104 protein-coding genes, 1 tRNA gene and 1 pseudogene (1 of these 106 running past the window's edge) are annotated in these 115,343 nt (G+C 32.4%); 58 read left to right on the top strand and 48 right to left on the bottom strand.

Annotation, left to right across the window (positions count from 1 at the left end; translation table 11 throughout):
* From Q0739_RS00530 to Q0739_RS00510, 5 genes are all read left to right on the top strand, one after another.
* Nucleotides 1-238, top strand: partial view of an ABC transporter ATP-binding protein gene (locus Q0739_RS00530; RefSeq protein WP_298236741.1) — the end only. Its footprint begins 650 nt before the window's first position; only the last 238 of its 888 coding nucleotides appear in the window; its start codon lies off the left edge, out of view; it ends in the stop codon at nt 236-238.
* A gap of 33 nt (nt 239-271) precedes the next feature.
* Nucleotides 272-3,925, top strand: coding sequence for a M1 family aminopeptidase (locus Q0739_RS00525; RefSeq protein ID WP_298236740.1), 3,654 nt, complete (start codon nt 272-274; stop codon nt 3,923-3,925).
* Between the two features lie 149 nt (nt 3,926-4,074).
* Nucleotides 4,075-4,749, top strand: a complete 675-nt coding sequence (locus Q0739_RS00520; RefSeq protein WP_298236739.1) for a DUF4294 domain-containing protein — start codon at nt 4,075-4,077, stop codon at nt 4,747-4,749.
* A 4-nt stretch (nt 4,750-4,753) separates the two neighbouring features.
* Nucleotides 4,754-5,380 (top strand): hemolysin III family protein, encoded by a 627-nt coding sequence (locus Q0739_RS00515; RefSeq protein WP_298236738.1) that lies wholly within the window; start codon nt 4,754-4,756, stop codon nt 5,378-5,380.
* A gap of 1 nt (nt 5,381) precedes the next feature.
* Nucleotides 5,382-5,873 carry a GNAT family N-acetyltransferase gene (locus tag Q0739_RS00510; RefSeq protein ID WP_298236737.1) on the top strand — a complete coding sequence of 164 codons (492 nt, stop codon included), beginning with the start codon at nt 5,382-5,384 and terminating at the stop codon, nt 5,871-5,873.
* Here the strand turns inward: Q0739_RS00510 and Q0739_RS00505 are convergent.
* The 5 genes from Q0739_RS00505 to tsaD form a co-directional block, all read right to left on the bottom strand.
* Nucleotides 5,870-6,373: a TrmH family RNA methyltransferase gene (locus Q0739_RS00505; protein ID WP_298236736.1), complete on the bottom strand. Its 504-nt coding sequence runs from the start codon at nt 6,371-6,373 to the stop codon at nt 5,870-5,872. The two genes, Q0739_RS00510 and Q0739_RS00505, sit on opposite strands and share 4 nt — an antisense overlap.
* 230 nt (nt 6,374-6,603) lie before the next feature.
* A complete protein-coding gene (locus Q0739_RS00500; RefSeq protein ID WP_298236735.1) occupies nt 6,604-7,245 on the bottom strand; it encodes a DUF4159 domain-containing protein in 642 nt (213 codons plus the stop codon).
* Between the two features lie 5 nt (nt 7,246-7,250).
* Nucleotides 7,251-7,955, bottom strand: coding sequence for a 16S rRNA (uracil(1498)-N(3))-methyltransferase (locus Q0739_RS00495; protein WP_298236734.1), 705 nt, complete (start codon nt 7,953-7,955; stop codon nt 7,251-7,253).
* Entirely contained in the window at nt 7,955-8,593 is a 639-nt protein-coding gene (locus Q0739_RS00490) for a peptidylprolyl isomerase (protein ID WP_298236733.1), read from the bottom strand. The genes Q0739_RS00495 and Q0739_RS00490 overlap by 1 nt, the downstream gene beginning before the upstream one ends.
* Before the next feature lie 114 nt (nt 8,594-8,707).
* Nucleotides 8,708-9,730 (bottom strand): tRNA (adenosine(37)-N6)-threonylcarbamoyltransferase complex transferase subunit TsaD, encoded by a 1,023-nt coding sequence (gene tsaD, locus Q0739_RS00485; RefSeq protein WP_298236732.1) that lies wholly within the window; start codon nt 9,728-9,730, stop codon nt 8,708-8,710.
* 182 nt (nt 9,731-9,912) lie between these two features.
* Here tsaD and Q0739_RS00480 point away from each other — a divergent pair, with 182 nt between their 5' ends.
* From Q0739_RS00480 to Q0739_RS00455, 6 genes are all read left to right on the top strand, one after another.
* On the top strand, nt 9,913-14,289 hold the full coding sequence (locus Q0739_RS00480) for a translocation/assembly module TamB (protein ID WP_298237064.1): 4,377 nt from the start codon (nt 9,913-9,915) through the stop codon (nt 14,287-14,289).
* Nucleotides 14,290-14,450: 161 nt separating this feature from the next.
* Nucleotides 14,451-15,437, top strand: a complete 987-nt coding sequence (pfkA, locus tag Q0739_RS00475; protein WP_298236731.1) for a 6-phosphofructokinase — start codon at nt 14,451-14,453, stop codon at nt 15,435-15,437.
* 17 nt (nt 15,438-15,454) lie between these two features.
* Nucleotides 15,455-16,456 (top strand): type I glyceraldehyde-3-phosphate dehydrogenase, encoded by a 1,002-nt coding sequence (gap, locus tag Q0739_RS00470; RefSeq protein WP_298236730.1) that lies wholly within the window; start codon nt 15,455-15,457, stop codon nt 16,454-16,456.
* 84 nt (nt 16,457-16,540) lie between these two features.
* On the top strand, nt 16,541-17,401 hold the full coding sequence (locus Q0739_RS00465; protein WP_298236729.1) for an N-acetylglucosamine kinase: 861 nt from the start codon (nt 16,541-16,543) through the stop codon (nt 17,399-17,401).
* 23 nt (nt 17,402-17,424) lie between these two features.
* Nucleotides 17,425-17,808, top strand: a complete 384-nt coding sequence (locus Q0739_RS00460) for a hypothetical protein (protein ID WP_298236728.1) — start codon at nt 17,425-17,427, stop codon at nt 17,806-17,808.
* Between the two features lie 36 nt (nt 17,809-17,844).
* Entirely contained in the window at nt 17,845-18,651 is an 807-nt protein-coding gene (locus Q0739_RS00455; RefSeq protein WP_298236727.1) for an ATP-binding cassette domain-containing protein, read from the top strand.
* A 7-nt stretch (nt 18,652-18,658) separates the two neighbouring features.
* Here Q0739_RS00455 and Q0739_RS00450 read toward each other — a convergent pair whose 3' ends face one another.
* The 3 genes from Q0739_RS00450 to fahA all read right to left on the bottom strand — a co-directional run bounded on the left by Q0739_RS00450 (nt 18,659) and on the right by fahA (nt 21,879).
* Complete coding sequence (locus Q0739_RS00450; RefSeq protein WP_298236726.1) at nt 18,659-19,150, bottom strand: hypothetical protein; 492 nt, start codon at nt 19,148-19,150, stop codon at nt 18,659-18,661.
* 145 nt (nt 19,151-19,295) lie between these two features.
* Nucleotides 19,296-20,474: a hypothetical protein gene (locus tag Q0739_RS00445; protein ID WP_298236725.1), complete on the bottom strand. Its 1,179-nt coding sequence runs from the start codon at nt 20,472-20,474 to the stop codon at nt 19,296-19,298.
* Between the two features lie 121 nt (nt 20,475-20,595).
* A complete protein-coding gene (gene fahA, locus Q0739_RS00440; protein WP_298236724.1) occupies nt 20,596-21,879 on the bottom strand; it encodes a fumarylacetoacetase in 1,284 nt (427 codons plus the stop codon).
* A 203-nt stretch (nt 21,880-22,082) separates the two neighbouring features.
* Between fahA and glyA the strand changes: the two genes are divergently transcribed.
* Together glyA and Q0739_RS00430 are read left to right on the top strand one after the other, a co-directional pair.
* Nucleotides 22,083-23,354 carry a serine hydroxymethyltransferase gene (glyA, locus tag Q0739_RS00435; RefSeq protein ID WP_298236723.1) on the top strand — a complete coding sequence of 424 codons (1,272 nt, stop codon included), beginning with the start codon at nt 22,083-22,085 and terminating at the stop codon, nt 23,352-23,354.
* 279 nt (nt 23,355-23,633) lie between these two features.
* Nucleotides 23,634-24,603, top strand: a pseudogene (locus Q0739_RS00430) (transposase).
* A gap of 44 nt (nt 24,604-24,647) precedes the next feature.
* Here the strand turns inward: Q0739_RS00430 and Q0739_RS00425 are convergent.
* The 7 genes from Q0739_RS00425 to Q0739_RS00395 form a co-directional block, all read right to left on the bottom strand.
* Nucleotides 24,648-24,935: a DUF1330 domain-containing protein gene (locus Q0739_RS00425; RefSeq protein ID WP_298236722.1), complete on the bottom strand. Its 288-nt coding sequence runs from the start codon at nt 24,933-24,935 to the stop codon at nt 24,648-24,650.
* A gap of 175 nt (nt 24,936-25,110) precedes the next feature.
* The gene (locus Q0739_RS00420; protein WP_298236721.1) at nt 25,111-25,800 is read right to left on the bottom strand and encodes a hypothetical protein; all 690 of its coding nucleotides are present in this window, start codon (nt 25,798-25,800) and stop codon (nt 25,111-25,113) included.
* A 125-nt stretch (nt 25,801-25,925) separates the two neighbouring features.
* On the bottom strand, nt 25,926-26,582 hold the full coding sequence (locus Q0739_RS00415; RefSeq protein WP_298236720.1) for a phospholipase: 657 nt from the start codon (nt 26,580-26,582) through the stop codon (nt 25,926-25,928).
* A gap of 4 nt (nt 26,583-26,586) precedes the next feature.
* Nucleotides 26,587-26,919, bottom strand: coding sequence for a hypothetical protein (locus Q0739_RS00410; RefSeq protein ID WP_298236719.1), 333 nt, complete (start codon nt 26,917-26,919; stop codon nt 26,587-26,589).
* Nucleotides 26,920-26,923: 4 nt separating this feature from the next.
* Nucleotides 26,924-28,177: a dihydroorotase gene (locus tag Q0739_RS00405; protein WP_298236718.1), complete on the bottom strand. Its 1,254-nt coding sequence runs from the start codon at nt 28,175-28,177 to the stop codon at nt 26,924-26,926.
* The gene (locus Q0739_RS00400) at nt 28,174-30,099 is read right to left on the bottom strand and encodes a BatA and WFA domain-containing protein (RefSeq protein ID WP_298236717.1); all 1,926 of its coding nucleotides are present in this window, start codon (nt 30,097-30,099) and stop codon (nt 28,174-28,176) included. Before Q0739_RS00400 ends, Q0739_RS00405 begins: the two co-directional genes overlap by 4 nt.
* Before the next feature lie 76 nt (nt 30,100-30,175).
* Complete coding sequence (locus Q0739_RS00395) at nt 30,176-31,183, bottom strand: glycosyltransferase family 2 protein (RefSeq protein ID WP_298236716.1); 1,008 nt, start codon at nt 31,181-31,183, stop codon at nt 30,176-30,178.
* Between the two features lie 86 nt (nt 31,184-31,269).
* Here Q0739_RS00395 and Q0739_RS00390 point away from each other — a divergent pair, with 86 nt between their 5' ends.
* On the top strand, nt 31,270-33,162 hold the full coding sequence (locus Q0739_RS00390) for a peptidase M61 (RefSeq protein WP_298236715.1): 1,893 nt from the start codon (nt 31,270-31,272) through the stop codon (nt 33,160-33,162).
* A 184-nt stretch (nt 33,163-33,346) separates the two neighbouring features.
* On the opposite strand, the gene Q0739_RS00385 is transcribed toward Q0739_RS00390, so the two are convergent.
* Together Q0739_RS00385 and Q0739_RS00380 are read right to left on the bottom strand one after the other, a co-directional pair.
* A complete protein-coding gene (locus Q0739_RS00385; protein ID WP_298236714.1) occupies nt 33,347-34,111 on the bottom strand; it encodes a TIGR02757 family protein in 765 nt (254 codons plus the stop codon).
* Nucleotides 34,112-34,122: 11 nt separating this feature from the next.
* Complete coding sequence (locus tag Q0739_RS00380; RefSeq protein ID WP_298236713.1) at nt 34,123-34,788, bottom strand: ABC transporter ATP-binding protein; 666 nt, start codon at nt 34,786-34,788, stop codon at nt 34,123-34,125.
* 133 nt (nt 34,789-34,921) lie between these two features.
* On the opposite strand from Q0739_RS00380, the gene folE reads away from it, so the two are divergent.
* Entirely contained in the window at nt 34,922-35,509 is a 588-nt protein-coding gene (gene folE / locus Q0739_RS00375; RefSeq protein ID WP_298236712.1) for a GTP cyclohydrolase I FolE, read from the top strand.
* Between the two features lie 43 nt (nt 35,510-35,552).
* Nucleotides 35,553-35,843 carry a hypothetical protein gene (locus Q0739_RS00370; RefSeq protein ID WP_298236711.1) on the top strand — a complete coding sequence of 97 codons (291 nt, stop codon included), beginning with the start codon at nt 35,553-35,555 and terminating at the stop codon, nt 35,841-35,843.
* 59 nt (nt 35,844-35,902) lie between these two features.
* On the opposite strand, the gene Q0739_RS00365 is transcribed toward Q0739_RS00370, so the two are convergent.
* The 9 genes from Q0739_RS00365 to Q0739_RS00325 form a co-directional block, all read right to left on the bottom strand.
* Nucleotides 35,903-36,469, bottom strand: a complete 567-nt coding sequence (locus tag Q0739_RS00365; RefSeq protein WP_298236710.1) for a type 1 periplasmic binding fold superfamily protein — start codon at nt 36,467-36,469, stop codon at nt 35,903-35,905.
* Nucleotides 36,470-36,480: 11 nt separating this feature from the next.
* Nucleotides 36,481-38,916, bottom strand: a complete 2,436-nt coding sequence (locus tag Q0739_RS00360) for a TonB-dependent receptor (RefSeq protein WP_298236709.1) — start codon at nt 38,914-38,916, stop codon at nt 36,481-36,483.
* A gap of 30 nt (nt 38,917-38,946) precedes the next feature.
* Complete coding sequence (locus tag Q0739_RS00355; protein ID WP_298236708.1) at nt 38,947-39,279, bottom strand: hypothetical protein; 333 nt, start codon at nt 39,277-39,279, stop codon at nt 38,947-38,949.
* Complete coding sequence (locus Q0739_RS00350; RefSeq protein WP_298236707.1) at nt 39,279-39,581, bottom strand: DUF6787 family protein; 303 nt, start codon at nt 39,579-39,581, stop codon at nt 39,279-39,281. Before Q0739_RS00350 ends, Q0739_RS00355 begins: the two co-directional genes overlap by 1 nt.
* Before the next feature lie 36 nt (nt 39,582-39,617).
* The gene (locus tag Q0739_RS00345; protein WP_298236706.1) at nt 39,618-40,055 is read right to left on the bottom strand and encodes a DUF6146 family protein; all 438 of its coding nucleotides are present in this window, start codon (nt 40,053-40,055) and stop codon (nt 39,618-39,620) included.
* 320 nt (nt 40,056-40,375) lie between these two features.
* A complete protein-coding gene (locus Q0739_RS00340; RefSeq protein WP_298236705.1) occupies nt 40,376-41,014 on the bottom strand; it encodes a DUF937 domain-containing protein in 639 nt (212 codons plus the stop codon).
* 141 nt (nt 41,015-41,155) lie between these two features.
* On the bottom strand, nt 41,156-42,106 hold the full coding sequence (locus tag Q0739_RS00335) for a D-2-hydroxyacid dehydrogenase (RefSeq protein ID WP_298236704.1): 951 nt from the start codon (nt 42,104-42,106) through the stop codon (nt 41,156-41,158).
* 106 nt (nt 42,107-42,212) lie between these two features.
* Nucleotides 42,213-43,277, bottom strand: a complete 1,065-nt coding sequence (gene serC / locus Q0739_RS00330) for a 3-phosphoserine/phosphohydroxythreonine transaminase (protein WP_298236703.1) — start codon at nt 43,275-43,277, stop codon at nt 42,213-42,215.
* A 178-nt stretch (nt 43,278-43,455) separates the two neighbouring features.
* Complete coding sequence (locus Q0739_RS00325; protein ID WP_298237063.1) at nt 43,456-44,514, bottom strand: acyl-CoA reductase; 1,059 nt, start codon at nt 44,512-44,514, stop codon at nt 43,456-43,458.
* 98 nt (nt 44,515-44,612) lie between these two features.
* Here Q0739_RS00325 and Q0739_RS00320 point away from each other — a divergent pair, with 98 nt between their 5' ends.
* Entirely contained in the window at nt 44,613-44,966 is a 354-nt protein-coding gene (locus tag Q0739_RS00320) for a 4Fe-4S dicluster domain-containing protein (protein ID WP_298236702.1), read from the top strand.
* Between the two features lie 66 nt (nt 44,967-45,032).
* On the opposite strand, the gene Q0739_RS00315 is transcribed toward Q0739_RS00320, so the two are convergent.
* Nucleotides 45,033-45,428: a hypothetical protein gene (locus tag Q0739_RS00315; RefSeq protein WP_298236701.1), complete on the bottom strand. Its 396-nt coding sequence runs from the start codon at nt 45,426-45,428 to the stop codon at nt 45,033-45,035.
* 131 nt (nt 45,429-45,559) lie between these two features.
* Nucleotides 45,560-47,329 carry an AMP-dependent synthetase/ligase gene (locus tag Q0739_RS00310; RefSeq protein WP_298236700.1) on the bottom strand — a complete coding sequence of 590 codons (1,770 nt, stop codon included), beginning with the start codon at nt 47,327-47,329 and terminating at the stop codon, nt 45,560-45,562.
* A gap of 367 nt (nt 47,330-47,696) precedes the next feature.
* Between Q0739_RS00310 and pflB the strand changes: the two genes are divergently transcribed.
* The 4 genes from pflB to ppdK all read left to right on the top strand — a co-directional run bounded on the left by pflB (nt 47,697) and on the right by ppdK (nt 54,992).
* Entirely contained in the window at nt 47,697-49,922 is a 2,226-nt protein-coding gene (gene pflB, locus Q0739_RS00305) for a formate C-acetyltransferase (RefSeq protein ID WP_298236699.1), read from the top strand.
* 58 nt (nt 49,923-49,980) lie between these two features.
* Nucleotides 49,981-50,754, top strand: a complete 774-nt coding sequence (pflA, locus tag Q0739_RS00300) for a pyruvate formate-lyase-activating protein (RefSeq protein ID WP_298236698.1) — start codon at nt 49,981-49,983, stop codon at nt 50,752-50,754.
* 40 nt (nt 50,755-50,794) lie between these two features.
* Entirely contained in the window at nt 50,795-52,051 is a 1,257-nt protein-coding gene (locus Q0739_RS00295) for an OFA family MFS transporter (RefSeq protein ID WP_298236697.1), read from the top strand.
* Nucleotides 52,052-52,262: 211 nt separating this feature from the next.
* Nucleotides 52,263-54,992 (top strand): pyruvate, phosphate dikinase, encoded by a 2,730-nt coding sequence (ppdK, locus tag Q0739_RS00290; protein ID WP_298236696.1) that lies wholly within the window; start codon nt 52,263-52,265, stop codon nt 54,990-54,992.
* A gap of 80 nt (nt 54,993-55,072) precedes the next feature.
* Here the strand turns inward: ppdK and purL are convergent, their stop codons facing one another.
* The 3 genes from purL to Q0739_RS00275 all read right to left on the bottom strand — a co-directional run bounded on the left by purL (nt 55,073) and on the right by Q0739_RS00275 (nt 61,213).
* Nucleotides 55,073-58,762, bottom strand: coding sequence for a phosphoribosylformylglycinamidine synthase (gene purL, locus Q0739_RS00285; protein WP_298236695.1), 3,690 nt, complete (start codon nt 58,760-58,762; stop codon nt 55,073-55,075).
* Nucleotides 58,763-58,910: 148 nt separating this feature from the next.
* Complete coding sequence (locus Q0739_RS00280) at nt 58,911-59,993, bottom strand: endonuclease (protein ID WP_298236694.1); 1,083 nt, start codon at nt 59,991-59,993, stop codon at nt 58,911-58,913.
* A 5-nt stretch (nt 59,994-59,998) separates the two neighbouring features.
* Complete coding sequence (locus Q0739_RS00275; protein WP_298236693.1) at nt 59,999-61,213, bottom strand: methyltransferase domain-containing protein; 1,215 nt, start codon at nt 61,211-61,213, stop codon at nt 59,999-60,001.
* Between the two features lie 112 nt (nt 61,214-61,325).
* Here Q0739_RS00275 and Q0739_RS00270 point away from each other — a divergent pair, with 112 nt between their 5' ends.
* The 22 genes from Q0739_RS00270 (at nt 61,326) to Q0739_RS00165 (ending at nt 84,701) form a co-directional block, all read left to right on the top strand.
* A complete protein-coding gene (locus tag Q0739_RS00270; protein WP_298236692.1) occupies nt 61,326-62,660 on the top strand; it encodes a sulfatase-like hydrolase/transferase in 1,335 nt (444 codons plus the stop codon).
* 15 nt (nt 62,661-62,675) lie between these two features.
* Entirely contained in the window at nt 62,676-63,452 is a 777-nt protein-coding gene (locus Q0739_RS00265; protein ID WP_298236691.1) for a YHYH protein, read from the top strand.
* Nucleotides 63,453-64,019, top strand: a complete 567-nt coding sequence (locus Q0739_RS00260) for a hypothetical protein (protein WP_298236690.1) — start codon at nt 63,453-63,455, stop codon at nt 64,017-64,019.
* Nucleotides 64,006-64,758: an SCO family protein gene (locus tag Q0739_RS00255; protein ID WP_298236689.1), complete on the top strand. Its 753-nt coding sequence runs from the start codon at nt 64,006-64,008 to the stop codon at nt 64,756-64,758. The genes Q0739_RS00260 and Q0739_RS00255 overlap by 14 nt, the downstream gene beginning before the upstream one ends.
* A gap of 76 nt (nt 64,759-64,834) precedes the next feature.
* Nucleotides 64,835-65,893 (top strand): oxidoreductase, encoded by a 1,059-nt coding sequence (locus Q0739_RS00250; protein WP_298236688.1) that lies wholly within the window; start codon nt 64,835-64,837, stop codon nt 65,891-65,893.
* Between the two features lie 135 nt (nt 65,894-66,028).
* Complete coding sequence (locus tag Q0739_RS00245) at nt 66,029-66,577, top strand: nucleotide exchange factor GrpE (protein WP_298236687.1); 549 nt, start codon at nt 66,029-66,031, stop codon at nt 66,575-66,577.
* A 9-nt stretch (nt 66,578-66,586) separates the two neighbouring features.
* A complete protein-coding gene (gene dnaJ, locus Q0739_RS00240; protein WP_298236686.1) occupies nt 66,587-67,699 on the top strand; it encodes a molecular chaperone DnaJ in 1,113 nt (370 codons plus the stop codon).
* A 277-nt stretch (nt 67,700-67,976) separates the two neighbouring features.
* Nucleotides 67,977-68,903 carry an ATP-binding cassette domain-containing protein gene (locus Q0739_RS00235; protein ID WP_298236685.1) on the top strand — a complete coding sequence of 309 codons (927 nt, stop codon included), beginning with the start codon at nt 67,977-67,979 and terminating at the stop codon, nt 68,901-68,903.
* Nucleotides 68,904-68,906: 3 nt separating this feature from the next.
* On the top strand, nt 68,907-70,220 hold the full coding sequence (locus tag Q0739_RS00230) for an ABC transporter permease (protein ID WP_298236684.1): 1,314 nt from the start codon (nt 68,907-68,909) through the stop codon (nt 70,218-70,220).
* A gap of 1 nt (nt 70,221) precedes the next feature.
* On the top strand, nt 70,222-71,142 hold the full coding sequence (locus Q0739_RS00225) for a mechanosensitive ion channel domain-containing protein (RefSeq protein WP_298236683.1): 921 nt from the start codon (nt 70,222-70,224) through the stop codon (nt 71,140-71,142).
* Nucleotides 71,143-71,218: 76 nt separating this feature from the next.
* Nucleotides 71,219-72,082, top strand: coding sequence for a DUF6268 family outer membrane beta-barrel protein (locus Q0739_RS00220; RefSeq protein WP_298236682.1), 864 nt, complete (start codon nt 71,219-71,221; stop codon nt 72,080-72,082).
* 3 nt (nt 72,083-72,085) lie between these two features.
* Complete coding sequence (locus Q0739_RS00215) at nt 72,086-73,249, top strand: sigma-54 dependent transcriptional regulator (protein WP_298236681.1); 1,164 nt, start codon at nt 72,086-72,088, stop codon at nt 73,247-73,249.
* Between the two features lie 57 nt (nt 73,250-73,306).
* Nucleotides 73,307-73,687 carry a RidA family protein gene (locus tag Q0739_RS00210; protein ID WP_298236680.1) on the top strand — a complete coding sequence of 127 codons (381 nt, stop codon included), beginning with the start codon at nt 73,307-73,309 and terminating at the stop codon, nt 73,685-73,687.
* A gap of 405 nt (nt 73,688-74,092) precedes the next feature.
* Nucleotides 74,093-74,758 (top strand): response regulator transcription factor, encoded by a 666-nt coding sequence (locus Q0739_RS00205; protein WP_298236679.1) that lies wholly within the window; start codon nt 74,093-74,095, stop codon nt 74,756-74,758.
* Between the two features lie 409 nt (nt 74,759-75,167).
* Nucleotides 75,168-78,689, top strand: a complete 3,522-nt coding sequence (locus Q0739_RS00200) for a nitrate reductase (protein ID WP_298236678.1) — start codon at nt 75,168-75,170, stop codon at nt 78,687-78,689.
* A complete protein-coding gene (locus Q0739_RS00195) occupies nt 78,689-80,119 on the top strand; it encodes a rubredoxin domain-containing protein (protein WP_298236677.1) in 1,431 nt (476 codons plus the stop codon). The genes Q0739_RS00200 and Q0739_RS00195 overlap by 1 nt, the downstream gene beginning before the upstream one ends.
* A gap of 60 nt (nt 80,120-80,179) precedes the next feature.
* Nucleotides 80,180-80,938, top strand: a complete 759-nt coding sequence (locus tag Q0739_RS00190) for a Crp/Fnr family transcriptional regulator (protein ID WP_298236676.1) — start codon at nt 80,180-80,182, stop codon at nt 80,936-80,938.
* Between the two features lie 192 nt (nt 80,939-81,130).
* Nucleotides 81,131-81,544, top strand: a complete 414-nt coding sequence (locus Q0739_RS00185) for a globin family protein (RefSeq protein WP_298236675.1) — start codon at nt 81,131-81,133, stop codon at nt 81,542-81,544.
* Nucleotides 81,545-81,562: 18 nt separating this feature from the next.
* Nucleotides 81,563-82,375 carry a DUF3365 domain-containing protein gene (locus tag Q0739_RS00180; RefSeq protein ID WP_298236674.1) on the top strand — a complete coding sequence of 271 codons (813 nt, stop codon included), beginning with the start codon at nt 81,563-81,565 and terminating at the stop codon, nt 82,373-82,375.
* A 92-nt stretch (nt 82,376-82,467) separates the two neighbouring features.
* Nucleotides 82,468-82,950 carry a hypothetical protein gene (locus tag Q0739_RS00175; RefSeq protein WP_298236673.1) on the top strand — a complete coding sequence of 161 codons (483 nt, stop codon included), beginning with the start codon at nt 82,468-82,470 and terminating at the stop codon, nt 82,948-82,950.
* Between the two features lie 5 nt (nt 82,951-82,955).
* The gene (locus Q0739_RS00170) at nt 82,956-83,984 is read left to right on the top strand and encodes a ferredoxin--NADP reductase (protein ID WP_298236672.1); all 1,029 of its coding nucleotides are present in this window, start codon (nt 82,956-82,958) and stop codon (nt 83,982-83,984) included.
* A gap of 9 nt (nt 83,985-83,993) precedes the next feature.
* The gene (locus Q0739_RS00165; protein ID WP_298236671.1) at nt 83,994-84,701 is read left to right on the top strand and encodes a cytochrome c3 family protein; all 708 of its coding nucleotides are present in this window, start codon (nt 83,994-83,996) and stop codon (nt 84,699-84,701) included.
* Between the two features lie 230 nt (nt 84,702-84,931).
* On the opposite strand, the gene Q0739_RS00160 is transcribed toward Q0739_RS00165, so the two are convergent.
* Together Q0739_RS00160 and Q0739_RS00155 are read right to left on the bottom strand one after the other, a co-directional pair.
* Entirely contained in the window at nt 84,932-86,032 is a 1,101-nt protein-coding gene (locus Q0739_RS00160; RefSeq protein ID WP_298236670.1) for a nickel-binding protein, read from the bottom strand.
* Between the two features lie 82 nt (nt 86,033-86,114).
* The gene (locus tag Q0739_RS00155; RefSeq protein ID WP_298236669.1) at nt 86,115-86,486 is read right to left on the bottom strand and encodes a DUF4242 domain-containing protein; all 372 of its coding nucleotides are present in this window, start codon (nt 86,484-86,486) and stop codon (nt 86,115-86,117) included.
* 472 nt (nt 86,487-86,958) lie between these two features.
* On the opposite strand from Q0739_RS00155, the gene Q0739_RS00150 reads away from it, so the two are divergent.
* The 7 genes from Q0739_RS00150 (at nt 86,959) to Q0739_RS00120 (ending at nt 94,923) form a co-directional block, all read left to right on the top strand.
* Nucleotides 86,959-88,353, top strand: coding sequence for a CmpA/NrtA family ABC transporter substrate-binding protein (locus Q0739_RS00150; RefSeq protein WP_298236668.1), 1,395 nt, complete (start codon nt 86,959-86,961; stop codon nt 88,351-88,353).
* 127 nt (nt 88,354-88,480) lie between these two features.
* Nucleotides 88,481-89,587 (top strand): ABC transporter permease, encoded by a 1,107-nt coding sequence (locus Q0739_RS00145; protein WP_298236667.1) that lies wholly within the window; start codon nt 88,481-88,483, stop codon nt 89,585-89,587.
* A gap of 501 nt (nt 89,588-90,088) precedes the next feature.
* Complete coding sequence (locus tag Q0739_RS00140; RefSeq protein WP_298236666.1) at nt 90,089-90,937, top strand: ABC transporter ATP-binding protein; 849 nt, start codon at nt 90,089-90,091, stop codon at nt 90,935-90,937.
* An 8-nt stretch (nt 90,938-90,945) separates the two neighbouring features.
* Nucleotides 90,946-91,773, top strand: coding sequence for an ABC transporter ATP-binding protein (locus Q0739_RS00135; RefSeq protein ID WP_298236665.1), 828 nt, complete (start codon nt 90,946-90,948; stop codon nt 91,771-91,773).
* 145 nt (nt 91,774-91,918) lie between these two features.
* On the top strand, nt 91,919-93,199 hold the full coding sequence (locus tag Q0739_RS00130; RefSeq protein WP_298236664.1) for an alginate export family protein: 1,281 nt from the start codon (nt 91,919-91,921) through the stop codon (nt 93,197-93,199).
* Between the two features lie 452 nt (nt 93,200-93,651).
* A complete protein-coding gene (trxB, locus tag Q0739_RS00125; protein ID WP_298236663.1) occupies nt 93,652-94,632 on the top strand; it encodes a thioredoxin-disulfide reductase in 981 nt (326 codons plus the stop codon).
* A gap of 216 nt (nt 94,633-94,848) precedes the next feature.
* Nucleotides 94,849-94,923: transfer RNA gene (locus Q0739_RS00120), tRNA-Pro, on the top strand.
* A gap of 139 nt (nt 94,924-95,062) precedes the next feature.
* Here the strand turns inward: Q0739_RS00120 and Q0739_RS00115 are convergent.
* The 5 genes from Q0739_RS00115 to Q0739_RS00095 all read right to left on the bottom strand — a co-directional run bounded on the left by Q0739_RS00115 (nt 95,063) and on the right by Q0739_RS00095 (nt 99,636).
* Nucleotides 95,063-95,905 carry a DUF2807 domain-containing protein gene (locus Q0739_RS00115; RefSeq protein WP_298236662.1) on the bottom strand — a complete coding sequence of 281 codons (843 nt, stop codon included), beginning with the start codon at nt 95,903-95,905 and terminating at the stop codon, nt 95,063-95,065.
* A gap of 96 nt (nt 95,906-96,001) precedes the next feature.
* Nucleotides 96,002-96,730 (bottom strand): head GIN domain-containing protein, encoded by a 729-nt coding sequence (locus Q0739_RS00110; protein ID WP_298236661.1) that lies wholly within the window; start codon nt 96,728-96,730, stop codon nt 96,002-96,004.
* Between the two features lie 106 nt (nt 96,731-96,836).
* Nucleotides 96,837-98,669, bottom strand: a complete 1,833-nt coding sequence (locus Q0739_RS00105; protein ID WP_298236660.1) for a PspC domain-containing protein — start codon at nt 98,667-98,669, stop codon at nt 96,837-96,839.
* Nucleotides 98,666-99,007 (bottom strand): PadR family transcriptional regulator, encoded by a 342-nt coding sequence (locus Q0739_RS00100; RefSeq protein ID WP_298236659.1) that lies wholly within the window; start codon nt 99,005-99,007, stop codon nt 98,666-98,668. Before Q0739_RS00100 ends, Q0739_RS00105 begins: the two co-directional genes overlap by 4 nt.
* A 182-nt stretch (nt 99,008-99,189) precedes the next feature.
* Nucleotides 99,190-99,636 (bottom strand): DUF4870 domain-containing protein, encoded by a 447-nt coding sequence (locus Q0739_RS00095; RefSeq protein ID WP_298236658.1) that lies wholly within the window; start codon nt 99,634-99,636, stop codon nt 99,190-99,192.
* 156 nt (nt 99,637-99,792) lie between these two features.
* Here Q0739_RS00095 and Q0739_RS00090 point away from each other — a divergent pair, with 156 nt between their 5' ends.
* The 3 genes from Q0739_RS00090 (at nt 99,793) to Q0739_RS00080 (ending at nt 101,459) form a co-directional block, all read left to right on the top strand.
* Nucleotides 99,793-100,248: a DUF4442 domain-containing protein gene (locus Q0739_RS00090; RefSeq protein ID WP_298236657.1), complete on the top strand. Its 456-nt coding sequence runs from the start codon at nt 99,793-99,795 to the stop codon at nt 100,246-100,248.
* Between the two features lie 87 nt (nt 100,249-100,335).
* On the top strand, nt 100,336-101,136 hold the full coding sequence (locus Q0739_RS00085; RefSeq protein ID WP_298236656.1) for a TIGR00266 family protein: 801 nt from the start codon (nt 100,336-100,338) through the stop codon (nt 101,134-101,136).
* 125 nt (nt 101,137-101,261) lie between these two features.
* Nucleotides 101,262-101,459 (top strand): hypothetical protein, encoded by a 198-nt coding sequence (locus Q0739_RS00080; protein ID WP_298236655.1) that lies wholly within the window; start codon nt 101,262-101,264, stop codon nt 101,457-101,459.
* Nucleotides 101,460-101,494: 35 nt separating this feature from the next.
* On the opposite strand, the gene Q0739_RS00075 is transcribed toward Q0739_RS00080, so the two are convergent.
* Entirely contained in the window at nt 101,495-102,433 is a 939-nt protein-coding gene (locus Q0739_RS00075) for a LysR substrate-binding domain-containing protein (RefSeq protein WP_298236654.1), read from the bottom strand.
* Nucleotides 102,434-102,603: 170 nt separating this feature from the next.
* On the opposite strand from Q0739_RS00075, the gene Q0739_RS00070 reads away from it, so the two are divergent.
* Nucleotides 102,604-103,002 (top strand): VOC family protein, encoded by a 399-nt coding sequence (locus Q0739_RS00070; RefSeq protein WP_298236653.1) that lies wholly within the window; start codon nt 102,604-102,606, stop codon nt 103,000-103,002.
* A gap of 72 nt (nt 103,003-103,074) precedes the next feature.
* Here Q0739_RS00070 and Q0739_RS00065 read toward each other — a convergent pair whose 3' ends face one another.
* The 7 genes from Q0739_RS00065 to Q0739_RS00035 form a co-directional block, all read right to left on the bottom strand.
* A complete protein-coding gene (locus Q0739_RS00065) occupies nt 103,075-104,346 on the bottom strand; it encodes a DUF58 domain-containing protein (RefSeq protein WP_298237062.1) in 1,272 nt (423 codons plus the stop codon).
* A gap of 64 nt (nt 104,347-104,410) precedes the next feature.
* A complete protein-coding gene (locus Q0739_RS00060; RefSeq protein WP_298236652.1) occupies nt 104,411-104,944 on the bottom strand; it encodes a hypothetical protein in 534 nt (177 codons plus the stop codon).
* A 24-nt stretch (nt 104,945-104,968) separates the two neighbouring features.
* Entirely contained in the window at nt 104,969-106,042 is a 1,074-nt protein-coding gene (locus Q0739_RS00055; protein WP_298236651.1) for a MoxR family ATPase, read from the bottom strand.
* Between the two features lie 2 nt (nt 106,043-106,044).
* Nucleotides 106,045-107,241 carry a DUF4350 domain-containing protein gene (locus Q0739_RS00050; protein ID WP_298236650.1) on the bottom strand — a complete coding sequence of 399 codons (1,197 nt, stop codon included), beginning with the start codon at nt 107,239-107,241 and terminating at the stop codon, nt 106,045-106,047.
* Nucleotides 107,238-108,002 carry a DUF4129 domain-containing protein gene (locus Q0739_RS00045; protein WP_298236649.1) on the bottom strand — a complete coding sequence of 255 codons (765 nt, stop codon included), beginning with the start codon at nt 108,000-108,002 and terminating at the stop codon, nt 107,238-107,240. The genes Q0739_RS00050 and Q0739_RS00045 overlap by 4 nt, the downstream gene beginning before the upstream one ends.
* Nucleotides 107,995-108,936, bottom strand: coding sequence for a hypothetical protein (locus tag Q0739_RS00040; RefSeq protein ID WP_298236648.1), 942 nt, complete (start codon nt 108,934-108,936; stop codon nt 107,995-107,997). The genes Q0739_RS00045 and Q0739_RS00040 overlap by 8 nt, the downstream gene beginning before the upstream one ends.
* Nucleotides 108,923-109,900: a stage II sporulation protein M gene (locus Q0739_RS00035; protein ID WP_298236647.1), complete on the bottom strand. Its 978-nt coding sequence runs from the start codon at nt 109,898-109,900 to the stop codon at nt 108,923-108,925. The genes Q0739_RS00040 and Q0739_RS00035 overlap by 14 nt, the downstream gene beginning before the upstream one ends.
* A gap of 115 nt (nt 109,901-110,015) precedes the next feature.
* On the opposite strand from Q0739_RS00035, the gene Q0739_RS00030 reads away from it, so the two are divergent.
* Nucleotides 110,016-110,762: an RDD family protein gene (locus Q0739_RS00030; RefSeq protein WP_298236646.1), complete on the top strand. Its 747-nt coding sequence runs from the start codon at nt 110,016-110,018 to the stop codon at nt 110,760-110,762.
* 186 nt (nt 110,763-110,948) lie between these two features.
* Entirely contained in the window at nt 110,949-111,563 is a 615-nt protein-coding gene (locus tag Q0739_RS00025; RefSeq protein ID WP_298236645.1) for a trimeric intracellular cation channel family protein, read from the top strand.
* Here Q0739_RS00025 and Q0739_RS00020 read toward each other — a convergent pair.
* The gene (locus Q0739_RS00020; RefSeq protein ID WP_298236644.1) at nt 111,560-112,270 is read right to left on the bottom strand and encodes a peptidylprolyl isomerase; all 711 of its coding nucleotides are present in this window, start codon (nt 112,268-112,270) and stop codon (nt 111,560-111,562) included. The genes Q0739_RS00025 and Q0739_RS00020 overlap by 4 nt on opposite strands.
* Nucleotides 112,271-112,272: 2 nt before the next feature.
* Here Q0739_RS00020 and Q0739_RS00015 point away from each other — a divergent pair, with 2 nt between their 5' ends.
* Both Q0739_RS00015 and Q0739_RS00010 read left to right on the top strand, forming a co-directional pair.
* On the top strand, nt 112,273-112,914 hold the full coding sequence (locus Q0739_RS00015; RefSeq protein WP_298236643.1) for a CoA pyrophosphatase: 642 nt from the start codon (nt 112,273-112,275) through the stop codon (nt 112,912-112,914).
* A 51-nt stretch (nt 112,915-112,965) separates the two neighbouring features.
* Complete coding sequence (locus tag Q0739_RS00010; protein WP_298236642.1) at nt 112,966-113,763, top strand: lysophospholipid acyltransferase family protein; 798 nt, start codon at nt 112,966-112,968, stop codon at nt 113,761-113,763.
* A gap of 387 nt (nt 113,764-114,150) precedes the next feature.
* On the opposite strand, the gene Q0739_RS00005 is transcribed toward Q0739_RS00010, so the two are convergent.
* On the bottom strand, nt 114,151-115,227 hold the full coding sequence (locus tag Q0739_RS00005; RefSeq protein WP_298236641.1) for a cell division protein ZipA C-terminal FtsZ-binding domain-containing protein: 1,077 nt from the start codon (nt 115,225-115,227) through the stop codon (nt 114,151-114,153).
* Nucleotides 115,228-115,343 lie beyond the last annotated feature (116 nt).

Here is a 115,343-nt window from a genome sequence, read left to right as displayed (position 1 = left end):
TATTGAAGCGACTGCCGAAATTGAAAATCAAATTTGGACGAAAGTGATTCAAAGAGACGAATTGGAAGGCATGGAAGCAACCTATAATGTGCTTTCTTCTAATTATAATCAAGATAATACTTTAAATATTCGTGTACATGGGTTAGAAAAACCAGCACAAGATTTTGTGAAAGCAAAACCACAATTGGATGATGTTTATTTTATGGCTTTAAGGCAAGAAGAATTGCAAAGCATTTAATTTTTATTCAACCATCTAATTAAACAGATTCTCATGTTCACAACTATATACAAACACGAATTAAGTTATTGGCTTAAAAAACCAGCATTTTATATTTATGCGGCTATCTTTTTCTTGTTGTCTTTGTTCTTATCGGCATCGTCAGCGGGTATTTTCGATTTTTTAACGGTAACAACTGGTTCGTCATTAATTGTAAATTCTCCTATTGGTATTTCTGGCTTATTTAATGCTTTAACAATATTTATATTCTTTTTATTTCCTTCCATAGTAGGTGTTTCTATTTATAGGGATTTTAAAAGTGAGATGCATACCATCTTATATTCCTATCCTTTTACAAAAGCAAATTATTTATTTGCTAAATTTTTAAGTGCTATAACTGTAGTTACTTTAATTGTAATGCTTGTTGCTTTTGGAATGATAATAGGGTTTAGACTTCCTGGGACAAATAGTGATTTGGTAGGAGCTTTGAATATAAGTTCTTATATCACTACATATTTTATTTATATACTTCCTAATGTTATTTTATTTGGAGCGATTGTTTTCGCAACAGTTGCTTTTACTAGAAATATAGCTGCTGGTTTTATAGTGGTTGTATTACTTATATTTGGGCAAGGTCTTTTAGAAAACTTATTTTCAGACCCAGACACAAGATTTTTAGCGGCTATTTTAGACCCATTTGGTGCTGGTGCTTCAAATTATTATACACGTTATTGGACAGTTGCAGAACAAAATGAATTGCCTTTACCCATAAAAGGGGTTGTTATTTATAACAGACTTCTTTGGTTTGCTATTGCGGCTTTAATTTTTGGTTTAGTTTATAAGTTCTTTGCGTTTAGCCAGAATGCTATTTCACTAAACTTTAAAAAGAACAAAGGTGTGCGTGCTATAAAATCGAATTTTGGTGGCATTACAAAAATTAATTTACCAAAAGTTGTTTTCAATTATTCCTTGGTTCAAAACTTAAAGGCTACATGGCGACTTTCTAATGTAGACTTTAAATATATTATTAAAAGTTGGCCATTTATAAGTATTGTAATTGTAGGTCTTATAATTATGATTATTTCATTGTCTGAGGTTGGTAATTTATTTGGTACAGAAACATTACCAATGACATGGAAGATGCTTTCGAACGGAGCAGCATTTAGTATTTCGATAATTATTTCTATTTTTTTATATGCGGGAATGTTGGTTCATCGTGGTAAAATTGCGAATGTTAATCAGTTAGTAGATACAACACCTATTCCTAATTGGAGTCTTTTGTTATCAAAATACATCGCACTTTTAAAAATGATATTATTGCTTTTAACCGTAATATTAGTTTCTGGTTTAATATTTCAAATTTACAAAGGCTTTTTCGATTTTGAACTTGGACATTATATCAAGGAATTGTATTTAATTCGATTCATACAATTTGCTATATGGGCTAAGTTGGCATTGTTTATTCAAACCTTGGTAAAAAAACCTTATTTGGGGCTTTTTATACTTATAGTTGTTTTAATAGGATTTCCATTAATTTTTTCTTCACTTATTGAACAACCAGTTTTTAAATACAATCGTGGAGCGTCTTTTAGTTATTCTGATATGAATGGTTATGGCGGTACACTTCCCAAGTATTTTGTTTACAAGCTGTATTGGTTTATAGCAGGTATTGGGTTATTAATTCTGTCTGGACTATTTTGGGTTCGCGGATTACCACATTCGTTTAAAGAGCGTCTTTCTATATTTAAATCACGTTTTACTGGAGGTACTAGATTAGCATTTATTACTGTTTTAATTACGTTTTTAGCTATAGGCTTTGGTATATATTATACTAATAATATTGAAAACGTGTATACTTCAAATAAAGAAAGTGAACAACAGCGTGTAGAATACGAAAAGAAATATAAAAAGTATGAAAACACCTTACAACCTAGGATTGTTTCTGTAAAAGCAGCAATGAATATCTTTCCTAAAGAACTAAACTTTAAAGGTAGCGGGACTTATGTAATGGTTAATAAAACGGAAAAAGTTATTGATAGTATTTTATTAAACCACAACGATTACCCAAGTACATTTGAATTTAATGAAGCAAATACACTTGTTTCTGAAGACACACTTTATAATTTCGATATTTATAAACTTCAAAAAGGATTGCAACCTGGAGACACTTTAAAATTGAATTTCGAAGTTTGGAATAAGCCGAATACACTTTTAAGAAAGAATTCACCAGTATTAGAAAATGGAACGTTTATTAATAATTTTCAAGTTTTCCCTTCTCTAGGCTATAGCACAGAAGGGGAACTATCTGATGATGAGACGAGAAAAAAATATGAGCTACCCGAAAATGAGTTAAAACCACATCCTTCAGATTCAACGGCTTTGGGTAATACTTATATATCAAAGGATTCAGATTGGATAGATTTTGAAGCTACGGTTAGCACATCAGAAGATCAGATTGCAATAGCTCCAGGATATTTACAGAAAGAATGGGTCGATAATGGAAGACGCTATTTTCATTATAAAATGGATAGTAAAATTTTAAATTTTTATGCATTTAATTCTGCTAGATATCAAGTTAAAAAAGATAAATGGAATGATGTTAATTTAGAAATTTATTATCATAAACCTCATGATTATAATTTAGAGCGCATGATGGAAGGGATGAAAGCGTCGTTAGAATATAATTCTAAAAACTTTAGCCCGTATCAACATAGGCAGGCAAGAATTATTGAATTCCCTAGAACTTCAGGTAGTTTTGCACAGTCATTTCCTAATACCATTCCGTTTTCGGAAGGTGTTGGATTTATAGCCGATGTTGATGAAAGTGAAGAAGGTGGTGTCGATTATCCATTTGCAATAACGGTGCACGAAGTAGCTCATCAATGGTGGGCACATCAAGTTATAGGTGCCGATGTTTTGGGAGCAACCATGATGTCTGAAAGTTTATCAGAGTATGTGTCGCTTAAAGTTCTTGAACACGAGCATGGTAAAAGTAAGATGCGAAAGTTTCTAAAAAAGGCTTTAGATGATTATTTAACGCGAAGAACCTTTGAAAGAAAACGTGAAAAATCGTTAATGTATAACGATGGACAACCTTACATTAGATATCAAAAAGGCTCCTTGGTTTTTTACGCCTTGAGCGATTATATAGGAGAAGATGTTTTAAATAATGCGCTTAAAAAATATGTTGAAAAAGTTAAGTTTCAAAAGCCACCCTATACAACGTCAATAGAAATGGTCGATTTTATAAGAGAAGCTACTCCAGATTCTTTAAAATATACTATAAAAGATATGTTTGAAACCATTACATTATACAACAACAGGATAGTAAAGGTTGACTCTAAAAAACTAGATAATGGTAAATTTCAGGTGGATATAGAATTTGAAGTTGGTAAGTATAGAAATGATGATAAAGGAAAGAAGTATTATGGCGAGAAAGTAGGAGATACCTTGTCTTATCAAACAGAATCTATGAGAAAACCGCTATTGTCTGTACCTCTTGCCGATTATGTTGATATTGGTGTTTTTGCTGAAGAAGAAGTGGATGGAGAAACAAAAGAAATAGAATTATACTTGAAGAAACATAAAATAACTTCTATAAATAATAAACTAAGTATCATAGTTGATAAAGAGCCAGTTGAGGTAGGAGTCGATCCTTATAATAAACTTATTGATACCAAATCGGATGATAATAGAAGGCGGTTTTAGCACAGTTCGTCTTTATTAAATTTTAAGCTCATTGATATTAATTTATTGGTGAGTTTTATTTTTTAAAAGCATAATATTCAGATAAAATTAAGAGTTATCATTTAGTAAATTAGTAATTTTGGCATACTAAATGCTCCAGTACATTTTAAATGAATTTTCTTAAATATATATTACTTTTTATTCCTGTTATCATGTTTGCTCAAACTAATGAAGTTGAACAGGACTCAACGGAGGTCGAGTATTTGATTATTGAAGGCGATTCGGTACCAAGAACGGTAATCGATTTGGATGAAGTAATGCTTTTACACAAGCTTAAGTTTGATAGTAAAAAAGATAGGATTCGTTATTTAATTCTAAGAAGGAAAACCATAAAAGTATATCCTTATGCAAAAATGGCGGCAGATAGACTTGACTCTTTAAATACTAGATTAGAATCTTTAACTAGGAAACGCGATAAAAAGCGATATACTAAAATGATTCAAAAATATATTGAGGGTGAGTTTTCAGATGAATTAAAAAAAATGACCAGAACAGAAGGGCAAATTTTGGTTAAGCTTATCCATCGACAAACAGGTCGTACAACTTTTAATTTAGTGAAAGAATTGCGAAGTGGCTGGCGCGCCTTTTGGTATAATACAACGGCTAATATGTTCGATATTTCTTTAAAACGAGAGTTTGATCCCGTTAATGAAAAAGAAGATTACTTAATTGAAGACATTCTGCAACGTAACTTTCAAAGTGGTCGTTTGGAACGTCAAAAATCGGCTATAGATTTCGATTTCTACGACTTAACAGATAAGTGGTTGGGTTCAAATACCAAATAATTTCATGCGTATTCAGTCGCCTTTCGAAGAAAAGCTAAATGCTATATCGCATGCTATTGGTGTTGTCTTTGGTATTGCTGCATTAATCTTGCTTATTACTTGTAATACATCTAAAACAGATTGGAGTTTGTTTAGTGTAATCGTGTATGGTATTTCAATCATAATACTTTTTAGCGCTTCTACTTTATATCATGCTGTAAAAGGAGAGAAGCGTAAACACTATTTCAGGATTATAGATCATATAAGTATTTATCTTCTTATTGCTGGAACATATACACCAGTTTTATTAATTTCTTTAGAGCAGAGCTTGGGCTGGACGCTATTTTATATTGTTTGGGGAATAGCAGGATTTGGCGTTGTTTTAAAATTATTTTTTACAGGAAAATTTGAGATTTTCTCTACAGTGCTATATCTAATAATGGGTTGGCTTATAGTTTTTGATTTTTCAAATCTATCAGAAAGCATAGACCCAAATGGCGTATTATTACTTTTTGCGGGTGGTTTAGCTTATACTTTAGGGATTGTGTTTTATGTTATTGAAAGAATTCCTTATAATCATGTTATTTGGCATTTGTTTGTTTTAGCGGGTGCTGTTTTTCATTTTTTTATGATTTTTGAATATGTGATTTGATATGATTGAATTTAGAAAAGCAAATACAAAGTCTAACTTTGAAGTTATTGCTCAATTGGCAGATACCATTTGGCGAGAACATTACATTCCTATTGTTGGTAAGCCTCAAATAGACTACATGTTGGATAAATATCAGTCTACTGAAGCAATTGCGTCTCAGGTACAAGATGGGTATGAATATTTTATGATACATTATAATTCAAATACTGTTGGCTATATTTCAATTAAAAAAGAAGAAGCGGCTCTTTTCTTGAGTAAAATTTATGTTTTAAGTTCATATCGAGGAAAAAAAATAGGTAAGTCTGCAATGTTTTTTATTGAAGAAAAAGCGAATGCATATCATTTGAATTCTATCAGACTTACGGTAAATATAAACAACATTAATTCAATAAAAGCCTATGAGAAACTAGGTTTTATTAATGTTGGTCCTTTAGTCACAGACATAGGTAGTGGCTTTGTTATGGATGACTATGAAATGATAAAAAAGCTTTAAGCTTTTAATTGTTTAGTTATTTCATATAGTGCAATATTACAAGCTTGAACAACATTCATACTACTGTTTTGGCCAAACATATTAATATGAATTACCGCATGCGCCATATTTAATATCGCTTCTGAAATTCCAAAATTTTCATCACCTATAATCAAACAGATTGGTTTTTCTTTACTAAAGTTAAACTCGGTTATTGGGATGCTAGAATCTGTGATTTCTAATGCAATTATTTGATAATCGTTGTCTAAAAAATCCTTTACAACGTTTTCAGCAGAATCTTTAATTTCATAAGTAACCATTTTTTCTGTTGCTCTAGATGTTTTGGCTATTTTACGACCTAGTACAATATTTCTTCCACAAAGAATTAATTTTTCAGTTCCAAAAGCATCAGCAATACGAAACAAGCTACCAATATTAGGAGCGTTAGTAACATTATCGCAAACCAGAGTTATTGGGAAACTTTGTTTTTTGAAACTTGTATTATAGTGGTTTAGCTGCAAATTTATTAATGATAATCAGAGCAATAATATGATAGGTGAGTTGATATTGGGAAACACATAAAAGATGAGTTACAAATATACACCCCAGTTTTATTAGAAAAACTGTGCACATTTAAAGAAGATAATGGAAGTGAAATAAATGCAAGTACTAGAATGAACGCAAACAGTTTCACTCCAATATGATGTTTCTTTATTTTATTCTCCATGTCCATTCATTAAAGATATGAAAATTAATTTTCAAAAGCATATTTAATAATATTCGCGCCCATTTTTAGTGCTTTTTCTCTTACATCTGGCGGGTCGTTATGTATAGCTTCATCTTCCCAACCATCACCTAAATCACTTTCATAAGTAAATAGTAGTACTAATCTGTTTTCATGAAAAATGCCAAAAGCTTGCGGGCGTTTTCCATCATGCTCATGTATTTTAGGAAGACCAGAATTAAATTTATATGCTACATTGAATATAGGATGGTTTACAGGTAGCTCAACTAGTTCTGTATTTGGAAATACTTTTTTAAGTTCTTTAGTAATGTAAGGTTCCATTCCGTAGTTGTCATCAATGTGTAAAAAACCACCAGAAATTAAATAGTTTCGTAGGTTTTTAGCATCATCCTCATTAAAAAACACGTTGCCATGTCCCGTCATGTGTACTAATGGATATTGAAATAAATCAAGACTCCCAACCTCTACCGTTTGTGGATTCGGGTTTATTTTAGTGTTTATGTTATTATTGCAATAGGTAATTAAGTTTGGTAAAGCTGTTGGATTCCCATACCAATCACCACCACCTTTGTATTTTAATATAGCTAAATCTTGACTAAAAACTGAAATAGAAAAAAGAAATAAGAAAAATGATAAATATAACTTCATACAATTTATTCGTTTACAAAAGCCACCGAATGACATGCTACAATTGCTGCCGTTTCGGTTCGTAATCGCGTTTCTCCCAAAGTTACTGGAATAAACTTGTTTTCTAAAGCCATTTCGATTTCTTTAACACTAAAATCACCTTCTGGACCAATTAAAATAGTAATATTTTGATTAGGCTTTAATTGTTGTTTTAGCGATTTTTTATCTGTTTCTTCACAATGTGCAATAAACAAATCACCTTCAAAATCTTGTTCAACAAAATTTTTAAATGAAATAGCTTCATTTAATTTAGGTAAGTGGTAGTTTAGAGATTGTTTCATTGCAGATTGTATTATCTTTTCGAAACGTTCATGTTTTATAACTTTGCGTTCACTACGGTCGCAAATAATAGGCGTGATAGTATCTACACCAATTTCGGTCGCTTTTTCTAAGAACCATTCGTAACGATCATTCATTTTGGTAGGAGCAACGGCTAAATGAAGCTTGTAATTATGTTTTGGTTGCTTCGTTTCTGATAGTATGTGTACCAAGCAATTTTTAATGTCGGGAATAGCTATCTCTGCATTAAAAAGCAATCCTTTGCCATTTGTAATTTGTAATCTATCTCCCTGTTTTTTACGCAATACTTTTACGATGTGTTTACTTTCTTCTCTGTTAAAAGAAAATTGCGTGGTATTTTCGGATATTTCAGGATTATAGAATAGCTGCATTATTCAATGTCGTCAATAATCTTTAAAACTTTAATTTCTGAAATACTTTTTGGTTCAAAAGTTTTCAAAATAACGTAATAAGCATTTTTAGATGTTATTTCTGCTTTAAAAATAGCGTCTAAACCATGGTCGTCATTAATAATAAGATTTTGTATGGCTGTATTATAATCAGATTTTGCAAACCAACCAGAATCGCCACCTCTTTTACCGCTGGCATCCATGGAATATTGTTTTGCGAGAAAGCCGAAACCAGCACCATCTTTATATTTTCTAATGATGGTTTTTTGAATAGCCTCTATTTTACTTGATGTATGTTTTGTACCATCTAAATAAATATATGAAGCTCTGTATGAAGGAATTTCAGCTTTTTCTATAACTTTATAGACTGTTTTTTCATAATCGTTTTCGTAGGTTTTTGTACCACCTAAGCCAAGTTTTAAAAGGTCTTTAGCAATAGTGGTCTTGTGCTTTTCTTCATTAAAAACTATGAATTTATTCTTTTTAAAAGTTTTTGTTTTTAAATATTCTTGGGCTTTTTCAAAACTTGTTACACTGTCTAAATCTTTTTCTATAGAGTTTTGTGATGAAGCTAATGAAGAAGTAATAATAAATAAGTAGAGTAGGATGTTTTTAAGCATTATTGTGGGTTTATAATTCAAATCCAAATTTATACTTAAATATGTAATGCTAAAATGATTTTAGACTAAGTTTTTAAGATAGGATTGTTTATAACTTAAATTAAGAATGATTGTTTAAATTTTTAACCGTGCCGATGCCATTACATTTTGTTCTGCAAAGTTACCTTCTAAGTATTTTAAATAACCAACAATAGCAATCATAGCTGCATTATCGGTTGTGAATTCAAATTTTGGGATATAGGTTGTCCAGCCAAATTTTTGTTCACCATCTTTAAGAGCTTGCCTAATACCAGAATTTGCAGATACACCACCACCTATAGCAATGTGTTTGATGTTAGTTTCTTTACTCGCTAATTTCAATTTTTCTATTAAAATTCCAATAATTGTATATTGAATGGATGCACAAATATCATTAAGGTTTTCTTTAATAAAATTCGAATTTGCTTGAACTTCTCTCTGGATAAAATATAAAATAGCTGTTTTTAACCCAGAAAAACTAAAATTTAATCCAGCTACTTTTGGTTTAGTAAATTTAAAGGCTTTTGGGTTTCCTAGCTTTGCGCGTTTATCAATTTCTGGACCTGCAGGATAGCCTAAACCTAGTATTTTTCCGCTTTTATCGAATGCTTCACCAACAGCATCGTCAATAGTTTCTCCTAAAACAGTCATGTCGAAATAGCTATCAACCTTAACAATTTGAGTATGACCGCCTGAAATTGTCATCGCTAAAAATGGAAACGGCGGTTTATTAAATCCTTCTTCATCTATAAAATGCGCTAAAATATGTGCTTTCATGTGGTTAACATCAATTAGTGGAATATTTAAGCCAAGTGCTAGAGACTTGGCAAAGGAAGTTCCAACTAGTAAAGAACCCATTAAACCTGGACCACTAGTAAAAGCAATGGCATTTAATTGTTCTTTAGAAACATTGGCTATTTTAAGTGCTTCATGTACTACAGGAACAATGTTTTGTTGATGCGCTCGAGAGGCCAATTCTGGTACAACACCACCATAAGCTTCATGTATTTTTTGATTAGCAACAACATTGCTTAAAATTTTGCCGTTATGTATTACAGCAGCAGCAGTATCGTCGCATGACGATTCAATTCCGAGAATGTAAATATTTTGTGAAGACATTAATAAATATTAGGCACAATAATTGTTAATTTTGAATACGAATAAACGTCTGCTTAATTCATTATTCCGTATATGCAAATGTAGTTTATTCTTAATAAAGTTATAACTTTAGCAACATCAAAAAAGTCCTTAAAATACTATACAAGTTAGCAGCTATTTTACTGCTTTTATTCATCATTTTGGTGTTGGTATTTTCTATTCCTGCTGTTCAGACAAGTTTAGGTAATTATGCGACAAAACGTATAAATGAAGACTTTGGTACCAATATTAATATAGACAAAGTTGGTTTGCAATTTAATGGAGACATTGAACTTAAAAATATTTATGTTGAAGATTACAAGAAAGATACACTTATTAATATAACCGAATTAAATACATCAATATTAAGTTTTCGAAATCTTTATCAAGGAAAATTAGTATTTGGAGATATTGATATTATGAACTTGGTATTTAATATAAAAACCTATGAAGGAGCAAAGGATACTAATTTAGACGTTTTTGTTGCTAAACTAGAAGGCGATAACCCAACAAAAGGAGATGGTTCGTTTTTATTATCGTCAAGCGATGTATCTATTTATGATGGCCATTTTAGGTTGATAGATGAAAATAGAGAGAACGCCAAGGTTGTTGATTTTTACGACCTAAATATTAACGCAACGAATTTTTTAATTAAAGGCAGTGATGTTAGTGCTAGAATAAACACATTAGGGCTAAAAGCGAGTAGAGGAATCGTTTTGAAGAATATGATGACCGATTTCAAGTATACTTTACAAGACATGACGTTTGATAATCTTCAAATTAATACACCAAATTCCGTTTTAAAGGGGGATTTAAAGTTTTCTTATAAGCGAGAAGATCTTCAATATTTTACCGATAAAGTTTTAATTTCAGCAAGCTTTAAAAATTCTAATGTGTTGTTAGATGAACTTAACACCATTTATAATGAATTTGGCGTGGGACAAAAAGCGCGGTTCGATGTAGATTTATCGGGAACATTAAATAATTTACAGACATCTAATTTAAGATTAAACACAAGTAGAAACACCAAGATTTATGGTGATATTAATTTTAAAAACTTGTTTAATAAAGAACCAGATAATTTTTTGATGGATGGTAAGTTTCAGAATTTATCATCTACCTATAACGACTTAAAATCGTTATTACCTAATGTTTTAGGAGCTGCTATACCTTCTTCATTTGATCGATTGGGGAAGTTTAGAATAGTTGGAACTTCAAAAGTTACATCGTCTACCGTTAATGCAGATATAGAGATTGATACAGAATTGGGTTTTGTAGATTCTAATCTTGAGATTACAGAAATAAAGAATATCGATGATGCTAAATATAGTGGTAAAGTAATATTAGAAGACTTCGATTTAGGAACCTTAATTGAAGACCCAAATGTTGGCAATGTTTCTTTAGATTTAGATGTTAAAGGAAAGGGGTTTGTAGCAGAAACTATAAATACAGAAGTACAAGGAGATGTATTTAGTGTAAACTTTAATAAATATAATTATAAAGCAACTAAGGTTGCTGGAACGATTAGAAATAGAATTTTTGATGGAAATCTATCTATCAATGATACAAATTTGGCAATGAATTTTAGTGGTCTTGTTGATTTTTCTGAAGATGTAAGGAAATATGATTTTCAATCCAAAGTAGATTATGCAAACTTGAATGCGCTAAATTTTATAAAGAAAGATAGTATTTCTCTTTTTGATAGTTCTTTAAAAATGAATGTTAATGGTAGTAGTTTTGATGATGCTGTTGGAAAAATTAGTTTAACCAATACTACTTATAAAAATGAGCACAATACTTATTTTTTTAAAGAATTTAATATCAATTCCCAATTCAATAATAGTATACGATATATAGACGTAAGTTCTCCAGATATTATTGAAGGCTCAATGAATGGTAGATTTTCATTTAAAGACCTTAAAAAGTTATTCGAAAATTCACTTGGAAACATTTATGCTAACTACATTCCACATAATGTAGAAGATAACCAGCGTGTCGATTTTAATTTTAAAATATATAATAAAATTTTAGAAGTATTTTTTCCAGAAATCGAAGTTGGAACCAATACGTATTTGCGTGGGAGTGTGGAAAGCGATGAAAAAGAATTTAGACTTACCTTTAAATCACCTAAAATAAAACTTAAAAATAATTTTGTTGAAAATGTTGAAATTCAAGTAGATAATAGTAACCCATTATTTAATACCTACGTCGAGATTGATAGTGTGAAAACAGATTATTACGACGTTTCAAAGTTCAGTCTAATTAATGCTACTATTAATGATACCTTATTTATGCGCTCAGAGTTTAAAGGTGGTAAGCGTAATAAAGATATTTACAATTTAAGTTTTTATCATACTATTAATCAGGATAATGAATCTGTTATAGGCTTTAAAAAGTCCGATGTTATTATTAAGGATTATAATTGGTCTATAAACGAAATTGACGACAGATTTAATAAAATAGCATTCAATAAAGATTTGTCAAAATTTAATATTGATAAGTTAAGAATCAATCATAATGATGAAGAAATTAAACTGTCTGGTTTTATTAGAGACTCAACCCAAAAAGATTTAAAACTTAATTTTAAAGACATAGACTTATCTAAAATAACGCCAGATATAGATAGTTTAGCTTTAGCAGGTAATGTGAATGGAAAGCTAGATATTCTTCAAAAAAATGGAAGTTATTTGCCAAATTCAACAATAGTAATAGATAATTTTAAAGTGAATAACTTCCCTTTAGGTTCTTTTGATGCAACAATTACTGGCAATGAAAATTTAACCAATTATAGTGTAGATGTTTCTATTAAAGATGATGATTCAAAGTCTTTTAGTGCTAACGGAGATATTAGTGTTAGAGGTAAACGATCAAATATTGATGTAGATCTTAATTTTGATGAGTTTAATTTAATCCCATTAAATCCATTATTAGAAGATGTTTTATCAGATATTCGTGGTAAGGTGTCTGGAAAAGCCAGAGTACATGGCGATTTAAAAAAGCCCGATATAGATGGCGAACTAAAATTAAACGACTCTGGATTTAGAATCCCTTATCTCAACGTTGATTATCAATTCAACAACAATGCTATTGTTGGTTTAAAAGATCAAAGTTTTGTTTTTAAAGATTTACAAATTACCGATACAAGACATAATTCAAATGGAGAATTAAATGGTTCGCTTAGCCATATTAACTTATCGAAATGGCGCTTAGATTTAAATATTGAAACGCAAAGATTATTAGTACTTGATACCGAAGAAAAAGAAGAATCCCTTTATTTTGGCACGGGCTTTATAGGTGGTACAGCTAGTATAAAAGGTCCTACAGAACAATTAGTTATTAGTGTGGTTGGAGAAACAAAAGCTGGAACTGTTTTTAAAATTCCTTTAAACGATACGGAGTCATTTGGAGATAATTCATTTATACATTTTGTTACTAAAAAGGAAAAGCAAGCACGTATTGATGGTAAAGAAATAGTTTTTAACGAGATAAAAGGTCTAGAATTAGATTTTGATTTAGATGTAACAGAAGATGCAGATTTAGAAATTATTATAGATAAAAATACAGGTCATGCCCTAAAAGGGAATGGTCGCGGTGGGCTTTTAGTTGAGATAAACACCAATGGAAAGTTCAATATGTGGGGAGATTTTTCAGTATTCGAAGGTGTTTATAATTTTGCCTATGGAGGGTTAATACAGAAAGAGTTTGTGGTGCAACCAGGAGGAACAATTGCATGGGAAGGAGACCCGCTTAAAGCACAATTAAACATGCTAGCTATTTATAAAACACAAGCAAATCCTTCACCTTTACTTGATAATCCTATAAACAGGAGTATTCCTGTAGAATTAAATATTAGTTTAGTAGGAGATTTAGAGCAACCTGATCCAGACTTTAATTTTGAATTTCCTAACGTAAATTCAACCATTAAATCCGAGCTTCAATACAGGTTGGAATCGCAAGACGACAGACAAAATCAAGCACTATATTTACTTTCTACTGGGTCATTTTCTAAAGGTTTAAACGAGTTAAATTTCTCTGGTACTATAGCCGAAAGACTTAATGGAATTATTAATGGTATTTTTTCTAGCGGCGATAGTAAATTTAATTTAGGATTAAATTATGAAGCTGGTCAAAATAGACCTGATTATAGAACGAACGATCGTTTTGGGGTTACCCTACAAACACAAATTAGTGACCGTGTTCTTATAAATGGTAAGGTAGGGGTGCCAGTTGGTGGGGCAGATGCTACCGATACAGTTATTGCTGGTGATGTAGAAATAGATTTTCTCCTAAATGAAGAGGGTACTTTAACAGCAAAAGTATTTAATAGGGAAAATAGCATTCGTAATTTTGGTGAAGAAATTGGGTATACTCAAGGTATTGGTATTGCTTATAACCTAGATTTCGATACATTTAAAGAATTAATTCAGGGATTATTTAAAAATTCAAAGAAAAAAAATAAAGCTTCAGAAGAAGAAATTATAGAAAAAAAGGAAGAACCTCTTCCAGATTTTATAAGTATAAAATCATCTTCTGAGAACTAAAAACAGGCGTTTTAAATATTATTTTCTCTTGAATATAATAACAAATGTGGTTTTTTTATTAACTAAAACGTTATAGTATTAACAGACCCATTAAATTACTGTAAATGCTATAGATATGTGCTTTTTGTTTAGTAATTTTACCTTTCAAATTAGAAAAATTTATGCCAAAAACGATAAAAAAAATAGGAGTATTTACTTCAGGAGGGGATTCTCCAGGAATGAATGCTGCAGTTCGTTCGGTTGTTAGAACTTGTGCATATCATAATATAGAATGTATTGGTATTTATAGAGGCTACGAAGGCTTAATGGAAGGCGACTTTGTTGAGATGAATGCCCGTAGTGTTAAAGGGATAATAAACAAAGGAGGTACTATACTAAAATCGGCTCGTTCAAAAGAATTTAGAACCAAAGAAGGTAGACAAAAAGCATTCGATCATTTAGTTGCTGCTGGAATTGGAGGCCTTGTTGCCATTGGTGGCGATGGAACTTTTACAGGAGCCCTAATTTTTAATCAAGAATTCGATTTCCCAGTAATGGGAATCCCTGGAACTATTGATAATGATATTTTTGGAACCTCACACACTTTAGGGTTTGATACAGCACAAAACACAGTTGTAGAAGCAATTGATAAAATACGAGACACTGCAAGTTCGCATAACAGGTTATTCTTTATTGAGGTTATGGGGCGTGATGTTGGTCATATTGCATTAAATGTTGGAATTGCTGGTGGTGCTGAAGAAATCCTTATACCTGAAGAAGATTTAGGCTTAGATAGACTAGTTGATTCTTTAAATAAAAGTAGAAAATCAGGAAAATCTTCAAGTATTGTTATTGTTGCTGAAGGTGATAAAATAGGAAAAAACATCTTCGAATTAAAAGAATACGTTGATGAAAACATGGAAGGTTACGATGTTCGGGTATCTGTTTTAGGACATATGCAACGAGGCGGTGCACCATCATGTTTCGATCGTGTTTTAGCAAGTAGAATGGGAGTGAAAGCAGTAGAGTCCTTGTTAGAAGGTAAATCTAACTTCATGGTTGGATTAATAAGTAATAAAATGGAATTAACACCTTTAGAGAATGCTATTAAAGGAAAATCAAAAATAAATTTAGAATTATTGCGTGTCTCAGATATTATGAGCACTTAACATTTATAACTAAGATTATGTCAAAATTAAAAATTGGAATTAACGGATTTGGTAGAATAGGTAGAATTGCTTTTAGAGTAGCTGCAGGAAGACCAGATATAGAAGTAGTAGGAATTAACGATTTACTAGATGTAGACCATTTAGCATATTTATTAAAGTATGATTCTGTTCACGGACAGTTTGATGGAACTATTGATACTAAAGATGGAAACTTAATAGTAAACGGAAATACAATAAGAGTTACTGCAGAACGTAACCCAGAAGATTTAAAATGGGATGCTGTTGGAGCAGAGGTAGTTTTAGATTGTACAGGTATCTTTACCAACTTAGAAGGTGCTGGTAAGCACATAAAGGCTGGAGCTAAAAAGGTTGCCATTTCTGCACCATCTGCCGATGCACCAATGTTTGTAATGGGAGTAAACCATAAACAAATAACATCTAGCGATACTATTGTTTCAAATGCTTCTTGTACAACTAACTGTTTAGCACCATTAGCTAAAGTAATTAACGATAAATTTGGCATTGCTGAAGGTTTAATGACTACAGTTCATGCTGCTACAGCAACACAATCTACTGTTGATGGTGTTTCTAAAAAAGATTATAGATTAGGTCGTGCTTCTTTAAACAATATTGTACCTGCTTCAACTGGTGCAGCTAAAGCTGTTGGAAAAGTAATTCCTGAATTAAACGGTAAATTAACAGGTATGGCTTTTAGAATCCCTACTGTTGATGTATCTGTTGTAGATTTAACGTGTCGTTTAGAGAAAAGTGCATCTTGGAATGATGTAAAGGCTGCTTTAAAAGAAGCTTCCGAAGGAGAATTAAATGGTGTTTTAGGATATACAGAAGAAGGAGTTGTTTCTCAAGATTTCGTGTCTGAGCCTAAAACGAGTACTTTTGATGCTAACGCAAGTATGGCATTAAATGATAATTTTGTTAAATTGGTATCTTGGTACGATAATGAGTTTGGTTATTCAACTAAATTAGTTGATTTAGCACAACACATCGGATCACTTTAATATAAATAATTTAATAATAATAACTCCACAGAGTTATTGTGTAAAGTACACAGTAGTCTGTGGAGTTTTTTTATCTTTATACTTATGATTTTAATTGTTGATAGTGGTTCTACTAAGTCAGATTGGTTGGCAGTAGATAATAACGGAAAAAAATTAATGGATAAGATTCGAACCAAAGGGTTGAATCCAGCAATTTTAAGCGAGAAAAAACTGTTTAAAATTATCAATAAAAGCAGCGAGTTAAAAGATAATAAAGAAAAAGTAACACACGTTTTTTTCTATGGTGCAGGTTGTGGTACAGAAAATGCTAAAGAATTATTAAAAGGTGTTTTAAGTAGCATATTTGTTACCGCACATATAGAAGTTAATGAAGATACTTTAGCAGCTGTTTATGCTACCATAAGCCATCCCAAAGAAGCCGCAGTGGTTTGTATTTTAGGAACAGGATCCAATTGTAGTTATTATGATGGTGAGGTTTTACACCAACGCGTCCTATCTCTTGGTTACACACTAATGGATGATGCATCTGGAAATTATTATGGCAAGCAACTTATAAGAGATTACTATTTTAATAATATGCCAGAAAATGTAAGAATAGCTTTTGGAGCTAAGTACAATATGGAAGCAGATTATATAAAATACAACCTTTACAAGCAGCCAAGTCCAAATGCTTATTTAGCAAATTTTGCCGAATTCATGTTTTTACATAAAGATTCAGAATATACCATAAATCTTATAAAAGATGGAATTCGACTATTTGCTAAAAACATGATTTTTCAATATCAAGAAGAATTAAAAACAGCTCCCGTACACTTTGCAGGATCCATTGCTTATTTCTCTCAAGATGAGATTAAAGCCGTGGCTCAAGAAATGGGCTTTAAAGTAGGTAACTTCCAACGCAGACCAATAGATGGATTGGTTGGTTTTCATACTAAGAATTTATAGAGTCAATTCGTTAAATATATATTTTGCCTAAGCACATAGCGTTTTATATTTCTAATAAAGAAAATAAAAATGAGCTAATTAATGGCATTGTTTCAGGTAAACTCTTAGTACATTTAGTAGGTTTAAATCATGCACTTTTTTCAGAAGTAGCTTTAAATAAGTTTATTGAGGAAGAAACCCGCCATGGTAAGTATTATATAACTACCCAAACTAATAATAGCTTAAAAAATTCATCTCAAGGAGAACGTAAAAAAGCACTCTTAAACTATATAGTTTCACAAAACCCAGAATATATAATTGTTGATAATGTTTTTGATAGTTTAGATACACAAGCTCAAAAGGATATAGCAAATACACTTACGCAATTGAGTTGTCAAATACCTATTGTACAGATAGTTAATAGGTAACGAGATATTTTACCCTTTATAACTAACATTTATAAATTGCTTAAACAAAAACTAATTTCTATAAATTCATTAAGTGAATTAAAGGAGAAAGAATCAACGACTTTTGTAAAAACCTTACCTCAAGATTATATTCTTAAAAAAGCAGTATTTAAGCCCTTAGTTAAGTTAAAAAATGTTTGTGTAAGTTATAAAGAACGACCTATTGTTAATAATATTTGTTGGGTAATTAACCCTGGTGAATTTTGGCAATTAATTGGGCCTAACGGCTCTGGTAAAAGTACGTTGTTATCGCTTATTTCTGGTGATAATCCAAAAGCATACTTACAAGATATTACCCTATTCGGAATGAAAAAGGGGAGTGGAGAAAGTATTTGGGATATTAAAAAATATATTGGATTTTTTTCTTCTGAAGTAACGCGTAGTTTTAGAAGATTTGTTACGATTGAGAATATGATTATTTCTGGATTTTTAGATTCCATTGGACTCTACAAAAAACCGTCTGATAGACAAATAATAATAGCACATCAATGGTTAAAACTTTTGAATATGTTTAATATAAAAGATAAGAGTTTCCAATTTTTATCTGAAGGGCATAAGCGATTGGTTTTAATAGCTAGGGCAATGGTTAAACAACCTCCGCTATTAATTTTAGACGAACCAACAAATGGATTGGATGATTTAGATACTAAAATATTCACTGAATTAATCAATAAAATAGCGTTCGAAAGCAGTACTGCTATACTTTATGTCTCGCATAGAGCCGAAACGGCTATAAAAGCGAATTATATATATGAGTTGCTACCTAATAAAAATGGCTCAACAGGAGTGGCTTATAAAAATTAACTGAATTTTAATAACTTAAATAGAACGAATAAATATTTCCTTGTCCCCGTTTACAACCTAAATAGAAGTTTTCGGGAATGCCATCATAAAAATCGACTTTGGTAATAGCATTATCGCATTCAGCACACTCAGAAGGTTTAAAAATAAGCTTGTTGTTTACAATTTGATTGGGCAATTGGCATTTTGTATTTAAGTAGTAATTACCTAAAAGGTTGTTATCTTTATCGTATACTAAAATTAAATTGGTTACTTTTCTTGTAACACCCCAAATCCAACAAGAGGTCATTATTTTAAAATGCTCATCATTACTAGTAACAATTTCTCCAAGGTAGTTTAAATGAGTTTCAGAACCATTTTCTTTCTTCCATTCTCCAAAGATAAAGTTCTGTTCTGTCATGTTGTAATTTAATACTTGAAGCCTAAGATGTTCGTCTGTAGATTGACTTAATACTGGAGCGCAAAAGCTTATACTAATTAATGCTATTAATAGTGATTTCATAGGGATTATGAATTAATTAAAGGGTAGTGAAAATAGTAAAAATAAATTAACTCAAAATTAAAAATCGTAAACTACTGTAAATCAGTATTTAAACAAAATTAATGTGAATGATTTGTTTATTAGGGTTTATGTTTTATGCTAAGAATTATCTAATTGAATATGAATTTATAATGTTTTTAAGCTGTAGTTTAAGGTCTTCTCCTGTATCAATTACCATTTGTTCATTACTAGGGAAAGGTACTCTTCTATTTTTTAATAATAATCTATCTTCTTTAATTAAGGCACGTTTATCACCTCTAGTTTTAACAAAAATATTTTCAAAAATAAAATTGCTATCTATTGGAAATGAATCAAGCACTTGATTAGATTGTAAATCAACATAAACAACATCACCTATAACCTGCGATGTTTTAACCTGAGTAACCTCTTTAATAAGGCATCTTACATTTACAATTTTATCAAGCTTAATATCATTACCTAGAGTGTCTTTTAATACGTTTCCGTTTCTATCTTTTTTATATTCCCACCCATCAACAATCTCGCGCTCTCTTAATATTTCACGTTCTTTAATTCTTTCAGGAGAAATGTTTATCTGCTTTAAATTAAGCTGCATGGCATAATCATACTTTAATTCAGAAATTCTATTAGCATGATAAGTACTCCAAAATTTATTGAGACCATAGGTGTTGAAATTAAGTAATTCGTCTTCCAATCTAGCTGGAATTATTTGTTGTGTGTCATTATTTATTGAAACAATAACATAATCTATACCTCTCCTATGTGCTTCCTCTAATAACTCTCTTGTGTTTTCGTAATTAGGATTAATATCGTCCAAATAACGCAATTCGTTATAGGCTTCTCTTATTGATGATTTGTTATCAGACTCTAATAAAGCCAATCCTTTTTCGTATATATAGTCTGAAACCTTTTCTCTTGAAACAGCTATTTCACTGCCATAATCATTAAAATTAAGAATAACTTCTTTTCCATTGATTGCCAATGGTTGTAAAGGTTTAATAGCTTCTTGCCTAGAATCTAAATTAAGGTATAGCTGAAATATTTCACGATATAACTCTGGGTTATTATCTTTTTTAAGATGTTCGATGCTACTTAAATCGCGTTCGGTAGCTTTAATATAAGCATCTCTAAGCATGAGTACATAATCTTGTTTGCGTTTAGCATTTTTATTAGTGCTTAGTTTTTTAATAGCAGTATTAATAGCTTGATCGTAATTACCATAGCTCACAGCTTTTTCAACTTGTTTTCTTGTATTACAAGCAATAACAGTAGAAATAAGAATAATTAATAGTAGAAATTTTTTCATTGGTTGTAAATTTGGGTTATTTCACTATACTTTCAAACATAGTGCCAAAATAAACAAATAATAGATAAAATACTAATAAAGCCGATGAAATGAAAAATAGTTATTTTTAGTAAGTAAAAACTTATTTTTTAGTGTAAACAGGTAATAATTTAGTTGAAACTTCTCCAAAACCAATGCGTGTTCCGTCTTTTTCGCAATAGCCTCTCATTATTACTGTATCGTGATCATTAATAAATTTACGCTCGGTGCCATCTTTCATTTTAATTGGTTTTTCACCACGCCATGTCAATTCAAGCATAGACCCATAAGAATCTGGAGTAGAACCAGAAATAGTACCGCTTCCCATCATATCGCCAGAATTTATTGGACAACCATTAACCGTGTGGTGGGTTAGCTGTTGTGCCATATTCCAATACATATATTTAAAATTTGATTTACTTACTACCGATTCTTTGGCTCCTTTAGGTTGAATGGCTACCTCAAGATTAATATCGAAACTCCTTTTACCTTTATATTTTAAATAGTCTAATTGGGATTTTAATGGTTTTGGACCTTCAACTCTAAAAGGTTCAAGAGCATCAAGTGTTACTATCCATGGAGATATACTTGAAGCAAAGTTTTTAGCTAAAAAAGGGCCTAAAGGGACATATTCCCATTTTTGGATATCTCTAGCGCTCCAATCGTTAAAAACAACTAGTCCAAAAATATAGTCTTCAGCTTCTTCAATAGGAATAGGTTCACCTAAATCATTACCGTCTGTTGTTATAAAAGCCATTTCTAATTCAAAATCAACTAATCTACTCGGGCCAAAAACAGGTTCGCTTGCCCCATTTGGTAATGTTTGACCTTGTGGTCTATGTACTGGTATGCCAGAAGGAATTATAGAAGAGCTTCTGCCATGATAACCAACAGGTATATGTAACCAGTTTGGTAATAGGGCATTGTCTGGGTCTCTAAACATGGTTCCCACATTAGTAGCATGCTCGATACTTGAATAAAAATCAGTATAATCACCAATTTGAACAGGTAACTTCATTTCAATTTCGTCTAATCGAAACAATACAATTTCTTTATGTTGTTTATTATTTTTTAAACCCTCATTTTCAGCATCAAATATTTCAGCAATTCGGTTTCTTACTAAACGCCATGTTTTTCTACCATCAGCTATAAAGTCATTTAGTGTGTCTTGAAGAAAAATATCATCTGTTAATGGAATACCTTCAAAATAGCCTAATTGGTGGAGTGCACCCAAATCTATTGCAGTATCACCAATGCGTGTTCCTATGGTAATAATATCATCACGTGTAAGAAATACTCCAAATGGGATATTCTGAATAGGAAAATCTGAATTTTTATCGACGTGTAACCACGACGTTCTATCTGGATTGTTAGCTGATAATGGCATAGCCTAAATTGATTTTAATGATTGTTAAATTCTAACCAAACGTACACATTTTTTTTATTTTATTTTAAATAAATGGTCAAAATTTAACTTAAATGCAACCGTTAATAAAATGGTTTAAAACTTAAAGGTAAATAATTATATTTTGATGAATTTGACTAATCTATTTGCTATTTTTGCCGAATATTTAACTAGAATTTAATTTTATGCAACGCGACGAACAAATATTTGAACTTATTCAGGCTGAAAAAGAGCGCCAACTTCATGGTATTGAACTTATTGCATCCGAAAATTTTGTAAGTAACCAAGTTATGGAAGCAGCTGGTTCTGTATTAACAAATAAATATGCTGAAGGCTATCCAGGTAAGCGTTATTATGGAGGTTGTGAAGTTGTCGATGAAGTTGAACAAATTGCTATTGATAGAGCGAAAGCTTTGTTTGGAGCTACTTATGTAAATGTACAGCCACATTCTGGAAGTCAGGCAAATACAGCTGTTTATCATGCTTGTTTGAAACCAGGTGATAAAATTTTAGGTTTCGATTTATCTCATGGTGGACACCTAACTCATGGTTCTCCAGTGAATTTTTCGGGGAAACTATATAACCCAGTATTTTATGGAGTAGAGCAGGAGACAGGCGTTTTAAATTATAACAAAATTCAAGAAATTGCAACTAAGGAACAACCTAAGTTAATTATTGCGGGAGCATCTGCATATTCTCGAGATATAGATTTTAGACGTTTTAGAGTTATAGCAGATAGTGTTGGAGCTATTTTAATGGCAGATATTTCGCATCCAGCAGGATTAATAGCTAAGGGTATTTTAAATGATCCGCTTCCACACTGTCATATTGTTACAACAACCACACATAAGACTTTAAGAGGCCCAAGAGGTGGTATGATTATGATGGGGCAGGATTTTGAAAATCCATTTGGTATTACTCTGAAGAATGGAAACTTACGTAAAATGTCATCTTTATTAGATTCGGCGGTATTTCCAGGAAATCAAGGAGGCCCTTTAGAGCATATTATTGCTGCAAAAGCGATTGCTTTTGGTGAAGCTTTAACCGATAATTTTTTGCATTATCAATTACAAGTAAAGCAAAACGCAAATGCTATGGCAAATGCTTTAGTAAGCAAAGGGTATCATATTATTTCTGGCGGAACAGATAACCACTGTATGTTAATTGATTTACGAAATAAAAATGTGTCTGGAAAAGATGCAGAACAAGCTTTAGTAAAAGCTGACATTACTGTAAATAAAAACATGGTACCATTTGATGATAAATCACCATTTGTAACTTCTGGAATACGTTTAGGGGTTTCTGCAGTAACCACTAGAGGTTTAAAAGAAGACGATATGGTTGCTATTGTAGAATTAGTTGATGAAGTTATTACAAACTTTGAAGATGAAGCTACGTTAGAAGCTGTTAAAGCTAAAGTGAACGCAATGATGAAAGATAAGCCTCTTTTTGTTTAAAACTTGAATTAAAAAATTAGTATTAAAAAATCTCGCCATTGGCGGGATTTTTTATTCGTTATATACGTCTTAAGTTTGTCATTCATTAAATTTAACAAATAATCAGAAAGAACAAAAGAGTGCATTAAGGTTACTATATACGGTGAAGCATTTGACTTCGACAACATTGATAATCCGCACTCTTTTCCTACTAAGATTTCGTTCAGTTCTGTGAGACCAAGATCTCGATTTTAAGTTGTTGAAACATCAGTAGCTCGTTCTTTCCAAATTACAGTTTTTATGAATAAATATAAAGAAATTTATGGAATCGACATTAGTAAAAATGTGTTTGATGTTTATGGATCCAAGACGGGACATAATCAGTTTAAAAATGAGGAGCAAGGTTTTAAAAGTTTTCTGAGGAGCCTACCACAAGAGGCTTTAGTAGTTATGGAAGCTACAGGCTATTATCATTATAGGTTGGCACAGTTTTTATACCATGAAGGTGTTTTTGTATCTGTAGTGAATCCCTTATCAGTAAAGCGATTTATACAGATGAAATTAGCTAAAGTTAAGACAGACAAAAGTGATGCAAAAGCTATTTGTGACTATGGACAAATGAATGATGTTTCTTTGTATAATGCCTTAACAGAGATTCAGAGTGAGTGCTTACAACTCTTTAGGTTATTGGATAGTTATCTAAAACACAGAACAGCCACCAAGAACAAACTAAAAGGTGAAGAAGTAATGGGTGGGAGTACCCTCCAAGTTTGTTTATAGGTCTTTAAAGCGGAATTTAAAGCATTTAAACAAGGAGGTAGAAGTTTTGGAGGCACGATTACTAGAACTAGTAAAACAAGACCAGCAGCATCAATTAACGTTATTAAAAAGTATCCCAGGTATGGGCGTAAAGACCGCATTATTTTTAATCGTAGTAACCGATGGGTTTAAGAAGTTTGAAACAGCATCACAGCTATGTAGTTATGTTGGTATTACGCCCACTATACGAGAATCAGGTAGTAGTGTAAGAGGGCGAAGCAGAATCAGTAAAGTAGGGAATAAGAAATTAAGAAACTTATTGTTTTTATGTGCTTTTTCAGCCTGTAAACACAACAAGGCTTGCAGAGAGTTATACGAGAGAATTGTAGCCAAAGGAAAGAGTAAAAAGTTAGCGTTAATAGCAGTGGCAAATAAACTATTAAAACAAGCTTTTGCGATTGCAAAATCAGGAAGACCCTATGATGAAAACTTTGTTTCAAAATTAGCTTAATAATGCTTGTTTTTTAACTCAGTTCTTTGTTAGCAATAGTTTTTTTAAATTCCGTCTATAATTATAACATTTGTTTCCGCTCCTTTTTTCCTCAATTCAGTCGCTTTTTTATATTCTTCCGAATTCCACCAGTCATTTGCTATTTCAAAAGTCGGGAATTCAATTATCACAACTCTTTTTGGATTCCAATTTCCTTCTACCGTATTAGTTTCACCACCGCGAACGATTATTTTTCCTTTATATTTTTTTATAATTTCAGGCGCTACGTTTTTATATTCTTGTAACTTCTCTTTGTCAAATATTTTTAAGTCTAGTATTGCGTATGCAGGCATTTTAATTTCTGTTTATAGTATGAGTGGTAATTATTGCTAACGTTTATGTATAAGAATAGTGCGGTTTTGTGTCCGAGGATTTTCCGTAGGAAAATCAGAGTGACCAAAAGAGTACTATCTTTTGATTAAGCATTAAATTTAGCATTATTTTTATACTTTGTTAGGCAACGTTTTTTTATTCGTACATTATTTTTTCCAATTCGCTTTTTTGTCCGTTATAAATTTCGAAAAAGTCAGTTGGTTTATTTGCAATTAATTTTACTCTTTCTTCATGGTCGTGATTCAGTCGGTATATTTTTCCTTTTTGATCTACCGCAACATAATTTCCGTCTTCCATATCCAAAATCGTATAGAATAATTTTTCGTCCAATTCAATTTCGAATGCATAATCCAATTCCAATAGTTTGAGTTGTTCCTTTGTCAGAGTTTTTAAAGCTTTTTCAGCAATTTTTTGGTCAGGATTTTCCATTTTCAGATGTTCAAGTTTAATTGCGCTTTTCTGAATTTGGTTTAAGTCAAATGTTTTGTGGAAATACTCTGGATTTTCAATCTCAATTTGGGTCAAAACGTCATTTTGATATTTTAATTTAATTGGTTGATAATGTTTTGTTTTGCAATTCCAAACTGAAATTCCAGTCAGTTTAAAAGAATTATTGTGATTTTTCTTGATTTCTGGATAATTATCTTCGCTTGAACTTCTAACAATAATGATAGCTTGAGGTTCTTTTGAAAAGCCGTAGCTGTATATATTTAAAATTTGACTTGCCCTTTCTAGATTAGGAATATCTTCGCCTAACAACTTAATTAAGTTGGCTTCAAATTCTTTTATATGTTCACGTTTTATTTTTCTATTGAAAATTTTCATTCAAATGTTGCCTAACTTTCACGTATATAGTAACTTTTATTACCGATATCCCGTAAATAAGTCAGGTTATCATAAGTTTTTTGTTACTGTTATCCTGTAAAGATAATCAATTTTTCCTACAAAATCTAAATGCGTTTTATCAACCAATTCTTAAGCTCATAAAAATTTTGCGGTGATACACCATGCCCCACAGGGAATTCAGAATATTGGTGTTTTATATTTAGGCTAGTTAAAAAAGGAGCTATTTGTCGCGCCCAATCCACAGGAATTACTTGGTCTACACTGCCATGTGAACTATAAATATCTAAATGCGTATAATCTTGTTCATTTAAATTCTCTGGTAAAATTTCATGACTTATATAACCACTTAATGCTATAATATTTTTAATTTTTTTAGGATAAGAGAAAGCTATCGCATAGCTTAAAATACTACCTTGACTAAAGCCTAAGAGTGTGACATTATCTTTATTAACAGGATAAAGAGCTATAGCTTCATCAATAAAGTTAGAAAATAAATCGCGAGATTCTTTGGCTTGTGCGTTATCATTCCATTTGCGTTGTTCTGCATCAAAATTAATGGCATACCAAGCATTACCGTATGGTTGCATGGGGTAGGGGGCCCTTACAGATATTATAAAAATCTCTTCTGGTAATTCGTTTGCAAATGAAAATAAATCGTTTTCATCACTTCCATAACCATGTAGCATAATTAGAAGTGGCGCGTTTTGTGAAAGGCTTGATTTTCTGGTAATATGGTATAATGTAGACAAACTATTAGACATCTATTTATCTGCCAATATTAGCAAACCACTTTTGAAACAAATCGCCTAATAATGGTACAGTTTGAGGTTTACCGCTAATAGCGCCAATTAATCCATAAATAAAAAGGACACTAAAAAAAATGTAAAAGCCAGAACTAACTCCCCAACTATCAAAAGAGGTTGCTACAAAACCTAAAAGATGAAACATAAGCCACAAGCCTAACGATTGTCTTATGTGAAAATTTGTGAACAGATTTTTTTTGTCGCTATTCATAAAATAAGCTATTATTATACCTATGATGGCTAGGTAACTTACAATGGCTAAACCTTTTCCTTCGTCAATATCTTGCTGTGTCATATAGTTAATTTATAATCGCTTTATTATTTGAAATAATACCATAGGCTTTACCTTTTAAGGAAGTGTTTTCAAAAATAGAATTCTTGGATCTAGAATGTATGTCGCTTTTTGTAAATGTATATTTAGTCTCTGGATTAAAAAGTGTCATATTTGCTTGGTTACCAATATTAATTGAAGAAGCTTCAGCACCAAATCTAGATTTCCCCTTAGTAAGTAAATCGATGGTTTTTTTTGTGGTGAATATATTTTGTAAAGCCCCAAAAGCACTTTCTAAACCTATGCTTCCATAATCGGCATGGTCGAATTCAATTTTTTTATACTCAATATCAATTGGGTTGTGGTCACTGGTTACCATATCTATAGTGCCATCTTTTAAGCCTTCAATTAAGGCATTTATATCGTCTTGTGTTCTTAGAGGAGGCAATACTTTACAGTTCGTGTTAAAATCTGTGAGCACGTCATCTGTAAAGCATAAATTATGTATAGCTACGCTACAACTCACATTTAATTTTTTATTCTTTGCTTCTCTAATTAAGGCAACAGATTTAGCCGTAGAAATAGTTGGGATGTGTAATTTACCTTCTGTATACTCAAGTAAAAATAAATCGCGTGCAACTTGTAATTCTTCTGCTAAGGCTGGATTTCCTTTTAATCCAAGTTTGGTACTTGTAATATGCTCGTTTACAACACCATTACCCGAAATTTTGTTTTCTTGTGGAAAAGAACACACCAATCCATCAAAATTACTGGCATATTGCAATGCAATTTTCATAAGATTGGGATTAGCTATAGGGTTTTTATAATCATAAAAAGCAACTGCTCCTGCGTTCGACATGTCGTACAACTCCGCCAGATCGATACCTTTACCTAATTTTGTAAGTGCGCCAATTGGTAAAAGAGAAACGCCGTGATTTGCCGATTTTGAGTTTACAAAGGCAATATCTGCATTAGAATCGATTACCGGATTTGTATTGGGGTTCATAGCAACAGTTGTAAAACCAGATTTGGCAGCAGTTTTAAGACCGTTTTCAATAGTTTCACGTTCTTCAAAACCAGGTTCGCCAAAGCATACACTACTGTCGAACCAGCCTTGAGAAACATGAAGGTTGTCTAGTATAACTTCTTTGTAATTTTTTGGATTTTTTAGCTCATTGCCAATTTCAGAAATCCTACCATTTTCAATTAATAAATCTTGAGTTTTATTGTGAAACTCACTACTAGAATCTATTATGGTAGCAGATTTTATAAGTATGTTCATTTAAAGTATTTTAAGATGAGCATTTCAATAATCAATAAAGCCAGTGCAAAAATAACAAACCATTTCCACAAGGCGTTAACTTTTGTGTCACTTTTTATAGAATTGAAGACATTAGTTATGGAAGTATCCGTTTTCACATTGTCAAAATTTGATAAATTTTGATAGACTAAATCACTTTCATTTCTATTATAATTATAACTCACATTAAGAATTGAGCTTGCTTTGTTTTTTACATTATAGATACCAGATATAGAAGGCATTTCTAGGGTAGTAACAACTATTTTATTGCTAAATTGTTGTTGCTGCGGAATAATATTCGCATTATTATTTACTAGCGATAAAATATCATCTTGCTGTAATTGTGTTGTTACATCAAAACTATTAGTTTTTCCAATGGTGAAATATAAATTTGGATTTTTTAAGCTGAATTTTCCAATATTAAAAAGTGTAGGAACTATTAATGGCGAGTTTTTGAAATTTGAATTTTCGCTGGCTATAGATGCTGTAAAAACAAAAACATTGCTATTCTGACTTAAAAATGAAGCGCCATTTTCAAGTTCTAAAATAGTTGAAGCTTTGTTTGAAACGAGGTCGTAATAATTATTAACTTTTGGATATTGAAAGTTGCTCACCTCTTTTTCGAAAACACCATTATTGTATAAAGGATGCGAATATTTAATTGATGTTATGCGTTTTTCTGTATTAATAATATTGCTTAATGTGATATTATAATTAGATAGGAATGTATTGTAAGACTGGTTAGAAATATCATTTGAAGGGATTACCAGTATAGACCCGCCATCTTTATTAAAAGATAACATAGCAGAAGCAAGTGCGGTTGGAATATTATCTAATTCATTTAAAATAATGAGGCTTTGGTTACTTATGTCGTTGTAATTAAGGTTAGTAATATCAGTAGATAAATAATTAAACTCTTGGTCTGTAAAAATACGTTTTAAGTAAGAGTCATCAATTTTATTTATTGAAAGAACATTGGTTTTTACAGGTGTATTAATGTTAAAAAACAGTTCGTTATCGAATGCTAAACTAGCATCATCAATTACAATTTTACCATTTATAATTGTACTTACAGGTAGTGTAAACGTGGTCGCTCCAGCTTTGTCTAATGCCATACTGGTTTTAGCAATTAAATTGTTATCATTATATAATGATACAGGAACATTTTCTTGATAATCGCCATTGTTTTTCAAAGTAACTGTAAGCTCTATACCACCTGCAGTTGCCGAAGATATATAAGTGCTATCTATAGCTATATTGTTAGTGTTTACAGGTTCCAATTTTACTAAATGCAAACTACTCAATGAGTCTTTAAGAGGAATAAATGATTCTTCGCTTTGCTGAAAATCTGAAATAAAAACAATAGTATTTAAAACATCTTTATTCTTGTTGAGCAAGGTTTTACACTTTAATAAAGCCGACTGTAATGACATGGCATTAGCACTATAATTTAATTGAAGCAATTCGTTCTTAATGGCTTTAATAGTCGTGTTTTTATAAATTTGATTGTTAGTAACTAGCGATACGTTTTCTTCTTCTGGAATATTACTAATAAGATCTTGTATAGCACGTTTTAAGAGTTCTCCTTTATTTCCTTTGGCTTGCATACTAAAAGAATTATCGAGGTAAATAACAGTTTCTTTCTTTTGATTAAATGAATCTGTTTTAGCTATAAATGGCTGTGCAAAAGCCAAAATAATAGCTGTAAAAAGCAACAGTCTTGTAAATAGAATAAGCCATTTCTTTATTTGAGAACTTTTTCTGGTTTGTAGCGTAGCTTCCTTTAAAAAAGCCACATTGGTAAAGGCTACTTTTTTAAATTTACGAAGTTGAAAAAGGTGAACAATTATAGGAATTAGCAGTAAAAATAAAGCGTAAAGAAGTTCAGGATGTTTAAACTGCATGTGGTAATTCGATTTGTCAAACCTACATAAAATTTTTCATTTTTTTGATATAGAACAAAATGAAATTCCTTTTCAGCTAGCAAAAAAAAAGATAGTCTTCAATAGGTTTTAAATCTAGACTATTCATATACTGCTTAATTTCTTTTTGTGCTGTTTTATTTGCAACAGTAATAATGCTTTGTGCATTTTTAATATCTTTTAAGGTGCTAAAGGCTTCTAACTTTTTGCCATAAATATCACGTCCAATTTTTTTAGGGTTATCACAAATCCATCGAAAAGGAATTCTTTTTTCAATTAATGTTTTTGCTGTTATTTTTCCTTTAGTTCCAGCACCCCAAATAACCAAAGTTTTATGTTGGTTATAATCAATGTCTAAAAAGTTAGTAATCTTTAAGCTAGAAAAATGGTTTTCAGCATAATTAGAGTCTGTTCGTGAAGATCTTGTGCTATAATCTCGCCAATAGTGGATAACTTCATTACAAGGAATACATTTATAATTGTGTTTGTAAAAACGAAAAGCTAAATCGTAATCTTCTGGATATATATTCGGATTAAAAGCATTACAAGCCAATAAATCTTCTCGATAGACCATCCAGCAAGGTGATGGTATAACACATTCCTTGTAGATTTCAGAATAATTGGATCCCGTTTTAGTTAACTCGTTTAGCCAATTTTCATAGCTTTTATAACCAGCACCTATACCCGTTTCAGAAAAATAATTTACTTGTCCAATAGCTATATGGTGCTTTCCATGCTTTAATAGGTTATTTACTAAAATTTGTAATTTATTAGTATACATAATATCATCACTATCCATTCTAGTAATAAATAATCCTTTACTATGTTTAAATGCTAATCTTAAGGCGTCAATAATACCGCTTCCAGAGTTTTTTAAAAGCCGAATACGCCTATCTTGTTTGGCATAGGTTTTTACTAATTTATAACTAGAATCGGCCGATGAGTCGTCTACAATTAATAATTCCCAGTTGGTATAAGATTGATTTATTATAGATTGCAAGCATTCATCTAGAAAAACTTCTGTGTTTTTAAATGGGGTTAATATACTTATAAGCGGATTTTGCATGTTGCGAATTTAACATAACCTTATGAAAATAAGCTGTTACAGAATCTTATTTTTGGCGTCAGCTTAAGAAATAATAAATACAATTTATGAAAACCAGAATTTTAGCCACCTTATTAGTTGGTATTTTACTCGCCAGTTGTAGTTCAACAAAGAATACAGCAAACGATTTAGCAGTAAGTAACCCCATAGAAACTGCAATCCATTTAGATAAGGTTACAGACGATAAAGCACCAGTAACTATTAATCCCGGACGTTTTACGGTTGAAACAATTACATACAGGTTGCCTAAAGTTGTACAAGGAACATATCAGATTAGTAATTTTGGTAAATATGTTGACGATTTTAAGGCTTTTGATTATAATGGTAATGAGATGCAAACAAGTAAAATTGATGAGAATTCTTGGACAATTAATAATGCAAAACAATTAGATAAAATCACCTATTTAGTAAATGACACTTACGATATTGAGGTAGACGGTGGTCTAGGTAAGGATATTCCGTTTTCACCGGCTGGTACTAATATTGAACGAGAAAACTATGTGTTAAACCTACACGGATTTATTGGTTATTTCGATTCTTTAAAAAATAACCAATATAAGTTGGAAGTTTCAGGATCTTCAGATTATATGCGTACTTCTGCACTCCAAAACATTGGGACAAAAACTAGTGAAGATGGTAAAAATGTAACGACATCATATTTTGCTAACAGATACTTTGAAATTACTGATAATCCTATGATGTTCGGCAAATTAGATGTAGAAGAATTTCAAGTTGGAGATATTAAAATTGTATTGAGTGTTTATTCTCCAAATAAAGTTCATTCTGCTAAGTCTCTTAAAGATGTTGTCTTTAAGATGATGAAAGGACAAAAAGCTTTTTTGGGTGATATTGATTCTACGCAGCGTTATGATATTTATTTGTATTTATCTGAAGGAAAGGAAGATTCTCCTAAAGGATTTGGTGCTTTAGAGCATCATACATCTACCGTTGTGGTTTTTCCTGAAACATTGGATGAAACACAATTAGCAGAAAGTATGATAGATGTTGTATCACACGAGTTTTTTCATATTGTAACGCCTTTAAGTGTGCATTCTGAAGATGTACATTATTTCGATTATAACAACCCAACTTTTTCTAAGCATTTGTGGATGTACGAAGGTGTAACCGAATATTTTGCCACATTATTTCAAGTAAACCAAGGCTTAGTAGAAGAGACAGAATTTTTTAATAAAGTAATGGGTAAAATTCAATATGCTTCAAACATGAATGATGCTATGAGTTTTACTATAATGAGTGAGAATGTACTAAAAGAGCCTTATAAAGGAGAATATATTAATGTATATCAAAAAGGTGCATTAATTGGTATGTGTATAGATATCTTGATGCGAGAAGAAAGTAATGGTAACCGCGGAATTCTATCTTTAATGAAAGAATTGTCCAATAAATATGGAAAGAATAAACCATTTGAAGACGACAAACTTATTAACGAAATTGTAGCTATGACGTATCCTTCTCTACAAAATTTCTTTGATACACACGTTATAGGCGATACACCAATAAATTACGATGATTTTTTTGCAAAAGTTGGTTTAGAGATAGGTAAAGGAAAAGTAGAAACAAATTATATTTTAATGAATGGAGCGCCAATTGTTGGTGGCGATGGTCAAAAAGGTATCATCTTTTTTACCGATATGGTTTTAGAAAATAGTTTTTGGGCAGAGCAAGGAGCACAACCAAAAGATGTTATTAAATCTATAAACGGAAAAGATTTAACCTTAGCAAATGCGAACCAAATATTACAAGAAGTATTTAGCTGGAAACCAGGAAATGATATTGAAGTAGTTTTGGATAGAGAAGGGGAAGAAGTTTTGATTAAAACAACTACAACTAAAACCTATACAACTGGCAAGGGCATCATGGAAAAAGCGGATGCTACTGATGCTCAAAAATCATTACGAGAAGCTTGGTTAAGAGGGTAGTATAAAAAAAAGATATAATTATTAAGAGGCTGTATAAAAAGTCTTTATAATTTGATTTGTCAGGTTGAGCCTGTCGAAACCGATATTGATTATCAGTATAAGTTAAAAATATTTCGACAAGCTCAATATGACATCGAACTTACTTTTTAGACAACCTCTTTTTGTTTCAACTAAAACTTAATGGTTAAAATCCTTCAAAAACACCGAGTCCAAATAAAGCAAAATCATATTTAACTGGATCTTCAGAATCTAATTTGCGCAATGAAGTATCAAGTTCAAATAAAGCTTTTGCATCATTTTGTTTGCGTTTTAATAATCCTAGTTTTCTTGCTACATTACCAGAATGGACGTCTAAAGGACAAGATAGTTGACTTGAAGAAAGATTTTTCCAGACACCAAAATCGACACCAGCGCTATCATTTCTAATCATCCACCTGAGATACATATTTAGCCTTTTCGCTGCTGAATTCTTTAAAGGGTCACTAACATGTTTTTGAGTTCGTGGGAGGTGTTCTATTTCAAAAAAAACGTGTTTAAATGCAGAAATAGCTTTTTGTAGTGAATTCTTTTCTGAATGATTAATGAAAATGGATTCGAGTCCATTATGATTCTGGTATATATTTCTTAAACATTTAATGAATTGGATACAATCATCGCCATTAAATGTTCTATGAACAAAAGGGCGGAGTTTTTCTAAATCTGTTTTCTCATGATTAGTTATGAAATCATACGGGGAATTGTCAAGCAAAAGCATTAACCGCTTCGCATTATTTATGATGCTTTTACGGTTTCCCCATGCGATAGTAGCAGTTAAGAAACCTGAAATTTCAATGTCTTCTTTTTTATTAAACCCATGAGGAATTTGAATAGGGTCACTTTCAATAAATTTGGGATTGTTATATTGTATTACTTTAAGATCTAGAAATTCTTTGAGTTCTTGTTGATGCAAAATAATAGAAATTAATCCTTGATTATTTTCCCGTCTACCATAACAAGCTTTCTGTCGGCCATATCTGCTAATTCTTCATTATGTGTAACAATTACAAAGGTTTGCCCAAACTCATCGCGAAGCTTAAAAAAGAGATTGTGTAGATTTTCGGCAGATTCGCTGTCAAGATTTCCAGAAGGTTCATCGGCAAAGATTAAATCAGGATTATTAATCAATGCTCTTGCTACAGCTACACGTTGTTGTTCACCACCAGATAATTCATTTGGCTTATGGTTGTAACGATGCGTTAACCCTAAAAAATCTAAAAGTTCTTTAGCTCGATCCTCAGCATCTCCTTTTTTAGTTCCTTTAATAAAAGCTGGTAAGCATACATTTTCTAAAGCACTAAACTCAGGTAATAATTGATGAAACTGAAAAATAAAACCAATATGTTCATTTCTAAATTTGGCAAGTGCTTTATCGTTGAGCGAATTAATTTCGGTATTGTTTATACTTAGGCTGTATAATTCTTTTTTAGAGGCTTTGTCTAACGTGCCTAATATTTGTAGTAACGTTGTTTTTCCAGCACCTGAAGCCCCCACAATGGATACAATTTCGCCTTTTTTTACATGTATATCAACTCCCTTTAATACTTGTAAATCGTCATAATATTTGTGTATGTTTTTTGCTTGAATCATATCTAAAAATATTGATGGTGAATTTACTATTTTAAGTTGTGACGTACAATTAAGAATGCTTTTTATTGTAAAGTCGCGTTTTAACTTTATATTTATTCAAAAAGAAAAACTAGATTTAAAAGAATAGAAAATTATGCCGTATAAGAAATTTGAAGAATACAATATACAAGTTACAGACGATGTTAAAGACCGCTATAAGAAAATTATTGAAGACTTAGGTGAAGATACACATAGAGATGGCTTGCAAAAAACGCCAGAACGTGCTGCAAAAGCTATGCAATTTTTAACACAAGGTTACAGTCAAGATCCTGTCGATATTCTTAAAAGTGCCATGTTTAAAGAATCTTATAACGAAATGGTTATTGTAAAAGATATTGAATTGTATTCCCTTTGCGAGCATCATATATTACCATTTTTCGGAAAAGCCCATATAGCATATATCCCTAACGGTCAAATTGTTGGACTTAGCAAATTACCTCGTATTGTAGATGTGTTTGCCAGACGCCTTCAAGTGCAAGAACGCTTAACAGAACAGATTTTAGATTGTATTAACAACACCTTAAAACCTCAAGGAGTTGCTGTTGTTATTGAAGCGGCTCATATGTGTATGATGATGCGGGGGGTTCAAAAACAAAACTCCATAACAACAACTTCTGGCTTTCGCGGACAATTTGAGAAAATTGAAACGCGTAATGAATTTTTAAAGTTGATAGGCAAGTAACACTTGGTATGTTTTTTGTACTAATTTAAGTAAAGGAGTGACTATGGAATTAGAAAATTTAAGTAAAAATAAAAAGTTAGCATTAAGTATTTTGTTTGATGCTATAGGGATGATAACGTTTATAGATATTATTTGGGCACCTGCATCAGCTTATTTGATGAGTAAAATGTATAAAGGAAATAAAGGCAAAATTGCTGGATTTGTTTCGTTTATTGAAGAAATAATTCCTGGATTTGATATTATTCCAACATTTACTATTATGTGGTTTTTAACTTATGTTTTTCAGAAAAAAGAAAAACCTATTGTTGTAGAAGTAGAATCTGAAGATGTATAATTAAAAAAAATCCTTTTCTATTTTTTAGAAAAGGATTTTTTTATCTCATGGTAGAAAGGTTATTGTACTACCACATTAAATGTTTCAGCTATATCTTCTTCACCGCCAGCATTAGTAATATCTCCATTACTTACACCACTTGCATTTTTCATCGGTTCATGTATTAAAGAAACAGTAACAGTACCTGTTCCAGCAGCTGAGGTAGTAAGCGTAAAACTCAAACCAATTGGGTTCCCATCACCATCCATATCATTATAAGTAAATGTTGCTACAGAATTTGTAGCTTGGAAAAAGAATTGGTGTTCGTCATCTTTTTCCTCAACTTCTTCTGTAATATCTTCAGCAGGAGTTGCTAACTCGTTTAATAACTCAATACTCCCATTGTAAGCAGTATTAGCTGTTAAGTTTCCTGAAACCGAAACCACTGGAGCATTAGGTCCATCGCCATCAGCATCTCTTGTTTGCATAATTATAGGAGTTCCTACACCGTTAGGTGTTAAAGTAATTGTCATTGTTGTAATTACTTCTTCTTCAACAACTACAACTGGAGTGTCATCATCATTATCACATGCGATAAAAGATCCAACTAACATTGATGATATTAAAATTCTTTTCAAGTTTTTCATTTTTAAATTTTTTAATAGTTTAACTTTATTTGTAACATAAAATTTCTTCCTAAATCATCGGCAAAATATCTTAATCTATTTAAGTATTCTCTATAGGAAGTGTCTAATACATTGAGAACTGTAAGCCCAATGTTCAATTTTGTTTTTTTTGATATTGGTAACGTAATGTCACTTCTAAAATGAAGTAAATGATATGCTGGTGGTGGCGTACTTATATCTACCAAAACCATTTGTTGAGTTGTTGGGTTTAAGGTTTCAAAGTTAAAATCAGGAAAATCATTTTGTCTAAGTACCCATTCGCTTTCTAAACTCGCGTTAAAATTCAACCATCTTTTATTGGTATATCCCAAAACATTAGTAGTTCTAAAAGAAGGCATGTCGATTAAAGCGGTTTTAGCTTTGGTGTCTCTACCTTTAATGAAAGATGATTTGTTGTTCAAATTCCATCGCTCATTAATTTTATATGTAGTTGAAAGATCAAACCCAAACAAAAGAGCATCGGTTTGTACATAATTCCAAACTGGGAATGCCCCTCTAATGGTTTGCTCTGTCCCGAAAGGGATTAGCTGAATAAAATCTTTTATATGATTTAAAAAACCTTCTAGGTTTAAATCTAGTTTTGATGAATTTAGTTGATACGTCCCTCCAAATCTATTTGATTTTTCTTGCTCAATTCTTAAATCTCCTAATTCTATTCTTGCTGCCGAATGATGCAAACCATCACTAAATAATTCTGATGGGTTAGGCGATCTTTGTGATAATCCATAATTAAAAAGAATAGACTGATTTTTACTTATTTTACGAGATATTCCTGCGGAAACTGACACATTATGAAAATTATAAACAGGATTTGTTAATAATTGTGAAGCGTTAAAATCTATCACACCATTTTGTATGTCTTTACCAAATACTGAGCCTGTAATAATATCATTGAACTCATCAGAGTAATTTCTCTCTAACCATCTGGATGTTAGGTAGAACTTCTGTGCATTAATTTTATTAAAATCGTATCGAATTCCAAAATTTAAATTCGTTTTTTCATCCCATTTTAAGTTTGAAATGGCGAAAACACCAATATCATAACGGTCATAATCAGGAATTAAGCGTCTTATACCAGTATCAGGATTAGCAAAATTATTTTGATATCTGGTATGAACTCCAAAATTATACACAGTATTGGTATTGGCATCAAGTTTCAAATTTGCTCTAACCGAATGTGTTTTTAAATTTAAGTCTATAGCAGGTTTGTCATCGTCATTTCTTCTGATGTCGTACTCATACCGTTGGTTATCCTGAAAATCATATTGTATTTGAAAACGACCAAACCTTTTAAAACGTTTGTAGAATTCAGCTTTTAAAGTTTGATGCGTAACATCTTGACGAGGTGCATTAATATCATAACTAAAATCTTCAATAACAATAGGATTACCACTATTTATGGCATCCACTAAATCATTAATGCTACCAATATGTGCCGCTCTTAAAATGCCAATCTCATTATTTAAATAACTATAATTGATATTAAAGCCTTTTTCAAAAGTTTTGAAACCAGTATTTATGTTGAATCCTTTTGTATTTACACCAGTATTTGTCAAAATGTAATTTGGAGCTTTAAAATCACCAAAGCGTTTCATAGAAGCCTGTCCATTTATAAACCATCCTTTTTTCCAAGTTTTGGTAAGCGATGACGCTACATTATAACCTCTACCATTTGTTTGAGCACCAAAAATGGTTTTACCATAAAGTGAATCTTTCGAAATAATGTTTTTAGGTTTCAATATTACAACACCGCCAATAGCGTCTCCGCTATACGCTAAAGCATTAGCTCCTTTTATAACATTTATAGTTCCTGCTGTATTTAAATCAATATTAGGAGCATGCTCTATACCCCATTCTTGATCTTGCAGTAATACTCCATTTATAATAACAGAAATTCTACTACTATGCAATCCGTTAATAACTGGCTTTACAATAGAGTTTCCAGTATTAATTGACGAAACACCACTTACTTGTTTAAGAACATCACCAAGATTTAATGCACTAAACCGTTCAATAGTTTTGGTACTTAATTGGGTTTCTTGAGCGGTTTTTGTGAGTTTTTTAGGAGCCTCTCCTGAAACCTTTATTTCATGGAGTTCTTCAATATGGTGTTCCATATTTATTTCTTTGTATGAATCTCCGTTTATTTCAACTTCAATGCGTTTGGTATCACAACCTACGTGTGATATTACTAACACCAGTGCACCATTGCAAAGATTTTTAATAGTGAATTTACCATTAATATCTGCTGCTACGTATTTGTTAAGTGTTTCAAGATAAACGGTGGCACCTGACATTGGCGTACCATCATGGAAATCTTTTACTTCACCAAGAAAAGTATGTGTACAGTTTTGAGTGTGGGTTATGTTTATTAAGCATAACACCAAAACCAATAAATAATATTTCATATAATTGTATTTTAGTTTAAAATTGAGATTTTAAACTAAAATAGGAGGTCCTCTTAAGGAAAAAGATAATTGCCGATGATTATTAAGAAATTTATATGTAACTATAGGGGTTTGATAATGGTGCGAAATATTTACCCAATTATCATTTTCATCTGGTAATAAAAAATGAGTATTTAACTGAAATTTATAAAACTCACATTCTAAATCAACTTGGTGAATGTGTGTAGAATCGTCTCCTAAACAAACAACATGCTTATGATGCTCAAAAACATGAGCAAATTTTAAAGCTGTAGGTGTACAAAGTGATGCAACTACTAAAAGCGCAAACAATTTGAAAGCAATATGTTGTTGTATTTGTTGCATTATCCTATAAATCTACCCAAGCCTAATCTGCGTAACATTTTCTTTTCAAAATTCCAGAAAAATTTATATTGACCAAATAACCAGCCAAAAAAAACAAGCATGAATTGGTATACAATAAATAAGAGTAGAATGCGAATTGCCCAATAGCCAAAACTACCAAAATTTTTAATGGTAATATCAAAAAAGTGTAAAATGGGTTTGCCAATATAGGAAGCTGTTGATCCCGTTACTGCAAATACAATTAAAATAACAATAACTTGCCAATTATTCTCAATGCCCCAACGTTCTTTTAATTTTTTCACATTTGAAATTTGATGCAAAAATAGTTAAAATTTAGTTTAAATTCTAGGAACAAATGAGCCTAATCTTTGATTATAGGTCATTTGAAAATAAATGAAATAATTATATAGTAAATAATTAACCTCGTAACCGTAATCGATTCCTTGACGATAATCAATTTGCATTTCATATAGATTAGTATCGAATCGTTGTGGTTGTAAAACACGCTGATTCCATTCAATAACATATATTAGATTTCTATTTTCTAAATATTGCTGAGAATAATACTGTCGAGGTCTAGCTCTACTTACTAACCAAAAATTAAAGCCAGGTTCAATAATAATAATTTCGTATTCTATTTCTTCATTTACAATTTTAACTGTGTCATTTTGTTTTAAGTTTTCTAAACGTTCATCTTTTTTTGATGCTGAATTTTTTGATGTGTTACAGTTAAAAATGAAAACAGAAACTAGTAAGACGTAAATTATTTTTTTCATAGTGTTAAAGCTTTTTTCTTTATCAAATGTATAACTCATTACTTCTTGAAGAAAGTAGGAATGAGTTAACAAGCTCTTTCACCGAGCAAAGTTTATTGCTTTCTCAATAAATTTACAAAAACCATTCCTGAATTCCTGATTTTGAAACGTTTTTAACAAAAAAAGAGGCTGTCTAAAAAGTAAGTTCGATGTCATATTGAGCTTGTCGAAATATTTTTAACTTACCGATAATCAATATCGGTTTCGACAGGCTCAATATGACAAATCAAATTATAAAGCCTTTTTAGACAGCCTCTTTTTAGAATTTATTTAAGGGAATATTATTTGCTTCCAAAAAGGCCGCCTAGTAAACCACCAAGACCACCTTTCTTTTTATTGCCACCTAATACCATTCCAGCAACATCGTCAATAACGCTACCATCACCATCAGCGTCAAGAATAGACTCTAAAAAACTTTGCTCTTGTTGAGGTGAATTTCCTTTTAATAAACCACCTAACAATCCTTCTAGTCCACTTGGGCTACTCACATTTTGTTGTCTAGATTGTTTTCCTAAAACACCTAATAAAATAGGAGCAGCTACTTTTAAAATTTGTGCAACCGAACCAGCATCCATTCCTGCTTTAGCGCCTAAAGCATTTTGCACATTTCTTTGTTTATTTCCTAAAACATGTCCTAAGATTTTCTCGCCATCGTTTAAAACATTAGAGTCTACGCCACCACTAAATAAACCACCAAGGTTATCTAATATACTTCCATCATGTTTCCCTTTTAAAGCACCTAGTAAGCCCTCGGCTCCTTGAGGTGTTGATGCGTTACGTTTCATGGCTTGCATTAAAACAGGTAGTGCCATAGTTAAAACATCTTGTGTTTTGTTTTGAGGTTGATTAGTTTGACCAGAAACACCACTAATAATTGTTTTTCCTAAGTCGCTGTTTAATAAATCTAAAATTCCAGACATGGTTATTGTTATATTTTAATTAATAATTTTTTTCAAATTGAGTTCTCAAAGTACAAAAAAAGTCCCAACTTCTATAGTTAGGACTCAATAATTCTATTTAGGTCACAATTGTGATATTTATTCTCGCTAAGGAAGAAATCTCTACCCTAGGATACTAATAATCTGTGACGCTAATTCTGTGCCAATTCTGTCTTGCGCTTCGTTAGTTGCTGCACCAGTATGAGGTGTTAAAGATAAGGCAGGATTCATTAATAGTTGCATTTCTGGCTTTGGTTCTTTTTCAAATACATCTAGAGCAGCTCTTGCTACTTTTCCGCTTTCAATAGCTTTTACTAATGCTACTTCATTAAGTACACCTCCTCGAGCTGCGTTTGCTAAAATAACGCCATCTTTCATCATGTTAAATTCTGCTTCATCAATTACGTACTCTTTTTGCGCAGGAACATGAAGTGTAATAAAATCTGATTGTTTTAAAACATCTTCTTTAGAAATGGTTTTAATATTAAAGTTTACAGTTTGTCCATCAAAGAAATTTAGTTCTAAGTTGGCAGTTTCTAAATACGGATCGAAAGCAACCACTTTCATACCTGCACCAAGTGCTACCTTAGCTGTAGCTTGACCTATACGACCAAAACCTAAAACACCTAAAGTCTTTCCTTTAAGTTCTGTTCCTTTAGCGTAAGCCTTTTTAAGACCTTTAAAGTTGCTATCTCCTTCAAGAGGCATATCTCTATTAGCGTTATGTAAAAAACGAGCTAATCCGTATAAGTGACCAAACACTAATTCTGCAACAGAATGCGAAGATGCTGCTGGTGTATTAATGACACTGCGACCTTGTTCTCTTGCATATTCTACATCGATATTATCCATACCAACACCACCACGGCCAATAATTTTTAATCCTGGACATGCATCAATTAAATCTTTACGAACTGTGGTTGCGCTTCGAACTAATAAAACCGATATATCATTTTTGTTTATATAGTTTATTAATTGCTCTTGAGCTACTGTAGTTGTAATTACTTCGTAACCAGCTTTTTCTAGGGCATCAATACCGCTTTGTGAAATTCCGTCGTTTGCTAATACTTTCATTTAATATGACTTTTTTCATTTTCGCAAAGGCGAAAATCTTAATAATTATAATTTTAGTTAGCTTTATGAGATTTCCACTTTTGTGGAAATGAAAAAGCTGTTTTTTTTAAGCTTTACTTTCTAATTCACTCATTATCTCAACAAGTGCTTTAACGCTATCTAGGGGTAATGCATTATACATAGAAGCTCTATATCCACCTACACTTCTGTGACCGTTTAAACCGTTAATGCCACCTTCTTTAAGCATGGTTTCAAATGTTTCTTTTAAGTTTTCGTTTTCTAAAGTAAATGTAGCATTCATGTTTGAGCGATCTTCTTTTACTGCAAATCCTTTAAATAATGGATTAAGATCAATTTCAGAATACATTAAACGTGCTTTCTTTTCATTTTCCTTTTCAATACTAGCAATACCGCCCATATTTTTTAACCACTCCAATGTTAACATAGATGTGTAAACAGCAAACACGGGAGGTGTATTAAACATACTTCCTTTACTTAAGTGTACTTTATAATCCATCATCGATGGAATTTTGCGAGATACTTTTCCTAAAACATCTTCCTTAATAACAACTAGTGTTGTTCCTGCAGGTCCCATATTTTTTTGAGCTCCTGCGTAAATGATATCGAATTTCGAAAAATCTAATGAGCGAGAAAAAATATCGCTACTCATATCGCAAACCATTGGTATTGGGGAGTTAGGGAAATCTTTTATTTGTGTACCGTAAATAGTATTGTTTGAGGTACAATGGAAATAATCATAATCTGTAGGGATTTCATATCCTTTAGGAATGTAATTATAGTTTGCATTTTTTGAAGAACCAACTTCGTAAATATCATCATAAATTTTGGCTTCTTTAATGGCTTTATCAGCCCATGTGCCAGAGTTTAAATAACCAGCTCTTTTTTCTAAAAGATTTAATGCTACCATTAAAAACTGAGTACTTGCACCACCCTGTAAAAACAAAGCTTTATAACCTTTGCCTTCTAAACCAAGTAATTCTAAAGCTAAAGCTCTAGCTTTTTCCATAATATCTACAAATGCTTTGCTTCTGTGAGATATTTCAATTAAAGATAAACCGCTACCATCTAAATCTACAACTGCTTGAGAAGCTTTTAATAATACTTCTGGTGGTAAAATACATGGTCCTGCACTAAAATTATGTTTCTTCATTTTTTTCTATCCCAAACCCTTCCAGAAGGAAAGAGGATTTATTGGGTGATTTAAAATTAGTATTTAGTTTTCTCATCAATTTTCCAATCTATAATTGGGTAAAAATGATAAGGTATTTAAAGATGCAAAGTTCCTAATTAATTAAGTATTTTTTGTTAAGAATTCAATAATTATTTTGTCAAATTGATAATAAAAATTTAATAGAATCAACACTATCCGCATAATCCCAAAGTTGCGGATTTTGAGTAGCCCCAAATGCAATCTCATTTTTCAAAATTCCGTTTGAAACTACACATTGAATTTGCGATTCGTCTTTTTCTAGTTTTTCTTTCAATTGATTAGTGTTCTCATAATATTCATAAAAAAGGGTTGCTATAGGTGATGCATAGCTCTCGTCTTCTTTAATCATAAAGAATCCATTTTCCAGCATATCGAATTCACTCATTAAATAGACAGCTTTATTGTAATCGTAGTTATTAGCGTATTTAGCTTTTTCTATAATAGGATTCCAATGATATATAGCTTCAAAAAACAAATCAAATTTATAGTCCTTAGGGACAAATAATTTTGATACATTTCTACAACCCAAGCCATAATATCTAAAAATATCTTCTGATAGGTTTTTTAAATCTTCTTTAGTTTCCTTACCAGTTAAAACAGCTATAGAATTTCTATTATTTCTTATAATAGAAGGCTTCCCTTTAAAATAATATTCGAAATAACGAGCTGTGTTATTACTGCCAGTAGCGATTACAGCATCAAATATTTCAATTTTACCTTCTGTAAATGTTATTTTTTCTTTAAAATTTGGCTCAACATATTCCAAGTATTTCGATAAGTAGGGAAGTAGATGCTTATCGTTTGAAGATTGCTTAACCAAAACATTGTGACCAGAAATGAGAACTGATAGAAAATCATGAAATCCAACTAATGGAATATTTCCAGCCATTATAATAGCAACCTGCTTAGGGTTAGTAATATTAATGTGATAATCTCGAAGCCAGCTGTTTAAATTATCGAGCGTTAAAGCTTTTGCCCATGATTTTAGAGCAAAACGTATGTTTTCTTGAGTGAACCATCCATTATGTTCTTGGGCTAATTTTAATTGATGTTTAAATCCGTCGAAAAATAGCTGGTTGTGTTCAACTTTATCGTTCTTTTGGATAACTTCATTAGAAAATTGCTTTAAAAAATCTCCTAATTTTACAAAAGCATTAATTCTTGCTTGTAATTGCATGTTGAATTTGGTTATGAATGGTTTTGGCTCTATTTTTGCGTCTGCAAATTTAAGGAAACTCAAATAGAGTTCTTAAATTTTAAAAAATAAAAAATACTATGGCAATTATAATAACAGACGAATGTATAAATTGTGGTGCTTGTGAGCCTGAGTGTCCCAATACAGCAATTTATGAAGGTGCAGATGATTGGCGCTATAAAGATGGTACGAGTTTAGATGGTAAAGTTGTACTTACTAATGGTAATGAAGTAGATGCTGATGAAGCACAGGAGCCTATAAGTGATGAACTTTACTACATTGTACCAGATAAATGTACAGAATGTAAAGGCTTTCATGACGAGCCACAATGTGCTGCAGTATGTCCTGTAGATTGTTGTGTTCCCGATGAAGATGTTGTAGAAACTGAAGAAGAGTTATTGGCTAAACAACGTTTTATGCATCCTGAAGGATGATGAGTCGATAATAGAATTAAATATAAATCCTAAGCTCTTTAGCTTAGGATTTTTTGTTTGGAATAGTTATTCTCCTAATTTGCCATTAACCATGCCAATTACAGCACCAATAATGGCTCCCATAACAATAGAAATACCAACATCCATGGCAAACATTTGTCCAGTGGCTTCACTATTCATTGCCATATTGAAGAAGTTATGAGTTAGTCCCATAAATATACCGATTATAGCACCTGCTTTGGCACCAGTAGCTGCTGTGGTAATTTGTGCCCACTTGGTATAGATGTATGCTACAAAAAGACCGAATGTAATACAACCTAAAAAAATCATTACCATGGTACTAGAACTTTCCTCTGGTTGTGGAAAAAAGTCTTTAAAAAGAATACCATAAAAAAGCCAACCTAATAAGAAGTCAACTATACCTCCAACAATTCCAGAAACTAGAAAATTTTTTGTTTTCATTTTTTTAAATTATTAGTTAGTAATCTAAATGTATTAAAAAAATACGAAAAACATAATTATTTATTTATATAAATGAAGATATCTTAATATTATGTAAGATAAATTATCTAAAATATAAATTAACAATTTGGTTAAGGCCTGTAAATTTGTTCTATCAATCCAGAGTATTTCTCTTGAATAATACTTCGTCTCATTTTTAAAGTTGGGGTAAGATGACCACCATCAATAGACCATACTTCTGGAGTTAGTTTGAAAAGTTTTATTTGTTCCCATTTTCCAAACTTACTATTGCATTTGTCTATTTCTTTTTGAATTCTTGAATGTACTATTTCTGAAGAAGCTATTTCCTTTAGAGAATTACCTATTGGATGATTCTTTTTGTTAATCCATTCTTTTAGATAATCGAAATTTGGTTGTACCAAAGCGGCTGGCATTTTTTCGCCTTCCCCTATAACCATTATTTGTTCTATAAAGCGTGATTGTTTTAAATCATTTTCAAGTAGGGTAGGTACTACATATTTTCCGCCAGAAGTTTTAAACATTTCTTTTTTACGTCCAGTAATTTTAAGAAAACCATCTGCATCAATTTCTCCTTTATCACCTGTATGGAAATAGTCACCAGTCATAACTTCGGCTGTTTTTTCTGGATCCTTATAATAGCCCATCATTACATTAGGCCCTTTGCAAAGAATTTCACCATCATCTGCAATTTTTACATCTACGCCCTCCAAAGCTTTTCCAACATATCCTATTTTCCATGTATTGTCTCTTCTATCGCTTACGGTAACACCTGGAGACGTTTCAGTAAGGCCGTAGCATTCCATAATTGGTAATCCAGCAGCTCCAAATATGTGTCCTAAACGTGGTTGTAATGCTGCACTTCCAGATGCCATAAATACAATATTGCCGCCAAGGGCTTCTTGCCATTTGCTGAAAATTAATTTACGTGCAATGCTTAATTTTAATTCATACCACCAACCATTCTGTTTATAAGGTTCAAATTTTTCGCCAAGTTTTACTGCCCAAAAAAACAAACTTTTTTTAAACCCTGATAGATCTTCGGCTTTTGCCATTATTTTATCATATACCTTTTCAATTAATCTGGGAACCAATGTAATAACACTAGGTTTTACTTCTTTTAAATTATCACCAATTTTGTCTATGCCCTCTGCAAAATGAATGGAAATACTACAGTATTGGCATACATAAAGGTATACTCTTTCGAAAATATGACATATTGGAAGGAAACTAAGCGTTTTGTCTCCAATATTTAGTGGGAATCTTTTTTCAACCGCAAAAACATTTGATACAATATTCCAATGAGATAGCATGACACCCTTAGGCTTTCCTGTAGTTCCAGATGTGTAAATTATAGTAGCTAAGTCTAATGATTTTACCATGTTTTTTCTGGTATCTAGATCTTCTTGATTAGATGTGTCTTTACCTAGTTTAAATAAATCAGAATAATTGGTGCAACCTTTAATAGAATCAAAAGAGTACACCTCTTTCAATTTAGTTTTCTCTTTTATTTTATTGATTTTACCTAAAACTTCTTCATCCGAAACAAAACAATAAATAGCTTCACTATGATTTAATATATACTCATAATCATCGGCGCAAATAGTTGGATAAATTGGGATTGTCTGGGCACCAACTTGTAATACACCAATATCAACAATATGCCATTCGGTTCTGTTTGTAGAAGAAATAATAGCAATTTTATCATCTTTCTTAACACCTAATTTTAATAAAGCTCTACTTAAAGCGTTTGCTTTATCTAAGTATTCTTGCGTACTTGTTTTTACCCATGTTCCATTGTATTTTGTAACTAAGGAACCCTCTAAGGGCGCATTTTCTAATTGATAATATGGAAAATCGAATAATCGCGTTACTTCAGCCATAAAAAGTTCTGTAAAATCTAGTATTGCAAAGTATGAAAATAAATAAGACTTTCAAATAGCATATATTTTAACGGTTTTATTTCAAGAACATTCTTTTATGAAAAAGCATTCAAAAAGGTATAATTAGAACACTTTTCTATTAAAAAAACACGATTTTGTTAACTATTCTTTATAGGTTAAAATTAAATGTTGAATAATTCTTATTTAGAGAATTAAAACTCTAACGTTTTCGTTGATAATCAAGGTTGTTAAATATCTGATTTGTTGGGTTTAATGATAATTATCATGTTTTTTGGAATAGCGCGTTTTTATCTTTGAATAGTTGAAAAATAGATAAAATTTTTACAAAATATAAATACAAATAGAGATGGAAGTAAAACAATTTAAACCAGGGATTTGGATTGAAGGTATTAATGTTAGAGATTTTGTAATCAATAATGTTACACCTTATTACGGCACAGATAATTTTTTAGTTGGCCCAAGTACTAAAACTCAGCACTTATGGGATATCTGTAAGGCTGCCACTAAAGAAGAACGACAAAATAACGGTGTTCGTGCTTTAGATACTGAAACTATTTCAACAGTTAGTGCATTTAATGCAGGATATATTGACAAAGAGAATGAAGTAATTGTTGGATTACAAACAGATGAATTATTAAAAAGAACTATGAAACCTTTTGGAGGTTTTAAAGTGGTACAAAAAGCGCTAGAAGAACATGGTGTAAAACCAAATGATAACCTTACAGAGCTATTTTCAAAATATGTAAAAACTCATAATGATGGTGTGTTTTCAGCGTATAATGCTGAGATTAAAAAATTCCGTTCGTTAGGGTTTTTAACAGGTCTGCCAGATAATTATGCACGTGGTAGAGTAATTGGAGATTACCGTCGTATCGCCTTATATGGTATTGATGCTTTAATTGAAGCAAAGAAGAAGGATTTAGCAAATATTACTGGCCCAATGACGGATGCAGTGATTCGTCTTCGTGAAGAAGTATCTGATCAAATCAAAGCCTTAAAGGAAATGGTTGTTTTAGGTGCTAAATACAATTTAGATTTAAGTCGTCCTGCTGAAGATGCTAGAGAAGCAGTACAATGGACATACATGGCTTATCTAGCAGCGGTGAAAGAACAAGATGGTGCAGCAATGTCGCTTGGTAATGTATCTACATTTTTAGATATTTTTATTGAAAACGATTTACAAGAAGGTTTAATTACTGAGGAAGAAGCACAAGAGTACATCGATCAATTTGTGATGAAATTAAGAATGGTACGTCATTTAAGAATGAGTGCTTATGATGAAATTTTTGCGGGAGACCCAACTTGGGTAACAGAAGCTATTGGTGGTATGTTTGATGATGGAAGAACTAAGGTAACAAAAACCTCTTTCCGTTTCTTAAATACACTTTATAACTTAGGCCCTTCACCAGAACCAAATATGACGATTCTTTGGTCTAAGAATTTACCTCAAAATTTTAAAGATTACTGTTCTAAAGTAGCTATTGATACCTCTTCAATTCAGTTTGAAAATGACGAATTAATGAGAGTAAATAGAGGCTCTGATGATTACGGTATAGCATGTTGTGTGTCTTACCAATCATTAGGTAAGTCTATTCAGTTTTTTGGAGCACGTACCAATTTAGCTAAAACATTATTATTAGCTATTAATGGTGGTAAATGTGAAATTACTGGTACGCAAATGGTAGAGGGTATAGCACCTTGTGACTGTGAGTATTTAGATTTTGATAAGGTAATGGCTAACTTCAAAATAGCCATGAAAGAAGTAGCACGTGTGTATAACGATTCTATGAACATTATTCACTACATGCACGATAAATACTACTATGAAAAAGCACAAATGGCTTTAATAGATACCAATCCAAGTATTAATATTGCTTATGGTATTGCAGGATTATCAATTGTAGCTGATTCACTTTCTGCTATTAAATACGCAAAAGTAAAACCAATTAGAAATGAAGAAGGTCTAACGGTCGATTTTAAAATTGAAGGGGAGTTTCCATGCTATGGTAATGATGATGATCGTGTAGATCAATTAGCTGCAAATGCAGTAGCAGATTTTAATAATGAACTTAAAAAATTACCAGTTTATAAAGATGCAGAACCTACAATGTCTGTTTTAACCATCACATCAAATGTGGTTTACGGTAAGAAAACGGGAGCTACCCCAGATGGTAGAGATGAAGGTGTTCCTTTTGCACCAGGAGCTAACCCAATGCATGGTAGAGATTGCCATGGCGCTATAGCTTCATTAAATTCTGTGGCAAAAATAGATTATAAAGATTCTCAAGATGGAATTTCAAATACCTTCTCCATAGTCCCTAAATCTTTAGGAGCTAATAAAGAGGAACGTATTGAAAACCTTTCATGCATTTTAGATGGGTATTTTTCTAAAAAAGCACAGCATGTTAATGTTAATGTTTTAGATAAGGAAACCTTACTAGATGCTATGGAGCATCCAGAAGAGTACCCACAGTTAACTATAAGAGTTTCTGGATATGCGGTAAACTTTGTAAGACTAACCAAAGAACAACAAATGGAAGTGATTACTAGGTCATTCCACGAATCAATATAATCTCTATTTATATTTTGTAAGCATCTGAAAAGAGAAGTGTAAAGCATTTCTTTTTCAGATGCTAATTTTAAAACCTAAGATTATTCAATCAAAAGATAACATACTAAGAGTGCATTCCATTGAATCCTTTGGAACACACGATGGCCCAGGAGTGCGACTGGTAATATTTTTACAAGGATGCAAACTAAAATGTTTGTATTGCCATAACCCAGATACTATTGATACGCATGGAGGAAAAGAGTATCAAATTGAAGAGTTGGTAAAAATGGTCATAAAAGAGAAACCTTATTTTGGAAAAAAAGGAGGTGTTACGGTTTCAGGAGGCGAGCCTTTATTACAATCAAAAGCATTGGTCTCTCTCTTCAAAAGATTAAAAGAAGAAGGGATTCATACTAATATTGATACAAACGGTAGAGTATTAAATCATTTTTCTGAAGAATTATTAGATGAATATACTGATTTAGTGATGCTGGATATTAAGCACATGACAGAAGTGGGTTATGAATACATCACTGGTCAAAAAAACAAAGAAACAACCTTCAATTTTGCTAAGTATAGAGAAGCTTCAGGTAAAAAAATGTGGTTGCGTTATGTGTTGATTCCAGAGATTACCAACAAACCAGAATTGCTTCATGCAATGGGCAAACATTTTAAAGATTATAAAACCATTGAGAAAATTGAAATTCAACCTTATCATAAATTAGGTGTTCATAAATGGGATGCTTTAGGATGGGATTATCAATTAAAAGATGCTCGAGAAAATTCACCAGAGGAAATTGATGCTGCTGTAGAAATTTTAAAGCAGTATTTTAAAGAAGTTAGAGTTAATTAAAAAGTGTTGATTAATCCTCTTCACTTAAATTAAATAAATTATGCAAACACAAAAACTAAAAAATCGTTGGTTAATAGCTGCTTCAGCAGTCGGAATACATATTTCAATAGGATCGGTATATGCATATTCGGTAATGACTAACCCTGTTAAAGATATTTTTGATGTGGATGGAAGTGTGATAAAATGGGCGTTTAAAATTGCTATTTTATTACTTGGTTTGTCGGCAGCATTTTTAGGGAGATGGGTAGAGAAAGTTGGTCCAAAAGTAAGTGGAACTACCGCAGGTATATTTTATGGTATAGGTATTTTAGGCTCAGGATTAGCAGTACAATTAGAAGCACTATGGCTGTTTTATCTGTGTTACGGTGTTATTGGTGGTATTGGTCTAGGTTTAGGATACATTACTCCAGTTAGTACCTTAGTAAAATGGTTTCCAGACAGACGTGGGTTAGCTACTGGTATGGCTATTATGGGCTTTGGTTTTGCTGCCCTAATTTTTGGGCCAGTAATGCAATCACTTTTCGAGTCTGTTGGAGTTTCAAATGCATTTTATATTCTAGGGCTAATATATATGGTACTTATTTTATCTTCAGCAAGATATATTGAAAGACCTCCAGAAGGTTATCTTCCAGATGGTTTTAAACCAGGCGAAGGAAAAACAATTAAAGCAGATATTTCTAATATTACTGCTAATGAGGCATTAAAAACCTCTCGTTTTTATTACATCTGGATTATGATGTTTATAAACATTGCATGTGGTATTGCTGTTATTTCTGCAGCGAGTCCTATGATGCAAGAAAAGCTAAACTATACACCAATGGAAGCCGCTGCAATTGTTGGTTTAATAGGTGTGTTTAATGGTTTGGGTAGAATTTTGTGGTCAACTTTATCGGATTATTTAGGACGTGCAAATACCTATATTATTTTCTTCGCTTTTCAAGTTTTAGCATTTTGGTTCTTACCTCAAATATCTATGGAATTGGCATTCTTAGTAGTATTATTTACAGTAATAACTATGTATGGCGGTGGTTTTGCAACCTTACCTGCTTTTCTAGGAGACTTATTTGGAACAAAGCAATTAGGAGCCATTCATGGTATGGTTTTAACAGCTTGGGCATTGGCAGGTGTTGTTGGACCAACCATTTACGATGTTGTTAAAAATGCAACAGGATCATTAGATGCAACCTTGGCGGTATTTGCTGGATTATTTGTGGTAGCATTTATTGTTTCTCTACTAATGAAACGAACGGTCACAATGGCCTATCGGAAAATAGATAAGGACCTCAAATTTGCTTAAAATTTAATTTTAAGACTTCCATTTTTCTTTGTTTATTAAAAAAACTCCGTAGTAAATTAAAGTTGCTTCGGAGTTTTTTCATTTTAATAAAAAAAAGTTAAAAAATCATTGATTTTAAGGAGATTATATGATTTATGTCATGAAGATATCTTGCGTTAAAATGTACTTTTATATGGTATTTTAGAATATAATATAATCAAAAATAAATATTATGGAATTATTAGAAAATGTGAAAACACGAGTCTATAAATTTGGTGATAAAAAAGCCGATGGAAATAGGGAAATGAAAAATTTACTAGGAGGGAAAGGAGCTAATTTAGCAGAAATGAGTTCTATTGGAATTCCGGTTCCACCTGGGTTTACAATTACAACCGAAGTTTGTACAGAGTATAACGCGCTTGGTAAAGAAGCAGTTATTGAGCTAATTAAAGAAGAAGTTGAAGCTTCTATAGCCAGTATTGAAGCTGTTATGGGTACCGATTTTGGAAATAAGAAAAACCCTTTACTCGTTTCGGTGCGCTCTGGAGCTAGAGTTTCTATGCCTGGAATGATGGATACCGTGCTTAATTTAGGGATGAATGATGAAGTAGTTTTAGGACTTGCTAAAAAAACCAATAACGAAAAGTTTGCTTGGGATTCTTACCGTCGATTTATTCAAATGTATGGTGGGGTAGTTTTAGGAATGAAACCAGAATCTAAAGAAGATATAGATCCATTTGAAGAAATTATTGAAAACCTTAAAGAAAAACGTGGTATTAAGTTAGATACAGAGTTTTCGGTTCAAGATTTACAAGATTTGGTTTTTGATTTTAAAGATGTGGTAAGAAAAAGAACAGGTTTAATCTTTCCAACAGACCCATGGGAACAACTTTGGGGAGCTGTTATGGCGGTATTTAATAGTTGGAATGGCGATAGAGCGGTTTACTACAGAACCATGAATGGGTATCCTGCAGAGTGGGGAACAGCCGTTAATGTACAAGCCATGGTTTATGGTAATATGGGCGATAATTCGGGTACAGGTGTTTGTTTTACACGTGATGCTGGAACTGGAGAAAACGTCTTTAATGGGGAGTATTTAATTAATGCACAAGGTGAAGATGTTGTTGCTGGTGTAAGAACACCACAACAAATTACAAAATTAGGGTCTAGACGTTGGGCAGAATTAGCCCAAGTTGATGACCAAAAAAGAGTAGAAAAGTATCCTTCCTTGGAAGAACTAATGCCGATTATTTTTAAAGAGTTAGATGGGTATCAGGATACTCTTGAAAAGCATTATCGAGACATGCAAGATATGGAGTTTACCATACAAGATGGAAAACTATGGATATTACAAACTCGTAATGGTAAACGTACTGGTGCTGCTATGGTTAAAATAGCAATGGATTTACTAAAAGAAGGTATGATTAATGAAAAAGAAGCTCTATTATTATTAGAACCTAATAAGCTTGATGAGTTGTTGCACCCAGTTTTTGATCCGCTAGCACTTAAAAGATCACATGTTATAGCCCAGGGATTACCTGCTTCACCAGGGGCAGCAACAGGAAAAATTGTCTTTTTTGCTGATGAAGCAAATAAATATAAGAATAGTATTCTAGTTAGAATTGAAACTTCTCCAGAAGATCTTGAGGGTATGAATATTGCAAAAGGTATTTTAACAGCTCGTGGAGGTATGACTTCTCATGCTGCTGTAGTGGCAAGAGGTATGGGAAAATGTTGTGTATCTGGTGCAGGTGCTTTAAAAATTAATTATAAGAAAAGAACTTTAACAGTTGATAATCATGAGTATCATGAAGGCGATTGGATTTCATTAAACGGTTCAACAGGTAATATAATAGAAGGTAAAGTAGCGACTATGGAACCAGAATTGAGTGGAGAATTTGCCGAAGTAATGAAACTATCCGATAAGTTTGGTGAAATAAAAGTTAGAACAAATGCCGATACACCAAAAGATGCCAAAGTAGCTCGTAATTTTGGAGCTCAAGGTATTGGATTAGCTAGGACAGAGCATATGTTTTTTGAAGTTGATAGAATTAAGGTGATGCGCGAAATGATTCTTTCTGATACTGTTAAAGGTAGAAAACAGGCATTAGAAGAATTATTACCAATGCAACGTGCCGATTTTGAAGGATTATTTGAATCTATGAATGGAACAGCGGTAACTATTCGCTTGCTAGATCCACCATTGCATGAATTTGTACCTCATCAATTGGCTACTCAAAAAGAATTGGCTGAAGATATGCATATTTCGCTTCAAGCAGTAAAAAATAAAGTAGCCGAATTAGAAGAATTTAACCCAATGTTAGGGCATAGAGGTTGTAGATTGGGTAATACTTATCCCGAAATTACAGAAATGCAAACACGAGCTATTATAGAAGCTGCTTTAAACCTTAAAGAGAAAGGCATTATCTGTAAACCAGAAATCATGGTGCCTTTGGTGGGAACAGTTAAAGAGTTTGAAGCTCAAGAGCAAATTATTAGATCTACTGCAAAAATGATTTTTGAAGAACGAAATGATGAGGTTGACTATTTAGTTGGTACTATGATTGAAATTCCTAGAGCTGCACTGATGGCAGATTTAATTGCAGAAAAAGCTGATTTCTTCTCTTTTGGGACTAATGACTTAACACAAATGACGTTTGGATATTCTCGTGATGACGCAAGTAAGTTCTTGCCAATTTATATTGAGAAAGGTATTTTGAAGGAAGATCCTTTTGAAGTATTAGATCAAGAAGGTGTTGGGCAGTTAATCAAAATTGCAACTCAAAGAGGTAGAAGCACAAAACCGAACTTAAAAGTTGGTATTTGTGGAGAGCATGGTGGAGAACCTAGCTCAGTAGAATTTTGTTATAACACAGGTATAGATTATGTAAGTTGTTCACCTTATCGTGTGCCTATTGCAAGATTAGTTTCTGCTCAGGCAGCTATAAAAGCAACTTTGTAGTTTTTTCTATTTTTCTAACTTTGGTAAACCTCCTGGATATGTTCTTTATTCAGGAGGTTTTTATATTGGAATAATCTTAATTATTGCTTTTCAATCCACAAACGTGCATTCACAAAAGCCTCTAACCAAGGCGATACTTCATCTTTACGTCCATCAGGATAGTTAGCCCAATTCCATTGGAATGTAGAACGTTCAATATGTGGCATCGTTACTAAATGACGCCCTGTTTTATCACTCATCATGGCCGTATTAAAGTCAGAACCATTAGGATTATGAGGGTAGCCTTCGTATCCATATTTAGCAACTATATGATATTGTTCTTCTGAATATGGTAAACTGAATTTACCTTCACCGTGCGAAATCCAAACTCCCAAAGTTGAACCCGCCAATGTTGAAAGCATCACTGAATTATTCTCTTGAATCTTTACAGAAGTAAATGAACTCTCGTGTTTATGAGACTCATTATGATGCATTTTCCCATGAACCTCGTGGTTTGGATTAATGAGGTCTAATTCCATCCAAAGTTGACAACCATTACAAATACCAACTGACAAAGTATCTTCTCTAGCAAAGAAATCTTTAATAACTTTATTCGCCTTTTCGTTATATTTAATGGCACCTGCCCAACCTTTAGCAGAACCTAAAACATCAGAGTTAGAAAAACCACCCACAGCGCCTAAAAACTGTATATCTTCTAGGGTTTCACGACCAGAAATTAAATCGGTCATGTGTACATCTTTCACATCAAAACCAGCTAAATACATAGCGTTTGCCATTTCGCGTTCTGAGTTAGAGCCTTTTTCACGAAGAATAGCAGCCTTTGGTCTTGCTTTTCCAATTACAGGTAATTTCCCAGTAAAATGTTTAGGGAATGTATATTGTAAAGGTTGATTTTTATAATTATCAAAACGGTCTTGTGCTAAGCCATTTGCGGTTTGTTTTTGGTCTAATAAGAATGATGTTTTATACCAAACATCGCGTAATCTTGAAACAGTTAATGTAAATACTTCAGCATTATTAATGATGCTTAACGTATCGCTTTCAGTTACTTTTCCAATATTGAAAAACTCGATATTTGCATCAGATAAGGTTTTTTCAATAGAAGCATCTTTCGCTTGAATTACTATACCTGAATTTTCAGCAAATAATATTTTAAACGAATCTTTTTCATTTAATGCTGAAATGTCTAATGCAGCACCTAAGTTCGTATCAGCAAAACAAAGTTCTAATAGTGTAGTAATTAAACCACCAGAAGCTACATCGTGTCCCGCAACAATTTGTTCCTGTCTTATTAAATCTTGGATGGTATTAAAAACCGTTTTTACGTAGCCAGCATCTTTTACATTTGGCGCATCGTTTCCAATTTTATTTAAAACTTGTGCAAACGAACTTCCACCTAATTTAAAATCATCTTGGGAAATGTTGATATAATAAATTGCACCAGCATTTTTATTAAAAACAGGCTCTACAACTTTAGTAATATCGTTACAATTGGCTGCTGCCGAAATAATAACCGTACCAGGAGAAATTACATCTTCATTCGGGTATTTCTGCTTCATTGATAACGAATCTTTTCCTGTAGGGACATTAATCCCTAAATCAATTGCGAATTCAGAAATCGCTTCAACCGCTTGGTACAAACGCGCGTCTTCACCTTCATTTTTACAAGGCCACATCCAGTTAGCCGATAAGGAAACCGAGTGTAAATCATCTTTCAAAGGCGCCCAAATAATATTAGTTAAGGCTTCGGTAATTGAGTTTCTACTACCAGCTATGGGATTAATTAACCCAGAAATAGGGGAGTGCCCAATGGATGTTGCAATACCTTCTTTTCCTTTATAATCCAATGCCATAACACCAACGTTGTTTAAAGGAATTTGTAACGGACCAACGCATTGTTGTTTTGCCACTTTTCCGCCAACACAACGGTCAACTTTATTTGTTAACCAATCTTTACAAGCAACCGCTTCCAGTTGTAACACTTGCTCTAAATAGTCATGGAAATTATCAGCATTATATACAACATCACTATAGTTACGTGCCACTGTATTATCCGTCATCACCGTTTTTGGCGAACTACCAAACATATCCTCCATAGCTAAATCCATAGGTTTGTGTCCGTTGGTTTTAGATTCAAAAGTAAACCTATCATCACCAGTAACATCACCTACGGTGTACATTGGAGAACGCTCGCGGTCTGCAATTTTATGTAAAGTATCAATATGTTTTTCTCCAATAACCAATCCCATACGTTCTTGAGATTCGTTACCAATAATTTCTTTATCAGAAAGGGTAGGGTCTCCAACAGGTAAGGCATCCAAATCTATTTTTCCACCAGTATCTTCAACTAATTCAGATAAACAGTTAAGGTGTCCACCAGCACCGTGATCATGAATAGAAACTATAAAGTTTTCATCACTTTCAACCATACCACGAACCGCATTTGCGGCACGTTTTTGCATTTCTGGGTTAGAACGCTGTACTGCGTTTAATTCAATACCAGAAGCAAATTCACCAGTATCAGCCGATGATACCGCAGCACCACCCATACCAATTCGGTAATTCTCGCCACCTAGAATTACTATTTTATCGCCCGTTTTAGGGGTGTCTTTTAAAGCTTGGTCGGCTTTTCCATAGCCAATACCACCCGCTTGCATAATCACTTTATCGAAGCCTAACTTGCGCTGAGACCCTTCGACTGCGCTCAGGGTGACATCTGAATTTTCATCATGTTCAAAAGTTAGAACCGAACCACAAATTAATGGTTGCCCAAATTTGTTACCAAAGTCTGATGCACCGTTAGATGCTTTTATTAAAATATCCATTGGGGTTTGGTATAACCAATCGCGTTCTGCAACACCTTTTTCCCAAGGGCGATTATCTTCCAATCTAGAATACGAAGTCATATAAACCGCAGTTCCAGCTAAAGGAAGCGACCCTTTTCCGCCTGCTAATCTATCTCTAATTTCACCACCAGAACCCGTAGCTGCACCGTTAAAAGGCTCAACTGTTGTTGGAAAGTTATGCGTTTCTGCTTTAAGGGAAATCACAGACTCATAATCTTCAGTAGTATAATAATCAGGGATATCGGCACGTTTTGGAGCAAATTGTTCCACTTTCGGGCCTTTAATAAACGCCACATTATCTTTATAAGCCGAAACAATATCGTTAGGATGTTGTTTCGATGTTTCTTTAATTAATTTGAATAACGAGGTTGGTTTTTCCTCGCCATCAATTACAAATGTGCCATTAAAAATTTTATGGCGGCAATGTTCAGAGTTTACTTGCGAAAACCCAAACACTTCAGAGTCCGTTAATGGTCTGCCAATCTTCTTCGCAATACCTTCCAGATACGCCACCTCTTCATCACTTAACGATAAACCCTCTTGTGTATTATAAGCAGCAATATCCTCAATATTTAAAATCGGTTCTGGTTCAATATCAATGGTGAAAGATTCTTGATTCAACCCATTAAATTTCTCAGAAATCATTGGGTCAAAATTCTTAAAACCTTCGGCAACCGCTTCAAATTCCTCAATTCTAATAATGTCTAGAATGCCCATGTTTTGGGTAATCTCAACCGCATTGGTACTCCAAGGCGTAATCATAGCGGCACGCGGACCAACAAAAAAAGCATCCAATGATGCTTGCTCTATTTTAGGCTGGTTGCCAAAAAGCCATGTTAATTTCGAAATGGTTTCGGTAGATAATTCTTTTGTTGTTTGAACAGCAAACACCTTGCTATTTACGTTTCCAAAGAAATGAATCATTATGTATTGGTTTGTGTGTGTTTAAAGAAAGTGCAAATTTACTTCTTTTTAATGGAATTTAAAGTAAATGTAAAGTGGAAAAACGAGAGTTATCCACTAGGTTTTTAACAGAGGAATAATGTCTATTACACCTACATATTAATTTTGATTATTGTTTAATCAGTTTTTTTAAACTACTACCTTGTTTAGAGGTTAGTTTTACCACGTATATACCATTACTAAGATTGGAGATATCGACAGAGTTGTTTTTTTTGTCAATATTTTTTACGAGCACTTGTTTTCCAATTACATTATAAATGATTACTTCAAGGTTTTGTGTTGCAGAGAAGTAAAGAAAATTATCTTGTACGGGGTTAGGGTGCATTTTAATAGACGATATGCTATGATTTTGTGTAGATAAAAGGTTTCCCCAAATAGATAGTACATACTCTGGACTATCAATAAAGGGGTTTCTGTTATTTTGATGTTTGAAAATTTCTTCGTTTCTATCTCTTTCCTTATCACTTACGGGATCATTAATGTGCCAATCATATAGCATGTCTAAAGCCCATTGTTCAAAAACTTTAAAGCTAGAACCATCAAGCATGCTATTTCCGTTTGAATTGTTTAGTTCCCAGCTAGCAATTTCATCTTGATATCTAACGGCTACATAAAATAAACCTCTTGCAATATCTCCTTTGTATATATCTATTGGCTCAAAGACTAATGCAGTAGGTCCAGAAATGCTACTAGTACCTAATTTTGAGCCATTTCCAGTTGTACTTGAAGGAGTGCTTACTTCTCCATAAGCATAGTTAGCTCTTAAAGCATTTACCGATTTATCTGAGGGTATAATATGAAATGCATCTGCTTGCATGGGATGATTATTTATATCTCCAAACCAACTTTTAGGAAATGTATGTTCTCTATTGTATTTTTCGCACTCTCCAGAAACTGAACCGCCAGTATCTTGGTTTGTGCCAAATGTAAAATTACAATTACTATACATATCCCAAACCTTACCATCATTTCTTATATCTGATGTTTGATATAAAGTCCATAAATCTCCATAGGTTACAGATGTATCATGGAAAGCTTGATTATTCAAATCATTAACTTCATCAATAATTAGATGAAGAGCGGTCTTTAAATTTGAACCTGTTTTTCCATTAGCATCATTATAGTAGCCAGATGGTATCTGTGCAAATCCAATTGATGTAATTAATAAAAAAAGAATGTATTGTTGTTTCATATTAATTAAACTTTTCTTTCTAAAAGCGCCATATAAAACCCATCAAAACCATTTTCATGAGCTAATATTTTTTTGTCTTTTACAAATATAAAATCTTTTCCTGATTCTGACTTTAAGAAATTGTCAACCTGATTTTGATTTTCCGATGGTAATACAGAGCAGGTAGCATATACTAATTTACCACCAGATTTCACCATTCTTGAATATTGTTGCAATACTTCTTGTTGCGTAATTCTTATACGGTCTAAGAACGCAGGTTCTAATTTCCATTTGGCATCTGGGTTTCTTCGTAAAACACCTAAACCAGAACATGGCGCATCTATTAAAACACGATCGGCTTTATTATATAATTTTTTAATTGGCTTGGTAGAGTCGATCACCTTTAAATCGATGTTATGAACGCCATTACGTCTTGCACGTACTTTTAATTTTTTGAGCTTACTTTCATAAATATCCATCGCTACTATTTGCCCTTTATTTTCCATTAAAGAAGCGATATGTAAAGTTTTGCCTCCAGCACCAGCACAGGTGTCTACGACTTTCATGCCTGGAGCTACATCTAAGAAGTCTGCAACCAATTGTGATGAGGCGTCTTGGACTTCGAAATAGCCTTTTTTAAAGGCATCGGTTACAAAAACGTTGGCACGTTCTACTAACTTTAATGCAGAGTTGTAACCTTTTAGGAATTCGGTTTCTATGCCCTCATCAGACAGTATGTTTTGTAAATTTTCCTTTGTGGTTTTTAATGTGTTGGTTCTTAAAATAACTTCTGCTTGCTCGTTTTGCATCGCTATTTCTTTTGTCCACTTGTCTTCGCCTAATTCTTCTAAACCTATTTCATCTATCCAATCTGGAATAGATTCTCTTAATTTTCTAATTTTTGAAAATTCGTCAAAGCGTCCTTTAATTTTGCGAGTTGGTGTATTTTCAAAATATTTCCAATCAGGTAATTTAACACCTTTTAAGGTCGCCCAAACAGCAAACATGCGCCATAAATTATCACGATTAAAAGGTTCTTTAACTTCGGCAATTTCTGCATATAAGCGCTTCCACCTAACAATATCATAAGTGGTTTCAGCTACAAAGCCTCTGTCGCGAGAGCCCCAGCGTTTATCGCGTTTTAATAATTGTTGAATCACTTTATCGGCATAAGCCCCTTCGTTAAAAATTAGGGTTAATCCGTCTATGACTGCAAAGCAAAGGTTTCTGTGTAATCGCATGTTGTTTTTTATCAATCTGCAAAGGTAGTTATTATGTTTATTAATATGAATAGAATACACCTAATTAAACCTTTCTGTTTTTATAAGGTCTAAAACCAAATTGCTTTACTAAATGAGACTATTCTATTTAAAATTAATATTTCTATTTGCTGTTCTTTCAGGATGCAGCAATGCTCAAGACGTCGATGTTGTTAATCAAGAAGAAGAAGAGCAGGAACAGGAGAATACAACTTCACAACCAAATATATTACTAGTAATAGCTGATGATATGGGGTTAGATGCCACACCTGGTTATAATATAGCAGATATTAAACCAAGCATGCCTAATTTAGAGTCACTTATGAGTAATGGTATCAAGTTTACTAACTTTTGGTCTTATCCATTATGTACACCAACTCGAGCAAGTATAATAACAGGTAAATATGGATTTAGAACAAACGTAACAAATGTAGGGCAGAACTTATCGAGTAATGAAGAGTCTATACAAAGTTATTTAGATGCTATGAATTCTGGGTATAGTCATGCTGTAATTGGTAAATGGCATTTATCTGGAAATATTAACCATCCAAATGCTATTGGTGTTGATAACTACGCAGGAGTCCTAGGTGGCGGGGTGCAATCTTATTGGAATTGGAATTTGGTAGAAAATATGCAAAGCTCTAATACTGGCGAATACACCACGACTAAGTTTACAGATTTAGCAATAAATTGGATAGTAAATCAAAATCAGCCTTGGTTTTTGTGGTTGGCTTATAATGCGCCGCATACTCCTTTTCATTTACCACCAAACGAATTGCATTCGCAAGGTGTTTTAGCTGAAGATCAATCAAGCATAGATGCAAATCCTTTACCATATTACTTGGCTATGATTGAAGCTATGGATTCTGAAATGGGAAGATTATTTAACGCGATGAGTCAAGAAGAAAGAGATAATACAGTCATTATTTTTATTGGAGATAATGGTACACCTAATCAGGTAGCACAAACATATTCTAATCGTCGTGTAAAGGGTAGTATATATCAAGGAGGTATAAATGTACCAATGATAATTTCGGGAAAAAACATTGATCGCTTAGGAGTAGAGGAAGATGCGCTTCTTGGTACAACAGACTTGTTCGCTACTATAGCAGGAATAGCTGGTTCTAATAATTCTGAAATAAATGATAGTAAGAATTTTAAATCTATGTTTAATACAGCTGGAGTCACTGTTAGAGATTATGCGTATAGTGAGATTGGTGATGATATAAATAATTTGGATTACACCATTAGAAATAACGAATACAAACTCATGAAATTTAATAATGGTAACGAAGCTCTTTATCATTTAACTGAAGATCCTTTTGAATCAATTAATCTATTAAATGCTAATCGACTTCCATTATCCGAAGAAGCTCAGTTGGCAAAAAATGCCTTAGAGGCTGAAATTATAAACATTAAAAATCAATAATAAAACCCAAATATTATGAAACATTTAAAATATTCTTTAAGGTTAGGCCTGTTATTATTGTTAATCGTTGTGGCATGTTCTAGTGGCGATGAGATGGAAACAATGCAAGAACAGGAACAAGAAGAAGTAAATACAGGTACTAACTACGATATTAGTAATATACTTTCAAAATTTGATGGTACAGGTTTGTCTTATCAAGTTAATGGTAATACAGTTACGTTTACTACTGCAGATTTACCAAATCATACAAGTCCTTACTGGGATACTAGTAATCCATTGTATGAAGCTTATAATGGGACTAATGTTAATTGGAATCAAAATCCAGGTTCGATTGGTGCGCAAAATATTGTATTTACTATAACATTAAATCCAGAAGAAGCAACTAATAAAGAGGCTACTCCTATGGGGCCAATTGGTATTTCTAGAAATGGCGTTGTATTTTTTAATCAATATGCAGCAGGAGGGTCACCATTGGCTCGAGAAATAGATACTTTCGATCAATGGTTAGGTCACCCTGCTATGACAACCTATCATTATCATATAGAACCCGTATACTTAACCGAGCAATTTGGAAATGATGCATTTTTAGGATTATTAGCAGACGGGTTTCCAGTTTATGGGCCAATCGAAAATGGAGTAACTATAACAAATAGCGATTTAGATGCTTATCATGGGCATACTTCAGTAACACCAGATTTTCCAGAGGGCATTTATCATTATCACATTACTGGTGAGGATCCATATTTAAATGGAAACGGCTTTTTTGGAACACCAGGAAACATATCTCGTTAATTGAAATTTAGAATCATACATATTACTTTTATTTTTGTTTTGATGCTTTCTTGTAATGAGTCATCAAATAGTATTGTAGAGCATGCAGATTCAAGATTAAGATTAGCAAATGGTGTTTTGCTATATGATGAATCACCTTTTTCAGGAACATTAATTTCAAAGTATACTTCGAAGCAATTAAAATCTGAAATTCAATATGCAGATGGCAAGAAAAATGGTTTAGAAAAAAAATGGGCACAAAATGGCAATGTAATTGAAATGCGTTTCTATACCAATGGTTTTAAATCTGGCATACATAAAGCTAGTTGGGCAGATGGAACACCAAAATTCGAATACCACTTTAATAACCTAGGTGAGTTTCATGGAACAGTTAAAGAATGGACGCAATCTGGTTTGCTATACATGAGTTTTAATTATACCAATGGTAAAGAAGCTGGTGGCCAACGTTTATGGAAATTAGATGGTAGTATTAAAGCCAATTATGAAGTAGTAAATGGAGAGCGTTTTGGATTGATAGGTTTGAAAAAATGTTATACAGTAACTCTTAATGAAGATGAAATTAAATAAATATTTTTGTTATCCTGTCCCGAAAGCTTTTGGGGTTGTTTCAGTATCTCAAAAAAGTATGATGTCATTTCGAGCAATTCCGATTTTTAGAGGGATTATATCGAGGCATCTTTATTTAATAGTATTACTTTTTTTAAGCTTTTTATCATGCAAAAATCAATCAAAAGAAACTACTATTACAGAGGTTGCAAGATTACCCTATTTCAATTCCGCAGATTTCACACCTGAATGGGAAACACCAGTGCATAAAATCCCTGAATTTTCGTTTACAAATCAAAAGGGTGAGGTTGTAAATAATAATACATATAAAGGAAAAATTTACATCGCAGATTTTTTCTTCACTAGCTGCCCTGGTATTTGTCCAAAACTTACCAAGAACATGGCTAGTTTGCAAGAAGCATATAAAAATGATAATACTATTAAGTTGCTGTCGCATACTGTAATGCCTTGGAAAGATTCAATTCCCGTTTTAAAAGAATATGCGAAAAGAAATGGAGTAAATGATGAAAAATGGAATCTTGTTACTGGTAATAAAGATGCGCTTTATAATATTGCTAGGAAAGGTTATTTTGCCGACGAAGATTTTATAAAAACCCAAGATGATAGTAATTTTATCCACACAGAAAATTTTGTTTTAGTCGATAAAAATGGATACATAAGAGGTGTATATAATGGTACTTTAGAGGTTGATGTCCTACGATTAAAACGACATATTGATATTCTCAAAAAAGAAATTTAATTCAATTGATGGTTTTTTGATGAAAAGCTTCGTGATTCTTCATGAAGCTTTTTTACTTTTATGAAAATTTAAAATTGTGAAGCGAATCGTTTTGGTAATTATAATTTGTGCTTTTGTTTTTTCTTGTAATGAGAAACCTAAATATCAACCTAGAAATGTTTCTAAAGTAGAAATTAAAATACTTTTAGAAGATTCATTGTTGAATGTTAGAGCTATAGAAATTGATAAAGATGGTATTGGTTTCGCTACATCAAATGGTGAAATAGGTGGAGAGACTTATAGTTTTCTAAACGATGGCAATATAGTTGCTAAATCTATTCAGCTTAAACATGATAGTATTATCCCAAATTTCAGATCATTGGCTTTTACAAATAAAGGCGGTTATCTTTTAAGTATTAGTTTCCTTGCACTTCTTTATAAAGTCTCAAAGGATTCAATTAAATTGGTTTACAAAGAAACCCATCCCAAAGCCTTTTACGACTCTATGGATTTTTGGAACGACCAAGAGGGTATTGCTATTGGCGACCCAACAGACGATTGTATGAGTATCATCATCACTAGAGATGGTGGTAATACATGGGATAAATTGTCCTGTGATGATTTACCAAAAGCAAAAAAGGGCGAAGCAGCATTTGCAGCAAGTGACACAAATATTGCAATAGTTGGCGAACATACTTGGGTAGCAACAGGAGGAATAGCAAGCAGAGTTTTGTACTCTGCAGATAAAGGTAAAACTTGGGACGTATTCGAAACACCAATAGTTCAAGGCAAAGAAACAACTGGCATGTATTCCATCGATTTTTATAATGAAAAAATTGGTTTTGCTGTTGGAGGTGATTATACGCAACCAGATAACAATACAGCTAATAAAATTAGAACGACTAATGGTGGTAAAACATGGGAGTTAGTTGCAGAAAATAAGAATCCAGGCTATAGAAGTTGTGTTCAATTTGTGCCTAATGGTAAAGGAAAGGAACTCGTTGCATTAGGTTTTAAAGGCATAGATTATTCTAACGATTTTGGAGTTTCATGGAAACACTTAAGCGATGAAGGGTTTTACACCATCCGATTTTTAAACGATTCTATTGCCTATGCTGCTGGAAATGGTCGAATTTCCAAGCTAATTTTCAAATAAGCACACACCTTAAAATTTTCAAGAAAGACTTCTTCTAAACTATCACTAAAATATTTTAGTGACATTATGACATTTTTATAATATTGGCAGTACTTTTGCCAACTCAAATATTGTATTGCACAAATTAAGTTTAGCATGAGTAAGAAAAGTAAAAAAGATATAGTAGAAGAACAGGTTGCTAATGCAGAAACCGAAACGGTTGAGGTAGAAGAGCAAGTTATTGAAGAACAAACGGTTGAAGAAAAACTTCAAGCCGAGGTACAACAAGAAAAAGATAAGTTTTTAAGGCTTTTTGCAGAGTTTGAAAACTATAAAAAACGAACGACAAGAGAACGTATAGAATTATTTTCTACCGCGAGTGAAGATGTTATGAAAACATTATTGCCAATTCTTGACGATTTCGAGCGTGCATTGACACATATTGAAGAGGATAAAGAAGCTGAAGAACTACGCAAAGGTGTTTTGCTTATTTATCAAAAGTTAGTTAATTCTTTAGAGCAAAAAGGTTTAAAGGTAATGACTGTAGAAAAAGGCAGTACTTTTGATGCAGATAATCACGAAGCAATAACTCAAATCCCTGCACCAAGTGATGATTTAAAAGGAAAAATTATTGATGTTGTTGAAAAAGGGTATACACTTGGAGATAAAATCATTCGCTTCCCAAAAGTTGTTATAGGGCAATAAAATATACACATGGCAAAAAGAGATTATTACGAAATATTAGGGATTAGCAAAGGAGCTAGTGATTCCGAAATAAAAAAAGCTTACAGAAAAAAAGCGATTCAATTTCATCCAGATAAAAATCCAGATGATAAGGATGCAGAAGCTAAATTTAAGGAAGCAGCCGAAGCCTATGAAGTCTTAAGCAATGCCGATAAGAAAGCACGTTACGACCAATTCGGTCACCAAGCATTTGAAAATGGTGGTGGCTTTGGTGGCGGAGGCATGAATATGGACGACATATTCAGTCAATTTGGCGATATTTTTGGTGGTGGTTTTGGTGGTGGATTCTCTGGCTTTGGTGGCGGTGGTCAACGTCGTGTTAAGGGAAGTAATTTGCGTATTCGCGTAAAACTTACTTTAGAAGAAATTGCCAATGGCGTAGAGAAAAAAATAAAAGTAAAACGAAAGGTTCAAGCTCCAGGCACAACATATAAAACATGTTCTACATGTAACGGTAGCGGGCAAGTTACTAGAATAGCTAATACTATTTTAGGAAGAATGCAAACTTCTGCACCTTGTAATGTATGTGGAGGTGCAGGGCAAACCATTGATATAAAACCAGCCGATGCAGATGCTCAAGGTCTTAAAATAGCAGAAGAAACGGTTTCTATTAAAATTCCAGCAGGTGTTGTCGATGGCATGCAGCTTAAAGTGTCTAGTAAAGGAAATGAAGCACCAGGTAATGGAATTTCAGGAGATTTATTGGTTGCTATAGAAGAAATAGAGCATGATAAATTACAACGAGAAGGCGACAATTTGCATTACGATTTGTATGTAAGTTACCCAGACGCGGTTTTAGGAACTTCTAAAGAAATAGATACTGTTACAGGAAAAGTACGTATTAAAGTTGAAGCAGGTGTTCAATCTGGTAAAATATTACGCTTGCGCGGAAAAGGTATCCCAAGTATTAACGGTTATGGAAAAGGTGATTTGTTAGTTCATGTAAATGTTTGGACACCAAAAACATTAAGCAAACAACAAAAAGAGTTTTTTGAAACCATGCGGGATGACGAACATTTTTCGCCAAAACCTGAAAGTTCAGATAAGTCTTTCTTTGAAAAAGTCAAGGATATGTTTTCTTAGTTAAACATCATAAAATTTTAGATAATCTGCCTAAAAGTAGATTGTTTTTTAGAACAACTTATTTAATAGTTTTGCTATTAGTATTGAAAAAAAAACTATATTTGATGTATCACTAATTTATTTTAGTGATAATTTTTCTTTTTCATAGCAATTTTTTTCCCATCCTTAATTAGTTTTAAGGGTGGGTTTTGTTTTTTTTAGCTTTAGCAAAATTCATACATTAAAGTTTATAACATTTAATATATTTACAAATACCATTTATATTCAAAAAACAGGAATGAAAAACCTCTTAGAAGTTAATCAAGTTTCTAAAAATTTCGGAGCTTTTAAAGCTTTAAACCAAGTATCCATATCAGTACCAAAAGGTAGTATTTTTGGCTTGTTAGGTCCTAATGGTGCTGGAAAAACAACATTGATTAGAATTATCAATCAAATTACAATGCCAGATGAAGGAACAGTTCATTTAGATGGTGAATTGCTTCGGGATACTCATATAAAAGATATTGGGTATTTACCAGAAGAACGTGGGTTGTATAAGTCTATGAAAGTTGGAGAACAGGCATTATATTTAGCGCAATTAAAAGGATTGACACATTCTGAAGCAAAAACACGATTAAAGTATTGGTTCGATCGTTTTGATATAAGTGATTGGTGGAATAAGAAGATACAAGAATTATCTAAAGGGATGGCACAAAAAATACAATTTGTAGTTACTGTGTTGCATCAACCTAAATTGCTCATTTTTGATGAACCCTTCTCTGGATTTGATCCTATAAACGCTAATATTATAAAGGATGAAATCTTACGTTTGAGAGAAGAAGGGGCGACTGTTATTTTTTCAACACATAGAATGGAATCTGTTGAAGAGCTATGTGATGATATTGCTTTAATTCATAAATCAAATAAGATTTTAGCTGGGAAACTCATTGATGTAAAAAGAAAGTACAAAGCCAATACTTATGAAGTAGGCATTAGAGCAACAAATAAAGAACTGCTTCAAACTGAATTATCTCAAAAATTTGATATTTCCCAAGCTAGTTTCAAAACACTCGAAGATGAATTGAAATTAAATATTAAGCTATCAGATTCAGAAAAACCAAACGATTTATTGAGTTATTTAGGTTCTAGAGGGGAAGTATCTCACTTTGTTGAGTTAATTCCAAGTGTAAACGATATTTTTATTCAAACAGTAAAGAATCATTAATTTATGAATCATTTACCACTAATTATTAAGCGTGAATATTTAACAAAAGTTAAGAACAAATCATTTATAGTCATGACTATTTTAAGTCCGATGATTATGATTGCACTCATAGCTGTAGTGGCTTATTTATCACAATTAAATAATGATAAAGTTCGTAATATTTCCGTTTTAGATGAATCTGGTTTAGTGCAAGATATCTTTAAAGATTCAGAAAAAATAAAGTATGACGTTTTAAAGGGAATTTCTTTAGAAAATGCTATGTTATTATCCATAAAATCAGAAACTTATGGGTTGCTACATATAGCAAAAATTGAAGATTTAAATACGGTGTCAAATCATGTTAAATTTTATTCAGAAGAGTCTCCCTCTATAACAGTAATTTCAGATTTGGAAGATCAATTAGAAAGTAAATTAACAAACATTAATCTTCAAAATAACGGCGTTGATTTAGGTTTAATTGAGTCATCTAAAATTAAGGTGAATATGATTCAGGAGAGTTTTGAAGGAGAAGAAACATCTAAGATTGATAGTATTGTGAAACTTATTTTTGGTGGTGCCGCAGGATACTTGTTATTCATGTTTATTATTATTTATGGCAACATGATAATGCGCAGTGTTATTGAGGAAAAGACCAGCAGAATAATAGAAGTTATAATTTCATCTGTAAAACCAGTGCAATTAATGCTTGGTAAAATTATAGGAACTTCACTTGCTGGAATCACCCAATTTGTGATTTGGCTGGTTTTAGGAGGGTTACTTATGCTTATAGTGTCATCAGTTCTAGGTATTGATTTTGCACAAATGCAATCACCACAGCAAGAAATGATGAAACAAGCTATGGAGAATCCAGAAATGAGTATGAAAGTTCAAGATATTATGATGGCTTTTTTCAATATGCCGTTAACTAATTTAGTTGTAGCTTTTATATTGTTCTTTATTAGTGGTTATCTACTGTATAGTTCGCTATATGCTGCAATAGGTGCAGCAGTAGATAATGAAACAGATACACAACAGTTTTTGCTGCCCATTTTAATGCCCTTAATTTTGGCAGTATATATTGGTATTTTTACAGTAATTGAAGATCCACATGGAACTGTATCAACGGTATTTTCGTTTATTCCGTTAACATCACCAGTGGTTATGCTCATGAGAATTCCGTTTGGAGTTCCCATATGGCAGCAAATAGTTTCATTACTATTTTTGGTAGGGACTTTTATGGGAACGGTCTGGTTTGCAGCAAAAATTTATCGTGTGGGTATTTTAATGTATGGTAAAAAACCAAGTTATAAGGAATTAATTAAATGGATTAAGTACTAAAATGCAAGATCAAGTATCAGATAAATTAGAAAATAAAGTAGAGCAAGCCGAAGAAGTTGTTACACAAAGTTCTATGTGGGAAAAATTTGTAGATTTTCTGGAATTCAAAATTATTGATTTTACTTATGGTACAGGAGACGAAGCTCATGACATTGTTTTAAGAGTAAAATATGTATTGCTTATTGCGCTTGTTATGTTGACAACAACCTATGTGTTAAGATGGGTTAAAAAACTGGTAACTAGGAATATGCCAAATCAAGATAAGGCTAAATTTAATACAGTTTTTACCTTTGCTAGATGGGTTATTTATATTATAGTAACACTCATAGTATTCGATTCAATTGGTGTTAATGTTACAGCAATTTTCGCTGCTTCTGCAGCATTATTAATAGGTATTGGTTTAGCGCTTCAAACCCTATTTCAAGATATAATTTCTGGAATTTTCATTCTGGTTGATCAATCGGTACATGTTGGAGATATTATTGAGTTAGAAGGCAAAGTTGGTCGTGTTGAAGAAATAAAGTTAAGAACCACGCGAGCAACCACGGTAGATAATAAAGTATTAATAATACCTAACCATTTATATCTTACTAACAGTCTATACAATTGGACACAAAATGGCACAACCACTCGCGAGAGTGTCGATGTAGGAGTAGCATATGGTAGCGATGTACAACTGGTTAAAAAGTTGTTACTTAAGGCCGCAAAGGGTTGTGAATATGTTTTGGATTACCCAGAGCCAACAGTTTTATTTACAAACTTCGGGGAGAGCTCATTAGATTTTAAAGTAGCATTTACAATCAATGATAGTTTTAATGTCCGTTTTCCTAAAAGTGAAATTAGGTTTGAAATAGACCGATTGTTTAGAGAAAATAATGTTAGTATTCCGTTTCCTCAAAGGGATATTCATATTTTTCAATAGCCAGATATGTAAATCTCTTAATAAAAATCACTTGAGTTATTCTTTGAAATTGCTTGTGAATAGAATAAGCCTAAAAATGAAATTAATTTTTGGCTTTATTATTATGTCAGCAGTTGCCAGTGCTCAAAATACAGATATAGCACGTATTGAGTATTCTTTTATTCCTAAAAGTAATTCTGAAGACCAATACACAAGATTAAGAGCCATTTTAAATTACCCCATAGAACTTAAAAAAGATGTATATGTATTAGTTGGAGCGGAGTATAATCGTATTTTACTTAATCTGGAAGATGTCTATCCATTTGATACTGCAAGTTTAGACAAAATTCACGTCATAGATTTGAATTTAGGTTATACCTTCAAATGGAATAAAGAATGGCGGTTTGCAATAAAATTTAATCCTAGAATAGCGTCTACACTAACAGGTCAAATTACTGAAGATGATTTTTTTATGAATGGTGCTGTACTTTTTATAAAAGACAAAACTAAAGATGAAAATTCCAATCGCCCTTCCCGATTAATATTAGGATTAACCTATAACGCCACAACAGGTTTACCTTTTCCGTTGCCATTTATTAGTTATTATAGAGAGATAAATAAAAAATGGAGTTATAATGCAGGGATACCTAAGTCTAATTTAAAATATACATTTAATAAAAGAAATAATTTGCAAGCCTTTGTTGGACTAGATGGTTACTTGGCTCACCTGCAATCACCAACAATTGTTAACAGAGAAAATGTAGAACATATTTCGCTATCTGTAATCATTGGAGGTTTTGGGTACGAATATTGCTTTACTAAACATTTAGTAGCCTATATGTATGTAGGAAATACATTGAGATTAAATAATGTGTTACGAAACCAAAATAGAGAGGAAATTTTTAAATTAGACGATCTAAATGCGTTTTATTTAAGAACTGGAATTAAATTTAAAATATAAAATATGTCGAAAATATTAGTAATAGAAGATGAAGCTGCCATTAGACGTGTGCTTGTTAAAATTTTATCTGAAGAAAATGATACTTATAAAGTAGATGAAGCCGAAGATGGTTTATTGGGTATTGAGAAAATTAAAAAGGAAGATTTCGATTTAATTCTTTGTGATATTAAAATGCCAAAAATGGATGGTGTTGAAGTTTTAGAAGCCGTAAAAAAAATAAAACCAGAAATACCAATTGTTATGATTTCGGGCCATGGAGATTTAGATACTGCTGTTAATACCATGCGCTTAGGTGCTTTTGATTACATTTCTAAACCACCAGATTTAAATCGTTTGCTTAATACCGTAAGAAATGCTTTGGATAGAAAAGAATTGGTTGTTGAAAATAAAATTCTAAAGAAAAAGGTAAGTAAGAAATATGAAATGATAGGAGAGAGTGACGCTATTTCTCAAATAAAAAATATTATAGACAAAGTAGCTCCAACAGACGCTCGTGTTTTAATTACAGGTCCAAATGGAACTGGAAAAGAGCTAGTAGCACACTGGTTGCACGAAAAGAGTGATCGTGTTAAAGCACCCATGATTGAAGTTAACTGTGCAGCCATACCTAGCGAGTTAATAGAAAGTGAATTGTTTGGGCATGTTAAAGGTGCTTTTACGAGTGCTGCTAAAGATAGGGCTGGTAAATTTGAAGCGGCTAATGGTGGTACTATTTTTTTAGATGAAATTGGCGATATGAGTTTGTCTGCTCAAGCTAAAGTATTAAGAGCATTACAAGAAAGTCGTATACAGCGTGTAGGAAGCGATAAAGACATTAAGGTGAATGTTCGTGTGGTTGCTGCAACAAATAAAGATTTAAAAAAGGAAATAGCCGATGGCAGATTTCGAGAAGATTTATATCATCGATTAGCGGTTATACTTGTTAAAGTTCCAGCTTTAAACGAAAGACGCGATGATATTCCATTGCTAGTAGAGCATTTTGCTAATAAAATAGCTACAGAACAAGGTACAGCTAAAAAGTCCTTTACAGCAAAAGCCATTAAGCTACTTCAGGATTATGATTGGACCGGAAATATCCGTGAACTTCGAAATGTTATTGAGCGCTTAATTATACTCGGTGGTAACGAAGTAAGTGAAGAGGATGTGAAGTTGTTTGCTTCTAAATAATAATAAACTCTCTTAAAAGTCTAATTTGATAATGAAGTGATTTAAAACAAACACCCCATGAAAAGAAAACTAATAAGTTCAGGTTCTACATTCGAAGAAAAAATAGGATACTCAAGAGCTGTAGTTCAAGGCAATTGGGTATTTGTTTCAGGAACTACAGGTTATAATTATGAAACAATGACTATCAGTGATGATATTATAAAACAAACAGAACAATGCTTTTTGAATATAAAAAACACACTAGAACAAGCTGGTGCAGGTCTATCTGATATTGTTCGTATAACTTATATTTTGCCAAATGCGAATGAGTTTGAGTTGTGTTGGCCGGTGCTTAAAAAATACTTAGGATCTATAAAACCTGCTGCAACTATGTTTTCTGCAGGACTTGCGGATGATAAGATGAAAATTGAAATTCAAGTGACTGCTTTGAAGCCTTAGTAGAGTTGGGTTTTTTAGTTGAATTATTTTAAAAGTGTTAATAATGTCTCTTATTCATGTCGAACGTGAGTGAGACATCACATTTAAGTAAGTTTTTAAAGTGTATGATGAGATTTCTCCTAGCGTCGAAATGACAATTCATTATTTTATAATATACAAGTTAATTCAAAATAATAAGTTGTTTTTCCAATAATCAACACCCAAATAATACGTAGAATTACGTAATTTTATTACTTTTGTACTTATTATCCTGCGAGATTTTTTAAAACCTTGTAGGTGTAACTTTAATGTTAAAACACATTATTTTCAGACCTATCAGGTTTCTAAAACCTGACAGGTCTGAATCAAAATTAAAAATAAACCCGTATAGTTTTTTAAGCGAAATGGGTTAACATATTAAATTATATGGATATAATCAATGTTGTACTTGCAGACGACCACGTTTTAGTAAGAGATGGTATCAAAGCACTTTTAGAAGACCAATCAGGGATTGTAGTGATAGATGAAGCATCAAACGGAAAAGAGGCTTTAGAAGTCATTGCTAGAAACAAACCCCATGTGTTGATTGTGGATATCAGAATGCCAGAAATGAATGGTATTGAAGTGGTAGGCGAGATGAGTAAATCTCATAAAGATGTAAGAACCCTAGTATTATCCATGCACGATTCAGAAGAATACGTAGTACAAGCTATTCAAGCAGGTGCCGATGGTTATTTATTAAAAGGGGCTAGTAAAGAGGAGTTTTTAAAAGCAGTTACTAAAGTCGCTTCTGGTGGTAAGTATTTCACTGGCGATGTATCTGCTATAATCATGAATAATTTTGTAAATGGTAATACTAACACAGCAGTAACTCCTAAAGTAGAAATAAAAGAAGACCCTTTTAAATTAACTAAGCGTGAAAAGCAAATACTTAATTTAGTTTTGCAATTAAAGAACAATAAAGATATTGCAGAAGAACTCAAAATCAGCAAACGTACCGCAGAAGTGCATCGTTTTAACTTGATGAAAAAGCTAGAGGTTAAGAATTTAATGGAATTGAGTAATAAAGCTAAGGCGTTTGGGTTAGTGTAATATCTATAGCTATTTCATATTTTAATGAAGTCAATAAATTTTTCTAGCGTATTTAAAGCTTTTATTAATTGGTTTATAATAATGAGATAAACATAAATCATTAAAATCGTACAAATTTTAATCTTCATTTTTACCAAATCCTCAAAATCCATATTTCAAAATTATCAACCTCATAATTATTCGGTATTACGTAATTTTTAATATTAAAATTAAGTATTAATACGTAGATTTGATACTGTTTAAAGTCTGTTTATACTATACTAATGAAACATTAAAGTCAAAATTTTTAACACAGTTTTTTATCAAATTAGAAATAAAAAAGAACTTTTTTAAAGTATTAGGAATAATAGACTAGAGACTTGATTACTAAATAATTATTGGTTTAATTCGTATTAAATGCTTGCCTTAGATGATTAAAAACGAAGTAAAAACAACGTGTTCTTATTGTGGTGTTGGCTGTGGAATTATAGTTAAAAAAGATGCTAACAATACCGTTTTTGTTGAAGGTGATAAAGACCATCCAGTAAATAAGGGCATGTTATGTTCTAAAGGGATGAATTTGCATTACGTAGCAAATGATACTTCCGATAGAATTTTATACCCAGAAATGCGTTGGAGTCGCTCACACCCAAGAGAGCGTGTAAGTTGGGATGATGCTTTGGATAGAGCAGCTAGCGTTTTTAAATCTATCATCAAAAAACATGGGCCAGATAGCGTTGGTTTTTACGTGTCTGGACAAAGTTTAACCGAAGAATATTACATTGCCAATAAACTCACAAAAGGCTTTTTAGGAACCAATAATATCGATACAAACTCGCGTTTATGTATGAGTTCTGCGGTAGTAGGCTATAAAAAAGCTTTTGGAGAAGATTCTGTACCTATTTCTTATGCCGATATTGAATTGGCTGATACGTTTTTAATTACAGGTGCAAACCCTGCGTGGTGTCATCCTATTCTATTCAGACGATTAGAAAAGCATAAAGAGGAGAATCCAGATGTTCAAGTTATTGTAGTTGACCCTAGAAAAACGGACACTGCTAATTTTGCCGATTTACATTTACAACTCCTTCCAGGAACAGATGTGATATTATATAATGCCATTGGGCGCTGTTTGTATAAACGTGGCTTAATCGACGAAGAATTCATAAAAAATCACACTCAAGGTTTTCAAGACTATAAAGAGTTAATTTTTAAAACCTCTTTGAAGCAAGCTTCAAGATTATGTGGTGTATCAGAAAAAGATATTCGAAAAACTGCAGATATTATAGGGCTTTCAAAAGGCTTTATTAGTATGTGGGCTATGGGGCTCAACCAGAGTGTAGTGGGAACAGATAAGAATGTATCGCTTTTAAACTTGTCTTTAATTACGGGGCAAGTTGGAAAACCTGGTGCTGGACCTTTCTCATTAACAGGACAGCCCAATGCTATGGGTGGACGAGAAGTAGGAGGTATGGCTAATTTGTTGGCGGTTCATAAGGATTTAATGAATGAAGAGCATCGTAGAGAAGTTGCTCAATTTTGGGGTGTAGATAAAATAAATCCAAAACCCGGACTCACAGCTACCGAAATGTTTAATGCATTAGAAAGCGGTAAAATGAAAGCGGTTTGGATTGCATGTACAAACCCATTGGTAAGCTTACCTAATTTGAATCGTATTGAAAAAGCCATGAAAAATGCAAAGTTTGTTGTGGTTCAAGAGATTTCTCATAAATCAGATACGGTTGCTTTTGCAGATTTAGTGTTACCAGCGGCGGCATGGTTAGAAAAAGAAGGTACTATGACGAATTCCGAACGTCGAATTTCATACTTACCAAAAGAAATTCAAGCTCCAGGTGAAGCTCGACCAGATGTTGAAATATTCTGTGATTTTGCACAACGCATGGGTTTCCGTGGATTTAATTATAATAGTGTCTCAGAAATTTACGATGAGTATGCATCAATGACCAAAGGCACAAATATTGACGTATCTTTTCTTAATTATGATAGATTAAAAAATGAAGGTACTTTCCAATGGCCTGTGCCAGAATACAGACATCAAGGTACTCCTCGTTTATTTACAGATAAAAAGTTTTATACACCATCTCAAAAAGCACAGTTTAATTTACCGAGTTCTATTGAGAATACCTCTATACAACCAACATCAAATTATCCATTAATATTAACTACAGGTCGTGTACGAGATCAATGGCATACAATGACAAAAACAGGAAAGGTATCGCGTTTAAAAACGCATTACCCAACACCTGTTTTAGAAATTCATCCTGTGGATGCTTACTTAAATAAAATTATTGAGGGTACAATTACCGAAATTAAAAGTGAGAATGGTGTGGTTCGAGTGCGTGCTAAAATTACCGAAAACATTAAAAAAGGCGTCGTGTTTTTACCAATGCACTGGGGAAAACAATTGCAAAGTAATTTAAATAGAGCAAATAATTTAACAAATACACTTGTCGATCCCATATCTAAAGAACCAGACTTTAAGTTTACCTGTGTTTCAGTTTCCAAGTATAAAAAATCAGTTGAAAAAATAATTGTCGTTGGTGCTGGAGCTGCGGCATTCAGATTCATACAAAATTATAGAGAACAAAATGAAGTTGATGAAATTCATGTGTTTTCAAAAGAACCAAATTTGTTTTATAACAGAGTATTATTACCAGAGTATGTTACAGAGGAATTATCATGGGAACAACTTCTTAAGATTAAAGAAACAGCCCTTAAAAAGTTAAATATTCATCTACATCCTGAAACTTTTATTACAAAAATTGATAAAGATCAAAAAGTAGTTTTAGACAGTAACGGTGCTAATCATAATTTCGATAAATTAATATTAGCAACAGGTAGTCGCGCCTTTATTCCAAAGGATGTTCAAATAGATTTACCTGGACGTTTTACCATGCGTAATAAAAGTGATGCAGATAGCTTTAAAAGTTATTTAGATGCTACAGGGCTGTCACCTGAAGAGCAGCATGTGGTTATTGTAGGTGGTGGATTATTAGGTTTGGAGTTAGCAGCTGCCATGAAGCATAAAAATGTTAAAATAACGATTGTTCAGCGTGGTTCGCGTTTAATGGAGCGTCAGTTAGATAAAGTGTCTAGCAAATTATTAGCTTTAGATGTTCAAGAACGTGGTATTCAAATTTACTTTGATAATGAAGTGAGTACGGTGTTTGATGATGATGATACAGCCGAATTAAACATCACTTTAAAAAGTGGAAAGTTTATAACCGCTAATGCTATTGTATACGCTATAGGTACAATTCCAAATATAGAAATAGCTAGAGAAAATGGCATAAGTTGTAGTCGAGGTGTTCAAGTAAATCAACATTTACAATCGTCACATCCAGATATTTTTGCCATAGGTGAAATAGCCGAATACAACAACCAATTGTTCGGAATTACATCTGCTGCAGAAGAACAAGCTAACATCTTAGCAAATTATATTGCAGGCGATATTAGTTGTTCTTACAAAGGATCTGTATTAATGAATATTCTAAAATTTAATGATTTAAACCTTTGTAGTATAGGTGATATAAATGTGCCAGAACATGATGATAGTTATGAAGAAATTATTTTTACAGATATTAAAAAGCGGTATTATAAAAAATGTATTGTAAAAGATGATTTGTTAGTTGGTGCTGTTTTAATGGGTGATAAAAATGAATTTGCCGAATTTAAAACTATGATAGAAAGCAAGATTGAAATGGCTGAAAAGCGAGACAAATTGCTTCGAAGTACTTCAAATAATGTTCCTGTTTTAGGAAAGTTGGTATGTTCTTGTAGTCAAGTTGGTGTAGGAAATATTGAAGAAGCCATTTCAAAAGGCTGTGTAGATTTTACTGAATTATGTAATAGAACTGGCGCTGGTTTAGGTTGTGGTAGTTGTAAAACTGAGGTAAGAGATATTCTTCAAAATTCAAAACTATTAGTATAATGAAGGAACCTTATAGATTAATGATTAATGGCGGTGTTTTATCACCAGGAGAATTAAAATATATTTGTGAAGCGGCAGAATTTTTAGGTTTAGACGCTATATCTTTTGGGTCCCGACAAGATATTATTTTTCCAGAGGAAATAGATGAAAGCAAGTTTAGTCAGTTTGATAAAATTCAATTTGTAAAACCAAAAAGTGATGGTGTTGAAAATATTGCGTCGTCTTATGTTTCATCTGAAATTTTGCCAAGTACTTCATGGTTAACAGGCGAACGTTATTTATATGTTTTAGAGCAGTTTAAGCATAATCCAAAACTGCGTATAAATGTTATAGATCCAAAGCAACGTTTAGTACCTCTGTTTACTGGCAATGTTAATTTTATAGCCTCAGAATATGAAGATTACTGGTATTTATATTTGAGACTACCTGATTGGAAAAAAACAAAAATGTATCCCGCGCTTATATATAGTTGGGATATGGGTAAAGTTGAATTGGCTATTGAAAATATTTTAATTGAAGAACCAGAAACCATTGAAACCGTTTTTGATTTAGTTAGTGATGCTATTGATACTAACAACCGAACTGTTAATAAACCCCTAGAAGTTCCTTTCTACCCATTTCCGTATTATGAAGGTATGAATCGAATAGGAACAGATAGGTATTGGTTAGGATTATATTGGAGAAATAACAGATATGATATTCCGTTTTTAAAAGCGATGTGCGATTTATGTTCTGAAAATAAAATAGGTAAAATATCTATAACACCATGGAAATCTTTTATTGTTAAAGGTATTCCATTACATGCAAAGTTACAGTGGGAAAAATTCTTAGGTAAATTCGGAATCAACGTGCGCCACTCTATGTTAGAGATGAATTGGCATTTACCAGTAAATGATAAAGAAGCCCTCAATCTTAAAAAATATTTAGTTACTAATTTCGACCAAAATGATATTAGTACGTATGGGTTAACCTTTGGTATTACTAGTTATGATAGCGATACTTATAATTTTACATCCATAGTTATTGAAAAAAATAAACTACCTAGTTCTATTGGAGATTTTAAAATAAGAGATACATATAATTTGCTTTATGCTAAAAATTTTGATCCTAACACACGTAAATACATCATGCATGTTCAAGATGTGGATAAGGTAGAATTACCAGGATTATTAATGGAACTGAGTCAGTTGTATTTTAAACAGTTAGGAACTGAAAGAGAAGAAGAAAAACAATTAGAGCTTAATAAAGAAACTTTTAAGGAAGCGGTATATCAATGTAAAGAATGCTTAACTATTTATAATGAAATTTATGGAGATGTAACCCAAAATATTGCTCCAAACACAACCTTTGAAAGTCTTTCTGAAACATACGAATGTTCACTTTGTGAAGCACCAAAGAGTAGTTTTGAGAAGAAAATTTTAATAAAATGATGATTTTTTTCTCATGCTTATTTCAAAATAATTAGTTGATTTAATTTTAAGATATAAAATTTGCCAATAGTAAATCAAAATATAGACTTTAGAACAGCCAGAAAGCATAACGCTACAGAAACTTCGTGTAGTATATGTGAGAATAAAAACTGTTTAATTAATAGGAATATAGGTAACTTTTATGATTCACAGTTCATCAATAATAAAAATAATATTAAGTGTAAAAAGGGGCAGCAATTTATAATTGAAGGCGCTCCTGTTAATGGACTATTTCTTATTTTAAAAGGTACTGTTAAAGTATTTAGAACAGGAATTAACGGACGTGAACAAATTGTTCGTTTCGCAAAGGAAGGTGAAATAATAGGACATCGTGGTTTTGGTACTGAAGAGTATTATTCTATTGGGGCAATTGCCTTACAAGATTCTGTTTTATGTTATTTTTCTAAAGAGGGTCTACAAGAAGCCTTACTTAAAAATCCAAAGTTTGCGTATGATATGATGTTGTTCTATGCTAATGAATTAAACAGAAGCGAAAACAAGGTAAAGTCCATTTCTCAAATGACGGTGCGCGAACGTGTTATTGATTCATTGTTATATATTCATAGAAAATTTGGTGATTTAAGAGGGTTTCTAAACCTACCGTTAAGTAGAAAAGAATATGCCGATTATGCTGGTACTACTGAAGAACAAGTAATTCGTGTCTTTTCAGCATTAAAAAAGGAAAATCTTATTTCTGCTCAAGGAAAGAAAATTGGTATTAACGACATTCAACTTCTCAAAAAGGAGATTAATGATCATAACTATTTTCTTGATACTTAAATCTATATTCAGTCAACCCATTCTCAATTGTATTTTCATAGTTTCCTGCGTTTTGTCAGTTTAAAATATGATGTAAAAGACCATTTTCGGCTGTTCTTTAACATGATTATTTAGAAATCAACATTTTACATTTGTCTTGTGTAAGTATTAATACTTATTTTTCTAAGTAAACAAATCAAAAATGTACTAATTATGGAAGCAAAAACCGTCACTCTTGTACAAGAGTCATTTGAAAAAGTAAAACCAATAGCACCTCAGGCTGCAGAAATATTTTATTCAAAATTATTTGAATTAGACCCACAATTAAAACCATTGTTTCCAAGTGGAGAAGAGGCTATGAAGTCGCAAGGAAACAAGTTAATGACTATGCTTGCAGCTGCTGTTGCGGGATTAAGTAATATAGAAGCACTTATCCCTGTTTTAGAAGGCTTAGGAAAACGTCATGTAGAGTATAAAGTAGAGCCATCACATTATAATACTGTAGGGGCAGCACTTCTTGGAACCCTTGAGGCTGGATTGGGAGATGATTTTACTCCTGAAGTTAAAACAGCATGGGCTGATGTTTATGGAACAATGGCAGATGTTATGATTAAAGCGTCTTACTAACCAATAAAATTTTTAAATATGAAAGCAATAACCAAAATTATAGTTCCAGTTTTAAGTATTTGTGTATTGAATTCTTGTGGCGGTGTTCCAGAAGAGAAAACAGCTTCAGCTGGAGAAGAAAAAGTATTTGCAGTAGAAGAAGTCTTGGAAATGGTTGCTAAAGAAAATGATGTAACTAGAACATTATATACTAAAGCTATTGTTGGTGGTGGTAAAAAGCAAGGGATGAAATTTGATGAAGATTGGAGAAAAGATGATGTAGAAGCTGGCCCGCTTCCCGCTTTATTTTTAAGAGGCGTAGCCACTAGTATAAAAAAGAGCCCAGTACCATTAGGTTTATATCTTGGTTCTGATTTTCCAATTAATGCTGCTAATAAATTTGTTGGAAAGCAAGCGAATTTATTTGAAACCATAAAAAAAGATCAAAAACCGCAGTTTTTTTATGATGACGACCAAAAGTTACACACCGCTATGTTTGCTGATTTAGCAAGTGCTGGTGCCTGCGTAACCTGTCATAACGATCATCCACAAACCTCAAAATCTGATTGGAAATTAGGTGATGTTATGGGCGCTACAACATGGCAATACCCTAAAGATTCATTGACCTATAAAGAAACCGTAGCCGTATTGAATTCTTATGCAAAAGGTACAGTGGATATTTATATGGAGTACTTGGATGAAATTGAAGCTTTTAAAGAAAGTGAAAAACCAGAAATAGGAGATAAATGGCCAGCTGATGGTAAATATCTACCTACCCCAGAAGTGTTCTTGGATAGTGTAAGAAAGCTATCGTCTTACGAAACGATGAAGCACTTGGTAGCTGCAAAATAAAATCTGTTTAGTGTTAGATTGTAATACTGCTCATAACTTTCATCGGCGTTTGGGCAGTTTACAATTTTTTTACTAACCAACTAAAGCAATATATGGTTATTAGCAATAATAAATCAACCTTAATAGGCCTCGTATTACTTGTTGCATTCTTTGTACAGTTTTTTTTAAACATGGAATGGCACTGGTTATTAGAGCTTCAACAAGACGAAATGTACAAACGCTGGTCTGGTTTAGGTTTAGCCTTGTTTATACTATTTCAATGGTTACTTTCATTAACAAGAACGGTTAAGAAGTGGAAAAAGCATGCTATGAAAATGCAAACCATTCACAAGTGGATAGGTGCTGTTAGTCCTTTGCTTTTCTATATACATAGTATGAATTTGGGTTATGGCTATTTGTTATTACTCGCTTATATATTTTTCGCAAATACATTACTTGGATATTTCAATTTAGATGTTATAAAAAATAATAGTGATGCCTTATTTAAAGGCTGGATGATTGCTCATGTTGCAGCATCCATTGTTGTAACTATTTTAATGTTGTTTCATATTGTTATGGTGTTTTATTATAAGTAGGTGGTATGAAGTTATTAATAAGAGATATAATTAAAGAAACGGATGATGCGGTAAGCATCAGTTTTAAAAACGGCAATCTTTTTAAAAAGATGAAGTATAAGCCAGGGCAATTCCTAACGCTTCATGTGCCTATTGATGGTACAACTCATAAACGCGCTTATTCATTTAGTAGTAACCCATATACCGATAAAGATTTAAAAGTCACTATTAAGCGTGTAGAAAAAGGGTTAGTCTCAAACTATGTACACGATAATCTTAAAATAGGAGACAAGCTTAATGTAGATGATGCGGCAGGATCTTTTTATGTAGTGCCAGAATCAAAAGCACAAAAACAATACGTGCTTTTCGCAGGAGGTAGCGGTGTAACACCAATGTTTTCTATAGCTAAATCGGTTTTAACCGAGGAGCCTAATTCCAAAGTGCTATTAATTTATGCTAACCAAAGCATGGAATCTATCATTTTCCATGAAGACATAAAAAAACTAGAAACAGCATATCCAGAACACTTTAATGTAGAGCATATTATTTCAGCCAATAAGACGTATCAAGACAATTATAATCCAGGATTAGCTACAAAAACGTTAATAGATCGCCTAATGATTAAGCATAATATCACTTATGAAGATCATATATATATGATATGCGGGCCTTTTGGCTACATGGAAAAAATCAAAGAAGTTTTAGCAGAAAATGGCATTACCCGAGATAAAATAAAGATAGAAGTCTTTAAGAGTCCAACAGTTAAAGTTACTGGTAAAGATTTATTGAGTGATGTTACTCTAAAGCATAATGGAGAAGAATATAACTTTAAAGTAAGAGGAGATAAGTCTATACTTAACCAAGCCATGTCTCAAAATATAGTAATCCCATATTCATGTAGATCGGGTATGTGTTCTACATGTAAAGGCAAGTGTATAGAAGGTGAAGTGCAAATGACTGAAGGTCATATATTACCAGAAGAAGAAGTGGAAAGCGGTAGTATTCTCACCTGTGTTACCTATCCCGTTAGTGAAAAAGTAGTTATAGAAATTTAATGCAAAAGTATGTTTAAGGTAAGTCCGTTACGTAAAAGACAATTTATAGGAGGTATTATAGGCTTGGTGCTTGGTAGCTCCCTATTTTACATTTTAACCTTAGATGTTACTGAAGAGTATGTGTCCATTGGCCCTATGAATACAGGTCATAACGAGTTATCCTGTTTTGCATGTCATGCCGATGCCAAGGGTAATTTAATGCAGCAAGTACAATCCAATATATCTCATGCCTTTGGCGCAAGAGAAGAAAGCGTAGATTTTGGCACACAGGACGTTACCGTAGATAATTGCTTGCAATGTCACGATAGACCTAACGATAGGCATCCAGTCTATCGCTTTTCAGAACCCCGATTTAAAGAAGCCACAAAACATATCGATGCCACAACCTGTATTACCTGCCATACCGAGCATCAAGAAGAACGTGTATCTGTAGAAAACATCAATTACTGCATGAACTGTCATCAAGATTTAGAAGTAGAAAATGATCCCTTAGATATTTCTCATGTGCAGCTAATAGCCAAGGAAGAATGGACCACATGCATCCAATGTCACGATTTCCACGGAAACCATACCTACGAAGTGCCAGAACATCTAAAAGACACCATCCCCATGCAAAAAATAAAAGCCTATTTTAATGGAGGCGAAGACCCATACGGCACCGTAAAAAAATACATCGCCCTCTCTCAAGAAGAATGGCTTAAAACCTTAGAAGATTAAGCAATTTTTAGTTTTTGGGCGTTACCACAAGGGTCGGGCTTTCCGCTATATCTTTTTAAAGCGTCTTTGCGAGGAGCGAGCGACGTAGCAATCTGCTAATTTATACTTAAAACCCTTACTTATTAATTTCTATGCTTTAAAAAGGATGCCGCTTCAATCCCTAACGCGGGTGTGTTTGCTAGGGTTTGGATTTAGAATTGTTAAAATAAACTTTTTGCTTATTTTTTTGTTTATGTGGATTGCAACCTAATATAATTCGAGGGTAAAATCCCATATACATCTTGAAAACATTTAGAAAAATAAGTTGGACTGCTAAATCCTGTTTGATAAGCTATTTCAGAAATATTTAGCTCTTGTTTATCTAATAATTCAATAGCCATATTCAATCTATAATGTTTTAAAAAACTATTTGGAGAAATACCTATTAGAGACATCATTGTTCTATATAGTTTCGATTTACTATATCCAAGATTTTTATGAAAATCTCTAACATTTATATTTGCATCTGACCATACACTCTCAGTATATTCAATTAATTGTATCAGAAACCCTTCTTCTTGAGAGTTAATAACATTGAATTCATTGTTAGAGTCTATTGTAATTTGTCTATTTTCACTTTCATACAAATCCTTAACTTCACTTGTGATAGTGATTTTATCATTAGAAATGTATGATAAATAATTAGCTTTCTTTATGGTGTCTTCAAAGATGTTTTCTTTATTCGTTACTGGTATTCCGGCACTAATGCCAATTTGAAATTGCAGATCTGGTGTAATTACATAGTTATAAATTTCTTCAATTTCAAGAGCGCTTTTAATAGCGTTTGTGACCGACTCAAAAGACATTAAATACGTATTTGCTTTTTCTTTCACGATACGCCCTTTTTGCTTACTAATTATATTTGTAATTGATTTATTGTAGCCACGAATAGCTGCATTTAAAGTTTCGTAACCTTCTCTCCTTAATTTTTTCTTTTTTATAGTAACGACCATTAATGTTCTAAATGCAGGGTCGTTTATGATATTAAGTTTTGTGTTTTGTGATTTTTGTGGGTCTTTAATTCTGCCTAAAAAAGATTCTACTATGGTATCATTTACTTCAATAATTCGTTGTGGAACAGCTCCATGTGCTTTTTGATGCAAATCTATAATGGCTTGTTCGTTACGAGCTTCAATCAAGCAAAATGCCGTTTGTCTTAGTTCATCACACCAATAAGTTAATCCACGACAATTATACTTATGTTCAATTTTTAAGTCTGCCTGATGCATTTCTGCAACATGAGCTGCAGTAACACCATCAGGCAAGTCATGGAAGTCCATATATATTGGCATAATCTGTTTTTTTGTAAGGTACTAATTTAAAAAAACAAAAAACCAGCATAATATTGTAGCATTTTGTTTATTTAGTTTTAACTTATAGTTCTGCTGTTACTGGACTAATAGTTGCTGCTACTTCACTTATTGAATTTGCAGGAAAGTTTCCTTTTTTAGCATGCTCTTCGATTAGTTCTTTATTCATTGCTTTATAAACACAATAAACTTTGTTGCCAGTAACATAGCTATGTTGCCATTCAATTATTGGTCCTATTTCTTTTATAACAGAACACGATGTTTGAGAGATTCCTTTTAGTTGTTCCGCCGTTAAGTCTCCTGCTCCCGGAATAATGCGTTCAATTACATAAGTTTTCATAGTGTCATTGTTTTTAATTGTGGTTTGATTTTCTTGTGCTTGGGTATAATTAAGCGTAAACACAATTAGGATTAATACTAATTTGATTGTTTTCATTGTAAATGATTTAATTGTTAATACTTCAAAACTAAAACAGTTTATAATCAATCAATTATGCTTTTAGTCCAAAAAATCACAATTTTGGTTCAATACAATTTTTAATATGTTGGGAATGAAAAAAATGGGAGCACATTAATGCACCTTATCGGTTTTTTAAACTATTTAATTACAAAGTAAGGATTATTGTCACTTAGCTGTTTAAAATAATATTGGCAGCAGCTAAATTAAAACTCATTTTACGTATTCTGATGCAACTACTTAAGTAATCCTATAATTCATATTTACAAGTAATTATAATAAATACCTGCTAAAAAACAGGTTTTTACATGTTTTAAAAAGAGGTTTCAATATGGAGATTTCCATGAATTGAAACTAATACTACGTATATATTTGCAATGTATAAGTATAAATACTTAGTTTAAGTTTCTAAGGTTACACAATACAATTAAAAATCAATAAAAACAAAAATATGAAAACTCTACTTAAAAGAACAACTTGGATTTTACCCGTAGCTGTATTACTATTTGCTTGCGGAGGGAAAGACAAAAAGAAAGAAGTAGCCGAAGTTGCGGTTGCAGAAACATCTAAAACAAAAGCATTAGATATTGAGAAACCACAATTAACATTTGGTTTTATCAAATTAACAGACATGGCACCTTTAGCGATTGCTAAAGAAAAAGGATTTTTTGAAGATGAAGGGTTGTTTGTTTCTGTTGAAGCACAATCAAACTGGAAAAACGTATTAGACCGTGTTATTGATGGTCAGTTAGATGGATCGCACATGTTAGCAGGTCAGCCTATTGCTGCAGGCGCAGGTTTTGGTCGTCAAGCAGATTTGGTAACACCATTCTCTATGGATTTAAATGGTAATGGTATTACGGTTTCAAACGATGTTTGGAGCAAAATGAAACCAAATGTACCAAAAGGCGCTGATGGAAAACCAATCCACCCAATTAAAGCAGAAGCTTTAAAACCAGTAATTACTGAATATAAAAATGCTGGTAAAGCTTTTAAAATGGGTATGGTATTCCCAGTTTCTACACATAACTACGAAATAAGATATTGGTTAGCTGCTGCGGGTATTCACCCAGGAATGTACACAGCAGATAATGTTCAAGGACAAATTGATGCTGAGGTTTTATTATCTGTTACACCTCCGCCACAAATGCCAGCAACACTTGAAGCAGGTACTATTTATGGATACTGTGTTGGAGAGCCTTGGAATCAGCAAGCGGTTTTTAAAGGTATAGGTGTACCAGTAACAACAAACTACGATATCTGGAAAAATAACCCAGAGAAAGTATTTGTAATGACAAAGAAATTTGTTGAAGACTATCCAAATACCGCCGTTGCTGTTACTAAAGCATTAATTAGAGCAGGGAAGTGGTTAGACGAACCAAGCAACAGAGCAGAAGCTGTGAAAATATTAGCAATGTCTCAGTATGTTGGTGCGCCAGAAGCAGTATTAGCAAACTCTATGACGGGAACGTTTGAATTTGAAAAAGGAGATAAAAGAGACATGCCAGATTTTAACGTATTCTACAAGTATAATGCTACATATCCTTTCTATTCTGATGGTATTTGGTTTTTAACACAAATGAGACGTTGGGGACAAATTCCTGAAACGAAGCCAGCAGATTGGTATGCTAATACGATTAAAGATATTTACAGACCAGATATCTGGACTAAAGCAGCAAAATTATTAGTTGAAGAAGGAAATATTCCTGCGGCAGATATTCCAACAACAGATGGATACAAACCAGCAACTGCAGATTTTATTGATGGTACTTCGTATGATGCCAAAGACCCTATTTCATATATCAATAGTTTTAAAATTGGTAATAAGGATAAGGCTGTACAATAATTTTATTGTCATTCCGACGAAGTATGAGGAGGAATCTCATTACTTATGAGATTTCTCGTCACTCGTACCTCGCTCTGTCGAAATGACAAAATTATTCAAACAAAGCATAACACTAAACAAGATAACGATGAAGCAAAGTATAACATTAGGAAAAGTAACCAAATTTATGGGGTTAGGTTTTTTAAGCACCTTTAAAGATTTATTCACAGGGAAGCTAGAAAAGGAAGATTATATAAACTTTCTACGCAAAGTGGTTGTGCCACTAGCTTCTGTATTGTTGTTTATTGGCCTTTGGCATATGGGCTCTAAGAGTTTGTATGACATTGAAGCTGAATTTAAAATTGAAAAAGCTTTAAATGATCAAGGTCCAGCTGCAGCTGAAGCATTGCGTACTTGTATAGAATCTGGAGATTCTAGTTGCCAACCAAATACCTTACCATCGCCTAGTCAGGTTTGGAGCTCGTACCAATCTTTGTTAAGAGATCATAATATTATTAGTGCAGATAAAGCAGCATTTATTGAAAAAACCGCTGCTTTGAATGAAAAACGTCTAGCTGAAGGTAAAGATGCGATTACATATACAGGAAGACCATCGTTTGTTGATCAGATATTTAGAAGTTTGAAAACGGTTTTTGCTGGATTTTTATTGGCATTATTTATTGCGGTGCCTTTAGGAATATTTATTGGATTGAGCCCGACGTTGAAAAGTGCATTTAATTGGTTTATTCAGATTTTTAAACCCGTATCGCCCGTTGTTTGGTACTTATTGGTGTTTATGATTGTAAAAACACTGTTGATAGATTCTAACGAGGATAGCTCGTTTACCATTTCGTTTATTAGTGTGGGCTTATGTTCTATGTGGGCAACTTTGGTTAATACCGCTATGGGGGTATCTAGTGTTGATAAAGATTATATTAATGTAGCGAAAGTATTGAAGCTTGGGAATTTCCAAAAGATATTTAAAGTCGTATTACCATCGTCTTTACCCTTAATTTTTACTGGGTTGAAGATTACTTTATCGGTTGCGTGGATGGTTTTAATTGCTATTGAATTATTAGCACAAAGTCCAGGGTTAGGATTGTTTGTTTGGGAGGAATTCCAAAATGGTGCAAACGACTCGAATGCAAAAATTATTGTAGCCATGTTCGTGATTGGTATCATTGGTTTCTTGCTAGATAGATTGATGTTGACGATACAGAACTGGGTGAGTTTTGATAAGACTGGAGCGATATAGAGGAGTTGGAAGTTGGAAGCTTGAAGATGGAAGACAGAAGTTAGCTTGTTTGTGGAGAATGACGGAAGACGGAAGATAGAAGATTGAAGATTGAAGATTGAAGATTGAAGTTAGCATGTTTTTGGAGAGAATGATGAAAGACTGAAAAGTTTATTTTACAAATAAAGAAAGTAATATAAGAGTGAGTGTTCCCCTCCTTGGAGGGGTTAGGGGTGGGTTTTTACTTAAGTGGCGTTAGAAAAAAATAACTGCTTATTTAAAACTGGCCATTGCAGATTAACCCGCGTTAGGGATTGTAGTGGATAGCCCACAGCTTTTGCGCCTTAGCGCAGAAGCGAGGACTTGTAACGGAAAGCCCGACCTTTTGCGATCCTGCAAGGTTTTAAAAAACCTGGCAGGTATGAGTAAAAGGTAACGCCCAAAAAAATAAAGTTTAAATGTTTAATTGTGTAACTGTATTAGGATAAGCAACTAAGTGAATTAACGAAAAACAGAAGTATAATGGCTTATTTAGAATTAAATAATATTTATAAAACTTACGGACAAGGCGGGAATGAAACCGAGGTGTTGTCGAATATTAATTTGTCGATTGAAGAGGGTGAGTTTGTTGCGATTGTTGGGTTTACTGGGAGTGGAAAAACGACTTTAGTGAACTTGATTAATGGCCTGCTTGAACCAACTAGCGGTAGTGTTTTGTTTAAGGGAGAACCTGTACAGGGGACTAGCCATGAGCGTGGGGTGATTTTTCAGAATTACTCGTTATTACCTTGGTTAACCGTTGGACAGAATGTGTATATGGCGGTGAAGGAAGCGTTTCCGAAGAAAAGTAAAAAGGAGTTGAACGCTATTGTTGCTGATTATGTAGAAATGGTAAGTTTAACGCCTGCGATTAATAAACGCCCGAAAGAATTATCGGGAGGGATGCGCCAGCGTGTAGCTGTTGCAAGGGCTTTAGCGATGAAACCTGAAATGATTATTATGGACGAACCGCTTGGTGCTTTGGATGCTTTAACTCGTGGAAATTTACAAGATGAAATATTAAACATTTGGGGTAAAGATAAGCGTACAGCATTGTTAATTACCAATGATGTGGATGAAGGGATTTATATGGCAGATCGTATTATTCCGTTGCGTCCAGGACCAAATGCAACTTTAGGCCCTGAGTTTAAAATTGATATTGAACGCCCGCGTGATAAAACAGAAATGAACGATAACAAAAATTTCAAGGAAACGAGAAATGCCATTATAGAGTATTTAATGGATATTGGCGATGAACGTAAATCGCAGGCTACAACTGAATATGTGTTACCTGAATTAACTCCAAAAGATTTTGTTAATCAATTTAAATAAGCATTAAGATGAGTACTATAATTGAAAATAAAACAAAAATTATTCCTGAAATAGCTGGTTTCCCTTCTAAGGATGTGATGCTTGATTTAAAGAATTTAAAGAAGGTATATCCAACACCAAAAGGCGATTATGTGGTTTTAGAGGATTTGAATCTTCAAATACGTAAAGAGGAATTCGTAACTATTATTGGACATTCTGGTTGTGGAAAAACAACCATGTTATCTATGATTGCTGGATTGAATCCGATTTCGGGCGGTAATATTTCTGTTTTAGGAAAGCATATTAAAGGCCCTGGACCAGATAGAGGCGTGATATTTCAAGCGCCTAGTTTAATGCCTTGGATGACGGCTTTACAGAATGTGCTTTTAGGGGTGAATCAGGTGTTTCCTCATGCTACTAAAGGACAGCGTAATGACATTGCTAAATATTACTTACAGAAGGTAGGTTTAGAAGATGCATTTAATAAACGCGCTTCAGAATTGTCTCAAGGGATGCAACAGCGTGTTGGTATTGCAAGAGCCTTTGCTATAAAACCAAAAGTATTATTGCTTGATGAGCCTTTCGGGATGTTAGATTCTTTAACACGCGGGGAGTTGCAAGATATTCTAATCGAGATTTGGAATAAGGAAAAAATTACTGCGGTAATGATTACACACGATGTGGATGAGGCGATTTTTTTAGCAGACCGTGTAGTAATGATGACTAGCGGACCAAGCGCTAAAATAGGTGATGTTCTTGATATTGATTTTGAAAGACCCAGAACCAGAAAAGCAGTATTAGAGCACAATGATTATTATAAGTATAGAAAACATTTAATTGACTTCTTAGAGCATTAAGAACGAGGTATAAATAGAGAATTTATTAGTGAAATTTAGCCTAAGAAGAACTAGGTTATTTATAAGTAACGAATAAGTACAACCAAATATTAACATAAAATTCAATTTAAAACTCAAAATTAATTCAAACTTAAAAACAAGTAAAATGAGAAAACAATACGTATTAATAGGCTTGATGGCATTGATAGTTCAATTTGCACAAGCGCAGTTTACATTAGATGGAGAATTTAGACCACGTACGGAATATCGTAACGGTTTCGGAAGTATAATTCCAGAAGCTGCAGAACCAGGATTTGGTATTTCAACTAGAATACGTCTGAATGCGGGTTATCAAGTTGATGCATATAAATTCTATGTGAGTTTTCAAGATGTATTGGTTTGGGGTGAAAACAGACAAATTTTACCTTATGACCAAAATAATTCTTTTGCAGTATTTGAAGCATGGGCAGAATTGAATCTAGGGAAAGGTTGGTCAACTAAATTAGGTCGTCAGGTGTTATCTTATGATGACCAACGTATTTTAGGTGGTTTAGATTGGGCGCAACAGGGGCGTAACCATGATGCTGGACTTATAAGGTATAAAAAAGACAAGTTTGCTTTGGATGTAGCATTAGCATTTAATCAAGATTATTCAAACCCAACGGGATTTATTTCTGCGGGCAATGTATATAATACATCAGGATTCTTCTCTTATAAGACCATGCAAATGGCACATTTAAGTCAATCGTGGGAAAACTTTTCAGGAAGTTTATTATTAATGAATAATGGATTTCAAAATGATGCTGCTGGTTTAAATGATGTTGCTAATTTGCAGACTATAGGTACACATTTAAAATATAAAAATGGTGCGTTTGGTGTAGCTGCAAATATTTATTTACAAACAGGTGAAGCTATTTATGGAACATCGTATAAAGATGTTAGTGCTTCTTTGTTAGGACTTGATTTAACATTTAAAACGTCTGATAAAGTTACTTTAGGAGCAGGACTAGAAATTATTAGCGGAAATGACGAAACTGACCCAACAAAAACTGGTGCCTTTTTCCCATTATACGGTACTAACCATAAGTTTAATGGATTCATGGATTACTTCTATGTAGGAAACCATGCTAATTCTATAGGTCTTTTCGATGTTCATGCAAGTGCAAACTTTAAGTTAAACGCAACATCTAGCCTTATGGTAAAAGCTTTAAACTTTAGTGGAGAGCAAGATTTGCCTAGTGGCGAAAAATCTTTAGGAACAGAAGTAGATATTGTGTATAAGAAAGCATTTAAAGGTTATGCTTTAGTTGTTGGATATTCTCATCTATTCCCAAGTGATGGTATGTATGAGCTTAAAGGTGTAGCTGAAAGTGCAGCAGCAGATTCTCAAAATTGGGCATGGGCTATGTTAGTTATAAAACCTAAGTTTTTAAATAATAATAAGTAGTAAATAGTCAAGTTAATTAAAATTTATATAGTTTATTAATATATTAATAAACTATATAAATTTTGAGGCTGTATAAAAAGTCTTTATAATTTCATTTTTCAGGTTGAGCATGTCGAAACTGATTACCCAGTAAGTTAAAAATATTTCGACAAGTTCAATATGACAACGAACTTACTTTTTAGACAGCCTCATCTTTTTGGTACTTATGAAGCAACTTCAGTTTTTAACATTAGAGCTATTATAAGAAATAATAACTGCTATTAGCATTATGGTTGAAAATAAATTTGTTCTTATAGCGTACTAGATTTGTTGATTTACAATGATTTACGAAAGAAACATACAAAATTGTAAAAACAATAGATTTTTAATATGAAGTCATAGCAAAGTGTTAATAACTTATATGTAAGTTTTCTATCAAAAATTCTACTTTTGCTTTACAAATAGAATTAATTATGGTAGAAAATATAGAAAAAGTAAAATGTTTAATTATAGGTTCAGGACCAGCAGGTTATACGGCAGCAATATATGCCGCCAGAGCCAATATGAAACCAGTTTTATATCAAGGTACTCAACCAGGAGGTCAATTAACAACTACCAATGAAGTCGAAAATTTTCCAGGTTATCCAGAGGGTGTCACAGGACCAGAAATGATGATGCAATTACAAGCTCAAGCACAGCGTTTTGAAACAGATGTTCGAGATGGTTGGATTACTAAAGTAGATTTTTCTGGTGATATTCATAAAGTTTGGGTGAATGAAACTAAAGAAATTCATGCTGATACGGTAATAATTTCAACAGGAGCTTCTGCTAAATATTTAGGTTTGGATTCTGAGCAAAAATATTTAAAGCTAGGAGGTGGTGTTTCGGCATGTGCCGTTTGTGATGGATTCTTCTATAGAAATCAGGAAGTTGTTATTGTTGGAGCTGGAGACTCTGCATGTGAGGAAGCTCATTATTTGTCTAAGTTGTGTACAAAAGTGACTATGTTGGTAAGACGTGATGAATTTAGAGCATCTAAAATCATGGCGGCACGAGTTAAAAATACCGAAAACATTGAAATTTTATTTAATACCGAAACAGATGAGGTTTTAGGTGATGGACAGGTAGTTACGGGTGTGCGAGTTTTTAATAATCAAACAAATGAAAAACACGAAATACCAGCTACAGGCTTTTTTGTAGCTATTGGACACAAACCAAACACCGATATTTTTAGAGAGTTTTTAGACTTAGATGAAACGGGATATATTATTAATGTACCAGGAACATCTAAAACAAATATAGAGGGCGTTTTTGTATCTGGTGATGCTGCAGATCATGTTTATAGGCAAGCGGTTACTGCTGCAGGAACTGGATGTATGGCTGCTTTGGATGCAGAGCGTTACCTTGCTGCTAAAGATTCTACATTTGAAGTTTCAACATCTACTTATAATTAAGTAAATTGATGTAAACATTATAAAGCCAAAGCGAATTACTTTGGCTTTTTTTGCGTTTTGCAAATAAGTTAAAAAGTGTTTTCTTTGAAATTATAAAAAATTAATTCGGGATGTGGTCTTTAGACTTCGCTCAAGATAAACTGTACCATAGTTATATCTTGTTATAATCGAGAAACCACAAGACTAATATTTAGATATCTAATTTTATTGAAATTTCGGGATGTGGCGCAGTCCGGTTAGCGTACACGGCTGGGGGCCGTGTGGTCGCAGGTTCAAATCCTGTCATCCCGACTAAATAAAAGCTTTGGTTTTTGTAGAAAGTTTACTTTCTTAAGAAAAGTGAAGCTTTTATTTTTAAATAAAGCAAAGCTTTATTTGCACTGAGGGTTTATTTAGGATTATCAAAATCCTATCATATCTACAAAATTAACTACTTAACCTTCTTTTGAAGCTTAGAAGTATCTGTAAGTTTGTTGATAATAATTTTAGGGTTCTCGTATAAATAAATAGAGCTAGATCCCGCAGCTTCAATAGTTATATCGTCTAGCACTTCTAAATAAGCATCACTGTTTATTTCACAAATAATATTACAAGTAGAAATAGTGAGGTTTTTTCCATTAAATCGTGCATTATTATCTAAATCAATATCTGCAGTTTTGCTTACACCTTCTACATTCGCATCGGCACGTTGAAACAAACTAGCTTTTATATTTGGAGCATTAATTAGGGCTTCTAATTTTGAATTTCCAAACATGTTAATAGAGCAACTTTCGGCTGTGAGATTTAATTTAACCTTAGATTTTTCACTTGACTCAAAATTGAAACTATTTGTGGTAATTGTTAAGGCTGCCTTTGAAGATCCTATAGTTTTTAAGGTTCCGTTTTGTAAGTCGACTGTTGTGAGTGAATTTATTTCTGCATCATCAGAAACTTTAATATGTCTAAAAATATGGTTGTAAGCTACTCGAATATTTAATCGTTTTTTAGAAACAATTCTCATGTTTTTGTTGAAAGTAAGTACGCTATCTCTCACTTGAAATTCAATAACATCATGTAAGTTTTCATCGGTTTCAATTTCAACAGATGGATTTTTGTTGTAGATAATTTCTACTTCAAAATCTTCATCTAACGCAATGGTATGAAACGCATCTATATCTGTTTGCTTGGTAATAACATTTCTGTTACCTTTTATTTTTTCTCCTTTTTGAGCCATTACTGCGGTAGAAAACATTAGGGGCATAAGAAATGCAAAGAGTATTTTTTTATTTGTCATAATAATAAATTGATTATAACAAATATAAAACAAAAACCACTCCAAACTTTAGATAAAGTTTGAAATGGCTTAAAGCTAGTTGGTTATTAGTTGTTGTTATTTTTTTCTAATGCTTCCAGAAACGCCATCAGATTTATCTACTTTTTCTGGATTTCCATAATATTTAATATCACCACCGCTAGTAGCTTTTGCTGTAAGCTCTTTAGATGTATTTACGGTAATGTCTGCACCACTTGTGGCTTTTACTTGGCTAGATTGAGCCATTAAATTACCTGCTTTTATATCGCTACCACTAGTTGCTTCTGCAATTAGATTTTCTGTTTGTCCAGAAAGTCGCATATCGCTACCACTAGTAGATTTACAATCTAAGGTGTTTGTATTAATCTCTAAATTCATATCACTACCACTCGTCGATTTTAATTCTAAACGCTCTGCAGAAATGGTGTTTGTTGAATGAACATCACTACCACTTGTAGAAACAATTTTAGAAATATCTTTGAAGCTAACATGAATTTTTTTGGCTGATGCTTTTCCAATATTTTCTTTAGTATGAATTTTTAAAACCCCATCTTCAATTTCGGTTAAAATAAGTGAATGTAGATTTTTATCTGCTTCAACTGCGATACTTTCTTCATTGCTTTGAGTTAGATATACATCTAAACCTTCTGATGCATGAATTGTTGTAAAAGGTTGGTCTACTAACCTTTCTTCGGTTTCTACATTTCCATTTCCTTGAACACCAGAGTTAAAGTTTATATCGAAGTTACAGGAAAATAATGTTAGGCTAAGTAAGGTGGTTACTATAATTTTGGTTAAAGTTGTCATAACTGTTTGTTTTTTGATGATTATTATTTTGTTGTTCAAATATCTATACAATCACTTTTAATTTAAAGTATAAATATCTGAGCTGTTGATTTTTTATGATGAATTGTTAGTTATCTTCAGACTTAATAGAAACACCTTCTTCGTTAATTTTTACATTCACATTTTCGGTTTCTCCTTTTATACCATTTGCGTTTATTTTTAAACTCGTGCTATCTACTTTAACTTCTACTCCTTCATTGTTTATTTTTAGAGTTGAGTCTTCATTTTTAATATCGACATCTACTTCAAACGCATCTTCTTCTGGGCAATCCAAACATTCAATATCTTCATTTAGGATTTTTAAATACTGATTTACATCGCTAGAAGTTACAATGGTATTATTATATCTTCTATAGTGTAAATATGACTTTGTGTTGTTGCTAAAGTTTACAATAGCGCCTTCAGGCAGATATAAGAAAACAACCACTTCTTGATTACTAAATTTGTTTTTAGTGTCTGTGTTTAAATAAGAGTCAAGCTGTATTTCGTTGTCATTAATCGTATAATTATAATTAATATTTTTAGCCCGTTCTATTGCTGTTTCGTAACTTCTTCCATCTGCATTTTTATCAATTATCAATTTCCCTATAGAGTCGGAAGTTGATCTAACAATAATTCTTATATCTGAAGAATAAATAGTCTTTTCGCCATCTTCATTATGTGCAATTTTAAAAGAATCATTATTTCTATATCCATTTGTCTCAAACAAATCGTTTGTTATCATTTTTACACTAAGCGTATCGTTTGCTTTTATATTGAGTTCGTTTTTTTCAATTACAGACTCATTAATAGCGTGTTCACTTGCCTGACGCACACCAACAACCACTAAACCTATAATTGATATAAGCCAAACCCCAAGTAAGGTGAATTTTGCAATGTTACCAATAGATTTTAAGTTGTTAATTAGAATCTTTAATCCTAAATAGAATAAGAAAAAGAATGGAATACCCACTGCAAAAAATGTTAATAAAGAAACTAGCCACACGGGTGTGTCTCCAGCATTAACAATGTCTAACATGTCAAGGCCAGGGATATGAATTATGTCTGCTACGCCTAAAGAAAATAAAGCTATAATTAAGGATATTAGTGTAGAAGCACCAATAATCATTAAAAGAACACCTATAAATTTGGCGAAGACCTTAAAGAAAAACATAATAACATCGCCTAGTGTATCAAAAAAAGTTTTTGATGATGATTTTATTGAATTTGCTGGTTTTTTTAAATCGACATTTTTTGCCGCATTTGATACAGAATCACTAACATTTTTTGCTGCAGCTCCAACAGAATCACCTACATTTTTGGCAACATCTGATACGCTTTCAAATCCATCTTTAATTTTTTTTTCAATGTTACTAATGTTCACAGGTTCCCCCGTCATCATTATTTTTTCTGCAGTAGTTTTTGCTTCAGGAACTAAAATCCAAAACAGTATATAGATAAATATAAATGTACCACCAGAAGCTATTGCAAGAATAATCCATAGCAATCGCATCCAAATGGAATCTATGCCTAAATAATGCGCTAGTCCAGAGGATACACCACCAATATAAGAGTTATCTGTGTCTCTAAATAATTTTCTTGAAGGTGCAGATTTGGTTCTGTATGACGTTTGAGGTTCATCTTCAAAAATTTCATCGTCAACCAAATAATCTTCTGGTTGCCCCATAATTGAAATAACTTCGTCTACTTCTTTTATTCTAATAACTTGTTTATCGTTTTGTACACGGTCATTAAAGAGTTCGGCAATTCGGGCCTCTATATCGGCTATAATTTCAGATCGACCTTGAGAGTCGGTAAATGAACGTTTTATAGCCTCAAGATAGCGCTGTAATTTTAAGTACGCATCTTCATCTATGTGAAAAAATATACCTGCTAAATTTATGTTGACTGTTTTATTCATTTTTTTGTTGTTTTTTGACTTGTTACTATTGTTACTGCATTGTGTAATTCACTCCAAGTTGTATTCAATTCTTTTAAAAATAGTTTGCCTGTTTCGGTTAAACCATAATATTTTCTTGGTGGTCCAGATGTAGATTCTTCCCATCTGTAATTTAAAAGTCCCGCATTTTTAAGTCGCGTGAGTAAAGGGTAAATAGTTCCTTCAACTACCAGCAACTTAGCGTCTTTAAGCGTGTCTAAAATTTCTGCTACATACGCGTCATTGTCTTTTAACACGGATAGTATGCAGAATTCTAGAACCCCTTTACGCATTTGTGCTTTTGTGTTTTCTATTTTCATTTGTTGTATTTTATTGTTTTAGAAGTAAAATGTAATTCGCATTAAACTTTGATTAATAATTTAAAGGTTTTAGTGGATCATTTCATATTCTAAAGCGTTTTAATATGGTGAAACTGTTCATTTTTTGATTGATGTGATTGATGATTATTTTGATGACCTTTCGACTGCGCTCAGGGCAAAATTTATTTTAAAAAATTGATTGTTAAGGGGTACTTGTAAAGCTGCCCGTCTCTTGCTTTTAAACTCGCAACTACTATTAAAGCTAATTCAATAATAAAGCCAATGACGGCTAATGCACCTAATCCGCCACCAATATAAAGTAGTGGAGAAGGCTTGCCTATATTAATATGGAAATCATGAAAGCTATTAAAATCTAAAAAGTCAATTCCATTAAATATTTTAAAAATAAAAAATGGAATAGTAAGGGTGCCTATAATTACAGCATATAGAAAAATACTCATTTGAAAATTGATGGCCTGCTTTCCATGACTGTCTATAAATTCTGATTTTTCTTTATTAGCTACCCATAATATAATAGGACCGATAAAATTTCCAAAAGGAATAATAAACCTACTAAATGTAGAAAGGTGAATAAATGTAGCGATGTTTTTTTGATGATTATCTAACATGATTTTTTTTTGATTGATTAAAACATATAATAGTTGCTTATGCAAATATATGTCTAAAAGCAAGTACTTTGTTACGCATAGTACTAAAAATTAACATAAATTTAACATTATCTAGATTGGATTTTTTTCAATACATTCGAATAAAATATATGAATTATGGTGATGACTCCCAGTAAAATAAATACTTTCAACATATTTAAACTGCCTTCAGCATATCTTTGTGGGGTTAGGGCAAAATATTTAGATTCTAAGAAATGTACAGTTACAGTTAAACATAGATGGATAAATCAAAACCCCTTTAAATCCATGTATTGGGTAGTGCAAGGGATGGCAGCAGAGTTATCTACTGGAGCTATAGTAATGGCTAAGATTAAGGAATGTAACGAAAGAATTTCTATGCTTGTATCCTCTAATAATAGCATGTTTACAAAAAAGGCAACAGGAAAAATCACTTTTACATGCGAAGACGGACATTTAATAGATGCTGCTTTAAAAAAAGCTATTGAAACAGGTGAAGGGGTAACAATTTGGATGAAATCTGTTGGTGTAAACGAGGATGGAATTGAAGTTTCTACATTTAATTTTGAATGGAGTGTTAAGGTTAAAAGCTGAAAATTTTTGTAACAAAACTCAAAATAAATCAACATATAAACGAATCAATTTACTGAAATAAATTTAGCATAAGAAAAATATAAAAAAATGACAGCACACGAAATTGACTATAGAATCTACGGCGAAGAAATGCAATACGTAGAAATTGAACTCGACCCACAAGAAGGCGTGGTAGCAGAAGCAGGAAGTTTTATGATGATGGACGATGGCATAAAAATGGAAACCATATTTGGTGATGGATCTCAAAAAGATAGTGGCTTTCTTGGAAAAATACTTGGAGCAGGAAAACGTATCTTAACAGGAGAGAGCTTATTTATGACTGCTTTTTATAATAATTTAGTAGGTAAGCGAAATGTATCATTCGCATCACCATATCCTGGAAAAATAATCCCTATAGATTTAACAGAGTTTGGGGGTAAATTTATTTGCCAGAAAGATGCTTTTCTGTGTGCAGCCAAGGGAGTAAGTGTAGGTATAGAATTTTCTAAAAAATTAGGTCGAGGTCTTTTTGGAGGCGAAGGTTTTATAATGCAAAAATTAGAAGGTGATGGAATGGCTTTTGTTCATGCTGGAGGTACTATGGCTAAAAAAGAACTAGCCACTGGGGAAACGCTTAGAGTGGATACAGGCTGTATTGTAGGTTTCGATCAAACCGTAGATTACGATATCGAGTTTGTAGGTGGTATAAAAAATACAGTGTTTGGAGGCGAAGGCTTATTTTTTGCTAAACTACAAGGGCCAGGAACCGTTTATATTCAATCATTACCATTTAGTCGATTGGCTGGTAGAGTTTTAGCGTCTGCTCCAAGAAGAGGCGGAAAGGATAAAGGAGAAGGTAGTATTCTGGGAGGCTTAGGAGATTTATTGGATGGTGATAATAGATTTTAAATTGTTAAAGTTTGGTAAATTTTTAAATAACAAGCAATTTTTTATTAAATTTAGGAGTTAAATCTTTAAATTCACAGCCTATAGTATATCATTACTTTTTCAAACCAAACTCCTAAATATTAATTATGGCAAGAGCAATGCTAGAGTATACCAAAACAGTGCTTAATAAAGTTAGTTTTGACGTATCGTTGTTTTGCAAAGAAGTACAAAAGGCTTTAACTCGTTTATTACCTTATGAAATTGAAGAACTAAAATTGTTTATTCAATCACTTGTACAGCAAAACCCTGAATTAAATCAATGTTTAATTTATTTAAAACCATAGATAGAGCGACCCGCGGGTCGCTCTTTTTTTACCCATTATTTGGGTAATGGACTTATAATTTTTACATTTTGAAAAGCAATGGCACCTCTAATTATTCCAGATATAACATCTTGGAGGGCTTCTATTATTTGCATTTTTAATTCACTTTTATGGTAGATAATACTTACCTCTCTTGCAGGTGTAGGTTCATTAAAGAAGTGTAAATTTTCCTTCTCTTTGTCGTTAATATCTAAAGTGTGCAAATAGGGTAGAAGTGTCATACCTAAACCTTCGTTTGATAGTTTTACAAGTGTTTCTATACTACCACTTTCTAATTGAAACTTATCATCTGGATTATTTTTAAAAACTTTACATAAATTAATAACGCCATCTCTAAAACAATGACCATCTTCAAGAAGTAACATGTCATTAATGTCTAAATCATTAACATCAATTTTATTATTGGTATGTAATCGATGGCCATTAGGAATATAGCTTACAAATGGTTCGAAGTAAAGCACTCGCTCTTTAATAACGTCTTCTTCTAATGGTGTAGCAGCAATTGCCGCATCTAAATGACCGTCTTTAATTCTAGCAATAATTTCTTCGGTTGATAGTTCTTCGATTTTTAATTTAACTTTTGGATGTTTTTTTATAAATGTCTTTAAAAACATAGGAAGTAGTGTAGGCATAACCGTAGGTATAATACCTAGCTTAAATTCGCCACCAATAAACCCTTTTTGCTGATCTACAATATCTTGTATTCTGTAAGATTCGTTAACAATATTTCTTGCTTGATTCACAATTTTTCGTCCTACGTCGGTCAATTCAATTGGTTTTTTGCTTCTATCGAATATCTGAATATCTAGCTGATCTTCAAGCTTTTGAATTTGCATACTCAATGTAGGTTGAGTCACAAAACACTTTTCGGCAGCCTTTGTGAAATTTTGATTTTCTGCGACTGCTAAAACATAATATAATTGGGTGATTGTCATAGTAATAAATTTAGGCTATAAAAATATAAAATCTATCAATTAGAGCTATGATAAACAATGTTAATTAAAAATTAAATTCATGATAAATAAAAACTATACCAAAGAATAACATTTACATATATTTAAAAGAAAATATTGGGATGTTACAAGTATAGATAAAAGAATATATTATGAAAGAAAATAAAGGGAAATTTCGATTTACTTATTTTACTAATAAGTTTGAGGAAACACATAATTTTTACAAGAGCATGTTAGAGTTTAATTTAGGGCATTCTTGGGATAGAGATGATAATGATAAAGGAGCTCTGTTCGAAATTGGTGAAGGACTAATTGAAATATTACAGCGTCCTAGCATTGAGGAAAATAGAAACCCTGGCTTGGATTATAGAATACCACAAGGTGTTTTTATGTGTACTCAAGTTTGGAACATAGACGAGTTATATGCAAAATATAAATTAAAAGGTATTCCATTTAAACAAGAAATAGTAAACCAAGCATGGGGACATAGAAGTTTCTCTATTATTGAGCCAAACGGGTTAGTTCTCTTTTTTTATGAAGAGCAATTTTGAAGTACTGTTAGCTATTTGAGAGGATTTTAGAAATGTAAGATTGACAAAACGTTATAAAATTTGAATTGAATTTTATAACAATCCTCGAGCTTTAATTTCTAAATATTTATTTATGGTATCAATAGTTAGATCTTCAGGAGTTGTTAATATGGAATAGATACCATATTTTTTTAATTCGTTTACTATTAGGCGTTTTTCAAAAGCAAACTTTTCTGCAATAACCTTATCATATGCTTGTTGAATTGTTTCTGCTTTTTCTGTAATTAAATTATTAAGTTCCGTATTTTTAAAGAATATTACCACTAGTAAATGACTTTTTGCAATACCTTTTAGGTATGGCATTTGCCTATGCAAACCATCTAAAGTTTCAAAATTAGTGTAAAGCAAGATTAAGCTACGCTGCGTAATGTTTCTTTTAATGTCTGCATATAGACGACCAAAATCACTTTCAAAAAAATCGGTATTAATATTATATAGACTTTCAAGAATTAAATTCATTTGTGAAGTTCTACGCTCTGCTACCACACGGTTCTCTACTTTTTTAGAAAATGAAAAAATCCCAGCTTTGTCTTGTTTTTTTAAGGCAACATTAGAAATAACAAGTGATGCATTAATAGCATAGTCTAAAAGAGATAAACCATCAAAAGGCATTCTCATAACACGTCCTTTATCTATAACAGAGTAAACTGGTTGTGATTTTTCATCTTGAAATTGATTAACCATTAACTGATTTTTCTTAGCCGTTGCTTTCCAATTAATAGTTCGTAAATCGTCTCCTAAAACATAATCCTTTATCTGCTCAAACTCCATGGTATGTCCCAAACGGCGCACTTTTTTAATACCGTATTGATGTAAATTATTACTTATAGCTAATAAATCATATTTACGTAATTGAATAAAACTTGGGTAGGTAGGTATCATTACAGCGTCATCGAAACTAAAACGTCTGGAAATTAGTCCGAAAACAGAGGAGACATAAATATTAAGTTTTCCAAAATGATATTCGCCGCGTTCTGTTGGTCTTAACTTGTATTCTAGTTCTGTGATGCTAGACGGATCTAGTTTTCTTTCTATTTGAAAATTTCTAACTTGAAATTGTTCTGGGATTTCATCAATAATTAAAGTATAAACAGGGAATGTGTAGAAATTCTCAATTGTTATAGCAACGGGATTTTGGTCACCATTTGAAAGTTTTTCAGGAAGTGTTCTTATACCATTAATACCTTTATTAGTATAGAAAAGAATTAAGGTGTCTAAAACGGTAAGTGCCAAGAGAATTAATAACAACAGCTTAGCAATGTTAAACCATCCTGGGAAAACGAAACCAATAACAAACATAAGCATCAAACCTATGCAGATGTAAAAAAAGCGATTTTGTATGTAGAATGGTTTAAGGCGTTTCACGTATTTAATTTCTTGTTACTAGTAAATCTACTTTATGTTCAATATTGCCCAGACTATCAATGAAATGTTCGATATTAATATCGTATGAATAGCGATAAAGATTAGTTATTTCATCTAGTGTTTCTTTTTTCTTCTTAGCTATAGATAGTTTGGTTCTATAAGTATTAATTAATCCTGCTACTTTTCCTAAAGGGATTAATGCAAGAACAAATAGTATAATTGAAATTGTAGATACATAACCTAGATTAAATATATATTGAGTTATAACGTAGTTTAAAACAATGACTAATATTGTCACAATTGCGTAAATAATTACATGACCAAAAGTGTCTGTTTTTGTTTTTAGCACTGATTGATATTCTATATTTATAGCTTCAATTTTTTCTTTGAATATTTTATTTAAATCTATTTTTATACACTTATTGTTAAATTCGGGGCGCTGCATATTTAAACCACAGAAAACTCCTTTGTTAAAATCGAAATGCATATTATCACAAAGCCTACAGTGATCGGAGTTTTTTAAATTTTCTTTTTTCATATTGTTTTAATGATAATATTATTTTTATCTAGGTATTTCAACAGCTTCAATAATTTGTTTAATAATTTGTTTGGTTGTAACTCCTTCCATTTCGCGTTCTGGTGTTACAATTACGCGATGCTGTAATACAGGAATTGCGGCTTGCTTTATATCTTCTGGGGTTACAAAGTCACGACCATTCATGGCTGCAAATGCTTTACTTGCCTTTAATATAGCTATAGATGCTCTAGGTGATGCTCCTAAATATAAAAATGGATTACTTCGAGTGTTTACTATAATATCGGCGATATATTTTACTAGATGCGATTCAATAATAATTTGATTTACCAATGCTTGAAATTTTTCAATTTGAACTTTGCTAAGGTGTGCCGTAATTTTATCGGTTTTTACTCTACCTTGCAAAGCTTGTTCTCTGTTAATAATTTCAATCTCTTCATCAACATTTGGATAGTCTATATCTATTTTAAAAAGAAATCTATCTAATTGTGCTTCTGGTAATCTATAGGTACCTTCTTGTTCTACTGGGTTTTGTGTTGCTAAAACAATAAATGGTAAATTCATTGCATATTTATGGCCATCAATAGTAATTTGGCGCTCTTCCATAACTTCAAACAGAGCAGCTTGTGTTTTTGCAGGTGCTCGATTTATTTCATCAATTAAAATCATGTTAGAGAATATTGGGCCTTTTTTAAATTCAAATTCCGAAGATTTCATGTCGAACACCGAAGTCCCTAAAATATCACTCGGCATTAAATCTGGTGTAAATTGAATTCTACTAAAACCAATATCTAAAGACTTTGCAAGCAGTTTAGCTGAAATAGTTTTTGCTACACCAGGTACACCTTCAATTAGGGAATGTCCATTTGCGAGAATAGAAGCGATAAGCATATCAATCATTGCTTTTTGGCCAACAATAACTTTGCCTATTTCATTTTTAATAAGGTTAATGCCCTCCAATAATTCGCTTAAATCTATTCGATTCTTAAAATCTAAATTTTCTTCTGTTGGCGCGATATTACCAGCTAAAGTTTCTTCAAAATCTTGTTGTGCTTTATTCTGTTCTAAATTGGTTTCTTGGTCTTTGTTTAAATCCTCCATATTTATTTGGTATAAAAATCTTCAATAGCTCTATTTAATCTTAGCAAATCACCTTCATGACATTCGCGTTTTGCTTTTAATTGTCTAATTATGGATATTAATTTTTTAATTTCGGGTTGCTTCTTACCAGATTTTAAACTCAAGTTCTTAATGAATTTATCATCTAAAATTTGAGTGTCTAAGTAAAATACACGTCTTAAATATTCCAAAAAGTAAGTAATTTTTTTGTCAATTATAGTATTATGATCTTTGGTTTCGTAATATAAATTACCAATAGTTTTGGTAAAGGCGACTGTGGTGTTTTCTAGCGGTTTAATAACTTTAATAATACGTTGTTTCCGTTTAGCATTGAAAATCATAAAACACAGTAAACTTATTAAGGCTAAATACCACGCCCATCTTAAAGCTGGTTCGCCAAGTATAAAACGTAAAGGAGAATGTCCTAAATTGGCACCAGTTTTATTTCTATAATCGAAATGAATTGTATCTTCTTTAATATACGATAATGCAGCAGCAGCGTAATTTTTGTGATTATCCTTTAATAAATGATAATTAGTGAATGCAATAGGCTGTAGGTGTAAATAAAAATTCCCTAATCCATGAGTAATTTTTACATAGTTTATGTGATTTATAGAATCAAATTTTTGATACCCTAATACCGTAGAAGCTGTAGAATCTAATTTTGAAAAATAATAATTACTTATTCCTTTTTCAATAGTAATAGAATCCTTCTTAAACACAGGGTTTGCGAAGCTAAACTGAGCTTTTCCTTTAAAATTATAATCGTAATTAACGTCAATAAATAAGGAGTCTAATATTTTTTGAGGTGGATAGTTTGATGATAAAAAAACATCATTGCCATGGGATGCAAAGTCTAGTAATTCTTGTGTTGAAACATCATCTAAATCGGAAAAACCATTGATTAGTATATAGGTTCCAGAGGTTGTATATGTGCTATCATCCCAACTATAGAGTTCATCAAAATATTCGTATGGTGTGGCTCTAATATTATTAATTTTGGTATCAGGAAATAATTTATTTAATTCACTACGTAAAATATAAGTCCCGTATGGAATTTTATGAGTTTCATTGTAGGTTTTTCTCCAGTTTATAGGTTTTGGTTTAGAAAATTCGATTGCCAAAATTCCTATAAAAAGTACAACAAGAATACCAACGTATATTTTTACGGTTTTACTCATGCTTTTATAGAATTTAAAAAATTAATAAAAGCCTGTTTTGCTTTGCTGAATTGTTCCTCATTTACATCAAACTCGCCGTACCAGATATAGTTGTATAAGTAGGAAGTGTATGCAAATTCATTTTTTATATTTTCTGAAGAAATTTCGTTGTGATAATCACTATTGGTCTTCTCAACATCGTATTCAATAATTTCAGATTGAGTTAACGATTTTAAAAGCCATAAATAGTAATACCTTACTGCTAAACGGTATTCTTTTTCTTTTTCAGCAGCTATAATAAGGGATTTAAAATTGGTTGCGTGAATGTTGTTTTCGACATCTGTAACGGGAATGATATTTTTATCTGAAGATTTTCCGAAGACCCAAGAACCTTCATCATTCATAACTGCTTTAAAAATAAAATAGATTACGAGCAGAAAAATAATTACTCCTGCTATTTTTATAGCTATATCTGTTATGTCTGAAGCCTGCCCTTTGTTTTTAATGCTAAATAAATCTCTAAATAAATCGCTTAGCCATTGTTTAAAACGTGTCCACCATCCAGAACTTTCTACAGAGCGTTCGTATATATAATCTTCACCTGTATAAATATCATTTAGGTTTTCAAAATGCCGTGGAGAGATGGATGTTGTGTCTACCTGTAAGCTATCTTGTACAGTTATAACAATACTTTCATCTAGTGCTATAAATTCAGAAGAACTGGCAAAGCATAAATAGCTAAAAAGGAAAATGATGATATGTAGGCTAATAGTTTTATTCACCAGACCCTATTTGATCTATTATGCTTTTAGTGTTAATATTTTCGTTGTCTTCTTTTAGGCTATAAAAAATAATACCCTGATTAAGTTGAACAATACTACCTAAAACGGCACTAACAATAAAGGTTAAAAAGAAAACTAATAGCATGATAGCAGTCATTGTAGATCCTAATTCTTCTTGACTTGGTCCGCCAGAATCAATAGTCGTAAACAAGCTAGCCATTCCAAATAAGTAGGGAATTAAACCTATAATATTTTGAACTATGTAGCTTATTAAATAAAATAAGCCTACACAACCAACTGCTGCCCAGAATTTAGATTTTAATAATTGCCAAGAATAACCAAAACTATCCCAAATTCCTTTTTTATTTTCGATATACTCCATAAGCGTCATACTATAGAAGAGCATAAAAGCACCTATAAGTAATGGGATTGCTAAAATGCCTATAATAGTAATAGCCAGTACAAATGCGCCAATAATAAAACCAATAAAAAGTGGTATAGCGATAAGAATACTAATTACTATATATATTATTAGTTTACCTAAATTAGCCTTATATGTATTTATAATATGAGAGGTATTGAAGTAACTACCATTGTTATTCGAATATAATTTTAAGTATATAGCAGGATAGGCGTAAGAAACCATGCCAGCAAATAGAGCCACTATAAAAAACACCAAAGCCATTATAATAAAAAGTCCTAAATTTTCATTAATATATTCATCTACTAGTGTTGTGCTTTTACCTTCTAACAGACCACCAAAAATAAAGTCGGTGTAAAATTTTGTAAAGAAATATCCAAGAACAACTAATATTAATAAGAATGCACCATTTATAATAAAATAGTGTTTAAAAAAATGTTTTCCATCTTGTTTTAGAAATGCGAAGGTATCTTGAAAAAATTCGCTAAAACCTCTTGTCTTATATAATTGCATGCGCTTTTTTAAGTTTTCTGTTTAATATAAAAGGGTATATTAAGTAGTAAAATGAAATAATACTTAGTGTTGTTATTATAATACCAACCGACACCCAATTAGGCATCGTATTAGAGTATCTGGTTACAAAGCCTTCTAAAAATCCAGCTGCTATTGTAAAGGGGAAGGTGCTTATTAAAATTTTGACACCATCTTTCATACCCATTTTAAAAGATGTCATTCTTGAATACGTTTTAGGGAACAAAATACTAGCTCCAAGCATTAAACCAGCAGCACCTTCAATAACAATGGCAAATATTTCCATGGCACCATGTATCCATATACCACGAACACTTTCCCAAAGTACACCTTCTCTATGAAAAAAGTATTGAAACGAGCCAAGCATAATACCATTATAAAGCATAACCAGTCCAGTACCTAAACCTCCAAAAACACCATAGATAAAAGATTTTATACCAACGTATAAATTATTAAGTGTAATACCAATAAAACTCCCCCAATTACTACCACTTTTATAAACAGCAACGGGGTCTCCTTTTTCTATATTTTCAAGCGTCATATTTACGTAGTGGTCGCCTAGAATAATACGAACAAAGGTATCATCATAAGCAGCCGATAAAGCACCGATACTTACAAAAGTTGAAAATATAATAAAGGCATACAATACATAGCGCCTGTATTGGTAAACAATTAGAGGTACTTCAATTTTCCAAAAATGAACAAATCTATTAGTATCCTCTCGTTTGGTTTTATAAATTTTTTGAAAAGCTTTAGCGGCTAAGTTGTTTAAGTATAGAATTGTTTTACTTTTGGGGTAGTAGGTTTGTGCATAAGAAAGATCGTTAACTAAATGAATATAAAGAGAGGCTAATTCATCTGGGTTTTTTAATGTTTTTCCAAAAATAGCTTCTTCAAAATTCAGCCATTTTTCCTTGTTTTGTTTAATAAAAGCAACTTCTCTCATGCAGATTCAAAACTACATAATTTTTTTTATTCATAATTAATATTTAATGATGAAATGTGGTTTAGCTCTTACAATAATTTATACTAGATTTGTCGGTAGAATTTTAAAATAATTAATGGTAGAGTTACAAATAAGAACGACTCAAAATGTTAATATAAATTTTAATGCAGCAAGCGTGGGAGAGCGCATGCTTGCTTATGGCATTGATTGGATAATCAAGATAGCATATGTTATTGTTGTTTATCAATTAATATTTAACTTATTCAAAATAAATGAACTTATTGAGGGGATGGATAATTGGTCGCGAATAGCTGTTTATGTAATGTTTTATTTGCCTGTTATTGTTTATACCTTAATTTTTGAAACGCTTTTAGATGGGCAGACGCCTGGTAAGCGAATTATGAAAATTAAAGTGGTTAAAATTGATGGTTATCAAGCTTCTTTTGCCGATTTTATGATTCGTTGGTTTTTTAGAATAATAGATCTAAACATGATGTCTGGTGTTGTGGCATTAATTGCAATTATAACTAGTTCAAAAAATCAGAGGTTAGGAGACATGACGGCAGGAACATCTGTAATTACTTTAAAGAACAATGTTAATATTAGCCATACTATTTTAGAAAATTTACACAACGATTATAGGCCTACTTACCCTAATGTTATTAAGCTTTCTGATAATGATGCACGCATTATAAAAGACACTTTTACAACTGCAAAAGCTTCAAAAGATTATCAAACTTTAATAAAGCTAAGAAAGAAATTGGTTGAAGTAGTAGATATAAAAGAAATAAAGCAAAAAACAGATATAGAATTTATTGATGTCATTTTAAAAGATTATAATTACTACACTCAAAGTATGTGAGTAGAGAGCCAATTTTTATTTTTATAAAAATTGTGCGAATCATTCATTCCGCTGAAAAGCGGAATTTTTTTGAAAGAGAAAAAGATTTAAAAACTTGCTTACCTTGAGTGTAGTTGAAGGATCTTTTTTTTAAGAGAAAAAATCACTTATCCAGAGTTTTACTCAGGATTTCATAAACAGAATAATATGTTCTACGTAATCGATATTTTAGGAACCATCGCCTTTGCAATTTCTGGCGTTTTAGTAGCCATAAATAAAAAGATGGATTTATTCGGCATTCTTATAATTGCATTTGTAACAGCAGTTGGCGGCGGAACATTACGCGATTTACTTATTGGAGATACGCCTGTTAGCTGGATGAAGGACATGATATTTTCTTATGTTATTATGGCTTCAGCAATTTTAGCTATGATTTTTAGAAGTAAAATAAACTATTTGCGAACGTCATTGTTTTTATTCGATACTATTGGCATTGGACTCTATACGGTAGTTGGAATAGATAAAGGTTTGAATGCCGATTTACATCCCATTATTTGTATTGCTTTAGGTACTATGACCGCAAGTTTTGGTGGTGTGATTCGTGATATTTTGTGCAATGAAATCCCAGTTATCTTTAGAAAAGAAATTTATGCGACAGCTTGTATTATAGGTGGTATGACTTATTTTTTACTTCGCCTGTTACCAATTCAAGATAATTGGGTGTTTGTAATTGCGGGACTTGTAGTTATTATTGTTAGGTTATTAGCAGTAAAATTTAAAATTGCTTTGCCAACTATTTATGGTAATAGCAAAATAAGTTAATTTATTATCTCAACTTTCTTGATAAATATATTTTTGTCTGGCCAATCTCCATCATCTGTTTCAACCGCTGCAATTTTATCTACTACATCCATACCTCTAATAACTTTCCCGAAAATGGTGTAGTCCCCATCTAGAAAATGCGCGCCTCCTTTTTGTTGCACGATAAAAAACTCAAATGGTGATGCTAGTTTATGCGGATTGTCTATTTCGTCACTTGGCATCGAGATAACACCTCTATCATGTTTGAACCCTCGTTTTGTATCTGTAGGAAGTAAATATCTACCTATTTTAGCACGTTTTCTAGCAGTTTTTTTGTCATCACTATTTCCGGCTTGAACGATAAAATTATTTATAACACGGTAAAACTGTGTATCATTAAAATAATTTTGTTTTGTTAGAAAGATAAAATTAGCACGATGAAATTTTGTTTCATTAAATAATAATATGTCAATAACTCCAAAATCTGTAGTAATACGCACTTTGTTTTCTTTATTCTCTTTTTCGTAGTGCAAAAAGAATTCCATGGCATTTTTTGAATTTAGTTTTGGAAACGCTCTTTTAGGTTCAGAAGTTTCAGAAACACTATTGTCTTTTTTAATTACTTCAGTTTTTGGGTCACTAGTTTCCGGCTTAGTTTTTTGCTTAGAATGTTTATCTTCACAATTCAGAAATAAAAAGAAAACACTTAAAAGTAATAGTAGGCGCATAAATGAATTTTGATAAATTTTTAAAATCGGTATCAAAAGTAAAAAATATACCGCTTAATGGCGAAACTTCTCATTTTAAAATGGTTCCTCCATTCCGTCAAGCACTTTTAAGAAAGCAAAAAGAAGTAATTAAACAAGCTAAAAGAGCTGGCGTAGTTGCATTGTTCTATCCAGATAGTCAAGACGAAACACATTTTGTTTTAATTTTAAGAAAGACTTACGAAGGTGTTCATTCTGCACAAGTTGGATTTCCAGGAGGAAAATTAGAAACGCAAGATGCCTCTATACAAGCTGCGGCAATTAGAGAAACTTTTGAAGAAGTTGGTGTTACTCAAAACCAAATAGATATAATCTTGAAATTATCTCAAGTTTATATACCACCAAGTAATTTTTATGTACAACCATTTCTTGGAATTGCAAAAAAGACCCCCCAATTTATATTGCAAGAAGATGAGGTAGAATCGATAATTGAAGTGCCTTTACAGCATTTTTTAGATGATACGTCAATTATAACTAAGACGGTAAGTACATCGTATTGTGTTGATGTTGAGGTGCCAGCATTTAAATTAAACGGATACACTGTTTGGGGTGCAACTGCTATGATGCTTAGTGAGATTAAAGACCTGTTAAAAGAGGGTATCTAAATTGATAGTTTTATTACATTTGCATCAACTAACCAATTTGACGCGTGATTTATGGGATTGTTAAAGAAAAATCCATTCGGACATATACTAATTGTAAAAAAGTGGCTCATTCGTATTTTGGGTGCTATGACACATAGACGCTTTCGAGGTTTTAATGAATTACAAATAGAAGGGTCCGAAATCATTAAAACCTTACCCGATAAAAACGTCTTATTTATCTCTAATCACCAAACGTACTTCGCAGATGTTGTGTCTATGTTTCATGTGTTTAATGCAAGTTTAAGTGGTCGTGTAGATTCAATTAAAAATGTTGGGTATCTATGGAACCCAAAATTGAATATTTATTATGTAGCGGCTAAAGAAACCATGAAAGCGGGTTTGTTGCCTAAAATACTAGCTTATGTAGGTTCTGTTAGTATTGAGCGTACATGGAGATCTGAAGGACAAGATGTAAAAAGACAAGTAAAAATGAGTGATATTTCTAGTATAGGAAAAGCACTGGATGATGGTTGGGTAATTACATTTCCGCAAGGTACAACCACGCCGTTTAAACCAATTAGAAAAGGTACAGCACATATTATTAAACGCTATAAGCCAGTAGTTGTACCTATTGTTATAGATGGATTTCGACGTTCGTTTGATAAAAAAGGATTGCGCATTAAAAAGAAGAATATATTACAAACCTTTGAAATTAAAGAGCCGTTAGAGATTGATTACGACAACGAAACTACAGAGGAGATTGTAAAAAGAATTGAATATGCTATCGAGCAACATCCATCGTTTTTAAAAGTGATTCCTCAAAAAGAACTCGAAGACTTGGAAGAGTTGAACAAAAAACGCGAATGGTAAACTAATACCCAAAAATCTTAAGAATAAAAAACATGAAAAAAATTATTCTAGTTGTTATAATTAGTCTAAATGTCACGTCCTAAAATACGTCTACAGTTTATTGATTAAAATTAAGCTGCATTTTTATGAACGTTATTAGGTATTTTATAATCTAAAGATATTTGATTACATTTTTAGTTGCCCTTTTTGCTTCTTCCACATTATCAAGGGTCTGATCGAGATAAAATTCATCTTTCAGTATTCCATTTACACGTTCAGCGAGAGCGGTTTTGGTCACTCTTGATTTTCCACAGGAAAATCAGATGTAGCAAAACAGGACTAATCGCTGGATTAAGCAAAGACCCAAGCATTAATTTTATACTTTGTTGTGTGCAGTACTTGTTTTCTTTAGTATAACATTAATGAGTTGTCAGAACCCGGAATTATTCCGTTATCAGTCATATTTTTTATTAATTCAGATAGTTGTATTAATTCCAATTGTTCATTAAAAGGCTCTCCATTTCTATTAATAATTTGACCTCCTAATCTTGTCTGACAATATTTTATAGAATTTACTAAAACTCTATAGACATTCATAGGGTCAGCACTTCTTGGAATTGAAAACCCGAAGACTAAATTAGTTGGATTCATTTTGCCTTTTGTTACTTGTTCTGGAAGAAAATAACCAGGTTCGGTTGAAGTCCATACACTAAAATGTTGGTCAGATGCGTAATCAGAGCTGTTATTCCAATGAAATAAATCTCCGTCTCCCCATTTTAGACCTAAACTTTGTAAAACGTCCCAAACTTCTTTTCCGTTATATTGATTATCGCTTTGAAGTCCTATCAATATATCTTTATCAAATAGTTCATTAAATTTTACTAATTGTTTACTTTTTTCGATTGCTGATTCTTTGGTTTCTGTTTCCTCAATCTCATATTCCAATGAGTGATTCTTTAATCTCTTTTCTAATTCAATTATATACCGTTCTAATTTTTTTGTGTTATAATTTGGAATTTCTTCATTGAAAACATCGAGAAGGTTAATTGCGACTTGAATTTGGTCATAAGTTTCAGGTGTTCCACCTGCAAGAGCATAAGTCCATTTATTGTCTTCTGGCGAATGTCCGAATATTGTTGAAGAAAAATTAGTTCGCCATTCTAAATCAAATAACTCATATAATTTTTCTTGTTTGACTATTGTTCCATTTGGAATTACTAAATCAATAATCCATTCTCTATTTGAATCTGGTTTATATTCAACGTTCTCTTCCTTGGCTTTAATTTCAGGAATTTGAAGTTGACTTTCGTCCAATATGTGAGATACATCTTCGGATGATTCATTAAGACCAAGTTGCTCAATTCTATCAGAACTTTGAGAAGCTGTAGAGATAAAGAAATCATCTTGGTCAGATTTAGATTTTTTTCCTTTTACAAAGAAAAAAAGAAACCCGATTATTATAATTCCAATTATTATATATGTCATTTTATTCATTTGGTTCGAGGGTTTCTCGGTATTGCACACAACGTTTATGTATAAGATTAGTGCGGTTTTGTGCGTGAGGATTTTCTGCAGGAAAATCAGATGTAGCAAAACAGGAC

It is taken from the genome of uncultured Algibacter sp. (assembly GCF_947487605.1).
GTDB lineage: Bacteria > Bacteroidota > Bacteroidia > Flavobacteriales > Flavobacteriaceae > Algibacter_D.
This window is presented reverse-complemented; position numbering and strand designations above follow the sequence as displayed.

Coding starts and splice junctions, on each gene's coding strand:
- Q0739_RS00380 (WP_298236713.1), bottom strand. CDS start 34,788: ATGATTCAAGCAAAAAACATACACAAATATTATGACGATTTACAAGTA.
- Q0739_RS00520 (WP_298236739.1), top strand. CDS start 4,075: ATGAATTTTCTTAAATATATATTACTTTTTATTCCTGTTATCATGTTT.
- Q0739_RS00115 (WP_298236662.1), bottom strand. CDS start 95,905: ATGACAAATAAAAAAATACTCTTTGCATTTCTTATGCCCCTAATGTTT.
- Q0739_RS00325 (WP_298237063.1), bottom strand. CDS start 44,514: ATGCAATTACAAGCAAGAATTAATGCTTTTGTAAAATTAGGAGATTTT.
- pfkA (WP_298236731.1), top strand. CDS start 14,451: ATGCCAAAAACGATAAAAAAAATAGGAGTATTTACTTCAGGAGGGGAT.
- Q0739_RS00070 (WP_298236653.1), top strand. CDS start 102,604: ATGAAAGAAAATAAAGGGAAATTTCGATTTACTTATTTTACTAATAAG.
- Q0739_RS00160 (WP_298236670.1), bottom strand. CDS start 86,032: ATGCCAATATATATGGACTTCCATGACTTGCCTGATGGTGTTACTGCA.
- Q0739_RS00270 (WP_298236692.1), top strand. CDS start 61,326: ATGAGACTATTCTATTTAAAATTAATATTTCTATTTGCTGTTCTTTCA.
- gap (WP_298236730.1), top strand. CDS start 15,455: ATGTCAAAATTAAAAATTGGAATTAACGGATTTGGTAGAATAGGTAGA.
- Q0739_RS00085 (WP_298236656.1), top strand. CDS start 100,336: ATGACAGCACACGAAATTGACTATAGAATCTACGGCGAAGAAATGCAA.
- Q0739_RS00155 (WP_298236669.1), bottom strand. CDS start 86,486: ATGAAAACAATCAAATTAGTATTAATCCTAATTGTGTTTACGCTTAAT.
- Q0739_RS00095 (WP_298236658.1), bottom strand. CDS start 99,636: ATGTTAGATAATCATCAAAAAAACATCGCTACATTTATTCACCTTTCT.
- Q0739_RS00110 (WP_298236661.1), bottom strand. CDS start 96,730: ATGACAACTTTAACCAAAATTATAGTAACCACCTTACTTAGCCTAACA.
- tsaD (WP_298236732.1), bottom strand. CDS start 9,730: ATGTCTTCACAAAATATTTACATTCTCGGAATTGAATCGTCATGCGAC.
- Q0739_RS00005 (WP_298236641.1), bottom strand. CDS start 115,227: ATGACATATATAATAATTGGAATTATAATAATCGGGTTTCTTTTTTTC.
- Q0739_RS00225 (WP_298236683.1), top strand. CDS start 70,222: ATGCAAGATCAAGTATCAGATAAATTAGAAAATAAAGTAGAGCAAGCC.
- Q0739_RS00370 (WP_298236711.1), top strand. CDS start 35,553: ATGGAATTAGAAAATTTAAGTAAAAATAAAAAGTTAGCATTAAGTATT.
- Q0739_RS00500 (WP_298236735.1), bottom strand. CDS start 7,245: ATGAAGTTATATTTATCATTTTTCTTATTTCTTTTTTCTATTTCAGTT.
- Q0739_RS00315 (WP_298236701.1), bottom strand. CDS start 45,428: ATGAAAACAAAAAATTTTCTAGTTTCTGGAATTGTTGGAGGTATAGTT.
- Q0739_RS00195 (WP_298236677.1), top strand. CDS start 78,689: ATGAAGGAACCTTATAGATTAATGATTAATGGCGGTGTTTTATCACCA.
- Q0739_RS00055 (WP_298236651.1), bottom strand. CDS start 106,042: ATGGAGGATTTAAACAAAGACCAAGAAACCAATTTAGAACAGAATAAA.
- Q0739_RS00360 (WP_298236709.1), bottom strand. CDS start 38,916: ATGAAATATTATTTATTGGTTTTGGTGTTATGCTTAATAAACATAACC.
- Q0739_RS00450 (WP_298236726.1), bottom strand. CDS start 19,150: ATGAAATCACTATTAATAGCATTAATTAGTATAAGCTTTTGCGCTCCA.
- Q0739_RS00515 (WP_298236738.1), top strand. CDS start 4,754: ATGCGTATTCAGTCGCCTTTCGAAGAAAAGCTAAATGCTATATCGCAT.
- Q0739_RS00355 (WP_298236708.1), bottom strand. CDS start 39,279: ATGCAACAAATACAACAACATATTGCTTTCAAATTGTTTGCGCTTTTA.
- glyA (WP_298236723.1), top strand. CDS start 22,083: ATGCAACGCGACGAACAAATATTTGAACTTATTCAGGCTGAAAAAGAG.
- Q0739_RS00445 (WP_298236725.1), bottom strand. CDS start 20,474: ATGAAAAAATTTCTACTATTAATTATTCTTATTTCTACTGTTATTGCT.
- Q0739_RS00410 (WP_298236719.1), bottom strand. CDS start 26,919: ATGACACAGCAAGATATTGACGAAGGAAAAGGTTTAGCCATTGTAAGT.
- purL (WP_298236695.1), bottom strand. CDS start 58,762: ATGATTCATTTCTTTGGAAACGTAAATAGCAAGGTGTTTGCTGTTCAA.
- Q0739_RS00205 (WP_298236679.1), top strand. CDS start 74,093: ATGGATATAATCAATGTTGTACTTGCAGACGACCACGTTTTAGTAAGA.
- ppdK (WP_298236696.1), top strand. CDS start 52,263: ATGGAATTATTAGAAAATGTGAAAACACGAGTCTATAAATTTGGTGAT.
- Q0739_RS00220 (WP_298236682.1), top strand. CDS start 71,219: ATGAAATTAATTTTTGGCTTTATTATTATGTCAGCAGTTGCCAGTGCT.
- Q0739_RS00255 (WP_298236689.1), top strand. CDS start 64,006: ATGAAATTAAATAAATATTTTTGTTATCCTGTCCCGAAAGCTTTTGGG.
- Q0739_RS00030 (WP_298236646.1), top strand. CDS start 110,016: ATGGTAGAGTTACAAATAAGAACGACTCAAAATGTTAATATAAATTTT.
- Q0739_RS00060 (WP_298236652.1), bottom strand. CDS start 104,944: ATGAAAAAAGAAAATTTAAAAAACTCCGATCACTGTAGGCTTTGTGAT.
- Q0739_RS00420 (WP_298236721.1), bottom strand. CDS start 25,800: ATGAAAATTTTCAATAGAAAAATAAAACGTGAACATATAAAAGAATTT.
- Q0739_RS00490 (WP_298236733.1), bottom strand. CDS start 8,593: ATGCTTAAAAACATCCTACTCTACTTATTTATTATTACTTCTTCATTA.
- Q0739_RS00010 (WP_298236642.1), top strand. CDS start 112,966: ATGGGATTGTTAAAGAAAAATCCATTCGGACATATACTAATTGTAAAA.
- Q0739_RS00210 (WP_298236680.1), top strand. CDS start 73,307: ATGAAAAGAAAACTAATAAGTTCAGGTTCTACATTCGAAGAAAAAATA.
- Q0739_RS00345 (WP_298236706.1), bottom strand. CDS start 40,055: ATGAAAAAAATAATTTACGTCTTACTAGTTTCTGTTTTCATTTTTAAC.
- Q0739_RS00335 (WP_298236704.1), bottom strand. CDS start 42,106: ATGAAAGTATTAGCAAACGACGGAATTTCACAAAGCGGTATTGATGCC.
- Q0739_RS00245 (WP_298236687.1), top strand. CDS start 66,029: ATGAGTAAGAAAAGTAAAAAAGATATAGTAGAAGAACAGGTTGCTAAT.
- Q0739_RS00025 (WP_298236645.1), top strand. CDS start 110,949: ATGTTCTACGTAATCGATATTTTAGGAACCATCGCCTTTGCAATTTCT.
- Q0739_RS00015 (WP_298236643.1), top strand. CDS start 112,273: ATGAATTTTGATAAATTTTTAAAATCGGTATCAAAAGTAAAAAATATA.
- Q0739_RS00265 (WP_298236691.1), top strand. CDS start 62,676: ATGAAACATTTAAAATATTCTTTAAGGTTAGGCCTGTTATTATTGTTA.
- Q0739_RS00390 (WP_298236715.1), top strand. CDS start 31,270: ATGAAAACCAGAATTTTAGCCACCTTATTAGTTGGTATTTTACTCGCC.
- Q0739_RS00150 (WP_298236668.1), top strand. CDS start 86,959: ATGAAAACTCTACTTAAAAGAACAACTTGGATTTTACCCGTAGCTGTA.
- Q0739_RS00235 (WP_298236685.1), top strand. CDS start 67,977: ATGAAAAACCTCTTAGAAGTTAATCAAGTTTCTAAAAATTTCGGAGCT.
- Q0739_RS00135 (WP_298236665.1), top strand. CDS start 90,946: ATGAGTACTATAATTGAAAATAAAACAAAAATTATTCCTGAAATAGCT.
- Q0739_RS00075 (WP_298236654.1), bottom strand. CDS start 102,433: ATGACAATCACCCAATTATATTATGTTTTAGCAGTCGCAGAAAATCAA.
- Q0739_RS00465 (WP_298236729.1), top strand. CDS start 16,541: ATGATTTTAATTGTTGATAGTGGTTCTACTAAGTCAGATTGGTTGGCA.
- Q0739_RS00080 (WP_298236655.1), top strand. CDS start 101,262: ATGGCAAGAGCAATGCTAGAGTATACCAAAACAGTGCTTAATAAAGTT.
- Q0739_RS00405 (WP_298236718.1), bottom strand. CDS start 28,177: ATGAACATACTTATAAAATCTGCTACCATAATAGATTCTAGTAGTGAG.
- Q0739_RS00035 (WP_298236647.1), bottom strand. CDS start 109,900: ATGAGAGAAGTTGCTTTTATTAAACAAAACAAGGAAAAATGGCTGAAT.
- Q0739_RS00280 (WP_298236694.1), bottom strand. CDS start 59,993: ATGAAACAACAATACATTCTTTTTTTATTAATTACATCAATTGGATTT.
- Q0739_RS00275 (WP_298236693.1), bottom strand. CDS start 61,213: ATGCGATTACACAGAAACCTTTGCTTTGCAGTCATAGACGGATTAACC.
- Q0739_RS00365 (WP_298236710.1), bottom strand. CDS start 36,469: ATGAAAAACTTGAAAAGAATTTTAATATCATCAATGTTAGTTGGATCT.
- Q0739_RS00130 (WP_298236664.1), top strand. CDS start 91,919: ATGAGAAAACAATACGTATTAATAGGCTTGATGGCATTGATAGTTCAA.
- folE (WP_298236712.1), top strand. CDS start 34,922: ATGCCGTATAAGAAATTTGAAGAATACAATATACAAGTTACAGACGAT.
- Q0739_RS00340 (WP_298236705.1), bottom strand. CDS start 41,014: ATGTCTGGAATTTTAGATTTATTAAACAGCGACTTAGGAAAAACAATT.
- Q0739_RS00040 (WP_298236648.1), bottom strand. CDS start 108,936: ATGCAATTATATAAGACAAGAGGTTTTAGCGAATTTTTTCAAGATACC.
- Q0739_RS00310 (WP_298236700.1), bottom strand. CDS start 47,329: ATGGCTGAAGTAACGCGATTATTCGATTTTCCATATTATCAATTAGAA.
- trxB (WP_298236663.1), top strand. CDS start 93,652: ATGGTAGAAAATATAGAAAAAGTAAAATGTTTAATTATAGGTTCAGGA.
- pflA (WP_298236698.1), top strand. CDS start 49,981: ATGCTAATTTTAAAACCTAAGATTATTCAATCAAAAGATAACATACTA.
- pflB (WP_298236699.1), top strand. CDS start 47,697: ATGGAAGTAAAACAATTTAAACCAGGGATTTGGATTGAAGGTATTAAT.
- Q0739_RS00105 (WP_298236660.1), bottom strand. CDS start 98,669: ATGAATAAAACAGTCAACATAAATTTAGCAGGTATATTTTTTCACATA.
- Q0739_RS00320 (WP_298236702.1), top strand. CDS start 44,613: ATGGCAATTATAATAACAGACGAATGTATAAATTGTGGTGCTTGTGAG.
- Q0739_RS00090 (WP_298236657.1), top strand. CDS start 99,793: ATGGTGATGACTCCCAGTAAAATAAATACTTTCAACATATTTAAACTG.
- Q0739_RS00215 (WP_298236681.1), top strand. CDS start 72,086: ATGTCGAAAATATTAGTAATAGAAGATGAAGCTGCCATTAGACGTGTG.
- Q0739_RS00065 (WP_298237062.1), bottom strand. CDS start 104,346: ATGCTTATGTTTGTTATTGGTTTCGTTTTCCCAGGATGGTTTAACATT.
- Q0739_RS00185 (WP_298236675.1), top strand. CDS start 81,131: ATGGAAGCAAAAACCGTCACTCTTGTACAAGAGTCATTTGAAAAAGTA.
- Q0739_RS00165 (WP_298236671.1), top strand. CDS start 83,994: ATGTTTAAGGTAAGTCCGTTACGTAAAAGACAATTTATAGGAGGTATT.
- Q0739_RS00395 (WP_298236716.1), bottom strand. CDS start 31,183: ATGCAAAATCCGCTTATAAGTATATTAACCCCATTTAAAAACACAGAA.
- Q0739_RS00100 (WP_298236659.1), bottom strand. CDS start 99,007: ATGAAAATAGAAAACACAAAAGCACAAATGCGTAAAGGGGTTCTAGAA.
- Q0739_RS00495 (WP_298236734.1), bottom strand. CDS start 7,955: ATGCAGCTATTCTATAATCCTGAAATATCCGAAAATACCACGCAATTT.
- Q0739_RS00425 (WP_298236722.1), bottom strand. CDS start 24,935: ATGCCTGCATACGCAATACTAGACTTAAAAATATTTGACAAAGAGAAG.
- Q0739_RS00020 (WP_298236644.1), bottom strand. CDS start 112,270: ATGCGCCTACTATTACTTTTAAGTGTTTTCTTTTTATTTCTGAATTGT.
- serC (WP_298236703.1), bottom strand. CDS start 43,277: ATGAAGAAACATAATTTTAGTGCAGGACCATGTATTTTACCACCAGAA.
- Q0739_RS00145 (WP_298236667.1), top strand. CDS start 88,481: ATGAAGCAAAGTATAACATTAGGAAAAGTAACCAAATTTATGGGGTTA.
- fahA (WP_298236724.1), bottom strand. CDS start 21,879: ATGCCATTATCAGCTAACAATCCAGATAGAACGTCGTGGTTACACGTC.
- Q0739_RS00415 (WP_298236720.1), bottom strand. CDS start 26,582: ATGTCTAATAGTTTGTCTACATTATACCATATTACCAGAAAATCAAGC.
- Q0739_RS00230 (WP_298236684.1), top strand. CDS start 68,907: ATGAATCATTTACCACTAATTATTAAGCGTGAATATTTAACAAAAGTT.
- Q0739_RS00175 (WP_298236673.1), top strand. CDS start 82,468: ATGGTTATTAGCAATAATAAATCAACCTTAATAGGCCTCGTATTACTT.
- Q0739_RS00050 (WP_298236650.1), bottom strand. CDS start 107,241: ATGAGTAAAACCGTAAAAATATACGTTGGTATTCTTGTTGTACTTTTT.
- Q0739_RS00510 (WP_298236737.1), top strand. CDS start 5,382: ATGATTGAATTTAGAAAAGCAAATACAAAGTCTAACTTTGAAGTTATT.
- Q0739_RS00295 (WP_298236697.1), top strand. CDS start 50,795: ATGCAAACACAAAAACTAAAAAATCGTTGGTTAATAGCTGCTTCAGCA.
- Q0739_RS00525 (WP_298236740.1), top strand. CDS start 272: ATGTTCACAACTATATACAAACACGAATTAAGTTATTGGCTTAAAAAA.
- dnaJ (WP_298236686.1), top strand. CDS start 66,587: ATGGCAAAAAGAGATTATTACGAAATATTAGGGATTAGCAAAGGAGCT.
- Q0739_RS00140 (WP_298236666.1), top strand. CDS start 90,089: ATGGCTTATTTAGAATTAAATAATATTTATAAAACTTACGGACAAGGC.
- Q0739_RS00400 (WP_298236717.1), bottom strand. CDS start 30,099: ATGCAGTTTAAACATCCTGAACTTCTTTACGCTTTATTTTTACTGCTA.
- Q0739_RS00180 (WP_298236674.1), top strand. CDS start 81,563: ATGAAAGCAATAACCAAAATTATAGTTCCAGTTTTAAGTATTTGTGTA.
- Q0739_RS00200 (WP_298236678.1), top strand. CDS start 75,168: ATGATTAAAAACGAAGTAAAAACAACGTGTTCTTATTGTGGTGTTGGC.
- Q0739_RS00170 (WP_298236672.1), top strand. CDS start 82,956: ATGAAGTTATTAATAAGAGATATAATTAAAGAAACGGATGATGCGGTA.